Raw genomic sequence first — 105,035 nt, 5'->3', positions numbered from 1 at the left:
GATCATCGCCATCCTGGCCTTTGGAGAGCTGTTCGGCTTCACCGGCATCCTGCTCGCGGTGCCCACGACGGCCATCCTCAAGGTGGTGCTGAGCGTGGTGGTGGAGCGCTACAAGCGGACCGGCCTCTACACGGGCGAGCAGCCCGCCCCCTGAGCCTCGCGTCCCCGGGCCCGAAGCCGTCCAGAAGAGTGGACGGTGGCGCGAGGGTAGGGCGGGGCGCTAGGGAAGGGGATCGTGGCGAAGAGCAATGCGACAGGGATGACGGGCGCGGCGGGGCTCGCGCGCCTTCACGAGGAGATCATCACCTGCCGGGCGTGTCCCCGGTTGGTGGAGTGGCGCGAGCAGGTGGCCCGGGAGAAGCGGCGGGCCTTCCGCGACTGGACGTACTGGGGCCGGCCGGTGCCGGGCTTCGGGGACCCCCAGGCGGAGCTGGTCATCCTCGGACTGGCGCCGGCGGCGCATGGGGCCAACCGGACGGGCCGGGTGTTCACCGGGGACCGTTCGGGGGACTTCCTCTTCGCCGGGCTGCACCGGGCGGGTTTCGCCAACCAGCCCCGGAGCGAGCACCGGGACGACGGCCTCGCGTTGACGGGGGCCTACATCGTCGCGCCGTGCAAGTGCGCGCCGCCGGACAACAAGCCCCTGCCCGAGGAACTGGCCCGGTGCGCCCCCTTCCTGGACCGGGAGATGGCCCTGTTGCCTGGCCGGGTGGTCCTGACGCTGGGGGCGATTGCCTGGAACGCGACGCTCGCCTGGCTGGAGAGGGCGGGGGTCTCCGTCCCCACGCCGCGGCCGTCGTTCGGACACGGGGCGGAGCTGGCCCTGCCGGGGGCCCCGGTGCTGCTGGGCTGCTACCACGTGAGCCAGCAGAACACGCAGACGGGGCGGCTCACCCCCGCCATGTTCGACGCGGTGATGGCCCGGGCCCGGGTGCTGATCGGAAATCGACGGGGAACATGACGCATCCATGTCGGTGTTTCCTTGACAGCTCCGGGCTGCCCATCGTATTCCCCGCCCACCTTCGACGGCGGCAGTCGCGGCGGCGAACGGGTCGTTAGCTCAGCGGTAGAGCACTACCTTGACACGGTAGGGGTCAGTGGTTCGATCCCACTACGACCCACTTCAGTACGGGTTTTCAACTGCGGGCGGCAGGGCTGATGAGCCTGCCGCCCGCGTTCTTTTCCGAGGTCTCGCATGGCGGATCAGATCACGGTGACCCTCCCCGATGGCAGCCAGAAGCAGGCGCCCCGGGGCACGACCATCGCGGACTTCGTGCGCGACAGCATCGGGGCGGGCCTGGCCAAGGCCGCCCTCTTCGCGCGCGTGAACGGCCAGGACATGGATCTGGCCCGTCCGCTCACCGAGGACGTGAAGCTGCAGATCTTCACCTCCAAGAGCCCCGAGGGCCTGGAGCTCATCCGGCACGACGCCGCCCACGTGGTGGCCAGCGCGGTGCAGCGGCTCTTCCCGGGCACGCAGGTGACCATCGGTCCGGCGACGGAGGAGGGCTTCTACTACGACTTCTTCCGCGAGAAGCCCTTCACGCCCGAGGATCTCGAGAAGATCGAGGCCGAGGCCAACAAGGAGATCGCCAGCAACCTGCCCTTCGTCCGGACCGAGATCTCCATGGACGAGGCGATCAAGCTCTTCGAGGACAAGGGCGAGAAGTTCAAGGTCGAGATCGTCAAGGACATCGCGGCCAAGGGCGCCAAGACGCTCACGCTCTACACCCACGGCGAGTGGGTGGACTTCTGCCTGGGGCCCCACGCTCCGAGCACCGGGAAGATCGGCGTCATCAAGCTGCTGTCCACCAGCGGCGCGTACTGGCGCGGAGACCATCGCAACCCGATGCTCCAGCGCATCTACGGCACGGCCTTCTTCGACAAGAAGGCGCTCCAGGAGTACCTCAACCGGATGGAGGAGGCCCGCAAGCGCGATCACCGCAAGCTGGGCAAGGAGCTGGATCTCTTCCACTTCCACCCGTACTCGCCGGGCGCGGCCTTCTGGACCCCCAAGGGCACCACGCTCTACAACACCCTGGCCGCCTTCATGCGCCGCATGACGAGCGAGACCGGCTACGTCGAGATCAAGACCCCGCTGCTCTACAACAAGGGCCTGTGGGAGACGAGCGGCCACTGGGGCAAGTACAAGGAGAACATGTTCCTCGTGCTCGACAACGACACGGGGGAACATGACTTCTCGCTGAAGCCGATGAACTGCCCCAGTCATCACCTGTACTACGGCTTCAAGAAGCACAGCTACCGCGACCTGCCCCTGCGCCTGCACACCCAGGACGTGCTCCACCGCAACGAGGCGGCCGGTTCGCTCGGCGGCCTCACCCGCGTGCGCCAGTTCGCCCAGGACGACGCCCACATCTACTGCATGGAGAGCCAGATCCCCGACGAGGTCCGGCGCTTCGTGCAGCTCCTGGATCGCGTCTACAAGGCGGTGGGCCTGTCCTACTCGGTGAAGCTGTCCACCCGGCCGGAGAAGCGGCTCGGCGATGACTCCCTGTGGGATCGCGCCGAGGCCGGCCTCAAGAGTGCCCTGGAGAGCCTGGGCCTGGAGTACGAGCTCAAGCCCGGCGACGGCGCCTTCTACGGCCCGAAGATCGACTTCGACGTGTCCGACAGCATCGGCCGCAAGTGGCAGCTGGGCACCATCCAGCTCGACTACCTCGCCCCCGAGCGCTTCGATCTCACGTACATCGGCGACGACAACGCCGAGCACCGCCCCGTGGTGCTCCACCGCGCCATCTTCGGCTCCTTCGAGCGCTTCATCGCCATCCTCATCGAGCACTTCGCCGGCGCCTTCCCCGCGTGGCTGGCCCCGGTGCAGGCCGTGCTCGTCACCGTGGCGGACCGCCAGCGCGACTACGCCCTCGAGGTGCGCGACCAGCTCCGGGCCAAGGGTTACCGGGTGGACTACGACGAGCGCGGCCTCACGCTCAACGCGAAGATCCGCGACGCCCAGCTCCAGAAGATCCCCTTCACCCTGGTCATCGGCGACAACGAGGTGGACGGCGGGGGCGTGTCTCCCCGGCGCTACGGCGGCGAGGACCTCAAGACCATGAAGCTGGAGGCCTTCGAGGCCCTCCTGGAGAAGGAAGCCGCCTGGCCGTGAGGCCCCTTGGGGGGGTCTGGGTCATTATCACCCCTTGACTCCCTCTCGCTGGCAAGTATCTTGCCCCCCCTTCAGAGGGGAGTACCTGCTCCCACTGTCTGAGGAGTTCTGCCGACTCCGGTGCCTGCTCCCTCGGCAAGCGCTCCGGCGCAGGCCGAGGGCGCGAAATAGTAGGACCCGGCTGGCGGCTTCCAAGCCGTCAGCCCTGACACACGCTGACGGCGATTCGCTGCGGCGGATGGGTAGTTGAAGGAAGGAACCGCAAGATGCCCAAGTTGAAGACCCGTAGCGGCGCCAAGAAGCGCTTCCAGGTGAAGAAGACCGGCAAGGTGAAGTTCGGCAAGGCCTTCGGTAAGCACCTCTTCACCCACGCCAAGAGCCAGAAGCTCAAGCGCGACCACCGCGGCACCGGCCATCTGAAGGACATGGATGGCAAGAAGGTCGTCAAGGAGATGTTCCCCTACGGGGCGAACTGAGCAGGATGCAGTAAAGAGGGCCCTGTCGGTGCGGTGAACAGCCGGAGCCGGGGGTTTTCAAACACCTCGCAGCAGTCAGGAGTCAGCAATGCGCGTCAAGAAGGGCGTCAAGGCTCGTCGTCGTCGTAATAGGATTTTGAAGCTGGCCAAGGGTTACCGCGGCCGTCGCAAGAACTGCTACAAGCGGGCCAACCAGGCCGTGGAGCGCGCGCTCGATTACGCCAGCCGTGATCGCGCCGTTCGCAAGCGCAACTTCCGCTCGCTGTGGATCGTCCGCATCAACGCGGCCGCCCGCACCGTGGGCCTGTCCTACTCGCGGCTGATCGCCGGTCTGGCCAAGAACAAGATCGCCCTCGACCGCAAGGTCCTGGCCGACATGGCCATCGCGGATCCCGCTGGTTTTGCCGCTGTCGCCAACATCGCGAAGGCGGCCTGAGTGATGACGGCTGGCCCCCTCGGCCAGCCTCGAAAGTGAGCGGCCGCGGTCTTCCTGTGAAGGCCGCTGCCACTCGCGGATTTGAAACGGGCTGCCCCCAGGGCGGCCCTTTTTTTTGGCCCCGGCCCGGCCGGGAAAAGGGAGGCGAAGTCCCCATGCGAGATCGCTTGCAGGCACTCGCGGACGCGGCGCGGCGGGAGATCTCCGTCGCCTCGGAGCCGTCCGCGGTGGAGGCGCTCCGAATCCGCTACCTCGGCAAGAAGGGTGAGCTGTCCGGCGTCCTCGGAGGGATGGGCAAGCTGCCCCCCGACGAGCGCCGCGCCCTCGGCGAGGTGGCCAACCAGGTCAAGGCGGAGATCGAGAAGCTCCTGGCCGAGGCCGTCCAGCGCGCGGAGGACGCGGCCCTCGAGGCCGAGCTTCGCGGCCCCAAGCTGGACGTGACGCTGCCCGGCCGCGCCGCGAAACCCGGCAGCCGCCACCCGGTGTCCCGGACGATGGAGGAGATCGTCCGCACCTTCCAGCGGCTCGGTTTCGAGGTGGCCCACGGGCCGGAGATCGAGCTCGACTACTACAACTTCGAGGCGCTCAACCTCCCGGAGAACCACCCCGCGCGCGACATGCAGGACACCTTCTACGTGGACGAGTCCTCGCTCGGCCACGCGAAGAAGGCGGACAGCTCGCCGCTGCTGCGCACGCACACGTCCCCGGTGCAGGTGCGCTTCATGCTCAACCGCAAGCCCCCGTTCCGCGCCGTCATGCCCGGCCGCGTCTACCGGCGCGACTCGGACATCACCCACACGCCCATGTTCCACCAGGTGGAAGGGCTGCTGGTGGACAAGGACGTCAGCTTCGCCGAGCTCAAGGGCACCCTGGATGCCTTCGTGAAGGCCTTCTTCGGCTCGGACACGCGCACGCGCTTCCGCCCGTCCTTCTTCCCCTTCACGGAGCCCTCGGCCGAGGTGGACATCTCCTGTACCTCGTGCGGCGGTAAGGGCTGCCGCATCTGCAAGCAGACCGGCTGGCTGGAGGTGCTCGGCAGCGGCATGGTGCACCCCAACGTCTTCAAGTACAGCGGCTACGACCCCACCGAGGTCACCGGGTACGCGTTCGGCATGGGCGTGGAGCGCATCGCCATGCTGCGCTACCGCATCGACGACCTGCGGATGATGTTCGAGAACGACGCGCGCTTCCTGGAGCAGTTCTGATGAAGATCTCGGTCAAGTGGCTCGGTGACTACGTGGCGCTGCCGGCGAGCGTCGACGAACTGGCGCGTAGGCTGACCGCCGTGGGTCTGGAGATCGAGGGCCTGGATCGCCCCGGCGAGGGTCTGCGCGGCGTGGTGGTGGCGCAGATCAAGGAGTCCGTCCAGCACCCCAACGCGGACAAGCTGTCCGTGACGAAGATCGACATGGGTGGCTCGGAGCTGCTGCAGGTCGTCTGCGGCGCCAAGAACTTCAAGGTCGGCGACAAGGTGCCGCTGGCCACCATCGGTACGAAGCTGCCCAATGGCGTGGAGATCAAGCAGGCCCCCCTGCGCGGCGTGGACAGCTTCGGCATGCTCTGCTCCGCCAAGGAGCTGGGCATCTCCGAGGAGTCCTCCGGTCTGCTCATCCTCTCGCAGGACCTGAAGCCGGGGACGCCCATCGCCCAGGCGCTCGGGATGGATGACGTGGTGATGGAGGTGAACGTCACCCCCAACCGTCCGGATGCCCTGTCGCACCTGGGCGTGGCCCGCGAGGTGGCCGTGGCCACCGGCGACACCCTGCGTCCTCCCCAGCCGAAGCTCGCCGAGTCCGGCGCCCCCGCCTCCGAGAAGGCCAAGGTGCGTATCGAGGATCCGGTGCGCTGCCCGCGCTACGCGGCCCGCGTCATCGAGAACGTGAAGATCGGCCCCTCGCCCCAGTGGCTCCAGGACCGGCTCAAGGCCTGCGGCGTGCGCCCCATCAGCAACGTGGTGGACGTCACCAACTTCGTCCTCCTCGAGTACGGCCAGCCGCTGCACGCCTTCGACCTGGACAAGGTGGCCGGCCAGGAGATCATCGTCCGCACCGCGAAGCCGGGCGAGAAGATGACCACGCTCGACGGCAAGGAGCGGGCGCTGTCGCCCGAGGACCTGCTCATCTGCGACCGCGACCGCGCCCAGGCCCTCGCCGGCGTCATGGGTGGCCAGGACAGCGAGGTGAGCGCGGGCACCACGCGCGTGCTGCTCGAGTCCGCCTACTTCCAGCCCTCCAGCATCCGCCGCTCCTCCAAGCGCTACGGCCTCCACACCGAGGCCTCGCACCGCTTCGAGCGCGGCGCGGACCTCGACGCCACCATTCCCGCCGTGGACCGGGCCGCGGCCCTCATCGCCGAGCTGGCCGGTGGCACCGTGGCCCCGGGCCGCATCGACGTGTACCCGCAGCCTCAGCCGCAGCGCCGCGTGACGCTGCGCTACGGCCGCGTGGAGAAGGCGCTGGGCGTGGCCATCCCCGAGGCCGAGTGCCGCCGCATCCTCGGCACCCTCGGCTTCAAGCAGGTGGAGGAGGGGAGTGGGCAGACGACCTTCGAGGTGCCTCGCGCCCGCGTGGACGTGGAGCGCGAGGAGGACCTCATGGAGGAGCTCGCCCGCGTCTACGGCTACGACAACATCCCCGCCAGGCTGCCCCGCGGCCTCGCCGAGCTGGGCCCCGAGCCGGCCACCGCCGAGGCCGAGCGCCGCGCCCGCCAGGCCCTCTCCGGCGTGGGGCTCAGTGAAGTGGTGAACTACTCCTTCGTCGCGCCGCGCTCCCTGGAGGTGCTGGGCGGGAAGGACAAGCCCGTCACGCTCCTCAACCCGCTGAGCGTGGAGCAGTCCGTCATGCGCACCAGCCTGCTGCCGGGTCTGCTGGAGAACCTCTCCCGCAGCGTCCGTCACCAGGTGGAGTCCGTGGCCATCTACGAGACGGGCCGCGCCTACTTCCAGGACCCCGAGGGTGGCCAGGGCCAGCGTCCCGCCGCTCGCGAGGTGCACCGCCTGGGAGGGCTCGTGTGGGGCCTGCGCGGCGGCCGGACGTGGACACAGAAGGACGCCCGGGCGGACTTCTATGACGCCAAGGGTGCCCTGGAGGCCGTGCTGCACGCGCTCCACGTGGACGGCGTCCGCTTCGTCCCCGCCGAGGCCCCCGCCTACCACCCCCGCGCCTGCGCCCGGGTGGAGCTGGCCGATGGCACCGTGCTCGGTCACGTGGGCGAGCTGCACCCGCGCGTCACCAAGGCCCTGGATCTCCCCCGCGACGTCTTCGTCTTCGAGGTGGACACGGCGCCCCTGTACGCCGCCTCCCGTCTGGTGCCCGAGTACCAGGGCCTGCCGCGCTTCCCCGCGGTGCTCCGGGACCTGGCCGTCGTGGTGCCCCTGACGCTCCAGAACGACGAGGTCCGCCGCGTCATCCTCGAGGTCGGTGGCCCCCTGGTGGAGGACGCCCTCATCTTCGACGTCTACACCGGCAAGCCCATCCCCGAGGGCCACAAGAACCTGGCCTACGCCATCCGCTACCGCTCCCCCGAGCGCACGCTCACCGACGCGGACGTGACGGCCGCCCATCAGCGCATCATCTCCGAGGTCAACCAGCGCCTGGGTGGTGCCCTGCGGACCTGACGTGGTGGGTTCGCGGGAAAACCTGAGTGAAACCGGTGGGTTGACAGCTATCAGGGAAGGCTGTCACAGTCCGCCGGGTTCACCGCAGAGAGGGGCGCGAAGGTACTCGCATGACCAAGGCGGACATCATCGAAGGGGTCTACGAGAAGGTCGGCTTCTCCAAGAAGGAGTCAGCGGAGATCGTCGAGCTCGTCTTCGACACCTTCAAGGAAACTCTGGAGCGCGGGGACAAGATCAAGATCTCGGGGTTCGGCAACTTCCAGGTGCGCCAGAAGAAGGCGCGCGTGGGCCGCAACCCGCAGACCGGTAGGGAGATCGAGATCTCGGCTCGCCGCGTGCTGACCTTCCGGCCGAGCGCGGTCCTCAAGGCCGCCCTCAACGGCGAGCAGATTCCCGAGAACCACTCGGAACTGGACGCCGCCGAGGACGCCGCCGCCGACGCGGCCGAGGCCGCGGGTCTGGATCCCGAGGATCTGGACGAGGAGCTGGAGGAGGTCGAGGAGTACAAGGCCTCCGCCAGCGGAATGAAGGCCAAGGCCGAGTGAGTTTTTGAAGGGCCGCCCGATCTCGTACTTGACCTGTGAGTCGGGTGACGGCATAAGGCAGCCCATCTCGCCGACGGGAACGCCGACGAGACGCCGCAACGGGGCGTAGCGCAGCCTGGTAGCGCACTTGCTTGGGGTGCAAGTGGTCGCTGGTTCAAATCCAGTCGCCCCGACCAAAGAAGGCCCTGGAGTTTCACCGCAAGGTGGGCTCCAGGGCCTTTGTTTTTTTGGCCTCCCTGACGGAAGCGAGCCGTGCAATGCCGAAGCGCCCCGAGCGAGACGTGGAGAAGACGTACCCGCGCAAGGACTTCGTCGCGAAGCTGCGGCGGTTGGCGGATGCCATCGAGGCCAGTGAGGCCTTCACCATCCAGGTCGCTGGCGAGCGTCTGCGCATCCCCGCGGATGCACTCTTCAACATCGAGCACGAGCGCGAAGAGGGCGTGGACGAACTCGAGTTCCAACTTCGTTGGAAGCGGGACTGAGCTCCCCCGGACGCTCGGCGGCCGGCCAGACCCAAGAGGGACCTGGCGGTTCACCCTGACTCGCCTGCCGTGAGCTTCGGGCCCGGCGGTAGATCCCCTACGATGCGGGCGATGGCTTCGCGCGTGCTCATTGGAGGGCTGGTCCTGCTCCTGCTCTCCCTCCTGGGAGGTGTGGCGTTGCTCCGCCCTCGTTCCCACCAGGAACGGAGTGGCGTGACGCCGTCCTCCGCGAACACAACGGAACGGGGCGCTCGGGAGGACACGGGCGACAAGGGTCTGCTGGGCGTGGTGATCTCGGATGCATCCGTGAACCTCGCCGCGCGGCTGGAAGGGCGCGTGGAGGACGTCCGGGTGCAGGTGGGCAGTGTGGTGCGCCGGGGGGAAATCGTCGCGACGTTGGAGTCCGCGAGCACGAGGCAGGAACTGGCCATCGCCGAGGCTGCCTTGCTGTCCAGCCGCGCGGAGCAGCAGGTGGCGGCGGTGTCCCTGAAGCAGGCCCAGGAGCGGTTGCAGCGGCGGGAAGACACGACACAGATCGCCGTGGGGGCCATCTCGCAGGAAGAGGTGTCCGCGGCGCGTTACGAGCAGCAGCTCTCGGAGGCGAAGCTGGCGCAGGCCCAGGCGCGCGTGCAGGAGCAGGAGGCTCGCGTGGCCCAGTTGCGCCAGCGCGTGGAGGAACTGGTGGTGCGCGCTCCCTTCGATGGACAGGTGGCCGGGCGCTTCACCCACCCCGGGGCGCTGGTGCAGCCGGCACAGGCGCTGGTGCACGTGCTCCGCCGTGGAACGCCGCAGGTGCGCTTCGCCATCCCCGCCCACCAGCTCCAGCGCGTGGAGGTGGGGCAGCCGGTGCGGGTGGAGGTGGCCGAGCAGAAGCTGACGCTCCAGGGCCGCGTGAGCCAGGTAGCGCCGGAGGTGGATGTCGCCTCCCTCATGATCTTCGCGCTCGCGGACGTGGAGGTGCCCCCGGGCGTCTTCGTCCCCGCGGGCACTCCCGTGCGGGTGAAGCCGGCGGCCCAGGAGCAGGCCCGGCAGGCTGACGGTGCGGTGGGGGCACGGCAGTGAGCGAGCAAGGCCAGGGCAAGCCGTCCATCTTCCGCAAGGAGGCGCTGGAGTACTACCAGCACTACCGCAGGCAGGAAGGCGATGTGTTGCAGCTCGCCCCTGGCTGGACGCGTTGGACGTACGCGGTGCTGATGGTCATGTTGGGCGTGGCGCTGCTCGCGTGCGTGATCGGCACGGTCTCCGAGTATGCCTCCGGGAGCGCGGTGGTGCGGATCGAGCGGCGCACGGAGGTGACGACGCCCGCTGGCGGCGTGGTGGCCTCGGTGCGGGTGCAGCCCGGCCAGCGCGTGGAGGCCGGACAGCTCCTGGTGACGCTGCAGTCCGAGGAGGAGCGCAATACGCTCACGCGCGTTCAGCACGAGCTGGAGCTGAACCTGGTGCGCTACATGAGGGACCTGACGGATCAGTCCGCCCGCCTGGCCCTGACGACGCTGAGGGCCGAGCAGGAGCTGGCCCAGGCCCGCGTGGAGGCTCGCTCCCTCCGCGCACCCGTGTCCGGAGTGGTGGGGGATCTGCGCATCCAGCCGGGGCAGTTCCTCACCGCGGGCACTCCCGTCGCGTCACTGGTGGAGGACGATGCGCCGGTGTTCCTGCTGGCCTTCCTGCCCGGCTACTACCGGCCCTTCCTCAAGCCCGGGATGCCCGTGCGCGTGGAACTGGATGGCTTCCACTACGACTACCGTGAAGTGCTCATCGAGTCGGTAGGCGATCAGATCATCGGCCCCACCGAGCTCAAGCGCTACCTGGGTCCGGACCTGGGGGACGCGGTGAAGGTGGACGGCCCCATCGTCCTGGTGCGGGCGAGAATCCCCTCGCGGACCTTCACCCACGATGGGCGGGTGCTGGATTTCTTCGATGGCATGCCGGCGCGGGCGGAGGTCGCGGTCCGCTCCGAGCCCATCCTCCTGACGCTCCTTCCGGGACTCAAGGCCCTCTTCCCCCATGAAGACTGAGCAGACGCCCTCCGAGCACAAGCCCGGGTTGTTGGAGCGCTTTCCCGCGCTCAAGCGGCTGCAGGAGCGGCTGAAGACCCTGCCCGACGTGCGCCAGTTGTCGGTGGCGGACTGCGGTGCCGCGTGCCTGGCCATGGTGCTGGGCTACCACGGCCGGGACATGAGCCTGGACCAGGTGCGCGAGGTGACCGGCATCGGGCGCGATGGCATCTCCGCGCGCACGATCCTGGAGGCGGGGCGCCGCCTGGGACTCCGGGGACGGGCCGTCTCCATCGATCTGGATCGGCTCGAGCACCTGCCAACGGGCAGCATCCTCCACTGGGACTTCAACCACTACGTCGTCTTCGATCGGGTCGTCCGCGGCCGGGTGCAGATCGTCGATCCCGCCCAGGGCCGGCGGCTCGTGTCCATGGAGGGCTTCAGCCGGCACTTCACCGGCGTGGTGCTCCTCTTCGAGCCGGGCGAGGACTTCCAGCGGGTGGCCACCCCTCGCGCCGGGGCCTTCCGCTACCTGGTGCCGCTGCTGCGCCAGTCCGACACGATCAAGCGCATCGTCGTGCTGTCGGCCACCCTCCAGCTCTTCGCGCTCGCCGTCCCCATGCTCATGGGCATGGTCGTGGACCGCGTGGTGCCTCGGGGCGACTACCACCTGCTGGCCGTGCTGGCACTGTCGCTGGCCGGGCTCGTCCTCTTCCACCTCATCGCCTCGCTGCTGCGCGGCCACCTGCTCCTGGAGATGCGCACCCGCATCGACTCGGGCATGACGCTCGGCTTCCTGGACCACCTGGTGGATCTGGCGTTCTCCTTCTTCCAGCTCCGCCCCGCGGGCGATCTGATGATGCGCGTGGGCATGCAGTCCAAGGTGCGGGAGGTCCTCTCCTCCACCGCCATCTCCACCATGCTCGATGGGACGATGGTGCTGCTCTACTTCGTGCTGCTCTTCCTCGTCAGTCCGTTGCTCGGGCTGGTGGTGATGGGGCTGAGCATCCTGCAGGTGCTCGTCTTCCTGGTGACCCGGGAGCGGCGGCGCGGCCTGCTGTCCCAGAGCCTGGAGCTGGATGCGAAGAACCAGAGCTACCAGATCGCCATGCTCACCGGCATGCAGACGCTGAAGTCCTTCGGCGCCGAGCGGCGGGCGGTGGAGTCCTATTCGCACCTCTACGTGGACGTGATGAACGTCACCCTGGAGCGGGGACGGCTGGGCCTCTGGGTGGAGTCGCTCACGAGCATGCTGCGGTTGGCCTCGCCGCTGGTGCTGCTGTTGGTGGGGGCCTATCAGGTACTCGAGGGGCACTTGTCCCTGGGCGAGATGCTGAGCCTCAACGCGCTGGCGGGCGCCATGCTGGTGCCGCTGGCCAACCTGATTGGCGCCGCCGGCGAGTTCCAGGTCCTGGGCAGCTACCTGGAGCGCATCAACGAGGTGCTGGACGCGCCACCCGAGCAGCCTCGCGACAAGGCGGGCACGCTGGTGACGCTCGAGGGCGCCATCGAGCTGGAGAAGGTGTCGTTCCGCTACGGCCCCTCCTCGCCCCTGGTGGTCCAGGACGTGTCGCTGAAGATCGAACCGGGGCAGATGGTCGCCATCGTGGGACGCTCGGGCGCCGGCAAGTCGACGCTGGCCAACCTGCTGCTCGGGCTCTACCTGCCCACCTCGGGCCGCGTCACCTATGACGGTCTGGAGCTGGTGAACCTGGACCTGCGCTCGCTCCGGTCACAAATGGGTATCGTCCTGCAGGATCCGGCCTTCTTCGGCTCGTCGCTGCGGGACAACATCACCCTGGCCAGCCCCGAGCTGCCGCTGGAGCGGGTGATCGAGGCCGCGAAGCTGTCCTGCATCCACGACGACATCATGGCCATGCCCATGCAGTACGACACGCTGCTGGTGGATCGCGGCTCGGCCCTGTCCGGAGGCCAGCGGCAACGGTTGGCCCTGGCGCGAGCCCTGGTGCACCGGCCCGCGGTCCTGCTGCTGGATGAGGCCACGAGCGCGCTGGATGCCATCACCGAGGCCCAGGTCCAGCAGGCCCTGGCGAGCCTGAAGTGCACGCGCCTCGTCATCGCCCACCGTTTGAGCACCATCCGCCGGGCGGACGTCATCGTCGTCATGGACGCGGGACGCGTGTTGGAGACGGGCAGCCACGAGGAACTGGTGGCGCAAGGCGGATATTACGCGAGGCTCGTCAACGCGCAGATGGAGCAGCCCGCGGCGCCCACGGCCCGGGCCGGATAGTCGCCGCCACCTCCCGCTCTCCGCGAATCCGAGAGGCGCTCGCTCCATTGATGGGCCCGGCGCTGAGCAGGCACTCGACCGTCCGTCCTTTCGCCTGAACTGTTCAGCAAGCGGCAATCTATACTGCCGCCGCTTTTGTGCGCCCGCCTCGCCCCCCCTCAGGAGCCCATGAGCCTTCCCGGTCAACCGTCCTCCGCCACCACGCTCCTGGAGTTGCTCGAGACGCGCGCCAGCGCCCAGCGTGAGCAACCCCTCTACACCTTCCTCGAGGAAGGGGAGGAACAGGTGGTGAGCTACGCGGCGTTGGACCTGCGGGCCCGGCGCATCGGCGCGATGCTCCAGTCCCTGGCACGGACCGGAGAGCGCGCCGTCCTGCTCTATCCGCCGGGCCTGGAGTACGTCGCGGGCTTCTTCGGCTGCGTCTACGCGGGGCTCGTCGCCGTGCCCGCATATCCGCCGGAGCCCACGCGGCTCGAGCGCACGCTCCCCCGGCTTCGCGCCATCATCCGCGATGCGCGCGCCAGCGTCGTGCTCACCATCTCCTTCATCCGGGAGATGGGCGAGAGCCTCTTCGAGCAGGCCCCGGAGCTGGCCGCGTTGCGCTGGGTGGCCACCGACGCCATCGACGAGGGCGTGGAGGCCGGCTGGCAACGGCCCGAGGCGACGCGCGACTCGCTGGCCTTCCTCCAGTACACGTCCGGCTCCACGGGCGATCCCAAGGGCGTGCGGCTCAGCCACGGCAACCTGCTGCACAACCTGTCCCTCATCTCGCGCGCCTTCGAGGTCCGCGCCGAGAGCGTGGGCGTCATCTGGCTGCCGCCGTACCACGACATGGGCCTCATCGGCGGCATCCTCCAGCCGCTCTACGCCGGCTTCCACACGGCCCTCATGTCCCCGCTCGCCTTCCTCCGGCGCCCCCGGCTCTGGTTGGAGGCGCTCTCCCGCTTCGGCGGCACCATCAGCGGCGGGCCCTGCTTCGCGTTCGATCTCTGCGTCCGCAAGGTGCCTCCTCCCGAGCGCGAAGGGTTGGACCTGAGCCGCTGGGATCTCGCCTTCTGCGGCGCCGAGCCCATCCGCCCCGAGGTGATGACCCGCTTCGCCGAGGCGTTCGCCCCCGCTGGCTTCCGCTCCGAGGCGTTCTATCCCTGCTACGGCCTCGCCGAGGGCACGCTGATCGCCTCGGGCGGCAAGAAGGGCGAGGGCATCCTCGTCCGCACCTGGGAGGCCGCGGCGCTGGAGCGCAACGAGGCCGTGGTGGCCGTGGATGGGCCGGGCGCTCGTCCGCTGGTGGGCTGCGGCAAGGTCATGCCCGAGCAGTCACTCCTGATCGTGGATCCGGAGACGCGGCGGGCGTGCCCCGAGGGCAGGGTGGGGGAGATCTGGATCTCCGGCCCGAGCGTGGCCCACGGCTACTGGGAGCGGCCCGAGGAGAGCGAAGCCGCCTTCCAGGCCACCGTGATGGAGGGGGGCCCGGAGCGGTTCCTGCGCACGGGGGACCTGGGTGTGCTCCACGGCGGCGAGCTCTTCGTCGTGGGCCGGCGCAAGGATCTGATCATCCTCCGCGGCCGCAATCTGCACCCGCAGGATCTCGAGCTGACGATGGAGCGGAGCCACCCCGCGCTCCGGCCCGGGTGCGGCGCGGCGTTCTCCATCGAGGTGGAGGGCGAGGAGCGGCTCGCGGTGGTGTACGAGGTGGATTCGCGCAAGCCCTGGACGCCCGATGAGGTGGTGGGCGCGGTCCGCCGCAGCCTGTCCGAGGCGCACGAGGTGCAGCTCCATGCGTTGGTGCTGCTCGAGCCCGGTGCCCTGCCGAAGACGTCCAGCGGGAAGATCCAGCGCCGCGCCTGCAAGGCCGAGCTGCTCGCCGGTTGGCCCCGCGCGCTCCTGTTCTGGCGGGATACGGACGGTGTGGCGCGAGGGCAGGGGACTCCGGCGCTGGAGGCCCCCGTCGATCCGGTCTCCGTCGAGGAGCTGGAGACCTGGCTCGTGGCCCGGCTCTCGGCGCGGCTGCGCGTGCGTCCGGAGGAGCTCGCGAAGGATGTTCCCATCACGAGCTTTGGTCTCGACTCACTCGCCGCCGTCGAGCTGGCCCATGAGATCGAGCATCTGGGCGCCGTCCTCCGCATGGACGAGCTGCTCCATGGGCCCACCGTGGCCGCGCTGGCTCGTACGATCTTCAACGCGCGTGACGCGGGGCTGCCGTCCATTCCCCGCCGTGCCGAAGGGGCAGGGGCTCCGCTCTCGTCCGCCCAGCAGCGGTTGTGGATCTTCGAACAGCTCGAGCACGGCAAGCCCGCATACAACCTTCCTTCCGCCCTCCGGCTCGTGGGTGAGCTGGATGTGCCGGCGCTCGAACGGAGCTTCACGGCGATCCTCGAGCGGCATGAGATCCTCCGGGCGACGTTCCTCGAGGTCGATGGCTCGCCCCGGCAGGTCATTTCGTCCGTGCCCCCGTCCGTGTTCCGGCTCGTGGAGCTCCAGGCCGTGCCTGGACGTGAAGAGGAAGCGCTCCGGCTGGCCCGGGAGGAGGCGAGTGCTCCCTTCGACCTCGTGCGCGGCCCGTTGATCCGGGTCACGTTGTTCCGTCTGGACGCTCGCGAGCACCTGCTCGTCGTGGTGATGCACCACATCGTCTCGGACGGTGCCTCCTTCGCCCTCGTGGCCCGGGAGTTGAGCGCGCTCTACGCGTCCTTGGCTCAGGGGGCCTCTGCCTCCCCGCTGCCGCTCCCGGTCCAGTACCCCGATTACGCGCTCTGGCGCCGGGAGCGGGAGACCGATGCGGCCCTAGAGGAGTCGCTCTCCTGGTGGCGGCAACGTCTGGCCGGTGCTCCCGCCGCCCTGGAGCTGCCCACCGACAGGCCTCGTCCTCCCTCTCCGTCGTATCGGGGCGCTCGCGTTCCGCTGCACCTCTCCGCGCCGCTCACCGCCCGCCTGGAGACGCTGGGCCGCGGCCAGGGCGCCACGCTCTTCATGACGCTGCTCGCGGCCTTCCAGGCCGTGCTGCTGCGTCACTCGGGCCAGGAGGACCTCTGCGTCGGAACTCCCGTCAACGGCCGTGACCGCGCCAGCCTGGAGGGGCTGATCGGCTGCTTCCTCGATCTCCTCGTCCTCCGCACGTCCCTGTCTGGCGATCCCTCCTTCCGCGAGCTGCTGGCCCGCACCCGGACCACGTCGCTCGAGGCCTTCGCCCATCGCGACGTCCCCTTCGAGCGCATCACCGAGACCCTTCCGTCCTCGCGTGACCGGAGCCGCTCGCCCCTGTTCCAGGTGCTGTTCGTCCTCCTGCCCGAGCCCGGCGCGGAGCTTTCGCTGCCCGGTCTGGAGGCTCGCCGCGTGGAGCTGGATCCGGGTGCCACGGCCTACGAGCTGACCCTGTCCCTCGCGCACGGTGCGAAGGGGCTGGAGGGCTGGCTCGAATACGCCACGGACCTCTTCGATGCCTCCACCGTGACCCGGATGGTGGAGCGGCTGCTCGTGGTTCTGGAGGCCGTCGTCGCCGACCCGGACCAACGGCTTTCCGCGCTTCCGCTGCTGCCGGAGCACGAGCGGCGCCAGGTGCTGGTGGACTGGAACGCCACGCGCACCGAGTACCCGGAGGCCTGCGTCCATGCGCTCTTCGCGGCACAGGCGGCGCGGACACCGGATGCGCTGGCCGTCGTCTGTGGCGACGAGTCGCTCACGTACCGGGAGCTGGAGCTGCGGGCCAACGCGGTGGCCCGGCGGCTTCGTGCCGCGGGCGTGGGTCCCGAGGTGGTGGTCGGCCTGTGCGCGGAGCGCTCGCTGGAACTGGTGACGGGACTCCTGGGCATCCTCGAGGCCGGGGGCGCCTATCTCCCGCTGGATCCCTCGTACCCCGAGTCCCGGCTCGCCTTCATGCTGGAGGACTCCGGAGCTCCCGTGGTGCTCGCGCACCGGCATCTGGTGGGGGCGCTCCCGTCCGGCACCCGGACCGTGGTTCCGCTGGATCCGCCCGGAGCGCCCGAACTGGCCGAGGAAGCCCCGGCGACCGGCGTGGGTCCGGACAACCTCGCGTACATCCTCTACACCTCCGGCTCCACCGGCCGCCCCAAGGGCGTGCTGATCCCCCACCGCAACCTCGCCAACTTCTTCACCGGCATGGATGCGCGCGTCGGCTCGACGCCGGGCTCGTGGCTCGCCGTCACCAGTGTGTCCTTCGACATCTCCGTGCTGGAGCTGCTCTGGACCCTGGCTCGCGGCTTCAAGATCGCCGTGCAGGGTGAACAGGGCGCGCTGGCCGCCGCTCCCCGCCGCACTCCACGCCGCAAGCCCCTGGGCTTCAGCCTCTTCTATTTCGCCGCGGACGATGGCGCGCGGCAGGACGGCGAGCCCTACCGGCTCCTCCTGGAGGGCGCGCGCTTCGCGGACCGCCACGGCTTCGAGGCCGTCTGGACCCCCGAGCGGCACTTCCACTCCTTTGGTGGGCTCTATCCCAACCCCTCCCTCACGGGCGCGGCGATCGCCGCTGTCACCGAGCGCGTGGGCATCCGCGCCGGCAGCATCGTCCTCCCGCTGCACCACCCCGTGCGCGTCGCCGAGAACTGGGCCGTCGTCGACAACCTCTCCAAGGGGCGCGTGGGTCTGTCGGTGGCGCCGGGTTGGAACGCGGACGACTTCGTCCTCGCGCCCGAGCGTTATGCCGAGCGCCGTGCGCTGGCCGTGCGCGACCTGGACACCGTGCGGCGGCTCTGGCGTGGAGAGGCTGTCTCCCTCCCCAGCGGCACGGGTGAGCCGGTGGAGGTCCGCATCCGCCCGAGCCCCGTGCAGCCCGAACTGCCCATCTGGCTCACCGCCGCTGGCAACCCCGAGACGTTCCGCGAGGCCGGCCGGCTGGGCGCGGGCGTTCTGACGCACCTGCTCGGCCAGCGATGGGACGAGCTGCGGGAGCGTGTGGCCCTCTACCGCGAGGCCTGGCGCGAGGCCGGCCACGCCGGCGAGGGACACGTCACGCTCATGCTCCACACCTTCGTGGGGCAGGAGCTGGACCGGGTGCGCGCGACGGTGGAAGGGCCCTTCCGCCGTTACCTGAGCAGCTCCGCGGACCTGATGCGCGGACTGGGGCGGACCTTCGGGTTGGAGCCCGCGTCCGTTCAGCCCGAGGACCTGGAGGCGCTCTCCCAGCGTGCCTTCGACCGCTACTTCGAGGAGGCGGGGCTCTTCGGAACGCCTCGGACCTGCCGCGAGCAGGTGGCGCGGATCGAGGCGCTCGGTGTGGACGAGGTGGCCTGCCTCATCGACTTCGGAGTGGACTCGGACACCGTGCTGGCCAGCCTGCCCGCGTTGGATTCCCTGCGGCAGCGCTCCGAGCGCGACTTCCGCCTCCAGGGACAGCACGGCCTGACGGTGCCCGCGCAGATCCGGCGCCATGGCATCACCCACCTGCAATGCACGCCCTCGCTGGCCCAGGCGCTGCTGTTGGAGCCCGACGCATCGGATGCGCTCGCGGGCCTGTCACGGTTGATGGTGGGCGGTGAGGCGCTCGCGGCGGACCTCGCGGCCCGGCTGCGCGGTGCGGTCAGTGGAGAGCTGTTGAACATGTACGGCCCCACCGAGACCACCATCTGGTCGTCCACGCACCGTGTGGAGGGGTCCTCGGGTCCGGTGCCCATCGGGACGCCCATCGCGAACACCTCGCTCTATGTGCTGGACGCGCGGTTGCGGCCCGCTCCCATCGGCGTGCCCGGTGAGCTGTTCATCGGCGGCGCGGGTGTCGCTCGTGGCTACCACGCCCGGCCCGAGCTGACCGCCGAGCGCTTCCTGCCGGATCCGTTCAGCGCCCAGGACGGCGCGCGGATGTACCGGACCGGAGACCTCGCGCGTTGGCGGGCGGATGGGACGGTGGAGTTCCTCGGCCGTGTGGATCATCAGGTGAAGATCCGCGGCTTCCGCGTGGAGCCCGGTGAGATCGAGGCCGCCCTGGAGAAGCACCCCGGCGTGCGGCAGGCGGTCGTGGTGGCCCGCGAGGACTCGGCCGGCGGTGCGCGGCTGGTGGCTTATGTCATCCACCGGCCGGAGGGAGCTCCCTCCACGGACGCGCTGCGCACCTTCGCTCGCCGGCTCCTGCCCGAGCACCTGGTGCCTTCCTCCATCGTGACGCTCGAGGCCTTCCCCCTCACGCCCAATGGCAAGGTGGATCGCAAGGCGCTGCCCGCTCCAGATGGACTGCGCGAGGCCGCTCGGGACTACATCGCCCCGCGCACCCGCACCGAGCGGCGTGTGGCGGAGATCTGGTCCGCCGTGCTGGGCGTCGAGCGGGTGGGGGCAGGGGATGACTTCTTCGCGCTCGGTGGGCACTCGCTGCTCGCCGCCCGCGCCATCTCCCGCCTCCGCGATGCCTTCGGCGTGGAGCTGGCCCTGCGTGAGCTGTTCGAGGCCGGTACCGTGGCCTCGCTCGCCGAGCGCATCGACGCGCTACCGAAGACGGCTCCACGGACGCCTCCCCTGGTGGCGGGCTCCCACGAGGGCGCGCTGCCCCTGTCCTTCGCCCAGCAGCGGCTCTGGTTCCTGGAGCAGCTGGATCCCCAGAACGCCGCCTACAACGAGGCCGTGACGGTCCGCGTCGAGGGGGTGCTCGACGTGGCGGTGCTGGAGCGCTGCCTCCTCGAGGTCGTCCGGCGCCACATGGGCCTCCGGACCACCTTCCGCGCCGAGGACGGCAAGCCGGTCCAGGTCATCTCCCCGGAGGTCCGGCTCCCGCTGGCCCGGGTCGACCTGACGGGGCTCTCCGGCTCCGCTCGGGCCGAGGCGGTCTCGCGGATCGCGGGCGAGGAGGCGCTACGGCCCTTCGCGCTCGTTTCGGGTCCGCCGCTGCGGGTCTCGCTGATGCGCCTGGGCGAGCGCGAGCATGTGCTGCTCGTCGTGCTCCACCACCTCGTCTCGGATGGGTGGTCCCTGGGCGTGCTGGTCCGCGAGGTGGCCGCGCTCTATCCGGCCTTCTCCGCGGGCCAGGCCTCGCCCCTGCCGGAGCTCTCGCTCCAGTACGTGGATTACGCCGCCTGGCAGCGTGGATGGTTGCGAGACGAGGCCCTGGAGGCGCAGCTCGCGTACTGGCGGACCCGCCTGGCGGGAGCGCCCCAATCGCTGGAGCTGCCCACGGATCATCCCCGGCCTCCGGTGCGCAGCTCCCGGGGCGCGAGCCGGCACACCCTCCTGAGCCCCGAGCTGTCCCAGGCCGTGAAGGACCTGGCCCACCGCGAGGGCGCGACCCCCTTCATGGTCCTGCTCGCGGGTTTCTCCACCCTGCTGTCCCGCTACAGCGGCCAGGATGACCTGTGCGTGGGCACGCCCGTGGCCGGCCGCGACCGCACCGAGCTGGAAGGGCTCATCGGATGCTTCGTCAACACGCTCGTGCTCCGCGTGTCGACCGCGGGCAACCCGTCCTTCCGCGAGCTGCTCGGCCGCGCCCGCGAGACCGTGCTGAGTGCCTTCGCCCACCAGGACGCTCCCTTCGAGAAGCTCGTGGAGGTGCTCCAGCCCGAGCGCGACCTCGGCCGTAGCCCGCTCTTCCAGGTGATGCTCGTGCTCCAGGAGGATCCGCTGCCGGAGATCTCCCTGCCGGGCCTCGAGCTGCGCGTGCTGGAGCAGGAGAGCCGCACGTCCAAGTTCGATCTGCGCCTCAGCCTCATGGAGACGGCGGCCGGGCTCTCGGCGACCCTCGAGTTCAGCACCGACCTCTTCGAGCCCTCCACCGCCGAGCGCATGCTCGCGCACCTGCGTGTCCTCCTGGAGAGCGCCGTTCGCGAGCCCGCCTGCCGCGTCCAGGAACTGGCGCTGCTGGCACCCGAGGAGCGCCACCGCGTGCTGGTGGCGTGGAACGACACCCGGCTGCCTCGCGAGCCGGACGCGTGCCTGCACCGGCTCATCGAGGCCCAGGTGGAGCGCACGCCGGACGCCGTGGCCGTGTCCTTCGAGGGCGCGCACCTCACGTACCGGGAGCTGGACAGCCGTGCGAATCAGCTCGCTCATTACCTGCGTGCTCGGGGCGTGGGCCCGGACCGGCTGGTGGCGCTGTGTGCCGAGCGGTCGCTCGAGATGGTCGTGGGGCTGCTCGGCATCCTGAAGGCGGGCGGCGCCTACGTGCCGCTGGATCCCGAATACCCGCGCGAGCGGCTCGAGTACATGCTCGCCGATGCGTCCGCGCCCGTGCTCCTCACCCAGGCGCGGCTCGCCCCGGGTCTGCCTCATGGCGATGCGGCCGTGGTGTGTCTGGACTCGGAGTGGGAGGCCGTGGCCCGCGAGTCCACCGCGCGCCCGGAGGTCTCGTTGGCCGGCGGGAATCTGGCCTACGTCATCTACACCTCGGGCTCCACCGGGCGTCCCAAGGGCGCGATGAATACCCACGCCGCCATCTGCAACCGGCTCCTCTGGATGCAGGAGGCGTACGGGCTGGGCGCGGAGGATCGCGTCCTCCAGAAGACACCGTTCAGCTTCGACGTCTCCGTCTGGGAGTTCTTCTGGCCGTTGATGACGGGCGCCCGCCTGGTCATGGCTCGGCCCGGTGGACACCGGGATCCGGCATATCTCACCGGCGTCATCGCCAGCGAGCGGATTACCACGCTGCACTTCGTGCCCTCCATGCTGCGACACTTCCTGGAGGCGCCGGAGCTGGATGCCCGCTTCAGTCCGAAGCGCGTGATCTGCAGCGGCGAGGCCCTGCCTCCGGAGCTGAGGGATCTCTTCCACTCGAGGCTGCGCTCGGAGCTGCACAACCTCTACGGGCCCACCGAGGCCGCCGTGGACGTGACGTTCTGGGCGTGTGTGCCCGAGGACCGGCGGCCACTGGTTCCCATCGGGCGACCCATCGCCAACACGCGGATGTACGTGCTGGACCGGAACCTGCGCCCGGTGCCTCCCGGTGTGCCGGGTGAGCTGTACATCGGCGGCGTGCCGCTGGCCCGTGGCTACTGGCGGCGGCCCGAGCTGACCGCCGAGCGCTTCATCCCGGATCCGTTCGCGGAGACTCCGGGCGGCCGACTGTACCGGACCGGGGATCGCGCCCGGTTCCTGGCGGATGGTGCCATCGAGTACCTCGGCCGGTTGGATGACCAGGTGAAGCTGCGCGGCTTCCGCATCGAGCTCGGAGAGATCGAGTCCGCGCTGCTGCGCCACCCGCACGTGCGCTCGGCCGCGGTGGTGGTGCGCGAGGACGTGCCGGGAGATCGCCGCCTCGTGGCCTACGTCATCCCCGCTGGCGAGGAGCTCGCGCCCAACTCGCTGCGCTCGTTCCTGGGGAGCTCGCTGCCCGAGCACATGGTGCCCTCGGCCTTCGTGCCCCTGGAGGCACTGCCGCTCTCGCCAAGCGGCAAGCTGGATCGCCGGGCACTCCCCGCGCCGGTTCGCACACGGGTTGGCGGTGGCGAGGCCTCCGTCGAGCCCCGCACGAAGATGGAGCGCCGGCTCGCGGAGATCTGGGCCGGGGTGCTCGGAGTGGAGCGTGTGGGCGCCTACGATCGTTTCTTCGAGCTGGGCGGGGATTCCATCCTCGGCCTGCAGGTGATCGCTCGCGCACGGCAGGCGGGGCTGCACCTCACCGTCCGGCAGCTCTTCCAGCACCAGACCCTGGCCGAGCTGGCCCGCGTGGCCGGAGCGGGCAGGGCCCTCGGCGAGCAGGGGCCGGTGTCCGGGCCGGTGCCGCTCACGCCCATCCAGCGGTGGTTCCTCGAGCGGGAGCTGCCGGAAGCGCACCACTTCAATCAGGCGCTGTTGCTGGAGACGCACGAGCCCGTGGACGCCGCCCTGCTGGAGCAGGCACTGCGCGCACTGGTGGAGCACCATGACGCTCTCCGCTCGAGCGTGAAGCGCGTGGGGATGGGTTGGGAGCAGGACTGCGCGGCCCCGGGACGCGAGGTGACGCCGCGCCGGGTGGATCTGTCGGCGCTGCCAGAGTCCGAGCAGGCCGCGGAGCTCGAGCGTGTCTCGGCCGAGGTGCAGGCCAGTCTGTCGCTGGACGAGGGTCTGCTCGTGCGCGCGGTGCTGTTCGACCGCGGCCCGGCTCGGACTGGCCGGCTGCTGCTGGTCATCCACCACCTCGCCGTCGATGGCGTCTCCTGGCGCGTGCTGCTGGAGGACCTGACGACCGCGCTGCACCAGCTCGGCCGGAGCGAGCCGATCACGCTGCCCGCGAAGACGACGTCCTTCCAGGCGTGGGCGCGGCGGTTGGAGGCGTATGCGCGGTCGGAGGCCGTCGCGGCGGAGCTGCCCTTCTGGTTGGAGGAGGTTGGGGGCGATGTGTCCGCGCTGCCCCGGGATCGGCAAGGAAGCAACACGCCCGGTTCCGAGCGCACCGTCACGGTGACACTGGAGCCCGAGGTGACGCGGGCGCTCCTGCACGAGCTGCCGTCCGCCCTGCGCGCGGGTGTGGATGACCTGTTGCTCGCGGGAGTGGCCCGGGCCCTGGCTCGCTGGAGCGGCCAGAATCGGCTGCTCGTCGACGTGGAGGGACACGGGCGCGAGGAGCTCTTCAAGGACGTGGATCTCTCGCGCACGGTGGGCTGGTTCACCGCGCTCCATCCGGTTCGCCTGGTACTCCAGGATGCGAACCCCGAGACGGCGCTCGAGGCGGTCCGCGCCGCGAGGGAGCGGCGAGAGGACAGGGGACTCGGTTACGGCCTGCTGCGCTACCTGCGCCGGGATGAGGCCTCCGAGCAGCTCCGCGCACGGCCCTCCGCCGAGGTCTGCTTCAACTACCTCGGGCAACTGGACGTAGGGGCGCTCGGGGCGTCCCGGTTCGGCCTCGCGCCTGAATCCGTGGGGCCCTCGCATGGGGCCGGCGGACTCCGGAGCCATGTGCTGGAGGTGGTGGCTCGTGCCGCGGGTGGGCGCCTGGAGTTGTCCTGGATCTACAGCGACGCGCTGCACGCCCGCGAGACGATCGAGGCCCTGGCCGCGGATTGCGCGGAGTCGCTCCGGGCGCTCGCGCGGACCGATATTGCCGAGGGGAGCTACCCTCTGTCTCCGCTTCAGCATGGGCTCTTGTTCCAGGTGCTGCTGGAGCCCGGAACGGAGGCGTACTTCGAGCAGCGGAGCTGGACTCTCACCGGGGCGCTCGATGCCGCCGCGCTTCGCGAGTCCTGGGCGTTGGTGGTGGAGCGCCACTCCGCGCTGCGGATGGACTTCCAGTGGGCGGGTCTGGATGAGCCCATGCAGGTGGTGCGAGCCCGCGTGGAGCCGCCGTGGAACGAGCTCGATTGGCGTGGAGTTCCGGCGGAGGAGCAGGTGCGCGGGCTGGAGTCCTTCCTCCGCGAGGATCGGGCTCGTGGCTTCGAGCTGACGCGGGCGCCCCTGATGCGCTTCACGTTGATCCGGCTGGGGGAGCAGGCCCATCGGTTCATCTGGAGCTTCCACCACCTGTTGCTGGACGGATGGAGCCTGGCACGGGTGCTCTCGGAGGTGCTCGAGGCCTACGCGGCGCTCGTCCGTGGTGAGGCGTGGCGGCCCCCGCGTGCGCTGGACTTCCGCACGTACATCGGGTGGCTGAGACGGCGGCGGCCCGATCGGGATGAGGCGTTCTGGCGAGAGCTGCTGGCGGGCGTGGACGCGCCGACCCCGTTGCCGGGAGCGGGTGACTCCGGTGGGGTGAGCGGGGCGGGAGAGCGGGAGGCCGTGCTCGACGCGCGCACCACCGCGGCGTTTCAGGACTTCGCGCGGCGTCACGGGCTCACGCCGAGCACGGTGGTGCACGGCGCGTGGGCGCTGCTGCTGTCGCGGTACGGGGCGGGCGAGGACGTTGTCTTCGGCACCACGCTCTCGGGCCGTCCGCCGGAGCTGCCGGGCATCGAGAAGGCGGTGGGGTTGTTCATCCACTCGCTCCCCGTTCGCGTCCGGCTCCGGAGTGGCGAGGAGCTGGTCCCCTGGTTGCGCGAGCTCCAGGCACGGTTGGTGGAGCTGGCCCAGCGCGACAACGTTTCGCTGGCGCGCCTCCAGGGCTGGAGCGAGGTGCCCCGCGGCACGCCGCTCTTCGAGAGCCTGCTCGTCTTCGAGAACTATCCGATCGATGCCGCCGCGCTCGAGCGGGGCGTGGCCGGCCTGTCGCTCGGGGACTTCCGCCCCTTCGAGCGCACGCACTACCCGTTGACCGCCGTGGCCACGCCGGGCCGCGAGCTGCACCTCAAGCTGCTGTACCGCTCCGAGCGCGTCTCCGCGGATACCGCCGCCCGGCTTCTGGCGCACTGGTGGTCCCTGCTGGAGGAGATGGTTTCCGCTCCCGAGCGGCGGCTCGGAGACGTGCCCCTGCTGTCCACCGCCGAGCGCCGTCGAGTGTTGGTGGAGTGGAACGCCACGAGGACCTCGTTCCCGCGCGAGGCCACGATCCACTCGCTGTTCGAGGCCCAGGTGGCCCGTACGCCCGATTCCGTGGCGGTGTCCTTCGGCGAGGTCTCGCTCACCTATGCCGAGCTGGAGCGGCGGGCGAACCGGCTGGCGCACCGCCTCCTGTCATGGGGGGTCTCGCGAGGCTCGGCCGTGGGCCTGTGCGTGGAGCGCTCGGCGGACCTGATCGTGGGCGTGCTGGGCATCTTGAAGGCCGGTGCCGCCTACGTGCCGCTGGATCCGGCGTACCCGAGCGAGCGTCTGGCCTGGATGATCCAGGATGCCCACGTGCCGGTGCTGCTCACCCAGCAGCGGCTGCGGGACAGTTTGTCACCGGGGGCCGCGCGAGTGCTCGCGTTGGATGGGGCAGGGGAGCTCGAGGGGCTGCCCGACACGGCTCCGGCACCGAGCGCCTCGGCGGATGACCTCGCCTACGTCATCTACACCTCGGGCTCCACGGGCGTGCCCAAGGGCGTCTGCGTCCCGCACCGCGCCGTGGTCCGGCTGGTGGTGGAGACGGACTTCATCCAACTGGTGCCCGAGGACCGCGTGGCGCAGGCGTCCAACGCCTCGTTCGACGCGGCCACCTTCGAGATCTGGGGCGCGCTGCTGCACGGGGCCCGGCTGGTGGGTGTGGATCGCGAGGTGGCGCTCGCGCCGAGGTCGTTCGCCACGTGGCTTCACGAGCAGCGCATCAGCGTCCTCTTCCTCACCACGGCCTGGTTCAACCAGATCGCCACCGAGGTGCCGGACGCCTTCCGAGGGCTGCGGCAACTCCACTTCGGCGGTGAGGCGGTGGATCCCCAGCCGGTCCGCGCGGTCCTGCGCGAAGGCCCGCCGCGGCGGTTGCTCCATGTCTACGGTCCCACCGAGAGCACCACCTTCGCTTCCTGGCACCTCGTCCGCGAAGTGCCCGAGGGAAGCACGACGCTCCCCATCGGCCGGCCGCTGGCCAACACGGAGTTGTACGTGCTCGACGAGGCCCTGGCGCCGGTGCCGCCGGGTGGAGCAGGGGAGCTGTGGATCGGCGGGGACGGCCTGGCCTGGGGCTACCTCGGGCGGCCGGAGCTGACCGCGGATCGTTTCAGGCCGCACCCGTTCAGCGCCGAGCCCGGGGCTCGAATGTACAAGACCGGCGATCGCGTCCGGCTGCTCGCGGACGGCTCGGTCGTGTTCCTCGGGCGTGTGGACGCGCAGGTGAAGGTGCGCGGCTTCCGCGTGGAGCCGGGCGAGATTCAGGCGGTGTTGCTGCGTCACCCCTCCGTGCGCGAGGCCGCCGTGCTGGCGCGCGAGGATGCCGCTGGAGGCTCGCGGCGGCTCGTGGCCTATGTCGTGCCCGCGGCGGGTCAGTCCGTCGAGGGACGCGCACTGCATCGTTTCCTCGCGGAGCGGCTGCCCGAGTACATGGTGCCGTCCGCCTTCGTTCCCCTGGAGCGTCTGCCGCTGACGCCCAATGGCAAGGTGGACCGACGCGCGCTCCCCGCGCCCTCCGAGGTGCCGGGCGAGGTGGACGCTTCCCATGTGGCTCCGCGCGGTCCGGTGGAGGAGTTGCTCGCGGGCCTCTTCGGCGAGCTGCTCGGCGTGCCCCGCGTGGGCGCTCATGACAGCTTCTTCGAGCTGGGCGGGCACTCGTTGCTGGCCACCCGCGTGGTGTCGCGCATCCTCGCCGCCTTCGGGGTGGCGCTGTCGCTGCGAGAGCTGTTCGAGGCGCCCACCGTGGCGCGGCTGGCCGAGCGCATCTCCGCGGCCCGCCAGCTCCCGGACTCCGCGCGCCCGCCGCCGATCGTTCCCGTGCCGCGCGAGGGGCGCCTGCCGCTCTCGTTGATGCAGGAGCGGCTCTGGCTGCTGGAGCAGCTCCAGCCGGGGACGGCCCTCTACAACGTCTCATGGGGAGCCCGGCTGGAAGGGCCTCTGGACACGTCCGCGCTGGAGCGGACCCTGTCCGCGCTCATCCTCCGCCACGAGGCGCTGCGGACCACCTTCCCGCTCGAGGCGGGTGAGCCCGTGCAGGTGCTCCATCCCACGGTGTCGTTCCCCCTGCCGAGTGTGGATCTCCGCGAGCTGCCCGGGCCGGAGGCCGAGGCCCAGGCCCTGCTCGTGGCCTCCGAAGAAGTGCGGCGGCCGTTCGAGCTCTCCCGGGGGCCCCTCATCCGCGCGCTGCTGCTGCGCACGGGAGAGACTTCGCACCTGCTCGTCCTGACGCTGCACCACATCGTCTCGGATGGCTGGTCCCTCGGCGTGGCCACGCGGGAGCTCGCGGCGTTGTACGAGGCGGAGCTCGCCGGGCGGCCCTCGCCGCTCCCCTCGCTGGCCCTTCAGTCCCTGGATCATGCCGTCTGGCAGCGGGGATGGCTCCAGGGCGCCGCGCTCGAGGCCCAGCTCGGCTACTGGCGCGAGCAGCTCGCGGGCGCGCCGCCGGTGCTGTCCCTGCCCACCGACTTCCCACGTCCGGGAGTCCAGCGCTTCCGCGGCGCCACCGTCCGGGTCCACCTCCCGGCCACGTTGTCCGGTGCGTTCCGGGCCCTCTGCCGCCGCGAGGGGGTCACGCCCTTCATGGGCCTGCTGGCCGCCTTCCAGCTCCTGCTGTCCCGCTACTCGGGCCAGGACGACGTCAGCGTGGGCGCTCCCATCTCCGGCCGTCATCACGCCGGGCTGGAGGAGCTGATCGGCTTCTTCGTCAACACGCTGGTGCTGCGCACGCGCCTCTCTCCGGAGCTCTCCTTCCGCGAGCTGCTCGGCCGGGTGCGCGAGACGACGCTCGGTGCGTATGCCCACCAGGAGCTTCCCTTCGAGAAGCTGGTGGAGGCGCTCCAGCCCCCGCGCAGCCTGAGCCACTCGCCGCTCTTCCAGGTCATGTTCGCCCTGCAGGAGTTGCCCGGTACGCCCCTGTCCCTGCCGGGGCTCTCACTGCGCCCGCTCGAGCTCGACACCCGGACGGCCAAGTTCGATCTCACCCTCACGCTCGCCGAGTCCCCCGAGGGCTACACCGGCACGTTCGAGTACGACACCGATCTCTTCGAAGCCACCACGGTGGAGCGCATGGCGGGGCATCTGCGCGTGCTGCTCGAGGCGCTCGTCGAGGACGCGGGTCAGCCGCTCTCCCGCGTCTCCCTGCTCACGGCCCAGGAGCGGCAGCAACTCCTGGTGGACTGGAACGACACCACCGCTCCCTTCCCGGCGGAGCTCTGCCTCCATGAGCTGGTGAGGCAGCAGGCCGCGCGAACCCCGGAGGCCCTCGCGGTGGTGGCCGGGGACGTGCGCCTCACCTACCGCGAGCTGGAGTCGCGTGCCCACCAGCTCGCCCTCCACCTGCGCGCGTTGGGCGTCGGCCCCGAGGTCCGCGTCGGCCTGTGCGTGGAGCGCTCGGCGGACATGGTGGTGGGGGTGCTCGGCATCCTCGAGGCGGGCGGTGCCTACGTCCCGCTGGATCCGGCCTATCCCCGCGAGCGCCTCGGCTTCCTCCTGGAAGACGCCCGGAGCCCGGTGATCGTCACCCAGTCGAGACTGGTGGACCTGCTGCCGCCCCATTCCGCGCACGTGCTGCGGCTGGATGACGGGGTTCCTCTTCCTGTCTCCGAGGCGGCGCTTCCGGTCCGCCTCCACCCGGAGAACCTCGCCTACCTCATCTATACGTCCGGCAGCACGGGCAGGCCCAAGGGTGTCGCCATCACCCACCGCGGCGCCGTGGCCTTCCTGCGCTGGGCCCTGGACACCTTCGAGGCCCCGGTGCTGCACCGCACCCTGGCCGCCACCTCGCTCAACTTCGACCTGTCCGTCTTCGAGCTCTTCGCTCCCCTGTGCAGCGGGGGCGCGGTGGTGGTGGCCGACAACGCCCTGCACCTGGCCGAGCTGCCCGCGGCCTCCGAGGTGACGCTCGTCAACACCGTGCCCTCGGCCATGGCCCAGCTCGTGAGCATGGGGGCACTGCCCGCCTCGGTGCGCGTGGTGAACCTGGCCGGCGAGCCCCTGCCAGAACCGCTGGCCCGGCAGGTGTACGCGGTGCCGGGTGTGCAGCACCTCTACAACCTCTACGGCCCCTCCGAGGACACCACCTATTCCACCTTCGCCCGCGTGAAGCCCGGCGAGGTGCCTCCCATTGGCCGCCCCATCTCCAACACCCGCGCCTACGTGCTGGACGCGCGGCTGCAACCCGTGCCCGTTGGCGTGGTGGGCGAGCTGTACCTCGCGGGCGAGGGCCTCGCCCGTGGCTACCTGGGCCGGCCGCACCTCACCGCCGAGCGCTTCCTGCCCAACCCCTTCGGCCTCGAGGGCAGCCGCATGTACCGCACGGGCGACCGCGTCCGGTACCGGCCCGATGGCGTCCTCGAGTACCTGGGCCGCGTGGACTTCCAGGTGAAGGTGCGGGGCTTCCGCATCGAGCCCGGCGAGGTGGAGGCCGTGCTGCGCGAGCACCCGGACGTGCGCGAGTCGCTCGCCGTGGTGCGGGTGAATGGCGCGGGGGATGGGCGCCTGGTGGCCTACGTGGTGCCCCATGAGGGCGGCTCCCTCGACGTCTCCGCGCTGCGCGACTTCCTCGTGAAGCGCGTGCCGGGCTGGCTGGTGCCTTCCTCCTTCCTGGTGCTGGCGGCCTTCCCGCTCAACGCCAACGGCAAGGTGGATCGCGCCGCGCTCCCGGAGCCCGAGGTGACGCGTACGGCCGAGGCCGTCTTCGTGGAGCCCACCACGCCCCTGGAGCAGCAGCTCGCGGAGCTCGTCGGCCGCGTGCTGGGGATTCCGAGGGTGGGCGTGGAAGACCATTTCTTCACGGCCCTGGGAGGCAGCTCCCTGTCGGCCGTGAAGCTCCGCGTCCTGATTCGTGACGAGCTGAAGCGTGAGGTTCCGGTAACGCGCTTCTTCGAGCAGCCCACCGTGCGCGCGCTGGCCGCGTCCCTGGAGCGGGACACGCCCGGTGCCGAGGGTGAGGTGGACAACCGGGCTCATGAAGATCGCGCCGACCAGCGGCGCCAGGCACTCCGCCGGCAAGGCAACAAGAGGGGACCCCGTGGCAACGGATGACAACGTGCAGTCCGGCGAGGATTTCGGCAACGACATCGCGGTGATCGGCATGGCGGGGCGTTTCCCCGGTGCCCGGGAGCTGCGGACCTTCTGGCGCAACCTCCGCGAGGGCGTGGAGTCCATCTCGTTCCTCTCCGAGCAGGAACTGGAGCGCTCGCCCTTCGTCCCCGACAAGATGGTGCGCCACCCGTCCTTCGTGCGCGCCGGGGGCTTCCTGGAGGGGGCCGACCGCTTCGATCACGACTTCTTCGACATCCCCCTGCGCGAGGCGCAATGGATGGATCCGCAGCAGCGGCTCTTCCTCCAGTGTGCCTGGGCCGCGCTGGAGGACGCCGCGTACGATCCCTCGCGCTTCCCCGGGCGCATTTCCCTGTACGCGGGCGCCGGAGCGTCCGGGCACATGCTGTCGCTGCTGGGCAGCATGCGGGATGATCCCGGCGCGGGCCTGGAGCTGACCACCGCCGCTCCCGAGAGCCTGGCGATGAAGGCGTCCTTCAAGCTCCAGCTCCGGGGCGAGAGCGTCGCCGTGTTCACCGCGTGCTCCACCGGCCTGGTGTCCATCCACATGGCCGCCCAGAGCCTGCTGACGCGGCAGTCGGACATCGCGCTGGCCGGCGCGGTGCGGATCGCCAGCCCCCAGCGCACCGGCTACCTGTTCCAGGAAGGGCTCATCTACTCGCCGGACGGACACTGCCGCGCCTTCGATCACCGCGCGGCCGGCACGGTGGCGGGCAACGGCGTGGGCGTGGTGGTGCTCAAGCTCCTGTCCGATGCGCTGCGCGACGGCGATCACATCTACGCGGTGCTCAAGGGCTCGGCCATCAACAACGACGGCCACCAGAAGGCCGGTTACACCGCGCCGAGCACCGACGGCCAGGCCGAGGTGATCGCGGACGCGCTGGCCTATGCCGGAGTGGGCGCGGAGGACATCGGCTACGTGGAGGCCCACGGCACCGGCACGGCGCTGGGAGACCCCATCGAGATCGCCGCGCTCACCCGGGCCTTCCGCAAGACGTCGAAGCGCCGCAACTACTGCGCCATCGGCTCGGTGAAGACGAACCTGGGGCACCTGGACACGGCGGCGGGCGTCGCCGGGTTCATCAAGGCGGTGCTCGCGCTCCACCACGGGGAGCTGCCGCCCAGCCTGCATTTCGAGCGCCCCAACCCGGAGATCGATTTCGGGAACAGCCCCTTCTTCGTCAACGCGGCCCTCAGGCCGTGGCCGCGCGATGGCTCGCCGCGCCGCGCGGGCGTGAGCTCCTTCGGCATTGGCGGCACCAATGCCCACGTGGTGCTGGAGGAGGCGCCCTCCGTGGCCAGCGCTCCGGCGGCCCGGCCGATGCACCTCGTGACGCTGTCGGCGCGCACACCGACGGCCCTGGATGCGATGGCCCGTGAGCTGGCCGGGCACCTGGAGGCCCACCCGGGCGCGGTGCTGGCGGACGTGGCCTTCACGCGCAACGTGGGCCGCAGGGCCTTCGAGCACCGGCGCGCGGTGGTGGCCGCCGATGCGGCCGGGCTGGTGGAGCAGCTGCGCCAGTCCGTGGCTCCGGTGGAGGCGCTCCGGGCCCGCCGCGTGGCCTTCCTCTTCCCGGGACAGGGCGCACAGGCGGTGGGCATGGGCCGCGAGCTGTACGCGGCCGAGCCGGGCTTCCGGAAGGACGTGGACGCCGCGCTCGCACGGCTGGAGCCCTCGCTCTCGGCCGAGGTGCGCGCGCTGGTGCTCCCGGCACCGGGGACGGAGGAGAGCGCCGCCCGGATGCTCGCGGCTCCGCGCGTGGCGCTGCCCGCGCTCTTCATCGTCGAGCACGCGCTGGCCCGGCTCTGGATGTCCTGGGGCGTCCAGCCGCACGCGCTGCTGGGACACAGCTACGGTGAGTATGTGGCGGCCTGCGTGGCCGGCGTGTTGTCGCCCGAGGACGGGCTGCGGCTCGCGGTGATCCGCGGTGCCCTGATGGCGCGCCTGCCTCCGGGGGCCATGCTCTCGGTGGGGATGGAGGAGGCGGAGCTGCTGCCGCTGCTCGGGGACGGGCTCGCGCTGGCGGCCGTCAACGGTGCCGGGCGTTGCGTCGTCTCCGGCACCGTCGAGGCCGTCGAGCGGCTGGAGCGGGAGCTGTCCGGCCGGGGCGTGGGAACCGTCCGGCTGGCCGCCGCGCACGCGTTCCACTCCAGCGCGGTGGAGCCGGTGATGCCGGACCTGGCGCGCGCGGTGTCCGCGTTGCGTCTCCAGGCGCCGAAGATCCCCTACGTGTCGAGCCTCACCGGGACGTGGATCCGCCCCGAGGAGGCCACGGATCCGTCCTACTGGGCCCGGCAGATGCGCCAGCCGGTCCGCTTCGCTGCGGGGCTGGAGGTGCTGATCGGCGAGGGTTGCGGTGTCCTCCTGGAGGTGGGCCCGGGTCAGGAGCTCACGTCCAATTGCCGCGCGCGCGTGCGCAAGGATCGGCGGTTGCTCGCGGTGCCCTCGCTGCGCCGCCGGCCCTCGGAGAGCGACTACAGCGGACTGCTGCGCTCGTTCGGTGACCTGTGGTGCGCGGGCGTCGAGGTGGACTGGGAGCGCTTCTACTCGGGTGAGTCCCGCCGTCGCGTCCCGCTGCCCACGTACCCCTTCGAGGAGAAGTCCTGCGCCCTCGCGGCACCGGCCTCGCTGCCGGCGCTGGAGCTCCTGGCCGCCCGGCCCGCCGAGGCCACCACCGCACCCGCCGCCGCGCCCGTTGCCGCGTCCGCGACTCCCGCCGCATCCGCTCCCCGGAGCGAGATCGAGCGCCGCGTCCTGGAGATCTGGCGCGAGCGCCTGGGCACCGGGGAGATCGGCCTGCATGACGACTTCCTGGAGCTGGGCGGCAACTCGCTGATGGCGGCGCAGATGCTCACGCGCCTGCGCGAGGCCTTCTCCGTGCAGCTCCCGCTCAGCGCGCTCTTCGATGCTCCTACCGTGGCGGGGATCTCCGCGCGCATCGAGGCCATGCTCCAGACGTCCCGGCCGGACGGCGGGGCGGCGATCGACGTCATCTCCCGGATCGATCGCTCGGGTGAGCTGCCGCTCTCCGTGGTGCAGGAGCGCGTCTTCCGCATGGATCAGCGGGATCCGGGCAACCCGGCCCTGAACATGCCGTTGGCCATCCGGCTCTCGGGGACGATCGACGCTAGACTGCTGGAGCGGAGCGTCAACGAGGTGATCCGCCGGCACGAGGTGCTTCGTTCCACCTACGCCGAGGTGGAGGGGCGGGTGGTGCAGCGCTTCGCCGCCAGGGTTCAGATCGACGTGCCGGTGGTGGATCTCCAGCGCCTGGGCGGGGATCGCGAGGCCGAGGCGCTGCGGCTGGCGCTGGAGGACGCGGAGCGGCCCTTCTCGTTGGAGCATGGGCCCATCGTCCGCGTCAGCCTGCTGCGGCTGGAGGCGGCGGAGCATCTGCTGCTGATCAACATCCATCACATCGCCGCGGACACGCTCTCGCTGGTGGCCTTCCTGCGCGAGACGGCGGTGAACTACCAGGCCTTCCAGGCGGGGAAGCCGGCGCCGCTGCCGGAGCTGGCCGTGCAGTACGTGGATTACGCGGCCTGGGAGCGCCGCGCGCTGGCCGGAGGCGGGCTGGCGGAGCAGGAGACCTACTGGCGAGAGGTGCTCGCCGGGCTGCCCGGCTCCCTGGAGCTGGCCTCGGACAGGCCCCGCCGGGCCGAGCAGCGCCTGCGTGGCGCGCGCATTCCCGTGGGCTTCTCCCGGAAGACGGGCACCCAGCTGCTCGCGTTCAGCCAGCGCGAGGGCGTGACGCCCTTCATGACGCTGCTGGCCGCGCTCTCCGCGCTGCTCTCTCGCTACTCGGGACGCGAGGACATCGTGGTGGGCACGCCGGTGGGCAACCGCGCCAAGGGCGAGCTGGAGCCGCTCATCGGTTTCGTGGCCCACGCCATGGCGCTGCGGACCGACCTCTCGGGCGATCCCACCTTCCGTGAGCTGCTGGGCCGCACTCGCGACGTGACGCTCGAGGCGTCCTCCCACCAGGACGTGCCTTTCGAGCACGTCCTGCCGAAGGTGGCCCCGGGAAGGGATCCGGGACGCTCGCGGCTGTGTGACGCGGTGCTCATCCTGCACTCGCACGTGGCCACGGCCCTGCCGCAGATGCCCGGGCTTGGCATGCGGCTGGTGGATGTGGCGGGCACGCCCGCCCAGTTCGGTGCCACGCTCGGCGAGCTGACGCTGCTGATCAACGAGGGCGAGCATGGCTTCGTCGGCCATCTCGACTACGCCACCGAGCTCTATGACGAGGCGCGCGTCCGGCGGTTGTTCGGCCACCTCGAGGCGTTGCTGGAGGCGGCCATCGCGCAGCCCGAGCAGCGGTTGTCTCGCCTGGCCCTGGCGGCGGCCGATGAAACGCGGCGCCTGCTTCCCGGGGTGGAAACGGGGCCAGGCCTGTTGGAGCGGCTCGGGGCCCGCGTGGAGCGGATGCCGGACGCGGTGGCGATCAGCTCGGGCGCGCGGCGCCTGACGTGGCGGGAGCTGGCCGCGTGTGCCCGGGGACTCGCTGCCCGGCTTCGGAGCGAGGGCGTGGGCCCGGAGGTGCCGGTGGCCCTCTGCCTGGAGCCGTCGATCGAAGCGGTCTGCGCGCTCTGGGGCGTGCTGGAGGCGGGCGGCGCCTGCTTGCCAGTGGCCCGGGGGGAGCTGGCGGCGTTGCCGTCCCTCCTGTTGGAGCACGGGCCCCGGTTGCTGCTGGTGGCCAGGTCTGAAGGGCTCACGCTCCCGGCGGGCGTGCGTGCACTGAAGGTGGAGCTGGATGCGCGGGCGGAGGGCGGACACGCCGCGGGCCCGGTGCCCGGCGAGCGGCTGGCGCTCATCGTGCCCGCGCCCGAGGTGATGGGAGGCCAGGGACGCATCTCCCTGAGCCATCGCAACCTCGCGCACCTGCTGGCCTCGCTGGACGAGCGGCTCGGCGGGGGCGAGGGAGAGGTGTGGCTGGCGGCGGGTGGGCCCGCGGCGGATCCGGCGGGGTTGGATCTGCTGTGGGCGCTCGCGCGGGGGCTGCGTGTCGTGCTGCCCCCCGAGCGGATGGCCGCGCGCTTCGTGGCCGTGTCGCGGCGGGCGGTCCAGCGGCCGCTCGAGTTCAGCCTCTCGTACTTCGCCAACGACGAGGACTCGCTGGGCGAGCGCAAGTACGAGCAGCTCATCGAGGGCGCGAAGTTCGCCGACGCGCACGGCTTCTCCGCCGTCTGGACGCCGGAGCGCCGCTTCCACTCGTTCGGTGGCCTGTACCCGGCGCCCTCGGTGATCGGCGGAGCGCTCGCGATGCTCACGCGTCACGTGCACATCCGCGCCGGCAGTGTGGTGCTCCCGCTGCACGAGCCCCTGGAGGTGGCCGAGCAGTGGTCCGTCGTGGACAACCTGTCCGGCGGGCGCGTGGGCCTGTCGCTCGCGACGGGCTGGCACGCCAATGACTTCGCGCTCTCGCCGGACACGTACTCCCGGCGGCGCGAGGTGTTGCAGGAGCGCGTGGAGGAGCTGCGGCGGCTGTGGCGGGGCGGCACCGTCCGGCGGCGCAATGGTGCCGGAGTGGAGGTGGATCTCTCGCTGCGGCCGAAGCCCGTGCAGCCGGAGCTGCCGGTGTGGCTCACCTCCGCGGGCAACCCGGAGACGTTCCGCCAGGCGGGCGACATCGGCGCGGGCCTGCTCACCAACGTGCTCGGGCTGGGCGCGAACCTGGAGGAGCTGGCGGCGAAGGTGGCGCTGTACCGCGAGGCGTGGCGCAAGCGCGGCCACGGACCCGGCCGGGGTCACGTGACGCTGATGCTCTACACCTTCCTGGGCAGGGATCTCGACGAGGTCCGCGACATCGTCCGCGAGCCGCTCCTGCGCTACTTCCGCAGCTCGGTGGACATCTTCAGCAACCTGATGGCCAGCCAGGGCCTCCAGGTGGATGTGCGGGGGCTCACCGAGCAGGACATGGACACGCTGCTCGGTCAGGCGTTCGAGCAGTACCTGGCGGACGGCGGCATCTTCGGCTCGGTGGAGGATGGCGTGCGCGTCGTGGAGCGGGTGCGGACGCTGGACGTGGATGAGATCGCCTGCCTCGTCGACTTCGGCGTGGATCTGCCGTCGATGATGTCCAGCCTCCGCCATGTGGACAAGCTGCGGCAGCGGTTCCAGTCGCCCGTGGCTTCCGCGGAGCCGGTGCTCGCCGAGGGGGAGGGTGGACTCGGAGAGTTGCTGGAGCTGGTCCGGAGCGAGGGCGTCACCGCGCTGCGCTGCGCGCCGTCCCAGGCCCGTGCGCTGGCGGAGCTGCCAGGAGCAGCCGGGGCGCTGGGCGGCGTGCGCCGGCTGGTGCTGGGAGGCGAGGCGGTGGATTCAGAGGTGGACTCGGTGCTGGGCCGGGTCTACGTCGCGGAGCGTGGGGTGGTGGAGGCGTCCTCGGTGGAGGTGGCCTGGCCGGCCTCTGGCTCCGGGGCATTCCGCGTCCTCGATGCGTCCGGGGCTCAGGTGCCCGTCGGAGTCGTGGGTGAGCTCGCGATCGGCGGGGGAGCCGTCCCACTCGGCTTCTGGAAGGATGCCGAGGCGTCCCAGGTCCGCTTCCTCTCTGGAAAGGGGGCGGACGAGCGCCTCCTGCTGACGGGCCAGCGCGCCCGCTTCCGCACCGATGGAGAGGTCGAGCGGGTGGCGCCTCCCCGCGCCTCGAAACCGCGCCGTCCGGCCCGTGTGGCGGCCGCGCGCAAGGAGCAGGCTCCGCGTGTTCCCTCGGGGATGGACTCGCCCGTGGTGCGGGTCCCGCGCGATCGGCCCCTGCCGCTCTCGTTCGCGCAGCAGCGGCTCTGGTTCCTGCAGCAGCTCGATCCGGCGGATGTCGCCTACAACAACGCGGTGGGACTGCGCCTGTCGGGCGTTCTGGAGTTGGCGCCTCTCGAGGCGGCGCTGAACGAGGTGATGCGCCGGCACGAAGTGCTGCGGACCACGTACGTCCTCGCGGACGACGGCGCGCACCAGGAGATCGCCTCGGAGATGCCGCTGGTCCTGGAGCACCGGGAGGCCGTCGGTGCGTCCGCACGGGAGCGTGAAGAGGACGCCTTCCGGCTGGCGCGAGCCGAGGCCCTCCGGCCGTTCGATCTCTCGCGAGGACCGGTGATCCGGGCCGTGCTGATCCGGGTCGGCGAGCGGGAGCACATCCTGCAACTCACCCTGCATCACGTGGCCTCGGACGCCTGGTCCTCCGGGGTGCTGTATCGCGAGCTGGGGGTGCTCTACGAAGCCTTCCTGGCGGGCAGTCCGTCGCCGCTGCCCGCGATGCCGGTGCAGTACGCGGATTACGCCGTCTGGCAGCGCAACTGGCTGAGTGGCCAGGCCATGGAGTCGCAGCTCGGCTACTGGAAGAAGCAGCTCGCCGGGGTGCCGCCGCTGGAGCTGCCCACGGACAGGCCTCGCCCCGCGAACAGGACCTCCGCGGGCGCCTTGCACCATTTCGTGTTGCCTCGCGAGCTGTCCGAGCCCCTGCTGTCGCTCGGCCGGCGCGAGGGCTCCACGCCCTTCATGGTGATGATGGCCCTCTATCAGGCGCTGCTGCACCGCTACAGCGGCCAGGAGGACTTCGCCGTGGGCTCTCCGCTCGCTGGCCGCAACCGGCCGGAGGTGGAGGGGCTCATCGGCTGCTTCATCAACACCCTGGCCTTCCGGGCGCCGCTCGCGGGTGCTCCGAGCTTCCGCCAGCTCCTCGGACGCGTGCGGCACCAGGCCCTGGAGGCCTATGCCCACCAGGACGCTCCCTTCGAGCGCGTGGTGGACATCCTCGAGCTGCCGCGTGACACGAGCCGCACCGCCGTGTTCCAGGCCAGCCTCAACCTGATCAACACCCCGGAGACGGGCGTCGAGCTTCCCTCGTTGAAGCTGGGCGTGATGGACGTCCCCGTGGGCACGGCCAAGTTCGATCTGACCCTGACGGTGCGCGAGGGGCGCGAGGGGCTGGGCTGCATCTTCGAATACGCCACCACCTTGTTCGATGAGGCCACGGTGGCGGGCATGGCCCGGTGCCTGGCCTCGCTGGCGCGCTCCGTGGTGGGCTCGCCGGACAAGTCCCTGGCCCTGCTGCCGCTGCTGGAAGAGGGGGAGACGCGCCGGCTGCTGGTGGAGTGGAACGACACCCGCGCCGCCATGCCGTCCTCCACCCTCCACGCGCTCTTCGAGGCGCAGGTGGAGAAGACCCCCGAGGCCCTGGCGGTCATCGCCGGGGACGCGCGGTTGACGTACCGGGAGCTGAACCGGCGGGCCAACCAGCTCGCCTGGCACCTGCGGGAGCTGGGTGTGGGCCCGGATGTGCCGGTGGGCCTGTTCCTGGAGCGCTCGGTGGAGGCGCTGGTGGGCCTGTGGGGCATCCTCAAGGCCGGCGGCGCCTACGTGCCCCTGGATCCGGCGTTCCCCGCCGAGCGCCAGCGCGGAATCCTCGAGGACTCGCGGGCGCGTGCGCTCGTCACCGACTCGCGGCTGGCCGCGGGGCTCGGTGGGTTCGGCGGGACGCTCGTGTGCCTGGACACGGACGCGGCGCGGCTGGCCACTCGTAGCGAGGCCAACCCTCCGTCCGCCGTGGCGCCGGAGAACCTCGTCTACATCATCTTCACCTCGGGCTCGACGGGACGGCCCAAGGGCGTGGCCATCGAGCACCGGCAGCTCGTCAACTACGTGGAAGGCGTCTCGCGGCGGCTGGAGCTGCCCGAGGGCGCCAGCTTCGCCTCGGTGTCCACGCTGGCCGCGGATCTGGGCAACACCGCCGTCTTCCCCACGCTGTGCCGGGGTGGCGCGCTGCACTTCATCTCGAAGGAGAGCGCCTCGGATCCCGCCGAGCTGGCGAGGCTCTTCGAGAGCGGGGCGGTGGACTGCGTGAAGATCGTCCCCGCGCACCTGCAGGCGCTGCTGGCCTCGCCGGACGCGGAGCGGGTGTTGCCACGCAAGCGCCTGGTGCTGGGCGGAGACGTGTCCGACTGGTCCCTGATGGACCGGGTGCACGCGCTGTCGCCGGACGTGGTGGTGTTCAACCACTACGGCCCCACGGAGACGACGGTGGGTGTGCTCACCCAGCGCGTGGAGCGAGGGCCCGAGGGGCGCGTGTCCGCGTCGGTGCCGCTCGGCAGGCCGATTCCGAACGCGCGCGTGTACGTGCTGGATACGCACCTGCAACCGGTGCCGCCGGGCGTGCCGGGAGAGCTGTGCATTGGCGGGAGCGTGGTGGGCCGGGGCTACCTGGGAAGGCCGGAGCTGACGGTGGAGCGCTTCGTGCCGGACCCGTACTCGGATGAGCCGGGCGCGAGGATGTACCGCACGGGAGACCGGGCGCGGCTGCTGGCGGACGGCCGGGTGGAGTTCCTGGGCCGTGTGGACCACCAGCTCAAGATTCGCGGCTACCGGGTGGAGCTGGGAGAGGTGGAGGCGGCGCTGGAGCGGCACCCGGCGGTGCGCGAGTCGGTGGTGGTGGCGAAGGAGGTGGCCGCGGGAGACAAGCGGCTGGTGGCCTACGCCGTACCGAAGTCCGGACACGCGGTGGATGCCACCGCGCTGCGCGAGTTCCTGAGCGGGGCGCTGCCGGACTACATGGTGCCGTCGGCCATCGTGACGCTGGAGGCGCTGCCGCTGACGGCGAACGGCAAGGTGGACAGGGCGGCGCTGCCGGCGCCGGTGCTCGACAGGGTGGCGGAGAAGTTCGTGGCGCCGCGCACGCCCGTGGAGGAGGTGCTGGCGGGCCTGTGGGGCGAGCTGTTGCGCGTCCCGCGGGTGGGAGTGAACGAGAGCTTCTTCGAGCTCGGCGGCCACTCGCTGCTGGCGATGCAGTTGGTGGCGCGGCTGCGGAGCGCGCTGCGGGTGGAGCTGCCGCTGCGCGAGGTATTCGAGGCGCCGACGGTGGCGGGGCTGGCCGAGCGGGTGGGCCGGGCGCTGGCCGCCGCGGAGGGAGCCACGCGGGTGCCGCCGTTGAAGCGGGTGCCTCGCGGGGGCGCGCTGCCGCTGTCGTTCGCCCAGGAGCGGTTGTGGTTGCTGGATCGGCTCGACGGAGGCGGCGTCTTCTACCACATCCCCATGTCGGTGGAGCTGACGGGGCCCGTGGACGTGGCGGCCCTGGAGCGGAGCCTGCTCGAGCTGGTGCGCCGTCACGAGGCGTTGCGGACCCGGTTCGTCGAGAGCGCCGGGACACCGGTTCAGCTCATCGAGGAGTCGGCGGAGCTGCCGCTGGTGGTGGAGAGTCTGGAGTCGGAGCCGGAGTCCGCGCGCGAGGCGGCGGTGCGCCGGCGCATCCAGGAGGAGATGCGCAAGCCGTTCGAGCTGGCGAAGGGCCGGCTGGCGCGGGCGTTCCTGCTGAGGCTGGAGCCGGAGCGGCACGTGCTGCTGCTGGTGGTGCATCACATCCTGTCGGATGGCTGGTCCATGGGGGTGCTGGCGCGCGAGGTGGTGGCGCTGTACGAGGCCTTCACGCAGGCGCGTCCGTCCCCGTTGGCGGAGCTGCCGGTGCAGTACGCGGATTACGCGGTGTGGCAGCGGGAATGGCTGAGAGGCGAGGTGCTGGAGGAGCAGCTCGCCTGGTGGCGCGAGCAGTTGAAGGGTGCGCCGCACGTGCTGGAACTGCCGGCGGATCGGCCGAGGCGGGCGGGAGCGGGGCGGGCGGAGCAGCGGATGGCGCACCTGCCGTTGCCGCTGGTGGAGCGCTTGGAGGCGGTGGCGCGCGGCGAGGGCGCCACGCTCTTCATGGCGGTGCTGGCCGGATGGCAGATGCTGTTGTCTCGCTACAGCGGGCAGAAGGATCTGCTGATGGGCGTGCCGTTCGCCAACCGCGGCCGGGTGGAGACGGAGGGGCTGCTCGGCCTGTTCTTCGAGCCGCTGGTGCTTCGTGGCGACCTGTCGGGACGGCCGGACTTCCGCGAGCTGCTCAGGCGGGTGAAGAAGTCGGTGCTGGGGGCCTTCACGCATCCGCACGTGCCTTTCGAGCCGTTGCTGAAGGCGCTCGGGGTGCAGCGCGATGTGGCGCGCGCGCCGCTGTTCCAGGTGCTCTTCGCGCAGGTGGATGAGGTGCCTCGGCCCGAGTCGCTGCCGGGTGGGCTCCAGGTGCGCCAGGTCCAGTCGGAGCCGGCGGCCACGGAGCTGGATCTGACGATGCTGCTGACGCGGGTGGCCGACGGCGCCATGTTCGGGGCGCTGTACAACGCGGATCTGTTCGATGAGGAGCGCATCCAGCGGATGCTGGAGCGGCTGCGGTCGCTGCTCGAGGAGGCGGTGGCGGCGCCGGACAGGGCGGTGGAGGAGTTGCCGCTGCTGACGCGGGACGAGCGCCACCGGCTGCTGGTGGAGTGGAACGGGGCGCGCGAGGAGGTACCGCGCGAGACGTGTCTCCACACGCTGTTCGAGGCGCAGGTGGAGAGGACGCCGGACGCGCTGGCGGTGATGGAAGGGAGCCGCACGGTGACGTACCGGGCGCTGGACGCGCGGGCGGCGCAGCTGGCGCGCCAGTTGAGGGCGAGTGGGGTGGGGCTGGAGACGCGGGTAGGCGTGTACGTGGAGCGCTCGGTGGAGATGGTGGTGGCGCTGCTGGGCGTGTTGAAGGCGGGAGGCGCCTACGTCCCGTTGGACACGGAGTACCCGGTGGAGCGGCTGCGCTTCATGCTGGAAGACAGCGGAGCGCGGGTGGTGGTGGCGCGAGGGGCTCTCAGGGAGAAGCTGGGAGAGGCGGCGGGCCGCGTGTGGCTGGACGTGGACGAAGCGTCGCGGACCGTGGCGGGTGAGCTGGTGCTGAAGGTGGACGTGCCGCCCGAGGCCGCGGCGTACGTGCTGTACACGTCGGGGTCGACGGGCAAGCCGAAGGGAGTGGTGGTGCAGCACCGCTCGCTGGTGAATTTCACGCGGGCGGCGTGGCAGTCCTTCCCCGTGGAGCCGGGAGACAGGGTGCTGCAGTTCGCTTCGGTGAGCTGGGACACGAGCGCGGAGGAGTTCTACCCGTGTTTGACGCGGGGCGGGACGCTGGTGTTGAGGACGCCGGAGATGCTGGACGTGCCGGAGGCATTCCTGGCCCGGTGCGAGGCGGCGGGAGTGACGCAGCTGAACCTGCCGACGGCGTTCTGGCACGAGGTGGTGGCGAGCCTGGAAGCGGGACAGGGGAAGCTGCCAGCGGGGCTGAAGTGGGTGGTGATTGGTGGCGAGCGAGCGGTGCCCGAGCGCGTGGCGCAGTGGAGGCGGCGCGTGGGCAATACGGTGCCGCTGCTCAACACGTACGGTCTGACGGAAGTAACGGCGGTCGCCACATCGGTGGAGCTGACGACGTCCGCGCCCGAGGAGGCCGGACGCGAGGTGGCCATCGGCGGGCCGCTGAAGAACGTACAGGTGTACGTGCTGGATGGGGTGCTGGAGCCGGTGCCGGAGGGTGTGGTGGGAGAGCTGTACGTGGGAGGAGAGGGGCTGGCGCGAGGCTACCTGGGCCGAGCGGAGCTGACGGCGGAGCGCTTCGTACCGAGCCCATTCGGAGAGGGAGAGAGGCTGTACCGGACGGGAGACAGGGCGAGGTGGAGGAAGGACGGGAGGCTGGAGTACCTGGGCCGGGGTGACGAGCAGGTGAAGGTGCGGGGCCACCGCATCGAGTTGGGCGAAGTGGAGGCGGGGCTGCTGGGGCACCCGGGAGTGAGGGAAGCCCTGGTGGTGGTGCGAGAGGACGTGCCCGGAGACAAGCGGCTGGTGGCGTACGTGGTGGCGCGTCCCGGACAGGCGCTGGAGAGCGTCGAGGTGCGTACGTCCCTGGCGCAGCGGCTCCCGCACTTCCTGGTACCGCAGGCTGTAGTGGTTCTGGAGCAACTCCCCTTGCTGCCCAGCGGGAAGGTGGACCGCAAGTCACTGCCGGCGCCGGAGCATGCCGGGAGCGCACAGCGGGAACAGTACGTGGCTCCGCGCACGCCCCTGGAGGAGAAGCTGGCGGGCTTCTGGGCGGAGGTGTTGCGCCTGGAGAAGGTGGGTCTGCACGACAACTTCTTCGACGCGGGCGGGCACTCGCTGCTGGCGATGCAGCTCGTCGCCCGTGTGCGTGAGGCCGTGGGCGTGGAGCTGCCGCTCCGCGCCGTGTTCGAGTCACCCACCCTCGGGGGAATGGCGGATGCGGTCGCGCGCCTGACGGAGTCGACGAAGCGCGTCGCCGAAGCGCCCATCCCGAGGGTTTCGAAGAACCTGGATACGGAAGCGCTCGAACAGCTCTCGGACGAAGAGCTGGACGCGCTGCTGAACGCCACCGAGTCGGAGAACTGAGCCCATGGCGAACGAGACGGAGAAGAAGCCCACGCTCTCTCGTGAGGAGAAGCTCGCGCTGCTGGCCAAGAGGCTGGAGAAGACGAGCCGGCCCGCGCTGCCCCTGTCGTTCTCCCAGCAACGGCTGTGGTTCCTGGAGCAGCTCTCTCCAGGGCTCAAGGCCTACAACATCCCGCTCTCGGTGCGCATCTCGGGCGAGCTGGACGTGGGCGCGCTGGAGCGAGGCTTCAGCGAGCTGGTGCGCCGGCACGAGGTGCTGCGCACGACGTTCCGCACCGGTCCGACGGGGCCCTCGCAGGTGGTGGGGCCCGTGGCGCCCTTCCCGCTGCCGGTGGTGGACCTGTTGGACGTGCCCGGGCCGGCCCGCGAGGAGCAGGCCCGGCGGCGCGCCAGTGAGGAAGTGCAGCGGCCCTTCGAGCTCACGCGCGGCCCGCTGATGCGCGGGCTGCTGCTGCGGCTCGGCGAGCGCGAGCACGTCCTGGTGGTGGTGATGCACCACGTCGTCTCGGACGGGTGGTCGCTGGGCGTGCTGGTGCGCGAGCTGGTGACGCTCTACGGGGCCTTCACCGAGGGCCGGCCCTCGCCGCTGCCCGAGCTGCCGTTGCAGTACGCGGACTTCGCCGCCTGGCAGCGGCGCCAGCTCGAGGGCGCGGTGCTGGAGGAGCAGCTCGCGTACTGGCGCAAGCAGCTCGCGGGTGCTCCGCGGGCGCTGGAACTGCCCACGGACAAGCCTCGCCCGGCGGTGCAGCGCTACGAGGGTGCTGTCTCCCGGCTCCGGTTGCCGAGGGCCCTGGCGGAGAAGGTGAAGACGTTCGCCCGGGCCGAGGGCGCCACGCCCTTCATGGTGCTGCTCGCGGCCTTCCAGGCGGTGCTGCACCGCTACTCGGGGCAGGAGGACGTGTCCGTGGGCACGCCCGTGGCCGGGCGCAACCGCGCGGACCTGGAGGGGCTGATCGGCTTCTTCGTCAACACGCTGGTGATGCGGGCGAAGCTCTCGGGCACGGTGTCCTTCCGCGAGCTGGTGGCGCGGGTGAAGGAAGCGGCCCTCGGGGCGTACGCGCACCAGGACGTGCCCTTCGAGCGTGTGGTGGAGGCGCTGCAACCGGAGCGGGATCAGAGCCGCGGCCCGCTCTTCCAGGTGATGTTCGTGCTGCAGAACGCGCCGTTCCCCGAGCTCCGGGTCGGTGGCGCGCAGTTCCGGGCCTTCGAGGTGGAGGCGGGGAGCGCGCAGTTCGATCTCAAGCTGTCGCTGGTGGAGACGCCCGAGGGCTTCGAGGGAAGCCTGGAGTACGCCACCGCCCTCTTCGAGGCGGAGACGGCGGCCGGGCTGGTGGAGCACCTGGGCCGGTTGCTGGAAGGTGCGCTGGAGGCACCCGAGCGCGGAATCGGAGCGTTGGAGCTGCTGGGCTCGGAAGAGCGGCGGCGGCTGGTGGAGGAGTGGAGCGGGCCGAGGATGGAGGGCGTGCCCGCGCTGCCGTACGCGCGGCTCTTCGAGGAGCAGGTGCGGCGGACGCCGGACGCGGTGGCGCTGAGCTTCGAGGACACGCGGCTCACCTACGCGGAGCTGAACCGGCGGGCCAACCGGCTCGCGCACCACCTGCGTGGGCTTGGGGTGGGGCCCGAGGTGCGGGTGGGCGTGTGCGCGGAGCGCTCGGTGGAGATGGTGGTGGCGCTGCTGGGCGTGCTGAAGGCCGGAGGCGCCTACGTGCCGCTGGATCCGGAGTACCCGGAGGAGCGGCTGCGCTTCATGGTGGAGGACGCGCGTTGCCCGGTGGTGCTGGTGCACCGGCCGGTGGAGGCACGGTTGCCGGAGCCGGGCGGCACGACGGTGGTGCTGGACGGACGGTGGGAGGCGCTCGGGGAGCGCGAGGATGATCCCGGGGTGGACGTGGCGGGGGACGGGCTGGCGTACGTCATCTTCACGTCGGGCTCCACGGGCAGGCCCAAGGGGGCGATGAACACCCAGCGCGGCATGGTGAACCGGCTGGAGTGGATGCAGCGCGCGTACGGGCTCGGGCCCGGGGACGTGGTGCTTCAGAAGACACCCTTCAGCTTCGACGTGTCGGTGTGGGAGTTCTTCTGGCCGCTGATGGTGGGCGCGCGGCTGGTGGTGGCCCGTCCGGGCGGACACCGGGACGGCACGTACCTGGCGAAGCTCATCCAGGACGAGGGCGTGACGGCGCTGCACTTCGTGCCGTCGATGATGGAGGTGTTCCTCGAGGAGACGCTGGACGGCTGCGGCTGCATGAGGAAGGTGTTCAGCAGCGGCGAGGCCCTCCCGGGTGCGCTGGTGAAGCGCTTCCAGCAGAAGCTGCCGTGGGCGGAGCTGCACAACCTCTACGGGCCCACGGAAGCCGCGGTGGACGTGACGTACTTCGCGTGCACCCCGGGCTGGGAGGCGGCCTCGGTGCCCATCGGCAAGCCGATCGGCAACCTGAAGCTGTACGTGCTGGACGGGCGCCTGGAGCCGGTGCCCGTGGGCGTGCAGGGCGAGCTGTACATCGGCGGCGTGGGTCTGGGCCGTGGCTACCTGGGCCGGTCGGAGCTGACGGCGGAGCGCTTCGTGCCGAGCCCCTTCGGCGACGGGGAGCGGCTGTACCGGACGGGCGACGTGGCGCTGTGGCGGCGGGACGGGGAGATCGAATACCTGGGCCGTGCCGACTTCCAGGTGAAGCTGCGCGGCTTCCGCATCGAACTGGGCGAGCTGGAGGCCGTGGCGCGCCGGCACGAGACGGTGCGCGAGGCCGTGGCGGTGGTGCGCGAGGTGGGGACGGGAGAGAAGCGCCTGGTGGCGTACCTGACGCCGGGCACGGGCCATCAGGTGGACGTGGCGGGCGTGCGGGCGCTGCTGGCTCGCGAGTTGCCCGAGTACATGGTGCCCTCGGCCTTCGTGGCCATGGAGGCGCTGCCGCTGCTGCCGAGCGGCAAGGTGGACCGGAAGGCGCTGCCGGCGCCGGTGATCGAGCGGGCCTCGGAGCGGTGGGTGGCTCCGCGCACGCCGATGGAGGAGCTGCTCGCGGGTCTGTGGAGCGAGCTGCTCCAGGTCCAGCGGGTGGGCGTGGACGAGAGCTTCTTCGCGCTCGGTGGCCACTCGCTGCTGGCGATGCAGTTGGTGGCGCGGCTGCGGAGCGCGCTGCAGGTGGAGCTGCCGCTGCGCGAGGTGTTCGAGGCACCGACGGTGGCGGGGCTGGCCGAGCGGGTGGGCCGGGCCCTGGCCTCCGCGGCGGGGGCCGCGCAGGTGCCGCCGTTGAAGCGGGTGTCTCGCGAGCGCGCGCTGCCGTTGTCGTTCGCCCAGGAGCGGTTGTGGCTGTTGGATCAGCTCGAGGGAAACAGCGCCGCCTACCACATGGCGCTGGCGGTGGAGCTGACGGGGCGCGTGGACATGGCGGCCCTGGAGCGGAGCCTGCGTGAGGTGACGCGCCGTCACGACGCACTGCGGACGCGCTTCGTGGAGAACGGCGGAACGCCCATCCAGCTCATCGAGGAGTCGGCCGAGCTGCCGCTGGTGGTGGAGAGCCTGGAGGCGGAGCCGGAGTTCGGGCGCGAGGCGGTGGTGCGCCAGCGCATCCAGGAGGAGATGCGCAAGCCGTTCGAGCTGGCGGTGGGGGCGTTGGTGCGAGCGGTGCTGCTGAAGTTGGACCCCGAGCGGCACGTGCTGCTGCTCGTGGTGCACCACATCCTGTCGGACGGTTGGTCCATGGGGGTGCTGGCGCGCGAGGTGATGGCGCTGTACGCGGCCTTCACGCACGGGAGACCGTCGCCGTTGCCGGAGCTGCCCCTGGGCTACGGGGACTACGCGGTGTGGCAGCGGGAGTGGCTGCGAGGCGAGGTGCTGGAGTCGCAGCTCGCCTGGTGGCGCGAGCAGCTGAAGGGCGCGCCGCACGTGCTGGAGCTGCCGGCGGATCGGCCGAGGCGCATGGCGGGCTCGGGGCGGGCGGAGCAGCGGATGGTGGTGCTGCCCGCGCGGCTGGTGGAGCGGTTGGAGACGCTGGCGCGCGCCGAGGGCGCCACGCTCTTCATGGCGCTGATGGCTGGCGTGCAGGTGCTGCTGTCGCGCTACAGCGGACAGAAGGATCTGCTGCTCGGCATGCCGTTCGCCAACCGCAACCGGGTGGAGACGGAGGGCGTGTTCGGCCTCTTCTTCGAGCCGCTGGTGCTGCGGGCGGAGCTGTCTGGACGGCCGGGCTTCCGCGAGCTGCTGAAGCGGGCGAAGAAGGGGATGCTGGATGCTTTCGCGCATCCACACGTGCCCTTCGAGCCGTTGCTGAAGGCGCTCGGCGTGCAGCGGGATCTGACGCGGGCACCGTTGTTCCAGGTGCTCGTCGGGCAGGTGGAGGCGCTGCCAGAGGTCGCGCAGGTGCCGGGGCTCGGGGTGAAGATGCTCGAGGCGGAGCAGGCGAGCACCGAGCTGGACCTGACGGTGATGATGGCGAAGCTCTCGCACGGCGTCACGCTGGGGGCGATCTACAACGCGGAGCTGTTCGACGCGGAGCGCATCGAGCGGATGCTGGAGCAGTTGCAGGTGCTGCTCGAGGCGGCGGTGGAGGCGCCGGACAGGGCGGTGGAGGCGCTGCCGCTGCTGAAGGAGGCCGAGCGCACCAAGCTGTTGGTGGAGTGGAACGGAGCGAGCGAGGCGCTCTCACGGGAGACGTGTGTCCACGCGCTGTTCGAGGCGCAGGTGGAGAGGACGCCGGACGCGCTGGCGGTGATGGAGGGAAGCCGCACGGTGACGTACCGGGAGTTGGACGCGCGGGCGGCGCAGCTGGCGCGCCAGTTGAGGGCGAGTGGGGTGGAGTTGGAGACGAGGGTGGGCGTGTGCGTGGAGCGCTCGGTGGAAATGGTGGTGGCGCTGCTGGGCGTGCTGAAGGCGGGAGGCGCCTACGTGCCGCTGGATGCGGAGTACCCGGTGGAGCGGCTGCACTTCATGCTGGAGGACAGCGGAGCGCGGGTGGTGGTGTCTCGCGCGGCGCTGAGGGAGAAGCTGGGAGAAGCAGCGGGACGGGTGTGGCTGGACGTGGACGAGGCATCGCTGCCGGTGGCGGGAGCGGCTGAGCTGAAGGTGGAGGTGCCGGCGGAAGCAGCGGCGTACGTGCTGTACACGTCGGGGTCGACAGGCAAGCCGAAGGGAGTGGTGGTGCAGCACCGCTCGCTGGTGAATTTCACGCGAGCGGCGTGGAGCGCGTTCCCGGTGGAGCCGGGAGACAAGGTGCTGCAGTTCGCCTCGGTGAGCTGGGACACGAGCGCGGAGGAACTCTACCCGTGTTTGACGCGGGGCGGGACGCTGGTGTTGAGGACGCCGGAGATGCTGGACGTGCCGGAGGCCTTCCTGGCCCGGTGCGAGGCGGCGGGAGTGACGCAGCTGAACCTGCCGACGGCGTTCTGGCACGAGGTGGTGGCGAGCCTGGAAGCGGGACAGGGGAAGCTGCCAGCGGGGCTGAAGTGGGTGGTGATTGGTGGCGAGCGAGTGGTGCCCGAGCGCGTGGCGCAGTGGAGGAAGCGAGTGGGCAGCGCGGTGCCGTTGCTCAACACGTACGGCCTGACGGAGGTGACAGCGGTGGCGACGTCGGTGGAACTGACGACGTCCGCGCCCGAGGAGGCGGGAAGGGAAGTGGCCATCGGCGGGCCACTGAAGAACGTGCGGGTGTACGTGCTGGATGGGGAGCTGGAGCCGGTGCCGGAGGGTGTGGTGGGAGAGCTGTACGTGGGAGGAGAGGGCCTGGCGCGAGGCTACCTGGGCCGAGCGGAGCTGACGGCGGAGCGCTTCGTACCGAGCCCGTTCGGCAACGGAGAGAGGCTGTACCGGACGGGAGACAGGGCGAGGTGGAGGAAGGACGGGAGGCTGGAGTACCTGGGCCGAGGGGACGAGCAGGTGAAGGTGCGGGGCCACCGCATCGAGCTGGGCGAAGTGGAGGCGGGGCTGTTGGGGCACCCGGGAGTGAGGGAAGCCCTGGTGGTGGTGCGAGAGGACGTGCCCGGAGACAAGCGGCTGGTGGCGTACGTGGTGGCGCGTCCGGGTCAGGCGCTGGAGAGCGCCGAAGTGCGCGCATCGCTGGCGCGGAAGATGCCGGCATACCTGGTGCCGCAGGCGGTGGTGGTGTTGGCGCAGGTGCCGCTGCTGCCCAATGGGAAGGTGGACCGCAAGGCACTGCCCGCGCCGGAGCAGGCTGGAAGTACACGGCCCGAGGAGTACGTGGCGCCGCGCACGGAGACGGAGCGGAAGCTGGCGGGCCTCTGGGCGGAAGTGCTGCGCCGGGAGCGGGTGGGCCTGCACGACAACTTCTTCGAGGCGGGTGGGCACTCGCTGCTGGCCATGCAGCTCGTCGCACGGGTACGTGACGCGTTCCGTGTGGAACTGCCTCTGCGGAACGTCTTCGAGGCGCCCACGGTGCAGGTGCTGGCCGAGCGTCTGTCGCGGATGGCCGCCACCTCGGGCAACGCCGAAGCGCCGCTGCTGAAGCGCGGCTTGAGGGAGAGGGCGCTGCCGCTGTCCTTCTCGCAGCAGCGATTGTGGTTCCTGGAGCAGCTCGCGCCGGGGAACACGTCCTACAACCTCTGGGTGCCCGTGCGGGTGACGGGGATGCTGGACGTGCGGGCGCTGGAGCGGAGCTTCGAGGAGTTGGTGCGCCGGCACGAGTCGCTGCGCACGACGTTCCGCCAGAAGGGTGCAACTGCGGTGCAGGTCATCTCGCCCGAGGTGCGCTCGACGCTGGAGTGGGTGGATCTCCAGGAGGTGTCAGAGGCGGATCGTCAGGCCGCGGCGAGGCGCGAGGCGGAGGAGGAGGCCCTCCGTCCGTTCGACCTGGGTCGTGGCCCACTGCTGCGAACGACGCTGCTGAAGCTGGGAGAGCAGGAGCACGTGCTGGTGCTGGTGATGCACCACATCGTGTCGGACGGCTGGTCGCTGGACGTGCTCGTGCGGGAGGTGGCGGCCTTGTACGAGGCGTTCTCGCAGGGCAAGCCTTCACCGTTGGCGGAGCTGCCGGTGCAGTACGCGGACTACGCGGTGTGGCAGCAGGAGTGGCTGCGCGGCGAGGTGCTGAAGTCCCAGCTCGGTTACTGGCGCAAGCAACTGGAGGGAGCGCCGCCCGCGTTGGAGTTGCCGACGGACAAGCCTCGCCCGGCGGTGCAGACGTCGCGGGGTGAGAGCCGGCACGTGAAGTGGCCGAAGGAGCTGTGGCGGGAGGTGGAGGGATTCGGCCGGCGTGAGGGGGCAACGCCCTTCATGGTGTTGCTGGCGGCGTTCCAGACGGTGCTGTCGAGGTACTCGGGCCAGGACGATGTGAGCGTGGGCTCGCCGATCGCGGGCAGAACGCACGCGCAGACGGAGGGGCTGATCGGCTTCTTCGTGAACACGCTGGTGCTGAGGACGAAGCTGTCGAGGGAGCAGAGCTTCCGGGAGCTGCTGAACCAGGTGCGGGAGGTAACGCTGGGGGCGTACGCGCACCAGGACGTGCCGTTCGAGAAGCTGGTGGAGGAGCTCAGGCCCGAGCGCGACATGAGCCGCGCTCCGCTCTTCCAGGTGACGCTGACACTGCAGAACACGCCGATGACGGAGGTGCGGCTGCGGGGAATCACGCTCAAGGGCGTGGAGGCGGACGAGAAGACGTCGAAGTTCGACCTGTCACTGCTTGTGACGGATCTGCCGGACGGAGTGGCGGTGACGGTGAACTACAACAGCGACCTCTTCGAGCCCGCGACGATGGAGCGGCTGCTGAGGCACCTGCGGGTGCTGCTCGAGGGAGCTGTGCGGGCGCCGGAGAGCAAGCTGAAGGAGTTGCCGCTGATGGGGGAGGAGGAGAAGCGGCAGGTGGTGGAGGAGTGGAGCGGGAAGGTGAAGGAGTACCCGCGGGAGAAGGCGCTGCACGAGCTATTCGAAGCGCAGGTGGAGAGGACGCCACACGCCATCGCGGTGGAGTGCGAGGGCAGGAGCCTGACGTACGAGGAGTTGGACCGGAAGGCGAACCAGCTGGCGCACCACTTGAGGGGAATGGGAGTGGGCCCCGAGGTGAGGGTGGGGCTGAGCGTGGAGCGCTCGGTGGAGATGGTGGTGGGGATGCTGGGAATCCTGAAGGCGGGAGGAGTGTACGTACCGCTGGAGGCGAGCTACCCGGCGGAGCGGTTGGAGTGGATGAAGAGGGAGGCAGGGGTAGCGGTGGTGGTGGCGCAGGAGAAGGTGGCGGAGGAACTACCGGTGGGAGTGGAGCCGGTGGTGAGCGTGGACGGGGAGTGGGAAGCCATCAGCGAGCAGCCGGAGAGCAGGGTGGAGTCAGGAGTGGGAGGGGGGAACCTGGCGTACGTGATGTACACGTCGGGCTCGACAGGCCGACCCAAGGGAGTGGGAGTGCCGCACAGGGCAGTGGCGAGGCTGGTGCTGGGCGCGGACTACGTGAAGCTGGGAGCCGGAGAGGTGGTGCTGCAACTGGCGCCGATGGCGTTCGACGCGTCGACGCTGGAGGTGTGGGGAGCACTGCTGAGCGGAGCGAAGCTGGTGGTGTACCCCGCGGGGACGCCGACGCTGGAGGAGCTGGGAAGGGCGTTGGGCGAGTACGGCGTGACGGTGCTGTGGCTGACGGCGGCGCTGTTCGAGCAGATGCAGGCGCGGCAGGCAGAGGCGTTGGGGAAGGTGAAGCAGGTGCTGGCGGGAGGAGATGTCCTGCCGGTGGAGAGGGTGAAGGAGAGGCTGGCGGCGGGAGGCGTACTCATCAACGGGTACGGGCCGACGGAGAACACGACGTTCTCGAGCTGCAACCGGATGGAGGGAGGGGAGGAAGTAGGGGCGAGGGTGTCCATCGGAAAACCCATCACGAACACGAAGGCATACGTGCTGGATGGGGAGATGGAGCCGGTGCCGGTGGGAGTGGTGGGAGAGCTGTACGTAGGGGGAGACGGACTGGCGGTGGGGTACGTGAGCCGGCCGGAGCTGACGGCGGAGAGATTCGTACCGAGTCCGTTCGGCAGCGGAGAGAGGCTGTACCGGACGGGAGACATGGTGAGGTGGCAGGGGGACGGGAAGCTGGAGTTCCTGGGCCGCCGAGACGGACAGGTGAAGGTGCGGGGCTACCGCATCGAGCTGGGAGAAGTGGAAGGGGCGCTGAGCAGGCACCCGGCGGTGGGGGAAGTGGTGGTGGTGGTGAGGGAGGACGCACCGGGAGACAAGCGGCTGGTGGCGTACGCGGTGGCGAAGCCCGGACAGAGGCTGGAGGCCGGAGAGCTGCGCGGCTTCGTGAAGGGAACGCTGCCGGAGTACATGGTGCCGTCGGCGGTGGTGGAGCTTGAGGCGTTGCCGCTGACGCCCAACGGCAAGGTGGACCGGAAGGCGCTGCCGGCGCCGGACTTCGGTGAGGTGCGGGGAGAGGACTTCACCGCACCGCGAACGGAGGCGGAGCGGAAGCTGGCGAGCATCTTCGAGGAGGTGCTGGGGCTGGAGCGGGTAGGCGCCCGGGGAGACTTCTTCGAGCTGGGAGGGCACTCGCTGCTGGCGACGCAGTTGGTGTCGAGGGTGAGAGAGTCCTTCGGGGTGGAGCTGCCGCTGAGGGACGTCTTCGAAGCGCCCACGGTGGAGGCCCTCGCTGGAAGGGTGGAGGCATCCGTGGCTTCGGGAGCCACGCTCTCGGTCCCACCCTTGATGCCGCGAGTGGGTCGGCAGGAGGCGGCGCCGCTGTCGTTCGCGCAGCAGCGGCTGTGGTTCCTGGATCAGCTCGAGCCGGGGAGTTCCCTCTACAACGTGCCCACGGTGGTGAAGCTGACGGGCGTGCTGGACGTAGGCGCACTGGAGCGAGGCTTCGAGGAACTGGTGCGCCGGCACGAGTCATTGCGCACGACGTTCCGCGCCGAGGGAGGCAAGCCCGTTCAGGTGATTGCCCGGGCGCCGGTCCTCGCGTTCACGGTGGAGGACCTGAGCGCGCTCCCCGAGACCGAGCGAGAGGTCGAGGCGAAGCGGAGGGCGGAGCGGGAAGCACAGCGTCCGTTCGATCTGGAGCGAGGCCCGCTGCTGAGAACGACGCTGCTGAGATTGATCGAGCGGGAACACGTGCTGGTGCTGGTGATGCACCACATCGTGTCGGACGGCTGGTCGATGGGGATTCTCGTGCGGGAGCTGGTGGGCCTGTACGAAGCCTTCTCACAGGGGAAGCCGTCCCCGTTGGCGGAGCTGCCGGTGCAGTACGCGGACTACGCGGTGTGGCAGCGGCAGTGGCTGGAAGGAGCGGTGTTGGAGGCGCAGCTCGGCTATTGGCGCGAGCAGCTCGAAGGAGCCCCGCCGGCGCTGGAGCTGCCGACGGACAAGCCTCGCCCGGCGGTGCGGACCTTCCGCGGCGAGCACCGGGGCTTCCAGTGGCCGAGGGAACTTCAAGACGCGGTGAGGGCCCTGGCGCAGAAGGAGGGCGCCACGCCATTCATGGTGTTGCTGGCGGCGTTCCAGGTGGTGCTGGGGAGGTACGCGGGGCAGCAGGATGTGAGCGTGGGCTCGCCCATCGCCAACCGCACCCGAGCGGAGACGGAGGGGCTGATCGGCTTCTTCGTGAACACGCTGGTGTTGAGGGCGAAGCTGGATGCCAACGCCACGTTCCGCGAGTTGCTGGCTCAGGTGCGGGAGGTGACGCTGGGCGCCTACGCGCATCAGGACGTGCCCTTCGAGAAGCTGGTGGAGGAGCTCAAGCCCGAGCGGGATCTGAGCCGCAGTCCGTTCTTCCAGGTGATGTTCATCCTGCAGAACGCTCCCGAGCCGGCCGTGTCGTTGCCGGAGCTGCGCCTGGAGGCGGCCGGAGCTGGGGGGCATACCTCGAAGTTCGACCTGACGCTGGAGATGGTCGAAACGGTCCAGGGTCTCGCGGGCGGGGTGAGCTTCAACAGCGACCTGTTCGAGGCCGCGACGGTGGAGCGGTTGCTGGGACACCTGCGGGTGCTGGTGGAATCGGCTGTGTCCCGGCCGGAGACGCGGCTGGGTGAGCTGCGGTGGATGGACGAAGCGGAGGCTCGCCGGCTGCTGGTGGAGTGGAACGACACCCGCGCCGCCATGCCCGTCACCACCCTCCACGCGCTCTTCGAGGCACAGGTGGAGCGGACGCCCGACGCCCTGGCGGTGGTCGCCGGTGCGTCGCGGTTGACGTATCGCGAGCTGAACCGGCGGGCCAACCAGCTCGCCTGGCACCTGCGCGAGCTGGGTGTGGGGCCGGACGTGCCGGTGGGTCTGTTCCTGGAGCGCTCGGTGGAAGCGCTGGTGGGGCTGTGGGGCATCCTCAAGGCCGGAGGCGCCTACGTGCCTCTGGATCCCACGTTCCCCGCCGAGCGTCTGTACGCCATCCTCGAGGACTCCGGGGCGCGCACGCTCGTCACGGACTCACGCCTGGCCGAAGGCCTGAGCGGATTCGGCGGGGCGGTGGTGTGCCTGGACTCGGACGCGGCCCGGCTGGCCACACGTGGCGAGGCCAACCCGGCGCCCACGGCGGTGCCGGAGAACCTCGTCTACGTCATCTTCACCTCGGGCTCCACGGGGAGGCCCAAGGGCGTGGCCATCGAGCACCGGCAGCTCGTCAACTACGTGGAAGGTGTCTCGCGCCGGCTGGAGCTTCCGGAGGGTATCCGCTTCGCCTCGGTGTCCACGCTGGCCGCCGACCTGGGCAATACCGCCGTCTTCCCGGCGCTCTGTCACGGTGGCGCGCTCTACCTCGTCTCGAAGGAGAGCGCCTCGGATCCCGCCGTGCTCGCCGGGATTCTCCAGGGCGGCGCGGTGGACGGACTGAAGATCGTGCCCGCGCACCTGCAGGCGCTGTTGGACTCACCGCACCCGGAGCGGGTGCTGCCGCGCAAGCGCCTGGTGCTGGGCGGAGATGTCTCCGACTGGTCACTGGTGGAGCGCGTGCACGCGCTGTCGCCGGAGCTGGTGGTGTTCAACCACTACGGCCCCACCGAGACGACGGTGGGCGTGCTCACCCAGCGGGTGGCTCGTGGGCCCGAGGGGCGTGTGTCCGCGGCGGTGCCGCTGGGCCGGCCGATTCCGAACGCGCGCGTCTATGTCCTCGATGCGTCCCTGCGGCCCGTGCCCGTGGGAGTGCCAGGAGAGCTGTGCATCGGCGGCAGCACGGTGGGCCGGGGCTACCTGGGCCGGCCGGAGCTGACGGTGGAGCGCTTCGTGCCGGATCCGTACTCGGATGAGCCGGGCGCGAGGATGTACCGCACGGGCGACAAGGCGAGGCTGCTGGCGGACGGGCGTGTGGAGTTCCTGGGCCGTGTGGATCACCAGCTGAAGATCCGCGGTTACCGGGTGGAGCTGGGAGAGGTGGAGGCGGCGCTGGAGCGGCACCCGGCGGTGCGCGAGTCGGTGGTGGTGGCGAGGGAAGTGGCGGCGGGAGACAAGCGGCTGGCGGCGTACGCGGTGGTGAAGCCCGGGCGGAGCGTGGAGCCCGCGGAGCTGCGCGAGTACCTGAGCGGAGCGCTGCCCGACTACATGGTGCCACCGGCCATCGTGGTGCTGGAGGCGCTGCCGCTGACGGCGAACGGCAAGGTGGACCGGAAGGCGCTGCCGGTGCCGGACTTCCGTGGAACGGAGCGCGAGGACTTCACCGGACCTCGTACGGAGCTCGAGGAGCGGCTCGCGGCCATCTTCGCGGATGTGCTGGGCCTGGAGCGCGTGGGAATCCACGGGGACTTCTTCGCGCGGGGCGGGCACTCGCTGCTGGCCACGCAGGCCATCTCCCGGGTCCGGAGCGCGTTCGGCATCGAACTGCCCCTGCGCGAGCTCTTCGAGGCGCCCACCGTGGCGGCCCTCGCCGAACGGGTACGGCGGGCCCTGGGGGCGGGGAGTGCGCTCGCGGCGCCACCGCTCGAACCGCGAGCGGACCGCCGGGCAGCCGCGCCGGTGTCGTTCGCACAGCAGCGGTTGTGGTTCCTGGACCAGCTCGAACCAGGCAATGCCTTCTACAACGTCCTGGCCGTGGTGCGGATGCAGGGCACGTTGGATGTGGGGGCGCTGCAGCGGAGCTTCGAGGAGCTGGTGCGCCGGCACGAGTCCCTGCGTACGACGTTCCGCGCCGAGGGCGGGATGCCCGTGCAGATCATCTCGCCGGAGGCCCGGGTGGTGCTGGAGGTAGAGGACCTGCGCGCGTTGCCGGAGGCCGCGAGAGAGGCCGAAGCGAGGCGCCGCTCGGAGCAGGAGGCGCAGCGCTCGTTCGATCTGTCCCGAGGCCCGTTGCTGCGGACGACCCTGCTGAAGCTGGGAGAGCAGGAGCACGTGCTGGTGCTGGTGATGCACCACATCGTATCGGACGGCTGGTCGATGGGGATTCTCGTGCGGGAGGTGGTGGGCCTGTACGAGGCGTTCTCGAAGGGGCGGCCCTCTCCGTTGCCGGAGCTGCCGGTGCAGTACGCGGACTACGCGGCGTGGCAGCGGCAGTGGCTGCGCGGCGAGGTGATGGAGTCCCAGCTTGGCTACTGGCGCAATCAGCTGGAGGGTGCTCCTCCGGTGCTGGAGCTGCCAACGGACAAGCCGAGGCCCGTGGCACAGACGTTCCGGGGTGAGAGCCGGCAGGTGGTGTGGCCGAAGGAGCTGTGGCGGAAGGTGGAGGGACTCGGCCGGAGTGAGGGGGCAACGCCCTTCATGGTGTTGCTGGCGGCATTCCAGACGGTGCTGTCGAGGTACTCGGGCCAGGAGGACGTGAGCGTGGGCTCGCCCATCGCGGGCCGTACGCACACGCAGACGGAGGGGCTGATTGGCTTCTTCGTGAACACGCTGGTGCTGAGGACGAGGCTGTCGAGGGAGCAGAGCTTCCGGGAACTGCTGAACCAGGTGAGGGAGGTAACGCTGGGGGCGTACGCGCACCAGGACGTGCCGTTCGAGAAGCTGGTGGAGGAGCTCAGGCCGGAGCGGAGTCTGAACCACTCGCCGCTCTTCCAGGTGACGTTGACGTTGCAGAACACGCCGGTGACCGCGGAGGTGAAGCTGGACGAACTGCGGCTACAGGGGGTGGAGGCGGACGGCAAGACGTCGAAGTTCGACCTGTCGCTGCTGGTGGAGGAGCTGCCAGCGGGCGTGGTGGCGATGGTGAACTACAACAGTGACCTCTTCGAGGCCGCGACGATGGAGCGGCTGCTGGGGCACTTGCGCGTACTGCTGCAAGCGGCGGTGGAGCAGCCGGAGAAGAGGCTGAAGGAGCTGCCGCTGATGGGGGAGGAGGAGCGGCGGCAGGTGGTGGAGGAGTGGAGCGGGAGGGTGGAGGAGTACCCGCGGGAGAAGGCGCTGCACGAGCTGTTCGAAGCGCAGGTGGAGAGGACGCCACGGGCCATCGCGGTGGAGTGCGAGGGCAGGAGCCTGACGTACGAGGAGTTGGACCGGAAGGCGAACCAGCTGGCGCACTACTTGAGGGGGATGGGAGTGGGCGCGGAGGTGAGGGTGGGGCTGAGCGTGGAGCGCTCGGTGGAGATGGTGGTGGGGGTGCTGGGAATCCTGAAGGCGGGAGGAGTGTACGTGCCGCTGGAGGCGAGCTACCCGGCGGAGCGGTTGGAGTGGATGAAGAGGGAGGCAGGGGTAGCGGTGGTGGTGGCGCAGGAGAAGGTGGCGGAGGAACTACCGGTGGGAGTGGAGCCGGTGGTGAGCGTGGACGGGGAGTGGGAAGCCATCAGTGCCCAGCCGGAGAGCGCGCCGGAGGCGGGAGTGGGAGGGGGGAACCTGGCGTACGTGATGTACACGTCGGGCTCGACAGGCCGACCCAAGGGAGTGGGAGTGCCGCACCGGGCAGTGGCGAGGCTGGTGCTGGGCGCGGACTACATGAAGCTGGGAGCCGGGGAAGTGGTGCTGCAACTGGCGCCGATGGCGTTCGACGCGTCGACGCTGGAGGTGTGGGGAGCACTGCTGAGCGGAGCGAAGCTGGTGGTGTACCCCGCGGGGACGCCGACGCTGGAGGAGCTGGGGAGGGCGCTGGAGGAGTACGGGGTGACGGTGCTGTGGCTGACGGCGGCGCTGTTCGAGCAGATGCAGGCGCGGCAGGCAGAGGCACTGGGCAAGGTGAAGCAGGTGCTGGCGGGAGGAGATGTCCTGCCGGTGGAGAGGGTGAGGGAGCGGTTGGCAGGGGGAGGAGTACTCATCAACGGGTATGGCCCAACGGAGAACACGACGTTCTCGAGCTGCAACCGGATGGAGGGAGGAGAGGAGGTAGGGGCGAGGGTGTCGATAGGCAAACCCATCACGAACACGAAGGCATACGTGTTGGGCGGGGAGATGGAGCCGGTGCCAGTGGGGGTGGTGGGAGAGTTGTACGTAGGGGGAGAGGGATTGGCGGTGGGGTACGTGAGCCGGCCGGAGCTGACGGCGGAGAGATTCGTACCGAGCCCATTCGGCAGCGGAGAAAGGCTGTACCGGACGGGGGACATGGTGAGGTGGCAGGGGGACGGGAAGTTGGAGTTCCTGGGGAGGCGGGACGGGCAGGTGAAGGTGAGGGGCTACCGCATCGAGCTGGGGGAAGTGGAAGCAGCGTTGAGCAGGCACCCGGCGGTGGGGGAAGTGGTGGTGGTGGTGAGGGAGGACGTGCCGGGAGACAAGCGGCTGGTGGCGTACGCGGTAGCGAAGCCCGGGCAGACGCTGGAGGCCGGAGAGCTGCGCGGCTTCATGAAGGAAACGCTGCCGGAGTACATGGTGCCGTCGGCGGTGGTGGAGCTTGAGGCGCTGCCGCTGACGCCCAACGGCAAGGTGGACAGGAAGGCGCTGCCGGCGCCGGACTTCGGTGAGGTGCGGGGAGAGGACTTCACCGCACCGCGAACGGAGGCGGAGCGGAAGCTGGCGAGCATCTTCGAGGAAGTGCTGGGGCTGGAGCGGGTGGGGGCACAGGGAGACTTCTTCGAGCTGGGAGGGCACTCGCTGCTGGCGACGCAGTTGGTGTCGAGGGTGAGAGAGTCCTTCGGGGTGGAGCTGCCGCTGAGGGACGTCTTCGAAGCGCCCACGGTGGAGGCGCTGGCGAAGAGAGTAGACAGCGAGTCGGACAGAGAGGCGTGGGCCAAGGCACCGCCGTTGAAGCGTGTAGCGAGAGACGGAGCGCTGCCGCTGTCATTCGCGCAGCAGCGGTTGTGGTTCCTGGATCAGTTGGAGCCAGGGAGCGCGTTCTACAACGTGCCGGTGGTGGTGAAGCTGACGGGCGTGTTGGACGTGGGCGCGTTGGAGCGGAGCTTCGAGGCGCTGGTGTATCGGCATGAGGTGCTGCGCACGACGTTCCGAGTGGAGAACGGGGCACCGGTACAGGTCATCTCCGAGGAGCCAGCACTGGCCTTCCCGATGGAGGATCTGAGCACGCTGGCGGAAGCCGATCGGGAGGTCGAGGCGAAGCGTCGGGTGGGTGAGGAAGCACAGCGGCCGTTCGATCTGGCTCAGGGCCCGCTGCTGAGGACGAGGCTGCTGCGGCTGGGCGAGAGGGAGCACGTGCTGGTGCTGGTGATGCACCACATCGTGTCGGACGGCTGGTCGATGGGGCTCCTGGTGCGGGAGCTGGCGGGCCTGTACGAGGCGTTCTCTCGAGGCAAGCCGTCCCCGTTGGCGGAGCTGCCGGTGCAGTACGCGGACTACGCGGCATGGCAGAGGCAGTGGCTGAGCGGAGAGGTGCTGGAGGAGCACCTGGGCTACTGGCGCAAGCAGTTGGAGGGAGCACCGCCAGCGCTGGAACTGCCGACGGACAAACCGCGCCCGGCGGTGCAGACCTTCCGGGGTGAGTACCGTGGATTCAAGTGGCCGAGGGAGCTGCAAGACGCGGTGAAGCGCCTGGCGCAGCGTGAGAGCGCTACACCGTTCATGGTGCTGCTGGCGGCGTTCCAGACGGTGCTGTCGAGGTACTCAGGGCAGCAGGACGTGAGCGTGGGCTCTGCCATCGCAAACCGGACGAGAGCGGAGACGGAGGGGCTGATTGGCTTCTTCGTGAACACGCTGGTGCTGAGGGCGAAGCTGGACGGCAACGCCACGTTCCGAGAACTGCTGGGACAGGTGCGGGAAGTGACGTTGGGGGCGTACGCGCACCAGGAAGTGCCATTCGAGAAGCTGGTGGAGGAGCTCAAGCCCGAGCGAGACCTGAGCCGCGGCCCGCTGTTCCAGGTGATGTTCGTCCTGCAGAACGCGCCAGTGAAGGAAGTGAAGCTGGAGGGGCTGACGCTGGCGGGAGTGGAAGCGGAAGGTGGGACGTCGAAGTTCGACCTGACGCTGGCGATGGAGGAGACGGAGCAGGGGCTGGCGGGAGGGATGGAGTTCAACAGCGACCTGTACGAAGCCGCGACGGTGGAGCGGCTCCTGGGTCACCTGAGGGTGCTGGTGCAGGCGGCGGTGGATCAGCCGGAGAAGAGGCTGAAGGAGCTGCCGCTGATGGGGGAGGAAGAGAAGCGGCAGGTAGTGGAGGAGTGGAACGCGACTGGGAGCGCGGGCCCCGAGGACGCGTGCCTGCACGAGCTGTTCGAGAAGCAGGTGGAGAGGACGCCGGAAGCGGTGGCGGTGGTGAGCGGGCGAAAGGAGCTGAAGTACGGAGAGCTCAACCAGAGAGCCAACCAGCTGGCGCACCGGTTGAGGAAGTTGGGAGTGGGTCCTGAGGTGAGGGTGGGGCTGTGCGTGGAGCGCACGGAGGAGATGGTGGTGGGGGTGTTGGGGGTGCTCAAGGCGGGAGGGGCCTACGTGCCGTTGGACCCGAACTACCCGAGTCAGAGGCTGGGCTTCATGTTGGAGGAGGCCAGGCCGAGGGTGGTGGTAGGCCAGTCGCACTTGCTGGAGAAGCTGCCGGAAGTGGGAGCGCAGCGGGTGGCGCTGGAGGGAGAGGAGCTGGCTGGAGAGAGGACGGACAACCCGGGAGGGAGCGCGGAGCCGGGGAACGTGGCGTACATCCTGTACACGTCGGGCTCGACGGGTCGGCCGAAGGGAGTGGCGCTGGAGCACCGCAACGCGGTGGCGTTCGTGAGGTGGGCGGCCGGGGAATTCAGCGCAGAGGAGCTGGCGGGGGTGCTGGCGGCGACGTCGCTGAACTTCGATTTGTCGGTGTTCGAGCTGTTCGCGCCGCTGACGAGGGGAGGGGTGGTGGTGGTGGCGAGGAACGCGCTGGAGCTGCCAGAACTGGAGGGGGTGGGGAGAGTAAGGCTCGTCAACACAGTGCCGTCGGCGATGGCGGAGCTGGTGCGGACGAGGGGAGTACCGGAGTCGGTGCGGGTGGTGAACCTGGCGGGAGAGCCGTTGGCGGGAGCGCTGGTGAGGGGGGTACACGAGGAGCTGCCCGGGGTGGAGAGGGTGCTCAACCTGTACGGACCGACGGAGGACACGACGTACTCGACGTACAAGCGAGTGCCCGGGGATACGCGGGGAGAGCCGACGATTGGGCGGCCCCTGAAGGGGAAACGGGCATACGTGCTGGACGGGGAGATGGAGCCGGTGCCGGTGGGAGTGGCGGGAGAGCTGTACCTGGGAGGAGAAGGCCAGGCGCGAGGGTACTTCGGCAGGCCGGAACTGACGGCGGAGCGCTTCGTACCGAGCCCGTACGGCCATGGAGAGAGGCTGTACCGGACGGGAGACCGGGTGAGGTGGCTGGCGGGAGGAGAGCTGGAGTACCTGGGGAGAATCGACCACCAGGTGAAGGTGAGGGGCTTCCGCATCGAGTTGGGCGAAGTGGAAGCGGCACTGCGCAGGCTCCCCGCGGTGGCGGAAGTGGTGGTGGTGGTGAGGGAGGACGTACCCGGGGACAAGCGCCTGGTGGCGTACGCGGTGGCGAAGCCGGGGCAGACGTTGGAGGCCGCGGCGGTGCGCGGCTTCCTGGGCGGAGTGTTGCCCGAGTACATGGTGCCCACGGCCATCGTGGTACTGGAGGCCCTGCCGCTGACGCCCAATGGCAAGGTGGACAGGAAGGCACTCCCGGCGCCGGCTCAGGAGCGGGGGCGCGAAGGCCATGAGGCACCGCGTACGGAGACGGAGCGGAAGCTGGCGAATCTCTGGGCGGAGGTGCTGCGCCAGGAGAAGGTGGGCCTGGGAGAGGACTTCTTCGCGCTGGGAGGGCACTCGCTGCTGGCGACGCAGCTGGTATCGAGGGTGAGAGAAGCCTTCGGAGTGGAGCTGCCGCTGAGGACGGTCTTCGAGGCGCCGACGGTGGAGCGGCTGGCGGCTCGGGTGCAGGAGGCGAAGCGAGGAATCAAGGCGCCGTTGACGCGGGTGCCGAGAGATGGAGCGTTGCCGCTGTCGTTCGCGCAGCAGCGGTTGTGGTTCCTGGATCAGCTCGAGCAGGGAAGCGTCTTCTACAACGTACCCGCGGTGGTGAGACTGAGGGGCGAGCTGAAGACAGAGGCACTGGAGCGGAGCTTCGAGGAGTTGGTGCGCCGGCACGAGGCGCTGCGCACGACGTTCCGAGTGGAGAACGGGGCGCCGGTGCAGGTCATCTCCGAGGAGCCGAGGCTCGCCTTCAGCGTGGAGGATCTGAGCGAGCTGCCGGAGCCGGCGCGCGAGGCCGAAGCGAGGCGGAGGGCGGAGCAGGAAGCACAGCGTCCGTTCGACTTCGAGAAGGGTCCGCTGCTGAGGACGAAGCTGCTGAAGCTTGGCGAGAGGGAGCACGTGTTGGTGCTGGTGATGCACCACATCGTGTCGGACGGCTGGTCGATGGGGATTCTCGTGCGGGAGCTGGCGGGCCTGTACGAGGCGTACTCGCGGGGCAAGCGCTCTCCGTTGGCGGAGCTGCCGGTGCAGTACGCGGACTATGCGGCGTGGCAGCGGCAGTGGCTGAGCGGGGAGGTCCTCGAGGAGCAGCTGGGGTACTGGCGCGAGCAGCTGGCGGGGGCGCCGCCAGTGTTGGAGCTGCCGACGGACAAGCCGAGGCCCGCGGTACGGACGTACCGGGGCGAGAGCCGGCACGTGATGTGGCCCAAGGCGCTCTGGAAGGCGGTGGAGGCGCTTGGCCGGAGAGAGGGCGCGACACCGTTCATGGTGCTGCTGGCGGCATTCCAGACGGTGTTGTCGAGGTACTCGGGCCAGGAGGACGTGAGCGTGGGCTCGCCCATCGCGGGCCGTACGCACGCGAGGACGGAGGGGCTGATCGGCTTCTTCGTGAACACGCTGGTGCTGAGGACGAGGCTGTCGAGGGAGCAGAGCTTCCGGGAGCTGCTGAAGCAGGTGCGGGAGGTGACGCTGGGGGCGTACGCGCACCAGGACGTGCCGTTCGAGAAGCTGGTGGAAGAGCTCAGGCCGGAGCGGAGCCTGAATCACTCGCCGCTCTTCCAGGTGACGCTGACACTGCAGAACACGCCGGTGACGGCGGACGTGAAGCTGGAGGCGCTGACACTGGAGGGCGTGGAGGCGGAGGAGAAGACCTCGAGGTTCGATCTGTCGCTGCTGGTGGATGAGGTGCCGGACGGGGTGGCGGCGACGGTGAACTACAGCAGCGATCTCTTCGAGGCCGCGACGATGGAGCGGCTGTTGGGGCACTTGCTCGTACTGCTGCAAGCGGCGGTGGAGCAGCCGGAGAGGAAGCTGAAGGAGTTGCCGCTGATGGGGGAGGAGGAGCGGCGGCAGGTGGTGGAGGAGTGGAGCGGGAAGGTGAAGGAGTACCCGCGGGAGAAGGCGCTGCACGAGCTGTTCGAAGCGCAGGTGGAGAGGACGCCACGGGCCATCGCAGTGGAGTGCGAGGGCAGGAGCCTGACGTACGAGGAGCTGGACCGGAAGGCGAACCAGCTGGCGCACTACCTGAGGGGAATGGGAGTGGGCCCCGAGGTGAGGGTGGGGCTGAGCGTGGAGCGCTCGGTGGAGATGGTGGTGGGGATGCTGGGCATCTTGAAGGCGGGAGGAGTGTACGTACCGCTGGAGGCGAGCTACCCGGCGGAGCGGTTGGAGTGGATGAAGAGGGAGGCAGGGGTAGCGGTGGTGGTGGCGCAGGAGAAGGTGGCGGAAGAGCTACCGGTGGGAGTGGAGCCGGTGGTGAGCGTGGACGGGGAGTGGGAAGCCATCAGCGCGCAGCCGGAGAGCAGGGTGGAGGCGGGAGTGGGAGGGGGGAACCTGGCGTACGTGATGTACACGTCGGGCTCGACCGGCCGACCCAAGGGAGTAGGAGTGCCGCACCGGGCAGTGGCGAGGCTGGTGCTGGGCGCGGACTACGTGAAGCTGGGAGCCGGAGAGGTGGTGCTGCAACTGGCGCCGATGGCATTCGACGCGTCGACGCTGGAGGTGTGGGGAGCGCTGCTGAGTGGGGCGAAGCTGGTGGTGTACCCGGCGGGGACGCCGACGCTGGAGGAGCTGGGGAGGGCGCTGGAGGAGTACGGGGTGACGGTGCTGTGGCTGACGGCGGCGCTGTTCGAGCAGATGCAGGCGCGGCAGGCAGAGGCGTTGGGGAAGGTGAAGCAGGTGCTGGCGGGAGGAGACGTCCTGCCAGTGGAGAGGGTGAGGGAGCGGCTCGCTACGGGAGGCGTACTCATCAACGGGTATGGCCCAACGGAGAACACGACATTCTCGAGCTGCAACCGGATGGAGGGAGGAGAGGAAGTAGGGGCGAGGGTGTCGATAGGCAAACCCATCACGAACACGAAGGCATACGTGTTGGACGGGGAGATGCAGGTAGTGCCGGTGGGGGTGGTGGGAGAGCTGTACGTGGGGGGGGACGGACTGGCGGTGGGGTACGTGAGCCGGCCGGAGCTGACGGCGGAGAGATTCGTACCGAGTCCATTCGGCACAGGAGAGAGGCTGTACCGGACGGGAGACATGGTGAGGTGGCAGGGGAACGGCAAGTTGGAGTTCCTGGGCCGCCGGGACGGACAGGTGAAGGTGCGGGGCTACCGCATCGAGCTGGGGGAAGTGGAAGCAGCGTTGAGCAGGCACCCGGCGGTGGGGGAAGCGGTGGTGGTGGTGAGGGAGGACTCGCCAGGAGACAAGCGGCTGGTGGCGTATGCGGTGGCGCGAGAGGGGCACGCGCTGGAAGCCACGGCATTGCGCGGTTTCCTGGGAGGAATGCTGCCGGAGTACATGGTGCCGTCGGCCATTGTGGAGTTGAAGGCGTTGCCGCTGACGCCCAATGGCAAGGTGGACCGGAAGGCGCTGCCGGCGCCGCACCTCGGTGGAGAGCAGGATGCGGATTTCACCGCGCCGCGCACGGAGGCGGAGCGGAAGCTGGCGAGCATCTTCGAGGAGGTGCTGGGGCTGGAGCGGGTAGGAGTCCGGGGAGACTTCTTCGAGTTGGGAGGGCACTCGCTGCTGGCGACGCAGTTGGTGTCGCGGGTGAGAGAAGCCTTCGGAGTGGAACTGCCGCTGAGGGATATCTTCGAGGCGCCGACAGTGGAGGCGTTGGCGGAGAGGGTAGGCAGCGAGTCGAGCAGAGGAGCGGGAGTCAAGGCACCGCCGTTGAAGCGTGTGGCGAGAGGCGGCGCGTTGCCGCTGTCATTCGCGCAGCAGCGGCTGTGGTTCCTGGATCAGTTGGAGCCAGGGAGCGCGTTCTACAACGTGCCATCGGTGGTGAAGCTGACCGGCGAGCTGGACGTAGAAGCGCTGGAGAGGAGCTTCGAGGAGTTGGTGCGCAGGCACGAGGCGTTGCGCACGACGTTCCGAGTCGAGAACGGCGAGCCGGTGCAGGTCATCTCCGAGAAGCCGGCACTGGCGTTCACCGCGGAGGACCTGAGCGATCAGCCCGAGGCTCGGAGAGAGGCCGAGGCACAGCGTCGAGTGGAGGAGGCGGCCCGGCGGCCGTTCGAGCTCGAGAAGGGTCCGTTGTTGAGGATCACGCTGCTGAAGCTGGGAGAGAGGGAGCACGTGCTGGTGCTGGTGATGCACCACATCGTGTCGGACGGCTGGTCGATGGGGATCCTGGTGCGGGAGGTAGCGGAGCTGTACGAGGCGTTCTCTCGAGGCAAGCCGTCCCCGTTGGCGGAGCTGCCGGTGCAGTACGCGGACTACGCGGCATGGCAGAGGCAGTGGCTGGATGGAGAGGTGCTGGAGGAGCAGCTGGGCTACTGGCGCAAGCAGCTGCGGGGAGCACCGCCCGCGCTGGAGCTGCCGACGGACAAGCCTCGGCCAGCGGTGCAGACCTTCCGGGGTGACTCCCGAGGCATCCAGTGGCCGAGGGGGCTGCAAGACGCGGTGAAGAGCCTGGCGCAGCGTGAAGGCGCCACGTCGTTCATGGTGTTGTTGGCGGCGTTCCAGGTGGTGTTGGGGAGGTACGCGGGGCAGGACGATGTGAGCGTGGGCTCTGCCATCGCAAACCGGACGAGAGCGGAGACGGAGGGGCTGATTGGCTTCTTCGTGAACACGCTGGTGTTGAGGGCGAAGCTGGACGGCAACGCCACGTTCCGAGAGCTGCTGAGGCAGGTGCGGGAGGTGACGCTGGGCGCCTATGCGCACCAGGAAGTGCCCTTCGAGAAGCTGGTGGAAGAGCTCAAGCCCGAGCGAGGCCTGAGCCGCGGTCCGCTGTTCCAGGTGATGTTCGTCCTGCAGAACGCGCCAGTGAAGGAAGTGAAGCTGGAGGGACTGACGCTGGCGGGAGTGGAGGCGGAGGGGAAGACGTCGAAGTTCGACCTGACGTTGGGGCTGGTGGAGACGGAGCAGGGGCTGGTGGGAGGGATGGAGTTCAACAGCGACCTGTACGAAGCCGCGACGGTGGAGCGGCTCCTGGGGCACTTGCGGGTCTTGTTGCAAGCGGCAGTGGAGCAGCCGGAGAAGAGGCTGAAGGAGCTGCCGCTGATGGGGGAGGAAGAGAAGCAGCGGCTGTTGGTGGAGTGGAGCGGGAGGGTGGAGGAGTACCCGCGAGAGAAGGCGCTGCACGAGCTGTTCGAAGCGCAGGTGGAGAGGACGCCCCGGGCCATCGCGGTGGAGTGCGAGGGCAAGAGCCTGACGTACGAGGAGCTGGACCGGAGGGCGAACCAGCTGGCGCACCACTTGAGGGGAATGGGAGTGGGCCCCGAGGTGAGGGTGGGGCTGAGCGTGGAGCGCTCGGTGGAGATGGTGATGGGGATGCTGGGAATCCTGAAGGCGGGGGGAGTGTACGTACCGCTGGAGGCGAGCTACCCGGCGGAGCGGTTGGAGTGGATGAAGCGGGAGGCGGGAGTGGCGGTGGTGGTGGCGAAGGGCAAGCCACCAGAGGGTACGGAGCCGGTGGTGAGCGTGGACGGGGAGTGGGAAGCCATCAGTGCCCAGCCGGAGAGCGCGCCGGAGGCGGGAGTGGGAGGGGAGAACCTGGCGTACGTGATGTACACGTCGGGGTCGACGGGAAGGCCGAAGGGAGTGGGAGTGCCGCACCGTGCGGTGGCGAGGCTGGTGATGGGTGCGGACTACGTGAAGCTGGGAGCCGGAGAGGTGGTGCTGCAGCTGGCGCCGATGGCATTCGACGCCTCGACGCTGGAGGTGTGGGGAGCGCTGCTGAGCGGAGCGAAGCTGGTGGTGTACCCGGCGGGGACGCCGACGCTGGAGGAGCTGGGGAGGGCGCTGGGGGAGTACGGGGTGACGGTGCTGTGGCTGACGGCGGCGCTGTTCGAGCAGATGCAGGCGCGGCAGGCAGAGGCGTTGGGGAAGGTGAAGCAGGTGCTGGCGGGAGGAGATGTCCTGCCGGTGGAGAGGGTGAGGGAGCGGCTCGCTACGGGAGGAGTGCTCATCAACGGGTACGGGCCGACGGAGAACACGACGTTCTCGAGCTGCAACCGGATGGAGGGAGGAGAGGAGGTAGGGGCGAGGGTGTCCATCGGCAAACCCATCACGAACACGAAGGCATACGTGTTGGGCGGGGAGATGGAGCCGGTGCCAGTGGGGGTGGTGGGAGAGTTGTACGTAGGGGGAGAGGGATTGGCGGTGGGGTACGTGAGCCGGCCGGAGCTGACGGCGGAGAGATTCGTACCGAGCCCATTCGGCAGCGGAGAGAGGCTGTACCGGACGGGAGACATGGTGAGGTGGCAGGGGGACGGGAAGTTGGAGTTCCTGGGGAGGCGGGACGGGCAGGTGAAGGTGAGGGGCTACCGCATCGAGCTGGGGGAAGTGGAAGCAGCGCTGAGCAGGCACCCGGCGGTGGGGGAAGTGGTGGTGGTGGTGAGGGAGGACGCACCGGGAGACAAGCGGCTGGTGGCGTACGCGGTGGCGAAGCCCGGACAGAGGCTGGAGGCCGGAGAGCTGCGCGGCTTCATGAAGGAAACGCTGCCGGAGTACATGGTGCCGTCGGCCATTGTGGAGCTAGCGGCGCTACCGCTGACGCCCAACGGCAAGGTGGACAGGAAGGCGTTGCCGGCGCCGCACCTCGGGGATGCGCAGGAGGAGAACTTCACCGCACCGCGAACGGAGACGGAGCGGAAGCTGGCGGGCATCTTCGCGCAGGTGCTGGGGCTGGAACGGGTAGGAGTCCGAGGAGACTTCTTCGAGCTGGGAGGGCACTCGCTGCTGGCGACGCAGTTGGTGTCGAGAGTGAGAGAAGCCTTCGGAGTGGAGTTGCCGCTGAGGGACGTCTTCGAGGCGCCTACGGTGGAGGCTCTCGCCGGACGGGTGGAGAAGCCCGTGGGCTCTGGGGTGGTACTCCGGGTTCCGCCGCTGAAGCCGCGAGTGGATCGGCGAGCCGCGCCGCCGCTGTCGTTCGCGCAGCAGCGGTTGTGGTTCCTGGACCAGTTTGAGCGAGGGAGTGCCTTCTACAACGTGCCCGCCGTGGTGAGGCTGACGGGAGCGCTGCGGGAGGATGTGCTGGAGAAGAGCTTCGAGGAGCTGGTGCGTCGGCACGAGGCGTTGCGCACGACGTTCCGCACCGAGAATGGGAAGCCGGTGCAGGTGATCTCCGCTCAGGTCCGGGTGCCGTTGGAGCGAGTGGATCTCCGTGGGCAGCCGGAAGTGGAGCGAGAGGCCCAGGCGAGGCAGAGGGCGGAGCAAGAAGCGCAGAGTCCGTTTGATCTGGTCAGCGGACCATTGCTCAGAATCACGCTGCTGAAGCTGGGAGAGAGGGAGCACGTGTTGGTGCTGGTGATGCACCACATCGTGTCGGACGGCTGGTCGATGGGGATCCTGGTGCGGGAGGTCGCGGAGCTGTACGAGGCGTTCTCGAAGGGGAAGCAGTCCCCGTTGGAGGAGCTGCCGGTGCAGTACGCGGACTACGCGGCGTGGCAGCGGCAGTGGCTGGATGGAGAGGTGCTGGAGGGGCAGCTCGAGTATTGGCGCAAGCAGCTGCGGGGAGCGCCGCCGGCGCTGGAGTTGCCAACGGACAAGCCACGGCCAGCGGTGCAGACGTACCGGGGAGGGCACCGAGGCATCCAGTGGCCGAGGGAGCTGCAAGACGCGGTGAAGAGCCTGGCGCAGCGTGAAGGCGCCACGCCGTTCATGGTGTTGTTGGCGGCGTTCCAGGTGGTGTTGGGGAGGTACGCGGGGCAGGACGATGTGAGCGTGGGCTCTGCCATCGCAAACCGGACGAGAGCGGAGACGGAGGGGCTGATTGGCTTCTTCGTGAACACGCTGGTGCTGAGGGCGAAGCTGGACGGCAACGCCACGTTCCGAGAGCTGCTGAGGCAGGTGCGGGAAGTGACGCTGGGCGCCTACGCGCACCAGGAAGTGCCATTCGAGAAGCTGGTGGAGGAGCTGAGGCCGGAGAGGGACCTGAGCCGCGGCCCGCTATTCCAGGTGATGTTCGTCCTGCAGAACGCGCCAGCGAAGGAAGTGAAGCTGGAGGGACTGACGCTGGCGGGAGTGGAAGCGGAGGGGAAGACGTCGAAGTTCGACCTGACGCTGGCGATGGAGGAGACGGAGCAGGGGCTGGCGGGAGGGATGGAGTTCAACAGCGACCTGTACGAGGCCGCGACGGTGGAGCGGATGCTGGGTCACCTGAGGGTGCTGGTGCAGGCGGCGGTGGAACAGCCGGAGAAGAGGCTGAAGGAGCTGCCGCTGATGGGGGAGGAGGAGCGGCGGCAGGTGGTGGAGGAGTGGAGCGGGAGGGTGGAGGAGTACCCGCGAGAGAAGGCGCTGCACGAGCTGTTCGAAGCACAGGTGGAGAGAACGCCACGGGCCATCGCGGTGGAGTGCGAGGGCAGGAGCCTGACGTACGAGGAGTTGGACCGGAGGGCCAACCAGCTGGCGCACCACTTGAGGGGAATGGGAGTAGGCCCCGAGGTGAGGGTGGGACTGAGCGTGGAGCGCTCGGTGGAGATGGTGGTGGGGATGCTGGGCATCCTGAAGGCGGGAGGAGTGTACGTGCCGCTGGAGGCGAGCTACCCGGCGGAGCGCTTGGAGTGGATGAAGCGGGAGGCGGGAGTGGCGGTGGTGGTGGCGAAGGGCAAGTCGCCAGAGGGCACGGAGCCGGTGGTGAGCGTGGACGGGGAGTGGGAGGCCATTAGCGCGCAGCCGGAGAGAGCGCTGGAGTCGGGAGTGGGAGGAGGGAACCTGGCGTACGTGATGTACACGTCGGGCTCGACAGGCCGACCCAAGGGAGTGGGAGTGCCGCACCGGGCAGTGGCGAGGCTGGTGATGGGTGCGGACTACGTGAAGCTGGGAGCCGGAGAGGTGGTGCTGCAGCTGGCGCCGATGGCATTCGACGCGTCGACGCTGGAGGTGTGGGGAGCACTGCTGAGTGGGGCGAAGCTGGTGGTGTACCCGGCGGGGACGCCGACGCTGGAGGAGCTGGGAAGGGCGTTGGGCGAGTACGGGGTGACGGTGCTGTGGCTGACGGCGGCGCTGTTCGAGCAGATGCAGGCGCGGCAGGCAGAGGCGTTGGGGAAGGTGAAGCAGGTGCTGGCGGGAGGAGACGTGCTGCCAGTGGAGAGGGTGAGGGAGCGGTTGGCAGGGGGAGGAGTACTCATCAACGGGTACGGGCCGACGGAGAACACGACGTTCTCGAGCTGCAACCGGATGGAGGGAGGGGAGGAAGTAGGGGCGAGGGTGTCCATCGGAAAGCCCATCACGAACACGAAGGCATACGTGTTGGACGGGGAGATGGAGCCGGTGCCAGTGGGGGTGGTGGGAGAGTTGTACGTAGGGGGAGAGGGATTGGCGGTGGGGTACGTGAGCCGGCCGGAGCTGACGGCGGAGAGATTCGTACCGAGTCCGTTCGGCAGCGGAGAAAGGCTGTACCGGACGGGAGACATGGTGAGGTGGCAGGGGGACGGGAAGCTGGAGTTCCTGGGGAGGCGGGACGGACAGGTGAAGGTGCGGGGCTACCGCATCGAGCTGGGGGAAGTGGAAGGGGCGCTGAGCAGGCACCCGGCGGTGGGGGAAGCGGTGGTGGTGGTGAGGGAGGACGCACCGGGAGACAAGCGGCTGGTGGCGTACGCGGTGGCGAAGCCGGGACAGAGGCTGGAGGCCGGAGAGCTGCGCGGCTTCGTGAAGGAAACGCTGCCGGAGTACATGGTGCCATCGGCGGTGGTGGAGCTTGAGGCGTTGCCGCTGACGCCCAACGGCAAGGTGGACCGGAAGGCGCTACCGGCTCCGGAGCAGGAGAGAGTGCGGGAGGGACACGAGGCACCGCGCACGGAGACGGAGCGGGAGCTGGCGAGCCTATGGGAGGAGGTGCTGCACCAGGAGAAGGTGGGCCTGGGAGAGGACTTCTTCGAGCTGGGAGGGCACTCGCTGCTGGCGACGCAGCTGGTGTCGAGGGTGCGAGAGGCGTTCGGAGTGGAGCTGCCGCTGAGGGCGGTCTTCGAGGCGCCGACAGTGGAGAAGTTGGCGGCGCGGGTTCTGGCCACGAAGGTGGGACTCGAGGCGCCGCCGCTGATGCGTGTGCCGAGAGACGGCGCGCTGCCGCTGTCATTCGCACAGCAGCGGCTGTGGTTCCTGGATCAGCTCGAGCAGGAAAGCGCGTTCTACAACGTGCCCGCGGTGGTGAATCTGAAGGGGGCATTGGACGTGGGCGCGCTGGGGCGAGGCTTCGAGGAACTGGTGCGCCGGCACGAGGCGCTGCGCACGACATTCCGGACCGAGGGCGGGGAGCCGGTGCAGAGCATCTCCGAGGAGCCGCGGCTCGCTTTCACCGTGGAGGATCTGAGCGCGCTGCCCGAGGCCCGGAAAGAGGCCGAGGCGAAGCGTCGAGTGGAGGAGGAGACCCAGCGTCCATTCAACCTGGCCCAGGGTCCACTGCTGAGGACCACCCTGCTGAAGTTGGGAGAGCGGGAGCACGTGCTGGTGCTGGTGATGCACCACATCGTGTCGGATGGCTGGTCGATGGGGCTCCTGGTGCGGGAGCTGGCGGCCCTGTACGAGGCGTACGCGCAGGGCAGGCCCTCCCCGTTGGAGGAGCTGCCGGTGCAGTACGCGGACTACGCGGCATGGCAGCGGCAGTGGCTGAGTGGAGAGGTGCTGAAGGAGCAGCTGGGCTACTGGCGCAAGCAGCTGGAGGGAGCCCCGCCTGCGCTGGAGTTGCCAACGGACAAGCCGCGGCCGGCGGTGCAGGCGTACCGGGGCGAGCATCGGAGCTTCCACTGGCCGAGGGAGTTGCGGGAAGCGGTGAAGGTCCTGGCACAGCGCGAGAGCGCCACACCGTTCATGGTGTTGCTGGCGGCGTTCCAGACGGTGCTGTCGAGGTACTCAGGGCAGCGGGACGTGAGCGTGGGCTCGCCCATCGCCAACCGGACGAGAGCGGAGACGGAGGGGCTGATCGGCTTCTTCGTGAACACGCTGGTGCTGCGGACGAAGCTGGAAGGCAACGTCACGTTCCGAGAACTGCTGGGACAGGTGCGGGAAGTGACGTTGGGGGCGTACGCGCACCAGGAAGTGCCATTCGAGAAGCTGGTGGAGGAGCTCAAGCCCGAGCGAGACCTGAGCCGCGGCCCGCTGTTCCAGGTGATGTTCACGCTGCAGAACACTCCGGTGAAGGGTGTTGAGCTGGAGGGACTGACGCTGGAGGCGGTGGAGGCGGAGGGGAAGACGGCGAAGTTCGATCTGACGCTGGCGATGGTGGAGACGGAGCAGGGGCTGGCGGGAGGGATGGAGTTCAACAGCGACCTGTACGAGGCCGCGACGGTGGAGCGGATGCTGGGGCACCTGAGGGTGCTGCTGGAGGCAGCCGTGCGTGCGCCGGAGAAGAGGTTGATGGAGCTGCCGCTGATGGGGGAGGAGGAGAGGCGGCAGGTGGTGGAGGAGTGGAGCACCACCGGAAGGACGGGACCCGAGGACGCGTGCCTGCACGAGCTGTTCGAGAAGCAGGTGGAGAGGACGCCGGCGGCGGTGGCGGTGGTGAGTGGGCGAAAGGAGCTGAAGTACGGAGAGCTCAACCAGAGGGCCAACCAGCTGGCGCACCGGTTGAGGAAGTTGGGAGTGGGCCCCGAGGAGAGGGTGGGGCTGTGCGTGGAGCGAACGGAGGAGATGGTGGTGGGGGTGTTGGGGGTGCTCAAGGCGGGAGGGGCGTACGTGCCGTTGGACCCGAACTACCCGGGGCAGAGGCTGGGCTTCATGTTGGAGGAGGCCAGGCCGAGGGTGGTGGTGGGCCAGTCGCACTTGCTGGAGAAGCTGCCGGAAGTGGGAGCGCAGCGGGTGGCGCTGGAGGGAGAGGAGCTGGCTGGAGAGAGGACGGACAACCCGGGCAGGAGCGCGGAGCCGGGGAACGTGGCGTACGTCCTGTACACGTCGGGCTCGACGGGCCGGCCGAAGGGAGTGGCGCTGGAGCACCGCAACGCGGTGGCGTTCGTGAGGTGGGCGGCCGGGGAATTCAGCGCAGAGGAGCTGGCGGGGGTGCTGGCGGCGACGTCGCTGAACTTCGATTTGTCGGTGTTCGAGCTGTTCGCGCCGCTGACGAGGGGAGGGGTGGTGGTGGTGGCGAGGAACGCGCTGGAGCTGCCAGAACTGGAGGAGGCGGGGAGAGTAAGGCTCGTCAACACAGTGCCGTCGGCGATGGCGGAGCTGGTGCGGACGAGAGGAGTACCGGAGTCGGTGAGGGTGGTGAACCTGGCGGGAGAGCCGCTGACAGGAGCACTGGTGAGGGGGGTGCACGAGGCGCTGCCCGGGGTGGAGCGGGTGCTCAACCTGTACGGACCGACGGAGGACACGACGTACTCGACGTATACGCGAGTGTCCGGGGATACGCGGGGAGAGCCGACGATTGGGCGGCCCCTGAAGGGGAAACGGGCATACGTGCTGGACGGGGAGATGGAGCCGGTGCCGGTGGGAGTGGCGGGAGAGCTGTACCTGGGAGGAGAAGGCCAGGCACGGGGCTACTTCGGCAGGCCGGAGCTGACGGCGGAGCGCTTCGTACCGAGCCCGTACGGCCATGGAGAAAGGCTGTACCGGACGGGAGACCGGGTGAGGTGGCTGGCGGGAGGGGAGCTGGAGTACCTGGGGAGAATCGACCACCAGGTGAAGGTGAGGGGCTTCCGCATCGAGCTGGGCGAAGTGGAAGCGGTGCTGCGGCAGCAGGATGGCGTGCGCGAGGCAGTGGTGGTGGTGAGGGAGGACGGAGGCGAGGGCAAGAGGCTGGTGGCGTACGTGGTGCCGGAAGGAAGGGCGCTCGAGGCGGCGGTGTTGCGGCAGTACGCGAGGGAGAGGTTGCCCGAGTACATGGTGCCCACGGCCATCGTGGTCCTGGAGGCCCTGCCGCTGACGCCCAACGGCAAGGTGGACAGGAAGGCACTCCCGGCTCCCGAGGGGCTCTCGCTGGAGTCCTCCGTCGTGGCGCCTCGGGACGCGTGGGAGCTCCAGCTCGTCCGCATCTGGGAGGAGCTGCTGGGCGTCCAGCCGGTGGGGCCCGGGAGCAACTTCTTCGAGTTGGGAGGTCACTCCCTGCTGGGCATGCGGCTCATGTCGATGATCCGCGAGCGTCTGGGCCGGAGCCTGCCCGTGGCTGCGCTGTTCCAGACGGCCACCCTTGAGGAGCTGGCGGTGCGGCTGCGCCAGGCGCCGGGACACGTGTCTCCGCTGGTGCCCCTGTCGATGGGGGGCTCGGGCCGTCCCTTCTTCTGCGTCCACCCCGTGAGCGGCACGGTCCTGCCCTACCTGGAGCTGGCGCGGCGGCTCGGCCCGGAGGTGCCGTTCTACGCGTTGCAGTCCCCGGGGCTCGAAGGGGAGTGCGTGCCGCTCCAGACGGTCGAGTCCATGGCGGCCCGCTATGTGGAGGCCCTCCGCACCGTCCAACCCATGGGCCCGTACCGGTTGGGTGGCTGGTCCCTGGGAGGGGTGGTGGCCTTCGAGATGGCGCGGCAGCTCGAGCAACAGGGCGAGCGTGTGGAGCAGCTCGTGCTCGTCGACGCCTACGCCTTCGAGCAGCGCCTGCCCGAAGGGGCCGGTGCCGCGTGGATCGCCTCCCGGTTCGTGGAGTTCACGGCCCGGCTCCTCGGCCTGCCCGTTCCCGCGCTGCACCTGGAGGACTCACTCCCGGAGCCCGAGGAGGTGTTGCTGCGCCGGCTGCTCGACCTGGGCCGCGAAGCGGGGGTCCTGAAGCAGGGCGTGGGATTCGAGGAGCTCCGTCTCCTGTACCGCGTCTTCGAGAGCAACCTGCGTGCCCTGGCGCGGTACGTGCCGGGGCCCTACGGCGGCCGGCTCACGCTCTTCCGGGCGAGCGGGACGGCCGTGCCCGTGTCGGCGGGGAGTCCGGGAGGCTGGGGACGCTGGGTGGCCGGGGGGGTGGAGGAGCACCAGCTCCAGGGCGATCACCACTCCATCCTCCAGGCTCCGGAGGTCCAGACGCTCGCCGAGCGGCTGGGCATGCTCCTGACCGCCCGGTCCGGAAAACCTGAGTCTTGACACGGAGTTCCGATCAGTTAATAACGCCTGCACACAGCGACGCCGCTCGGGGTGCGACCCGCTCCGAGCCGTCTCATGGGGAGTTAGTTCAGTTGGTTAGAACGCCGGCCTGTCACGCCGGAGGCCACGGGTTCAAGTCCCGTACTCCTCGCCAATAGAAGGGCCCGGAATCGTAAGGTTCCGGGCCCTTCGCCTTTTCTACAATGCTGGGCGCCGGCCACCTTCAACAGCAGGTTGAACACCGTGAGGACGGTGTGGGGGCAGCTCGGGCAGGTGCAGGTGGCCAAGAATGCGCCGGATGACGCAGCCACGTGGTGCCCACGTGCACCACCAGCACCAGGCCCGAGTGGGGTTCCCGCCGGACTATCTGGCCGCGCGAAGCGCCGCCACCACCCAGTTGACGTGGCGCTCGGGGGCGGTGTCGCGCATGTGCTGCTTCATGAGCGGCATCTCGAGGATGCGCACGTGGTCCCCGAGGTTGGTCAGGAAGGGCTTGCCGTCCAGCGCGACGCCGTCCGGGCGCACCTGCCGGCCCTCGATGCGCATCTGCGCGAGGACCTCGATGCAGACCAGGCGGAGCAGCTCGTAGGCGTTCTCCTCCGCGGCCACCGAGATGATGAGCTTGCCGAACGTCGGGTCCTTGTTGACCAGGGTGTCCCCGGGCTCGAAGCCACAGTCGAACCGGATCTTCAGGTCCTGGAGCCCCGTCGTCCCCGCCTCCTTCAGCTTCGCGAGGATGACGTCCGTGGCGGGAATCTCGATGCGGTCGAACTTGCCCGCGTTGGGGACGAACAGGCCCACCCCACCGTCGCGGCTGTCCTTCAGGTTCGGCATCCAGCTCTCGGCGTTGATGCGGAACTCGCGCCCCACGTGGGTGCACACGAGCTGGCCCTGCTCGAAGTCGATGGGCTCGCCGTTGGCAATCCGCATCTGCCACTGCACCAGGTTGAGCGGCTCGAGCTCCTCGCCGCGGCGGATGGCGTGCACTTCCTCGGTGACGGGGTGCTCCACCTGGATGCGCGTGTTCATCTCCAGGAAGTAGTACCGCCCCGCCTTGTACATGAGCTCGATGGTGCCGGCGCCCACGTAGCCCACCTCGTCCGCGAAGCGCACCGCGAGCTGCTGCACACGCTCCCGCAACTCCGGCGAGGCCCGCAGCAGGGCCGGAGGGGCCTCCTCCTGAATCTTCTGGCTCGCCCGCTGCTCGCTGCAGTCCCGCATCCCGAAGTGGCGGGTGTTCCCGTAGCGGTCCCGGAGCACCTGCACTTCCAGGTGGATGGTCTCCGGGATGTTCTGTTCGAACATCACGCCCGCATCCCAGCCGTTCGCCTGGATTTCCCCCAGCACCTTGGTGATGGCCGCCGGCAGGGCCTCGAGGCTCTGGCAGACGGCCTGGCCGCGGCCACCGCCGCCGTTGGCGGCCTTGAGCCGGCCCGGGAAGCTGAAGACGCCGTTGCGGAACGCTTCCTCGATGCGCTCTTGGATGACCTTCGCGTCGCTCGCCTCCAGGGTGATGCCCGGCGTCACCGCGCGGGGGTCGAGCTGCTGCACCATGGAGCGGAAGGTCCGCTTGTCACCCGCCCGCTCCACCACGTCCTGCATGGGACCGATGAAGATGAGGCCGTTCTGGCGGAAGTGGCGGATGGCGGAGGCGTTCTCGGCGAGCGGCCCGTAGCCCGGGTAGACGGCGGCCCGGGCCAGCTCCCGCTCCCATGTTTTTCCGAAGCGCTCCTGGAAGGCGCAGGTGACCTTGTCCGTAATCTGGACGTAGTTGGCGTACGTCTCGCGGAACGTCCCCTGCAGGCCCACGGTGAAGCCACCGTGCGCGCGTGCGAGCCGGACCTGCAGCGCGTCCGCATCGTCCTGCAGGCTGTGGCAGACCACGGGCGTCATCCCGAGCGCGATGCACTCGCGGACCGCCCGGACCCCCATCTCCCCCTTGTCCACGACGATGATGTACTTCAGCGCCCCGGCGCTCACGGTGGTCGCGGGGAAGGCGTACAGGTCCGTGGTGGCCAGATAGAGCAGATCCAGGGCCGCGGGCGCGGTGTTCAGCAGCTCCTCCGCCCGCGCGCGCACCCGTCCGAAGAGGTGCTTCCGCAGCTCCTCGTCCACGTGCATCAGCACCAGGAAGCGCAGCGTCTCCGCCTCCGCCAGGTACTCGCCCAGGCGCCGCCCCGCCTCGGGAGACACGAAGTCGCGGGCCCATGCGTGGTGCGCCCGCGGGTCCACCGACAGCTCGGCCTTCAGCCGGGCGATGTCCGCGAGCAGGGCCTCCACGGCGGCGGCGGCGGCCGTCTCCCCGCCCGAGAGGGCCTGGAGTGCCGGCTTCCACACGAAGCGGGTCTGCCAGATGGCCCCGTTGGCGATGATGTAGCGCAGGGCCAGCAGCCGCTGGCCGCGCTCTCCCTGGACCACCGTCCCCAGGTCCGTCAGCCGGGCCCCGGGGTACGCCAGCCACACCAGGAAGGCCTGCTTGGCGCTGACGTGGCCACTGCCGGGATAGACGAGCTCCAGCGGGTGTTTCGACACGCGTCCGGTGGGGACAGCGGAGTGCGGGGCGCCATGGGCGGCCTCGGCCTGCGGAAGGAACTCCGCGTTCGGAGCGTGGGCGATGGGGGAAGGGGTCGTCATGGTGTTCAAAGTCCTGAAGCCGCGGACAGCTCTCGTGTCTCGCGCGAAGGACGCATTTCGCGCCTACCCGTGTGCATGTTGTCAATGCAGTCGCAGGTACAGCACGCACGGAGCACCGCGCAGGATGTTACGCACTCGCCGGGTGCGCGACGCACTGCGCAGAACCCCACCGCACCGCGGCATCCGCTCGGCAGCCCCCCTGGGAGCGGAGCCCGGTAGACGGTCTGGGGCTCGGGAGGACGAGCAGGTACAGGGGGCCCGGAGTCACCCCGGGCTGGGCTGCGGCTGCTGCGACTCCGGGGCCCCCGCCGCCCCTGCTTGCTCCCCCTCGAAGCGGTCGAAGAGTTTCGCCAGGACGAACTCGTAGAGCCGCAGTTGCCCGGTGACGATCTCGCCTCGCACCTTGTAGCCCGGACGGACCTCGAACGGGTGTGGCGGGGGCAGGTCCACGATGGCGAAGAACTCATTGGCATCGTTCGGTGGGGACACGTAGCGGACGCGCCCCTCGAGCACCCCGTACCGATGGAAATGAAACGCGTCCACCTTGAGGTGCGCCGGCTGGCCCGCCAGCACTCGCTTCACCTCGTTCTGCGTCAGCTTGAACCTCGCATACAGCGCGTGCTCCTCCTCCAGCACGGGCGCCACCTCGACCAGGATTTCTCCCGCGATGAGCCGGTCGCTGCTCGCTTTCGTATTGTAGACGTAGCGGATGGTGCCGCGGATGTCCGCCCGCACCTCCCGCCTGGCCGCGAGCCGGCCGCGCAGCTCCTTCTCCTCGCGCTGCTTCTCCAGCTCCCTCCGCAGCTTGTTGGAGCGCTCGAGCAGTGAGAGCCGCGCCGCCTCCGCGCCGAGGAGCTCCAGCTCGACACGTGTGAGCTCGTCGCGGTAGGTGCCCCCCAGCTTCTTCCCGGCCGCCTCCTGCTCCCGCCGAAGCCTCAGCAGCTCGGTGGCGGCGCTCCTCGCCTCCAGGACGCCGCGGTAGTCCGTCTCGTGCTCCTCCTTCGAGAGCAGCCCTCGCTCGTGCAGCCCGCGGCTGCGCTCCGCCTTCACCTCCGCCAGTGCCTGCTTCTCCCGGGCGAGCTCCAGCTGGCGGGAGAACGCGCCCAGGCTCTCGCGGGCCTGCGCCTCCTCCACCTCGTGTTTCCGCCGCAGGATGGCGAGCAGACGGCGGTGGCGCACGGCCCGCTCGCCCGCATTGTCCATCTGCTCCACCACTGTCCGCAGCTCCTCCTCCAGGGCCTGGTAGTCCGCCTCCGCCTTCCGCGCGGCGGCGTCGACCTCCTCGTTGTCCAGGCGCATCAGGAGCTGGCCCTCCTGTACCGCGTCTCCCTCCCTGACGTACTGGGCCACCACCCGCACCTCGTACGGCGCCTTGTGGACGGAGCGGGGCCGGGAGGAGAGCACCTCTCCCTCGCGGACGTGCACGACGGCATTCACCTCCACCGTCGCGAAGAGCACCACCCCGATGCCGAAGCACCCCAAGAGCAGGGCAAACATCCTCCTTATATGGCCGAGGCCACCCATGCCACCTCCCGGGCCGACTTGCCGTCCGTTGCCTCGTCCCCGCCCACCTGCTGGATGCGCCCGCCGTGCAGCAGGACCTTGCGGCTCAGGTGCAGCCCCTCCACGGGCTCGTGCGAGATGAAGAGCATCGCTCGATCGCCAATCTCCCCCAGCAGCCTGGCGATGGCGGCCTTCGACTCCTGGTCAATCCCCCGGAAGATCTCGTCGAAAATCAGGACGTCCGCATCCGAGAGCAGGGCGCGCAGCACCAGCACCTTGCGCCGCTGGCCGGTGGACAGGTTGCGCCCCCCTTCCTCGATGAGCCGCTCCAGGTGATCCGCGTGCTGGACGATGCAGTCGTAGAAGCCGATTCGCTTCGCCAGCTCCACGATGCGCCGCGTGCTGTGGCGCCGGCCGAAGGTGATGTTGAAGCGCAGCGTCTCGTTGAAGAGGGTGTCCTCCGCCGAGACCAGCACCACCCGGCGCCGCAGCGCTCGCTGGCCGAGGAGCTCACGCGCGACGTCGTTGACCAGCACCGTCCCACTGGAGGGCTGCTGGAGCCCGGCCAGCACTCGCACCAGGGTGGACTTCCCGCTCCCGTTGGCCCCCATCAGGAGCACCTTCTCCCCCCTGCGCAGCGTCAGGTCCACCCCTTCCAGGACGCCCAGGCCCGAGGGGTAGCGGTAGGTGAGCCCTCGCGCCTCCAGTACCTCCACCCGAACGTCCTCCTCCGGCGCGTGCGGGGCGCGGCTGGCTCCGCCCTCGCCGAAGTCGAAGTAGCGCCTCAGAATCACGAGGTTCTCCTGCAGGGAGAGGTTCTCCTCGAGCAGCGTGGTGAAGGAGGAGAAGATCTTCGACGACAGGGCGATGAAGGTGAGGAGCTGTCCGAGCGTGATCGTCTGCTGGGCAATCAGCCCACGGGCGCACAGCAGGATGAGCAGCATCGAGGCGGTCGTGGTGACGAGGGAGACGGCCGTGGTGCTGGCGAGATCGAGCAGCTTCCCCTTGCGCTGCGTCTCCAGGTAGCGCCCCGCCTGGGCCCCCAGCTGCGCGTTGAAGTGCGCCTCCAGGTTGAAGGCCCGGATGGGCTGTACCCCCTCCATTCCTTCCATCATGCAGGAGAGCAGGTCGGCCTTGTTCCGGAAGCGCTCGCTCTCCAGCCGCCGCAGCACCGGCGTCACCCCCACGAGGAGGGTGCCCAGCAGCAGCAGGGTCAGCAGCACGAGCGCGGCGGCCCGCCAGTTGAGCACGAACAGCACGACGAGCGCGTTGAGCGAGACGCAGGCGTTGACGACGATTCGTGAGAAGTAGCTGGTGAAGAAGCTCTTGAGCTTGAGGCTGTCGCTGACGCGCTCGAGCAAGTCCCCCCGAGTGAAGGAGCGCAGGTACTGGATGCTCCCCGTCAGGATTCGATCTCCGAAGCGCAGCAGGAAGTAGCGGTCCAGCGCCAATCCCAGATGCACCGACACGTACCGGGTGTACACCCACAGGAGAAGGTCGAACAGCTTGAAGAGTCCCAGGCCCAGGGTGAAGGTGGCCAGCACTCCGAAGTCGAACTGAGGGATGATCTCGTCAACGAGCAACTGATTGACGAAGACGGCGGTGTGCGTCGTCACGGACGAGAGCACGGCGGCCAGGAGGAAGAGGTACCAGATACCGCGCAGCGCGCCGAGTTCCTTCAACAGCCGCCGGATCGGATGGGCCGGCGTCTCGTCAGTCACCTGCCGATCCGCCCTCGAGGCGGGTGGCCGCACCGCGAGCACCACGGGCGCCGCCAGCACCCGCCTCTCCTCACTGCCCTCCACCGCGCGGAAGCGCTGGGGAACGGACGAGAGCTGCTGGTGGTGGACCAGGTCGGCGAGGAAGGCGCGCTCGGCCGCCTCGTCCTTCAACCCGAAGTTCTGCTTCACGTAGCTGAAGTAGAGCAGCTTGTTGTACAGCGCCGCGACCTCGGCCTCGCTGGGAGGAGCGTCCAGCTGGAGTCCGTACCTCTCCAGTTCCTGCATCACCTGGCCCCGGATGCGGCTGTTCCACAGCTCCTCCGTCAGGGGCACCTGGACGGTGTGCGCGCGCCGGACGAAGTCGGCCACTGTCCAGCGCTCCACCTGCCCGTGTGTGGGGTTGAGGATGCGCAGCCGTCCCTGCTCCACGCCGTCGACCACCACGTAGTGCAGCAGTCCAGTGGCCTGTATGCGCACCGTGGCCAGACACGGGGCGAGCTCGCTCAGCTTCCTCTCCAGCCCCGCGGCATCATTGACGTCCAGCGGTTGCGTGCGTACCCCGAAGCCGTGCTCCCGGAGAAACGCCTTGAGGCTGTCGAGGCGCAGCCCCTCGACGTCCAGGGGGAGGGTGGCGGCAATGGCCTCGCGACTCATGGGGACCCCGAGCCGCTCGCAGAGCGTCTTCACCGCGCTGATTCCGCAGTCGTTGCTCCTCAGCTGCGAGTCCACCGTCGGGCGGGCCCGGCGCAGCCATCCCCCGAGGCTCATGGGCTGACACGCTCCCCGGCCCGGGCGGGCCGCGCGCCGCGCCGCCAGGCCGCACGCCAGGCCTCCAGCATCTCCACGGCGCGAGGGAAGCGCTCCTCCGGGGCCTTGGCGAGGGCGCGCCCGATGACGTCGGCGAGGGGCTCCGGGATGCGCTCACCCTCGGGAGTCCGCACCGCGCGAGGGGCGGGCTGGCCGCGGATGGCCCGCGCCAGGGTCCTCCACAGCACTCCCTTGGAGAAGGGCTCGTGGCCCGTGAGGATTTCGTGGAGCAACACTCCCAGTTGGAACACCTCCGAGCGCATGTCTCCCGGGCGGCTGCTGATGCGGAGCGAGCCGGGCTCGATGCGCTCGGGGGGCATGAAGGTGGGAAGGCCGCCGTGGGGGACGGAGGCCTCCTCCGCGGCGTCGCCGCTGCGCCGCGAGAGGCCGAAGTCGATGAGCTTCACCCGGTGCTCGTCCGTCAGCATGAAGTTGCGCGAGTGGACATCGCCGTGCAGCAGGCCGTGGTGGTGCAAGTGGGCGAGCGCGGCGAGCGCCTCGGCGCCGATGCGCACCCGCTCCGGCAGGGGCAGAAAGGCCTCCGCCATGGAGTGACGAATCGGAGTGCTGCCGGCGTACTCCAGCGCGGCGTAGCAGGGCTCCCCGGGGTGGAAGGCCAGCAGGTGACAGACGTTCTCATGCGGGGCCAGCCCGGCCATGAGGGAGAACTCCCGCTCGAAGAGCTTGCGCTCATCGCTCGCCCTGGGCCCCCGCAGGATGAAGACCTTGAGCACCACGAGCGTCCCGGTGTCCACCTTCCGCGCGAGATGGAGCGCCACGTCTGGCTTCTCCACGATCAGCTCTCCGACGCGGTACTCACCGAGCACTTGCCCGGGGGTGAGCGCCAAGATGGATTCCTCCTGGAGGTCCGCCCCCGCGGAGCGCAGCAGGCCGGCGCGCCGCATGCGCTGGAAGAAGGTCCGCACCGTGGCGGCGATGGCCTCCGGCGGACACTCCGCCTGGCGCGCCAGTTCCTCCAGCGCCTCCGCCTCTGTCCGCGGCTCCCTGAACAGCTCCAGGTAGCTCTTGATGACCGGGTTGATCAGATAGCAGTGTTGGTCATCGCGCGTGTCCACCACCATGAAGCGCTCGCCGCTCCTCGCACGGGCGCTCGCTTCCGAGTCACCGAGGAGACTCGAGCCCTCGCCCTCACTCCAGGGGAGGAGCTCGAAGTACTCCGGAAACACATAGAGACGTTGCCGAGTCATGACCGAGACAGGGGCGTGGTGCGCCAGGGCTGAATCCTGTTCTTCAGCCCGCTCTACCTGGACCTACAGGTATGGCTCTTGCTCTTACTCTTGCTCTTACTCTTACTCTTGCTTTTACTCTTGCTCTTGCTGTGCGACTTCTTCCAGCCGGCCTTGAACTCGAGGACGCGATCCATCTGCTCTTCGCTCAACTCATCGAGAATGTTCGAAAGGTTCAGCATTGAAGTCTCTCCAAGAAAGAACTGATGTGGATTTTGCAAATGCCGTAGCGCACCCCGCCCCCGATGCGAATCATTCCGAATCGCATCGCAACGAGATGTTAGGCGTGGCCCTCTCGTGGCAGCACTGTCCTCGAGGCTGGCCATGGGGGCGCATAGGATACAGATGCTGCTCCTTCACTTCGTAGAGCAGCACGGCAAAGCCATACACATCCCCTGGTGCTAGGACGGGAGGGCCCACCGTCCTGCCGAGCCCGGCACGCGATGTCAGCGCGCCCGCTTCGGGGCAGCCGGCTTCTTCCCTGCGCTCTTCTTCCTGGCTGGAGTGGCCTTCGGCTTCGCGGCCTTCGATTTCGCGGCCGCCTCCATCGTCTTTCGTGCCTCGGTCTTCTCGCCTCGACGCAGCGCGAGCGACGCCGCGATCCACTCCGGCGCGTAGCTCGACGTGCAGCCCTTCGGGATCGGCCGCGGGTCCCACCGGCCGAGGCGCTCGCCGATCGCGATGGCCTCCGCCGTGTACTCGGGCAGGTGGAGGCCGATCCAGACGAGACAGAAGTTGATGCCCTCCTTCACCCGGTACGGTGCGGGCGGCAACTCACGCTCGATGCGCGCGAGCGTCGCGGGGACGTCGAGGTCCTTCGCGAGCCCACGCGCGATGCGCCCGGCGAGGATCTTCCACCCGGCGCGGCGGGGAAGCTCCTTGCCGCCGTCCATCCATCGCACCTGCAGCGCCTCGGCGACGGGGGCATGCACGAGCACCCGTCCGACGAGCTCGTCGACCAGGGTCGGGTTCGAGAGCGGCTCGAGGAGCGCGCGCGCCTCCTTCTCGGTGAGCGCCGCGGGATCGAGCAGCATGCACGCCAGGATGCGCGCCTCGTGGTTGCCCGTCTCCCACAGCTCCAGGCCGAGCCCGTGGTTCGTCCCGAGCGCCTCCGCGAGGCCGCGGATCTTTCCGAGCAGCACGCCGAAAACGTTGTCGCCCGCGCCATCGCGCACGTAGCGCTGGCGCACCTTTTCGTCGCCCTGCTCCTCGAGCTGCTTCATTACCTGGGACAGCGTCATCGTTTTCGGCATCCGAGCCTCCTCGAGTGCGGTTTCTTACCCGATCGGACGGCGGGCGGCGCGCATGGGGTGGAGCACCTGATACCCGAGCCCCCGGTACAGCCGCACCGCGGGCTCATTCTCCGCTCGGGCGACGAGGTGCGTCACCTTCACCTCGTCCCAGGAGAACATCCACCGCAGCGCCGCCGCCACCAGCTTCCTCCCCAGGCCCCGGCCGCGCGCCCGCTCCGCGACGGCGACGTGCTCGATGAAGCCCTCGCCAAACTCCGGCTGCACCTTCGCGAAGACGTACCCGAGCAGCTCCGGCCCTTCCGTGAGCACCAGCAGCCGATGGTTCTCGTCCTGCTTCTCCAGCAACTGCTCGCCCGTCAGCCAGGAGACGGGCCACAGCTCATGATGGAGCTCCTTCAGCGCCTCATGGTGGGCCGGCGTGAGTGACTCCGCCGTCTCATGCGGCACCTCCGTCATGCCGCCCCGCTCGAAACGCAGGACATAGGAATCCCCCGCCGAGGTGAAGCCCCAGCGCACCGCCGCCTCGTGACAGCGTGTGTTGCGAACGTCGTAGTACAGCTCCAGCTCCCGCACGTGCTCGGGGAGCAGCGGGCACACCGCGGCGAAGAGCGCATCCGCCACCGCGTGCCATGCCTCGTGCTCCACCTGCGGTCCGAAAAGCCACGCCCTGCCGAGCCTCGCGTCCGTGTCGAAGCCGAACGCCCCCACCAGCCGCTCGCCCTCGAACGCCAGCCGGAACGTGTCCACCGGCGCCGGGCTCAGCCGCGCCAGCGTGTCCCCCATCATCTCCGGCGTGTCGTCGCAGTAGCCGATGTGCCGCTCGGGCTCGCGGTTGAGCCGCGCGAGAAAGGGCGCGAGCACCGTCGCCACTTGCTCCCGTGAGACCGGGCGCAGCGTGAACTCCTCGGGCAGGGGGGACATGGTGGGCCTCGGGGGGCGCGGCCCGAGCCGGGCCGCCGCCAGCGCGACGAGAGCAGGGACACCGGCGCCAGGCAAGCCCATCCTCCTCGACGACGGCCCGCACCTCGAGGATGTCAGCCCCCCACCCGAAAATCCCCATGCCGTTCCCCCCACCGCCACCGCCTGGCGGCCCATCCGCGCTCACCTGTCCGAGCGCGCGTGAGAGACACCATGGCCATCGACATCCCCGAGCTCCTTTCTCCCTCGGCCGCCGAGAAGGTCCAGTCCGTCCTCGGTGAGTGCATCGCGAAGCACGGAGAGGCGAAGCTCCACCGCATCCTCGAGGGCCTGCGGATCGCCTTCGGCGAGAAGGAGCCGCGGTACCCGCATCCGCTCCAGCGGCCCGAGCTCCTCTACATCCCGGGCCTGCCCACCCGCCCGTGGTACTCGCCGGACGAGTACCCCTCCCTGAAGCAGGCGACACGCACGCTCGAGGCCATCTCGTCCGTCATGCGCGAGGAGTACCTGCGCGCCAGCACCGAGCGGAGCCACCTCGCCACCTACATGCCGGGCAGGCACGAGAAGTTCTACACGCTCCAGGACGACAGCCAGTGGATGGCCCTGTTCCTCCGGAAGGAGGGCAAGCTCAACGCGCGCAACCTCCGGGCGTGCCCGGAGACGGCCCGCGCCCTGGACTCGCTGGCCCCCCTGCTCATGTCCGATGGCGAGGCGTTCTTCTCCGTCCTCAAGCCCGGCACCGTGTTGCCGCCACACCATGACGCGACCAACTGCAAGCTGACCATCCACATGGCCGTCATCATCCCGCCGGACTGTGGCATCCGCGTCGGCGGCGAGGAGCGCCAGTGGACCGAGGGCCGCTGCGTCGTCTTCGATGACACCTTCCTCCACGAGGCCTGGAACAGGAGCACCCAGACCCGCATCTGCTTCATCATGGACGTGTGGCACCCGGCCCTCGGCGAGGAGGAGATCGACACGCTCCGGGCCCTCATCGCCACCGTCCCGCGCAACGGAGCCCAGGTCCCCGCCACCTGAGCCCAGGCCCCCGAGCCGGGCAGCGGCCGGAGGGTCGCCTCCTTACTCCCGAAGTGCCCGGATTCACTCGCGATTCCTCGGAAGGCGGGTGCCACCGCGGGTGGGGTTCCCCTGGTCCACGGGCTGGGGCCCCGTCCTTCTCTTTTTCCCAACCGGCGCGCCGAAATCCCGCGATTGGCATAGACTCGGGGCGCGTTGCCGCGGGGGCCTCCGCTTCCCTGGCCGAGGAGACGAGACGATGTTTTCGAGATGGACAGTGGGGAGGCAGTTCCTCGCGGGTTTGCTCCTGATGTCGGCGATGATCGGGAGCTTCATCGTCCTGACGCGCAAGGGCAACCAGACGGTGATGGACGCCAATGCGCTCGTGCTGCAGAGCTACGAGTCGCTCGCCCACATCGAGCGCGTCTTCTCCCTCGTCAAGGACGCGGACGCGGGCCACCGCGACTACATCCTCTCGGGTAACGAGACCACCCTCGATTCCTTTCGTCAGGCCCAGGGGAGCTTGAGCAAGGAGCTCGAGCGGCTGCGCCAGTTGCTGGCCGGCGACGCCGAGCGGTTGCGGCTCCTGGAGTCCTTCACGTCCGCCCTCGAGCAGAAGCTCAACAGCGTGCGTGGCAACATCGAGGTGCGCCGCGCCCAGGGGCTCGACGTCGCCGTGGCCCGCCTCAACGCAGGCGAGAGCGCGCGGCTGATGGGCAACCTCCGCACGGCCTTCTCGGATCTGCGCCAGCACGAGGAGCAGCTGCTCGCGGCGCGGGACGCGAAGCAGATCGAGGAGCTGGTGGGCCTCGACAAGTTCTATTGGATCGACGGCATCGGGCTCCTGGTCATCTGCATGGGGATCGCCGCGCTCATCGGCAGGAGCCTGGAGCGCCGGCTGTCCACCGCCATCACGCAGGTGCAGGGTTCCTCGGCCGATCTCCATTCGGCGGCCTCGCAGCAGGTCAGCGGTGCGCGCGAGCAGGCCTCGGCCACCACGGAGATCTCCACCACCGTCAAGGAGCTGCTGTCCACCTCGAGGCAGATCGCCGGTAGCGCCCAGCAGGTGGCCCGCGTGGCGGATGACACGGCCGGCGCCGCCCGCACCGGCAACGACACGGTGCTGCGCGCCCAGGAGGCCATCGACGTGGTGAGCCGCCAGGTGGACTCCATCGTCAATCACATGCTGGAGCTCGGCAAGCGCTCGCAGGAGATCGGCGGCATCCTGGACATCATCAACGAGCTGGCCGAGCAGACGAACATCCTCGCCATCAACGCCACCATCGAGAGCGCCGGGGCAGGGGAGCACGGCAAGCGGTTCGCCGTGGTGGCCGATGAAATCCGCAAGCTGGCGGATCGCGTGGGTGGGGCCACCAAGGACATCCGCGTGCTCATCGATGAGATCCGCGCCGCCTCCAACACCACCATCATGGCCACCGAGGATGGCTCCAAGGCGGTGCAGAGCAGCGCGAAGCAGTTCGGCGAGGTGGCCGGCAACTTCCGCCGCATCGTGGAGCTGGTGCGCGCCAACCTGGACGTGGCGCGGGAGATCGAGCTGAGCACCCAGCAGCAGACGACGGCGGTGGAGCAGGTGAACACCGCCATCCTCGAGGTGGCGCAGACGGCGCGTCAGGCCGAGTCCACCTCCGCGCAGACGCTTCAGACGGCCAACCAGCTCTCCCAGTTGTCCAAGCAGCTCAGCGCCATCCTCGACGCGAGCGCCGCGGCCTCGGCCTCGGCCTCCTGAGTCCGGGACGAATCCCGTACCCACGGGGGAGGGCTTGTGTTCACCTCCCCCGTCATGATCGCGTCGCGACCCGCCGGGCGCTCCCGGCTGCTGTGGTTGTGGGTGCCGTGCCTCCTGGGTCTCTCCTGTGTGTCGGCCCGCTCCGAGCCGCCTCCCGCTCCGGTGAACGCGGGGACGGGCACGGTGGACGCGGGCCTGGAGCCGGTGGTGGACGCGGGCACTCGCTGTGTGCCCCTCACCTGTCTGAAGGCCCGCGCCCGCTGTGGGGTCATCTCCGATGGGTGTGGAGGCTCGGTGGATTGCGGCCCGTGCTCCCCGCCCTGCGCGCCGGATGAGATGAACTGCTGCGGCACCTGCATTCCCCGCTCCGAGGGCCGCTGTCCCGACAACATCCACTGCCGGCTCAACACCACCCCGCCTCCCGTGGAAGTGGAGCGGTAGGCGTGGAAGACTGCGCCGTGGAGGTGATCCCGGTGAGTCAGGATGTTCGAGAGATCTACGACGATCTCGGCCAGAAATACGATGTGTGGACCTCGTTGCCGGACCGTCTCTTCCTGAACCGGTGGCGGGGTGAGCTGCTCGCCAAGGCCCGGGGAGAGGTGCTCGAGGTGGCCGTGGGCACGGGGAAGAACCTCGCCTTCTACCCCGAGGCGTGCCGGGTGACGGGCCTGGACTTCTCGCGCGCGATGCTCGACGAGGCCTCGCGCCGCGCCCAGGCGCTGCGCCGTCCATTCGAGGCCCGGGAAGGCGATGTCACGGCGCTGCCCTTCGCCGATGCGAGCTTCGACACGGTGTCGTCCACGTTCGCGATCTGCACCTTCACGGAGCCGCTCGCCGCGTTGCGTGAGATGCGCCGGGTGTGCCGTCCCGGTGGCGCGGTGCTGTTGTTGGAGCACGTGCTCCCGCGGGACCGGCCCCTGGCCTGGCTCGCCCGGTCCATGGCCCCCCACACGCGCAAGGCGGTGGGCTGCAACCCGGACCGGGACACGCTGGCGCTGGTGCGCGAGGCGGGGCTGCACGTCGACTCCATGCTCGGACGGGCCCGCGACATCATCCTCGCCGTGGTCGCCCGGCCCTGAGGTGCCTCGATTGTTGCTGTGCAAAGTAATTCATTTGCATGGCAATCATTTCGTGTGAACAAATATTTCGAAGAATAGTCTCACATAGACGACATTCCTGGTTCTGTTATAAGAACTGGTTAACCGGGTTAGCCATGAGCTATCGGTTTTGACAGGCAAAGGAGTCACTGCGTGAGCAAGAGCGTTCGCGGTTTCAAGTGGCTGGTGGGAAGTCTCGTCGGAGTGTCCATGCTGGGCGCGTGCGGCGCGCCGGAGGAGCTCGAGACGGCCTCGGAGCAGGTCGCGCAGGCCACCGGCGAGGTGGCGGTGAGCCTGTCGGTGAGCAAGGCCACGCTGAGCGCCCGCGAGGACGTGTCGGTGATGGTCACCCTCACCAACGTCTCGTCCCACCCCGTGCAGCTGCTCAAGTTCTACATCCCGGACGGCCGCCTGAAGGAGGGGCTGTTCGAGGTGACGCGCAATGGCGAGCCCGTGGAGTACATCGGTCCGCACATCAAGCGCGCGGCCCCCACCGCCCAGGACTACGTCACCCTGGCCCCCGGCGAGAGCATCTCGGGCCTGGCCCCCGTGTCCGGCATGTATGATCTGTCCGAGTCCGGCGCCTACACCGTCAGCTACGCCGCGCCCTCGCTGGATCAGCACCACGCGGTGATCACCAAGGCGGCGCAGCTCGACTCCAACCTGGTGAACCTGTGGATCGAGGGCCGCGGCCAGCCCGAGCTCGAGGCGCAGGGCACGGTCTCCGCCCAGGGCCTGTCGTACTCCGGCGCCTGCACCAGCTCCGAGCAGTCGTCGATCTCCTCGGCGCTGACCTCCGCCCGGACGTACGCGAACAACGCGTCCACCTACCTCAACGGCATCTCCGCCAGCACCACGCGCTACAAGACCTGGTTCGGCACCTACTCGAGCACCAACGTGGGCACGGCGCGCAGCCACTTCACCAACATCAAGAACGCCCTGGCCAACGCGGCCATCGTGGTCGACTGCAGCTGCAACGACAGCTACTACGCCTACGTGTACCCGGCCTCGCCGTACAAGATCTACGTGTGCAACGCCTTCTGGAGCGCCCCCACCACGGGCACGGACTCCAAGGCCGGCACGCTGGTCCACGAGATGAGCCACTTCAACGTGGTGGCCGCCACGGATGACCACGCCTACGGTCAGAGCGCGGCCAAGAGCCTCGCGATCTCCAGCCCCACCCGCGCCCTGGACAACGCGGACAACCACGAGTACTTCGCCGAGAACACCCCCTCGCTGCCGTAATCGATCAGCCCAGGGTGTAGTCCCGAAGTGTGGTAGCGAGAGACGGGAGCGGCGACGCTCCCGTTTTTCTTTTTTCCGGAGGAGAGCATCCGTCCCATGACTCGTGGATATGGCCGTTGGGTCGCGCTGTGCTGTCTGGCATTGAGTGCGGGCGCGTGTGCGCCGCGCAAGGAGACCGTGGATCCGAAGCCGGCCCCCGCGCCGGAGCAACCGGCCCCGGCGGCTCCCGAGCCTCGGAAGGAGAATCCGGCGATGGCGGCGACCCTGGACTGTGTGGTGAGCGTGCCCGCCAGCGTGCGCGCGGGTGAGCCGGTGCCGCTGCGCTTCCAGCTCACCAACCGGACGGCGCAACCGCTGTACGTGCTCAAGTGGCGCACGCCGCTCGAGGGCCTGATGGGCAAGGACTTCGAGGTGACCCGCGACGGCACCGAGGTCAACTATCTGGGGCGCATGGTGAAGCGGGGCAACCCGTCGGCGGACGCCTACGTGACGATCGCGCCCGGCGCCTCCGTGGACGCCCAGGTCGATCTCTCGCAGGCCTACGAGATGAAGCAGCCGGGGCGCTACCGCATCGCGTTCAACGGCGGGCTCATGGACGTCGTGGAGAAGCAGGCGGAGGTGCCGCGTTCGCTGGAGCAGCTCCAGTCCCGCCCGGTGTCCTGCCCCGCGGTGGAGACGACGATCTCCGCGCCCTGAGCCGCGCGCTTCGAGCCGTGCTCCTGGAAACACCCTCGCGCGAGCCGTGCCGCGAGGGTGCTACCGGGAGAGGGTGCTGACGAGCGACGGGGACGGTGTGGAGAGCGCCCGGCTGATGGCCCCGGCGGCCTCGGGAAACGGCCCACGTACGAGCTCCCGCCCCCGGGGCCCCAGCGCCTGGACGAGCACCTGGCGGAAGCCCTTCTCCAGCCCCAGCGCGCTGTGCGGCGCCCCGGTGGTGTCGGCCACCATGTAGAGCGACTGCTCCAGGTCCGCGGGCGGCTGCTGGCCCTGCGAGAGGAACAGCTCGCGCACCCGGGTGAGCGAGTCGTTGTGGATCTTGCGGATCTCCCGGCTCGCGGCGCCCTTGAAGAAGCCGGGGATGCCCCGCAGGTCCACGCGCACCACCACGATGGGGTGCTGGCGGCGCAGGTCATACGCGAAGCGCAGGGCGTGCTCGCGCAGCACGTCCCGCGTGTCCCGGTTGGCGTACAGCACCACCGCCGGCCGCCCCTGTCCGAGCGGCACTTCCCGGCCGAACACGTCCTCGAGCCCCGAGGCGTGGGCGGGAAGGGCGCCGAACAGCCCCATCAAGCAGGCGATGACCACCAGGATTCGCATGGGTAAGGGTCTCCTCCGGGGTATGGGGACGGGCTGCTCACCGTCCCTCGCCGCCGGGGCGCATGGACGACAGTGTACGGGCCCACCCTGACGGTCCCCGCCCAACAGCGGCCCCCTTCCGCTTCTGCCTGACCCGGCCCTCCGGGGGTTCCTGGCCGCCTGTCCAGCCGGGAACCGGGCCCCCTCCCGTGGGCCTCGCGCGCGGTGCCCTGGGCGGCCCCATGCTTCTCGCACTGGCCAAGCCCCGCTGTTTCCTCCATGGTACGGAGCCGTACCAGCCCGGGCGCCGAGTGCCCCGGGGCCATGTGGAGAAGAAGGAGAAGGGATGAGTCGCGTTCTGGAGGAACTGTTGGCGCTGCTCAAGCTGGAGCCCATCGAGGAGAACCTGTTCCGGGGGGCGAGCCAGGATCTGGGCTACCGGCAGCTCTTCGGCGGGCAGGTGATCGGCCAGGCGTTGTCGGCGGCCAGCCAGACGGTGGAGTCCGAGCGCCACGTGCACTCGGTGCACGGCTACTTCCTGCGCCCCGGGGACGCCAGCCTGCCCGTGGTGTACACGGTGGACCGCGTCCGCGACGGCGGCAGCTTCACCACCCGCCGCGTGGTGGCCATCCAGAAGGGCGAGTCCATCTTCACCATGATGGCCTCCTTCCAGGGGGACGAGCCCGGCTACGAGCACCAGGTGAAGATGCCCGAGGTGCCCGGACCGGAGGGGCTGGCCTCGGACATCGAGCTGCTGCGCCGCCGGGCCCACCTCATCCCCGAGCGCGTCCGGGAGAAGTTCCTGTGCGAGAAGCCGATCGAGATCCGTCCGGTGACGCTCTTCGATCCATTCGAGCCGAAGGTGAGCGAGCCGGTGAAGTACGTGTGGTTCCGCGCGGACGGCGAGCTGCCGGAGGATCCGCAGGTGCACAAGTACGTGCTCGCCTACGCCTCGGACTTCAACCTCATCACCACCGTGCTGCAGCCGCACGGCGCCAGCTTCATGCAGCGCAACATGCAGATGGCGAGCCTGGATCACGCCCTGTGGTTCCACGGGAACCTGCGCGTGAACGACTGGCTCCTGTACGCCATGGACAGTCCGTGGACGGGCAATTCGCGCGGCCTGGCGCGCGGGCACATCTTCACCCGCGAGGGCCGGCTGGTGGCCTCCGTGGCCCAGGAAGGCCTCGTCCGCATCCGCCAGGACAAGCGCTGAACGGCGGCCCGGGGTGAGGGAGCCGCCGCCCGGCGCTCAGCCGCGGGGGGCGGTCTGGCGGCTGCCGGACCCGGGAGGGGTGGGGCGGTCGGCCAGTGCGACGAGCACCTCGTGGACCCCGGCCAGCAGCACCGCGACGCCGAGGATCAACGGGGTGATGGCCGCGAGCCCGAGCCGTTCGCCGATGAGGCCGGCGGCGCTCGGGACGACCGCGACGCCCATCGTCGCCGCGCTCACCTGGAAGCCGACGGCGTGCGCGGCGGCATCCGCGCCCACGCGCCGGGGCGTCTCGGACATGAGGGCCGGGAAGATGGGCGCCAGGGAGAAGCCGAGCAACGCCAGCCCCAGGACGGCCGGGACCGCCGGGAGGGCGAGGAGGAGCGCGCCCACGACGGTCCCCGCGGTGCCGAGCCGCAGGAGCCGGACGGGGCCCATCCGCTCGACGACGAAGCCGAGCACGATGCGCCCGGCCAGCAGGCCCGCCCAATACAAGCTGACCCACGTTCCGGCCAACGCGGTGCCGAGCCCGCGCGCCTCGGTGAGGACGGTGTAGCTCCACTGTCCCGCGGTGACCTCGACGCCGGAGTAGAGGAAGAAGATGGCGATCTGCAGCCAGACGCGGGGACGGCGCAGCGTGGCCCCCGCGGTGACCGTGGGGGAGGTGGCGTCCACGGGGGCCGGGGCCTCGGCCGTGGGAGGGCTCGAGCCCGGCCCGGCGTCCCACTGCCGGCGCATCCCGGTGAAGGCCACCGCGAGCAGCGCGAGCGCTCCGCCGATGACGGCATAGCCGGCCCGCCACCCCGCGCCGTGCGTGAGGAGCGCCGTCATGAGCACCGGCCCGAGCGCGGCCCCGACGCTGTAGGCGGCGTGCAGCCAGGTCATGTGGCGCGCTCCGAAGTGGTGGGCGGCGTACGTATTGAGCCCGGTGTCGATCGCGCCCGAGCCGAGCCCGACGAAGCAGGCCGCGGTGATGAAGAGGGCGAACGCGGGGGCGACTCCGTAGCCGGTGACACCGGTGGCGGCGAGCGCGGTGCTGACGGCCAGGAGGGTGCCGATTCCAGCGGTGCGCATGAACCGCCCCGCGAACAGGCCCGAGGTGAAGTACGCCGAGGCCGCCATGGCGAGCGCGGCGCCGAGCGCCGCTTGCGGCAGCGAGAAGGTCTCGCGGACGGACGGCCAGGCGACGCCGATCACCGCGTCCGGCAGTCCCAGGCTGACGAAGGCCAGGTACGACAGGGCCAGGAGCCCCGGGCGCGGCGCTGCCGGGGTGGATGAGGGCTCGGGCGGACGGCTCATGGGCGTGCCCCTCTCGCTGTTCGCGGATATCCGATGTGGATCATGCCATGCCTACATTTCGGCATGTTTCCTTTCCCCGGCTGTGCCATGGGACGGATATCGTGCCTACATTTCGCCACATGTGCGTCTTTTTGTTGACCCATCATGCCTACATTTCCATGCATGTAGGCGCCCGTCCGCAGAAAAGAAATACATCAATTACTGACGTTCGACACGTCTGTGATTGATGTCAATTGCTTGCATTTATTTGCCTGATATTTAATTGTTGGTCCGGTTTTTGCATTTGGAGTGTTTTGATTTGATTTTTTGTTTTTTGTTGTTTGGATTGTTGTATGTGTTTGTGTTTTACTTGTCTTTGTGTCTGTGGTTTTGTGTTTGTGATTGGGGTCCGCCAATGGCTCACGGAGAAGTCTTGCCGGGGGCCTGTGTGAACTCGGGCAGGAGGAACTCGTCCACGACCGGCGCCTTCTCGATGAGGCCCAGCTCCACGAGCTGCCGTCCCAGCGTCTCCCAGCGCTCGCGGCTCATCGACCCCAGGCCCCGGGTGCGCGTCTCCTCGGTCTCGATGAGGGGCTTCTGCGCCTGCGCCGCCGCCGCGAACGTCTCCGCGTCCAGGGTGGTGTTCAGCTTCGCCATCACCGTGTTGGCCGGCGCCGGATTGTCCAGGTAGGCGCGCCAGCCCTCGCGCACCGCCGCCACGAAGCGCTTCACGCGCTCCGGCTGCGTCTTCCACAGCTCCCGGCGGGTGGCGACCACGGCCGTATAGGGATTGAAACCCTCATCGGCCACCAGGAACACCACCGGCTCCGCGCCCTGCTTGCGCGCCGCGATGGGCTCCGAGGTGATGAAGCACTGCTGCGCGAAGTCCTTGTTCGTCACGAACTGCGCCACGCCGCCGTCGTAGGGCACCACCTTCACCTTGTCGAAGCCGTACTTCTTCTTCAGGAACGCGGCATACGGCAGGCCAGGCTCCAGGGCGATGGTGCCCGAGGAGAGCACGTCCTGGATGTTCTTCGCCCCGCGGGAGGCGTGCGCCATGATGGCCTGCGGCGACGTCTGGTACACGGCGAACAGCGGAATCAGATCCACGCCGCGCGCCCGGGCGGTGAGCAGCTCGTCCCCGCCCACGATGCCGAACTCCACCTGCCCCGTGGCCACCATCTGCAACACGGGCACGCCGGCCCCGCCGCCGAGGATCTCCACCTCCAACCCGTGCTGCTTGAACGCGCCCTGATCCCTCGCGGCGTAGAAGCCACCGAACTCGGGCTCGGGCACCCAGTTGAGCGCCAGCTTCACCCGGGCCGCGGCCTGCGCGCCGCCCGCGTCCGAGCCTCCCGCCTGCTGCGCGCCTTCCTTCGAGCGCGAGCACGCTCCCGCCACCACGAGCAGCACCAGACTTCCCAGCAATCCGACGAGACGTCCTCTCACGTGTGGTTTCCTCCGACGAAGCAGAAGGGGATGGGGGCCCTCACGAGCCCGAGGCGGATGGGTGCCAGCGCCGCAGCATGCGCTCGCCGGTGAGGCTCACCGCGCCGAACAGCAGCAGTCCCAACGCCGAGGCCGCCAGGACGGCGGCGAAGACCAGGGCCGTGTTTCCCTGCCGGTTGGCCACCAGCACCAGGATGCCCAGCCCGGAGTCGCCCTCGACGACGCCGGCGACCCACTCGCCCACGATGGCGCCGACGACGGACAGGCCCGAGGCCACGCGCAGGCCGGTGAACAGGTGGGGCAACGAGGCGGGCAGCTCCAGCTTCCACAGCGTGGCCACCCGGCGCGCGCCGTAGAGGCGGAACATGTCTCGCAGGGCCGGGTCCACCGAGCGCATCCCGGTGTGCGTGTTGGCGATGACGGGGAAGACGGAGACGATGAAGGAGGAGACGGCCACCGCGCGCGCGCCATGGCCGAACCACACCACCAGCACCGGGGCGATGGCGATGATGGGCACCATCTGCAGGAAGAGGGCGTAGGGGTAGAGCGCTCGCTCCAGCACCCGCGACGAGGACAGGATGATGGCGGCCAGCACGCCCACCCCGGTGCTCAATCCGAAACCCACCAGCGCCGAGCGGCCGGTGGACAGCGCCCCGCTCAGCAACGAGCCCGCGGAGCGGCTCGCCTCGAGGCCGATGGTGGACGGGGGGGGCAGCACCATGGGGTTGAAGGAGAAGACGCGCGCCACCGTCTCCCAGAGGGCCAGGAGGATGACGAGCGCGGCCAGCGGAGCCAGGGCGTCGCGCAGGGCCTTCATGCGGCTTCTCCTTGCTCCAGCGCTTGGAGCAGCAGGCCCATCTCCCGGGCGAAGCCGGGATCGGCGCGCAGGGCGGGGAGGCGCTCCGGGGGGAGGGCCAGCCGCCGATCCAGCATCACCCGCGCGGGCCTGCGTGACAGCACCACGACGCGCTCGGCCAGGTAGGCGGCCTCGGACAGCGAGTGGGTGACGAAGAGGACGGTCATTCCCAGCTCCTTCCACAGCGCGAGGAGCTGATCATCCAGCCGGTTGCGGGTGAGCTCGTCGAGGGCGGCGAAGGGCTCGTCCAGCAGCAGCAGCCGGGGACGGGTGACGAGCGCCCGGGCCAGGGAGACGCGCATGCGCATGCCGCCGGAGAGCTGGGCCGGGTAGCGCGAGGTGGCGTCGCCGAGCCCCACCTCCTGGAGCAGCGCGTGGGCCGAGGCATGGCGCTCCGGGGCCGGCACCCCGGCCAGCTCCAGGGGCAGGGCCACGTTGTCGAGCACCGAGCGCCAGGGCAGCAGGTGCGCGTCCTGGAAGACGAAGGCGATGGGGGGGCGCGCACCCGGAGTGTGCTCCAGGGGAGGGGAGAAGGTGAGGGTGCCGGCGTCGGGCCTGTCCAGCCCGGCCACCATGCGCAGCAGGGTGGACTTGCCGCAGCCGGACGGGCCCACCAGGGCCACGAAGGAGCCCGCGGCGACGTCCAGGTCCAGCCCGTCGAGTACGGAGACTCCCCCGGAGAAGGTGCGCCGGATGCCGGAGATCCGCACGCGGACGCCCCCCCTGCCAGGGTCGAGCGTGGATGGAGAGGCGGAGACGGGAGGGGGGGAAACCATGGGGCGAACCGGGTTCTAGCCGCCCTGTGCGCTCCCGGCCAGACTCTCATTGGAGGGCGCGAAGAAGCCGCCCTGCACAGCTGTGAATCGCTCTGCACATCGGCCGCGAAATCCTTGCGCCGGATCCCGGTTCCTGGCGCCGTCGTCCAAAGGGGAATCCTCTTGTTCACGAGTTGGCACGAAGTCCGCAGAGCCACGCACGCCCCTCGCCTGGGGCATCCGGCCTCGCCTCGCGGGGCCTCCGAGAGGTGATGATGAAGCTCCCCCTCCTCCTGTTGCTGTTGTTGTCCGCTCCCGCCCTCGCGGCCCCACGCGCGGCGTACGTGCTGCGCATCGAGGGCGCGGATGCCTTCGTCGATCTCGGGCGCGCGGATACGGCGCAGCCCGGGGAACGGCTGCGCGTCTACCGCGTCATCGAGGCGCGCCACCCGGCCACGGGCAAGGTGCTGCGCGACCGGTTCCTGCTCGGCGAGGTCACCGTGCTGGAGGCCGGCGAGACGCTCTCGCGCATCTCCGCCCCGGACGAGCTCCTGGCCCGCATGGAGGTGGGTGACGAGGTGGAGCAGGTGAATCCCCTGGCACCGCGTGAGCGGCCCACCTCGCCAGGTGCGGCCACTCCGGCGCAGCCTTCCGCGACCGCCTCCGCCGGCCCGTCCGACGCCGAGCGCACCGCGCTGCGCACCGCGTGGAACACTGCCTTGAAGCTCCCGCCCGCCGAGCGCGCGAAGGTGTGGGAGGGCTTCCTCGCCAACTGGCCCCAGTCGGACCTGGCCGGCCCCATCCGCACGGAGATCTCCCTGCTGCGCGAGGCGCCCGTGGCCTCCTCGACGACGAAGGTGCCCGCCTCGCCGGTGGCGCCCGTCCTCAAGGTGAGTGCCCCCACCAGCGCGCTCACCGACGAGCTCATCACCGTGTCCCTCTCCAGCCTGGCGGGTGCCACGCCGCGCGCGGTGATGGTGCACTGGCGTGAGCGCGGCTCGCCCACCTACCGCACCGTGCACATGCGCGCCGAGCCCCATGGTCACTTCCGCGCCACGCTGCCCAAGGAGGCGGCGGTGGAGGCGGGTATCGAGTACTACGTCGAGGCGGTGGAGCCCGCGGGCGCCACGCTCGCCGCGGCGGGCCTCCCTTCCCGGCCCCAGCACATCACCATCCGCCGGCCGCCCCGGGACGAGCGCATCGAGCACCGCAACCGCAGCCGCGTGCGCGTCAGCGACGAGTACGTCGACTTCAACCGCTTCAAGGGCAACGACGTCTACAACCTCTTCGAGGCGGACTTCCTCTACCGCGTCTACACGACGGTGCACGCGGTGCGTGTGGGCTTCGGCAACTACCGGGGCACCGGCAAGCCGCGCGATCAGCTCGATGACCCGACCATCCCCGGCCAGGAGGTGGGCTACACCTACGGCTTCAGTGAGCTGGAGCTGCGTCTGCACCCGTCCCTCGCGCTGCTGCTGAAGGGCACCGCGGGTGTCACCTCGGACGGGCTCAGGGGCGGTTTCGATCTCGGCCTGCGCATCGGCAGCGAGACGGGCACCTCCCTGCTGATCCGCGGCGCCAGCATCGCGGACATCGGCCAGCGCGGCAGCCTCGCGCTGTCGTGGGACGCCGTGAAGAACTGGCCCATGAGCGCCGAGGTCGTCGTCACCAACGAGCCCATCGGTGAGGACCTGGGCGTGCGCCTCATCTACACGGTGGGCCGCTCCATCACCCCCTGGCTCGATGTCTCCGGCCGCGTGAGCTACCAGCTGCGTGACATCAACCACTCCGGCCTCGGCTTCGGGCTGGGGACCACCTTCCACTGGTAGCGGACTCCGGGAGAACACCTCCGATGATGACCCTTTCCACCGTTACCTGCCTCCTGTTGTTGCTCGCTCCTCCCCAGACGCCGCCGGCCAACGCCGCTCCGGCCGCACCCGCCGAGCCCCTCGAGGTACGGCACGTCCCGGCCGCCCAGGTCCTGGTCGGCAACAACCTCGTGCTCCGCGCCGAGGTGGCTCCGGCCTGGCGCCTGGGGGCGCTCGTCGCCCACCACCGCTCCGTGGGCGAGCCGGCCTTCCGCGAGACGGCCTTCGAGCTCAGCGCCGACGGCACCTACGCGGCCGTCATTGCCCTGTCCCCCGAGCAGCGCGTGCCCGTGGAGTACTACGTCACCGCCCGGGATACCGATGGCGTGGAGACCGTGCGCTTCGCCAGCGCCGCCGCTCCGTACCCGGTGCTCATCGAGGTGCCCCAGCACACGCTGGAGCGCGAGGCGTTGCTCGAGGTGTACGGCCAGCGCCGCTCGCGCGTGAGCGCCTTCGCCGAGTACGTGGACTATGGCTCCCAGACGATCAACGGTACACGCTACGCGGACCGCTACTACCGGCTGGAGGCGGACTACCTCTACCGTCTGTTCACCCAGGTGGGCGGCCTGCGCATCGACTCCATCCGCATCGGCGTGGGCCACCTGCGCGCGAATACGCCGCCCTTCGGCCTGATCGCCCAGGAGGGGGAGAGCCTGCCGGGGCTGCGTCCGGGCCTCGACTATGGTTTCTCCGAGGTGGACGTGGGCTTCAGCCCGTTCTTCGGCCTCGGTGTGCGCCTGACGCTCGGTGGCAACGCGATCGGCTTCTCGGCGGGCATTGGCGGCAAGGTGCGCATCGGCCGGCCCAATGGGGCTCGCGCGGAGATCGAGGGTGAGTACACCGGAGGCCTTGGCGGCGCCGCGACGATCCGGCTCGCCTGGGACACGGTGTATCGTTTCCCCATGAGCGCCGCCGTGCAGGTGACGAACGTTCCCTCGGGTCCCACCGGTGTGCGGCTGCTCTACCGCGTGGACTACAAGTTCTCCGACGCCTTCTCGCTCGGCGCCGAGGCCGGTTATCAGGCCCGTGCCTCGCGGGGTGGCGGGCCGACGCTGGGACTCGCCGCGAGCTACGGCTGGTAGGGGAGGGTGCGCCCATGATGCTCACCGCGCTCACGTTGCTCCTGCTGTCGGCGGACCCGGCTCCACCGGCTTCGTCCGCTCCGGCCTCGTCCCTGATGGTGGTATCCACCGCGGACCCCGGCCTGGAGAAGACCGCCCTCGAGGCGGGGCGGACGCTTGGCTCTCGTCTCGAGGCCCCCTATGTGGACCTGGGCGGCTACCTCAAGTCCCGGGGCGAGGGGTGTCAGAATGATCCGCGCTGCCTCCTGGCGGCTCCCGGGCTCTCGGGCGCCACGCGCCTGCTCCTCCTGAGCCTGCGCCCGGTGTCCGCCGGGCGGCTCGCCGTGGATCTGCGCCTCATCGAGCTCGAGTCCCGGAAGGTCATCGGCCGGAGTGCCTCGGTGGTGGAGACAGGGGGGCTCTCCGCGTGGGTGGAGGCGTCCGCCACCCGGCTCATCTCCCGGGCCGACCCGTATGCGAAGGATCGGCCCCAGAGCCCCTTCGCGGTGAAGCCCGCTCCGGAGTCGCCCGCCGTGCCGCCACCGCCGGCCGGTGACGCCCGGCCGCGCCCCGCGCCCGAGACGAAGTAGGCCCGCTCCGGGCCGTGCGGAACCCTGGGCGCGGCGGTATGGTCGCCGCGCCCATGAGCCTCACCCTCCGGTTCGCCACGCCCGCCGATGCCGCCCTGCTCGCCGAGCTGGGCGCTCGCACGTTCCGGGACGCCTTCGCCGCCGACAACCGGCCCGAGGATCTGGCGGCCCACCTGGCCTCGCATTATTCACCCGCCCTCCAGGAGCGGGAGCTGCGGGATCCCCAGCGCTCCTTCCTGCTGGCGGAGGCCGCCGGTGTTCCCGCGGGCTTCGCGCTGCTCCATGACATGCCACCCGAGCCGGGTGTGCCGGGGCGCCGGCCGCTGCGCATCGAGCGGCTGTACGTGGACAAGCCCTTCCATGGCACCGGAGTGGGTGCGGCGCTCATGGGGCGCTGCCTGGACGAGGCCCGGGCCCGGGGTCATGACGTGATCTGGCTGGGGGTCTGGGAGCGGAACTTCCGCGCCCGGGACTTCTACGCGCGCTGGGGCTTCACCGAGGTGGGCGAGACGACGTTCGTCATCGGCGACGATGCCCAACGCGATCTCGTGCTGGCTCGCCCCCTCTAATCACGTGGCCATTTCCCCTCGCCCTCCGGGAGAGGGACGGGGTGAGGGTGCCACGCATCCCGGGTTGAACCCCTGTCCACATTGGGGTCCATGGGTTGGAGAACAGGGACAGATACCCTCACCCCGACCCTCTCCCGAGGGGAGAGGGAATGTTCAGTCACTTCCCTGAAAGGATTGCCACCCGAGACACTTCGGGACCTTCGAGCAGTTGGCGAAGGAATCCGAGGTCCGCGCCGCCCCGAGGGTGATGTCCACCTACGAACGGCCGCGCCACCGCCCCCGAGGACTTCCTCCAGAAAAAGAACAAAGTCTTCCCAATCCAGGCTTTCCCTGTGTTAACGGAGTTCCATGCTCACGCGCCCGGCCAGCATCTGTCCTGCGCCGCGGGCGCACGGGAGGAACACATGGCCTGGAAACTGGGAAGTGCGGCGACGAGCGGTTGGATGATGGCGCTCGCCGTTGGAAGCCTGCTGGCGGGTATGGACGCGGACGCCGCGCCGGTCGGGCAGACCATCTGGCTGAAGGCGTGCGCGACGCAGCAGTACGTGTCGGCGGACCAGAACCTGGGAGCCACCGCGCCCCTGGTGGCGAACCGCACGACGGTGCAGGGCTGGGAGCAGTACCAGGTCATCGACGCGGGCGGCGGCCTCATCGCCCTGCGCGCCAGTGAATCCGGCCTGTTCGTGTCCGCGGACACCAACCTGGGCGGGCAGCTCGTCGCCAACCGGACCACGTTCCAGGACTGGGAGAAGTTCGAGTGGGTGGAGCTCGGCAACGGCTCCATCGCCTTGAAGGCCCGGAGCAACGGCCTGTTCGTGACCACGGACCTGAACCAGGGAGCGGCCGCGCCGCTGTACGCCACCCGCGCGTCCGTGGGCGGGTGCTGGGAGTCGTTCACCTGGGGTGCCCTCGGCGGTGGTGGGGGCGGCTGGGTGCAGATCTGGAGTGACGAGTTCGACGGCACCAGCGTCAACCCGTCCAACTGGTTCGCCAACACCGGCGTGCACGTGAACAGCGAGCAGCAGCAGTACACGAACTCGCCCAACAACATCCAGGTGAGCAACGGCACGCTGAAGCTCATCGCGCGGCGGGAGTGGAACAACGGCTACCCGTTCACCTCGGGGCGGCTGGAGAGCGCGGGCCTGCGGGAGTTCGGCCATGGCCGCGTCGAGGCGCGCATCAAGATGCCCGTGGGCCCGGGGCTGTGGCCCGCGTTCTGGATGCTCGGCAACAACATCAACCAGGCCGGTTGGCCCGCCTGCGGCGAGCTCGACATCCTGGAGAACGTCGGCTACTCGAACTGGACGTCCGGCGCGCTGCACGGCCCGGGCTACTCGGGCAACACGCCCATCTTCCAGCAGTTCTACCCGAGCTCCCCCGTCAGCGAGTGGCACGTGTACCGCACCGAGTTCTCCAGCTCGGACATCAAGTGGTACATCGACGGCGCCTTGATGAAGACGGTGACGCGCGCGGAGGTCGAGCGGTACGGGCCCTGGGTGTACGACAGGCCCTTCTTCATCATCCTGAACCTGGCCGTCGGCGGCGTGATGCCGCATGGCTACAACGGCGCGACGACGCCCCACTACGGCGTGCCGCAGTCCACGGCCGATCTCATCGGCAGGACGCCGCAGCAGATGGAAGTGGACTGGGTGCGCGTCTACCAGTGGCGGTGACGGCGTCCGGGGGAACCGCTCGATTCCTGGAGCGGCTCCCCCCCTCTCAGCCCGCCTTCGCGTGCCCCGCGTCGCCAGGTGCCGGGAACAGGGCCCGGCGGAGCGCGGCCGTGTAGACCCCCCGGAACTCGCGCGCCACCCCGGCGTCGCGGGTGACGACGTCGAAGCCGTGGAAGGCGCCGGGCACCACGGTGACGTCGCACGGCACGCCAGCGGCCTCCAGGCGCCTGGCGTACGCGATGTCTTCGTCGTGGAAGAGATCACAGGTGCCCACGCCCATCCACGCCGGAGGCAGGCCCGAGAGGTCCTCGCGCCGCGCGGGCACGGCATGCGCCGGAACCTCCGCGCCCCCCGGCTCGCGTCCCAGGTAGGACCTCCAGCCGAACACGTTGCTGCCCTGGCTCCAGAGGCGGAGGCTCGTGCCGTCGATGTCCGTGCGCGTCGTCGTGCGGTCATCCAGCATCGGGTAGACGAGCAGCTGGAAAGCGGGCCGGACCTCCTTGCGATCGTGCGCCAGCTGGGCCAACGCCGCCGTGAGCCCACCACCAGCGCTCGCCCCGCCGATGGCGATGCGCTCGGGGAGGACGCCGAGCGTCCCCGCCTGGGCGAAGAGCCACCGCAGCGCCGCGTAGCAGTCCTCCAGCGGTGCCGGGAAGGGATTCTCCGGTGCCAGCCGGTAGTCCACGGAGACGACGACGATCCCCAGCTCGCGCGCGAAGTCGAGGCAAAGCGCATCGTCCTGCTCCGGCTGGCCGATGATGTATCCGCCACCGTGAATCCACAGGAGCGCCGGTGTCGGTCCCTGGGCCTTCCGAGGCCGATAGGTCCGCACGCGCACCGGCGGCGCCCCCGCGGGCCCGGGCACCCTCACGTCTTCCACGGCCACGGCCTCGTCCTGGGGGACGCGGGGCGCCGGGCGGAAGCGGCCGAGGAACCGCACCATGGCGAGCAGCGGCCGGTTGGCCGTGACGTTCGGGAGGAAGCGCGCGGCGCGTTGCAGGTCGGGGTGGAACGGATTCGCGGTTGGCTTCATGTCTCTGCTCCTTGTGGCGGGCGCTTGCCGCCAGATAGCAACCTGGAAGCCAGTCTGCCGCTCCATCGCGGGATTCGTACAGCGCCCCCCCGAGTCGCGGCCCGTGCCACACGTCCAACGCACCAT

Annotated in this window: 38 protein-coding genes, 3 tRNA genes and 1 pseudogene; 30 read left to right on the top strand and 12 right to left on the bottom strand. The window is 69.8% G+C overall.

Annotated features, from left to right (window positions below; all coding sequences use genetic code 11):
• The 18 genes and pseudogenes from Q664_RS58380 to Q664_RS38020 form a co-directional block, all read left to right on the top strand.
• Positions 1-154 (top strand): annotated as a pseudogene (locus Q664_RS58380) (AI-2E family transporter); the annotation flags it as partial.
• A gap of 105 nt (positions 155-259) precedes the next feature.
• Positions 260-961 (top strand): uracil-DNA glycosylase, encoded by a 702-nt coding sequence (locus Q664_RS38100; RefSeq protein ID WP_043407590.1) that lies wholly within the window; start codon positions 260-262, stop codon positions 959-961.
• An 88-nt stretch (positions 962-1,049) separates the two neighbouring features.
• Positions 1,050-1,121 (top strand) — tRNA-Val (locus Q664_RS38095).
• A 74-nt stretch (positions 1,122-1,195) separates the two neighbouring features.
• Positions 1,196-3,124 carry a threonine--tRNA ligase gene (thrS, locus tag Q664_RS38090; RefSeq protein WP_043407587.1) on the top strand — a complete coding sequence of 643 codons (1,929 nt, stop codon included), beginning with the start codon at positions 1,196-1,198 and terminating at the stop codon, positions 3,122-3,124.
• A gap of 266 nt (positions 3,125-3,390) precedes the next feature.
• On the top strand, positions 3,391-3,600 hold the full coding sequence (gene rpmI / locus Q664_RS38085; RefSeq protein ID WP_043407585.1) for a 50S ribosomal protein L35: 210 nt from the start codon (positions 3,391-3,393) through the stop codon (positions 3,598-3,600).
• A gap of 88 nt (positions 3,601-3,688) precedes the next feature.
• Positions 3,689-4,036: a 50S ribosomal protein L20 gene (gene rplT / locus Q664_RS38080; RefSeq protein ID WP_043407583.1), complete on the top strand. Its 348-nt coding sequence runs from the start codon at positions 3,689-3,691 to the stop codon at positions 4,034-4,036.
• A 155-nt stretch (positions 4,037-4,191) separates the two neighbouring features.
• Positions 4,192-5,241: a phenylalanine--tRNA ligase subunit alpha gene (gene pheS / locus Q664_RS38075; RefSeq protein ID WP_043407580.1), complete on the top strand. Its 1,050-nt coding sequence runs from the start codon at positions 4,192-4,194 to the stop codon at positions 5,239-5,241.
• Entirely contained in the window at positions 5,241-7,652 is a 2,412-nt protein-coding gene (pheT, locus tag Q664_RS38070) for a phenylalanine--tRNA ligase subunit beta (RefSeq protein WP_043407577.1), read from the top strand. The genes pheS and pheT overlap by 1 nt, the downstream gene beginning before the upstream one ends.
• Before the next feature lie 110 nt (positions 7,653-7,762).
• The gene (locus Q664_RS63050; protein ID WP_043407574.1) at positions 7,763-8,197 is read left to right on the top strand and encodes an integration host factor subunit alpha; all 435 of its coding nucleotides are present in this window, start codon (positions 7,763-7,765) and stop codon (positions 8,195-8,197) included.
• Positions 8,198-8,296: 99 nt separating this feature from the next.
• A tRNA-Pro gene (locus Q664_RS38060) sits at positions 8,297-8,373 on the top strand.
• Between the two features lie 81 nt (positions 8,374-8,454).
• The gene (locus Q664_RS38055) at positions 8,455-8,679 is read left to right on the top strand and encodes an amphi-Trp domain-containing protein (protein ID WP_043407572.1); all 225 of its coding nucleotides are present in this window, start codon (positions 8,455-8,457) and stop codon (positions 8,677-8,679) included.
• Positions 8,680-8,892: 213 nt separating this feature from the next.
• Positions 8,893-9,741 carry an efflux RND transporter periplasmic adaptor subunit gene (locus Q664_RS38050; protein WP_160174588.1) on the top strand — a complete coding sequence of 283 codons (849 nt, stop codon included), beginning with the start codon at positions 8,893-8,895 and terminating at the stop codon, positions 9,739-9,741.
• Entirely contained in the window at positions 9,738-10,694 is a 957-nt protein-coding gene (locus tag Q664_RS38045) for an efflux RND transporter periplasmic adaptor subunit (protein WP_043407567.1), read from the top strand. The genes Q664_RS38050 and Q664_RS38045 overlap by 4 nt, the downstream gene beginning before the upstream one ends.
• Positions 10,684-12,924 (top strand): peptidase domain-containing ABC transporter, encoded by a 2,241-nt coding sequence (locus tag Q664_RS38040; protein ID WP_043407566.1) that lies wholly within the window; start codon positions 10,684-10,686, stop codon positions 12,922-12,924. Before Q664_RS38045 ends, Q664_RS38040 begins: the two co-directional genes overlap by 11 nt.
• A gap of 168 nt (positions 12,925-13,092) precedes the next feature.
• Positions 13,093-30,264 carry a non-ribosomal peptide synthetase gene (locus Q664_RS38035; RefSeq protein WP_084610650.1) on the top strand — a complete coding sequence of 5,724 codons (17,172 nt, stop codon included), beginning with the start codon at positions 13,093-13,095 and terminating at the stop codon, positions 30,262-30,264.
• On the top strand, positions 30,188-43,501 hold the full coding sequence (locus Q664_RS38030) for a hybrid non-ribosomal peptide synthetase/type I polyketide synthase (protein WP_084610648.1): 13,314 nt from the start codon (positions 30,188-30,190) through the stop codon (positions 43,499-43,501). Before Q664_RS38035 ends, Q664_RS38030 begins: the two co-directional genes overlap by 77 nt.
• Before the next feature lie 4 nt (positions 43,502-43,505).
• On the top strand, positions 43,506-76,082 hold the full coding sequence (locus Q664_RS38025; RefSeq protein ID WP_043407562.1) for a non-ribosomal peptide synthetase: 32,577 nt from the start codon (positions 43,506-43,508) through the stop codon (positions 76,080-76,082).
• Positions 76,083-76,159: 77 nt separating this feature from the next.
• Positions 76,160-76,236, top strand: a tRNA-Asp gene (locus tag Q664_RS38020).
• A 209-nt stretch (positions 76,237-76,445) separates the two neighbouring features.
• Here Q664_RS38020 and Q664_RS38015 read toward each other — a convergent pair.
• From Q664_RS38015 to Q664_RS37990, 6 genes are all read right to left on the bottom strand, one after another.
• Positions 76,446-78,716: an ATP-binding protein gene (locus Q664_RS38015; protein WP_084610646.1), complete on the bottom strand. Its 2,271-nt coding sequence runs from the start codon at positions 78,714-78,716 to the stop codon at positions 76,446-76,448.
• 264 nt (positions 78,717-78,980) lie between these two features.
• Entirely contained in the window at positions 78,981-80,213 is a 1,233-nt protein-coding gene (locus tag Q664_RS38010; protein WP_043407561.1) for an HlyD family secretion protein, read from the bottom strand.
• A 5-nt stretch (positions 80,214-80,218) separates the two neighbouring features.
• Positions 80,219-82,708, bottom strand: coding sequence for an ATP-binding cassette domain-containing protein (locus tag Q664_RS38005; RefSeq protein ID WP_043407559.1), 2,490 nt, complete (start codon positions 82,706-82,708; stop codon positions 80,219-80,221).
• The gene (locus Q664_RS38000; protein WP_043407556.1) at positions 82,705-83,955 is read right to left on the bottom strand and encodes a serine/threonine protein kinase; all 1,251 of its coding nucleotides are present in this window, start codon (positions 83,953-83,955) and stop codon (positions 82,705-82,707) included. The genes Q664_RS38005 and Q664_RS38000 overlap by 4 nt, the downstream gene beginning before the upstream one ends.
• Before the next feature lie 485 nt (positions 83,956-84,440).
• A complete protein-coding gene (locus tag Q664_RS37995; protein WP_052519171.1) occupies positions 84,441-85,247 on the bottom strand; it encodes a DNA alkylation repair protein in 807 nt (268 codons plus the stop codon).
• Positions 85,248-85,271: 24 nt separating this feature from the next.
• Complete coding sequence (locus Q664_RS37990; protein ID WP_160174587.1) at positions 85,272-86,243, bottom strand: GNAT family N-acetyltransferase; 972 nt, start codon at positions 86,241-86,243, stop codon at positions 85,272-85,274.
• 135 nt (positions 86,244-86,378) lie between these two features.
• Between Q664_RS37990 and Q664_RS37985 the strand changes: the two genes are divergently transcribed.
• The 6 genes from Q664_RS37985 to Q664_RS37960 all read left to right on the top strand — a co-directional run bounded on the left by Q664_RS37985 (position 86,379) and on the right by Q664_RS37960 (position 91,964).
• Positions 86,379-87,200, top strand: a complete 822-nt coding sequence (locus Q664_RS37985) for an aspartyl/asparaginyl beta-hydroxylase domain-containing protein (RefSeq protein ID WP_052519170.1) — start codon at positions 86,379-86,381, stop codon at positions 87,198-87,200.
• A gap of 289 nt (positions 87,201-87,489) precedes the next feature.
• The gene (locus Q664_RS37980) at positions 87,490-88,926 is read left to right on the top strand and encodes a methyl-accepting chemotaxis protein (protein ID WP_235217037.1); all 1,437 of its coding nucleotides are present in this window, start codon (positions 87,490-87,492) and stop codon (positions 88,924-88,926) included.
• Between the two features lie 54 nt (positions 88,927-88,980).
• Positions 88,981-89,367 carry a hypothetical protein gene (locus Q664_RS37975; protein ID WP_152622578.1) on the top strand — a complete coding sequence of 129 codons (387 nt, stop codon included), beginning with the start codon at positions 88,981-88,983 and terminating at the stop codon, positions 89,365-89,367.
• 32 nt (positions 89,368-89,399) lie between these two features.
• The gene (locus Q664_RS37970; RefSeq protein WP_160174586.1) at positions 89,400-90,005 is read left to right on the top strand and encodes a class I SAM-dependent methyltransferase; all 606 of its coding nucleotides are present in this window, start codon (positions 89,400-89,402) and stop codon (positions 90,003-90,005) included.
• A 171-nt stretch (positions 90,006-90,176) separates the two neighbouring features.
• Positions 90,177-91,268 (top strand): M35 family metalloendopeptidase, encoded by a 1,092-nt coding sequence (locus tag Q664_RS37965; protein ID WP_043407542.1) that lies wholly within the window; start codon positions 90,177-90,179, stop codon positions 91,266-91,268.
• A 96-nt stretch (positions 91,269-91,364) separates the two neighbouring features.
• The gene (locus tag Q664_RS37960; protein ID WP_043407540.1) at positions 91,365-91,964 is read left to right on the top strand and encodes a hypothetical protein; all 600 of its coding nucleotides are present in this window, start codon (positions 91,365-91,367) and stop codon (positions 91,962-91,964) included.
• 60 nt (positions 91,965-92,024) lie between these two features.
• On the opposite strand, the gene Q664_RS37955 is transcribed toward Q664_RS37960, so the two are convergent.
• Complete coding sequence (locus Q664_RS37955; protein ID WP_043407537.1) at positions 92,025-92,585, bottom strand: hypothetical protein; 561 nt, start codon at positions 92,583-92,585, stop codon at positions 92,025-92,027.
• Between the two features lie 325 nt (positions 92,586-92,910).
• Between Q664_RS37955 and tesB the strand changes: the two genes are divergently transcribed.
• Positions 92,911-93,780 (top strand): acyl-CoA thioesterase II, encoded by an 870-nt coding sequence (tesB, locus tag Q664_RS37950; RefSeq protein WP_043407535.1) that lies wholly within the window; start codon positions 92,911-92,913, stop codon positions 93,778-93,780.
• 36 nt (positions 93,781-93,816) lie between these two features.
• Here the strand turns inward: tesB and Q664_RS37945 are convergent, their stop codons facing one another.
• The 4 genes from Q664_RS37945 to Q664_RS37930 form a co-directional block, all read right to left on the bottom strand.
• Positions 93,817-95,076 (bottom strand): MFS transporter, encoded by a 1,260-nt coding sequence (locus tag Q664_RS37945; RefSeq protein WP_043407532.1) that lies wholly within the window; start codon positions 95,074-95,076, stop codon positions 93,817-93,819.
• A gap of 399 nt (positions 95,077-95,475) precedes the next feature.
• Positions 95,476-96,504, bottom strand: coding sequence for an ABC transporter substrate-binding protein (locus Q664_RS37940; RefSeq protein ID WP_043407529.1), 1,029 nt, complete (start codon positions 96,502-96,504; stop codon positions 95,476-95,478).
• 40 nt (positions 96,505-96,544) lie between these two features.
• Positions 96,545-97,321, bottom strand: coding sequence for an ABC transporter permease (locus Q664_RS37935; protein WP_043407526.1), 777 nt, complete (start codon positions 97,319-97,321; stop codon positions 96,545-96,547).
• On the bottom strand, positions 97,318-98,070 hold the full coding sequence (locus Q664_RS37930) for an ABC transporter ATP-binding protein (protein ID WP_043407525.1): 753 nt from the start codon (positions 98,068-98,070) through the stop codon (positions 97,318-97,320). Before Q664_RS37930 ends, Q664_RS37935 begins: the two co-directional genes overlap by 4 nt.
• Positions 98,071-98,387: 317 nt before the next feature.
• Between Q664_RS37930 and Q664_RS37925 the strand changes: the two genes are divergently transcribed.
• The 5 genes from Q664_RS37925 (at position 98,388) to Q664_RS55580 (ending at position 103,876) form a co-directional block, all read left to right on the top strand.
• The gene (locus Q664_RS37925) at positions 98,388-99,944 is read left to right on the top strand and encodes a hypothetical protein (protein ID WP_043407521.1); all 1,557 of its coding nucleotides are present in this window, start codon (positions 98,388-98,390) and stop codon (positions 99,942-99,944) included.
• A 23-nt stretch (positions 99,945-99,967) separates the two neighbouring features.
• Positions 99,968-101,065, top strand: a complete 1,098-nt coding sequence (locus Q664_RS37920) for a hypothetical protein (protein WP_043407518.1) — start codon at positions 99,968-99,970, stop codon at positions 101,063-101,065.
• A 14-nt stretch (positions 101,066-101,079) separates the two neighbouring features.
• A complete protein-coding gene (locus Q664_RS37915) occupies positions 101,080-101,634 on the top strand; it encodes a hypothetical protein (protein WP_043407514.1) in 555 nt (184 codons plus the stop codon).
• A 53-nt stretch (positions 101,635-101,687) separates the two neighbouring features.
• On the top strand, positions 101,688-102,203 hold the full coding sequence (locus Q664_RS37910; protein WP_043407596.1) for a GNAT family N-acetyltransferase: 516 nt from the start codon (positions 101,688-101,690) through the stop codon (positions 102,201-102,203).
• A gap of 404 nt (positions 102,204-102,607) precedes the next feature.
• Positions 102,608-103,876: a family 16 glycosylhydrolase gene (locus Q664_RS55580; protein ID WP_075207634.1), complete on the top strand. Its 1,269-nt coding sequence runs from the start codon at positions 102,608-102,610 to the stop codon at positions 103,874-103,876.
• 46 nt (positions 103,877-103,922) lie between these two features.
• Here Q664_RS55580 and Q664_RS37900 read toward each other — a convergent pair whose 3' ends face one another.
• Positions 103,923-104,909 (bottom strand): alpha/beta hydrolase, encoded by a 987-nt coding sequence (locus tag Q664_RS37900; RefSeq protein ID WP_043407512.1) that lies wholly within the window; start codon positions 104,907-104,909, stop codon positions 103,923-103,925.
• Positions 104,910-105,035: the final 126 nt, after the last annotated feature.

The sequence above is a fragment of the Archangium violaceum Cb vi76 genome, from assembly GCF_000733295.1.
In the GTDB taxonomy this organism is placed as follows: domain Bacteria; phylum Myxococcota; class Myxococcia; order Myxococcales; family Myxococcaceae; genus Archangium; species Archangium violaceum.
Note: the sequence above shows the minus strand (reverse complement) of the source record. Positions and strands in the feature narration are given on the sequence as shown.

Bases quoted from the DNA above. Each gene is read 5' to 3' on its own strand.
- Q664_RS38100 (WP_043407590.1), top strand. From the start codon at position 260: ATGACGGGCGCGGCGGGGCTCGCGCGCCTTCACGAGGAGATCATCACC.
- thrS (WP_043407587.1), top strand. From the start codon at position 1,196: ATGGCGGATCAGATCACGGTGACCCTCCCCGATGGCAGCCAGAAGCAG.
- rpmI (WP_043407585.1), top strand. From the start codon at position 3,391: ATGCCCAAGTTGAAGACCCGTAGCGGCGCCAAGAAGCGCTTCCAGGTG.
- rplT (WP_043407583.1), top strand. From the start codon at position 3,689: ATGCGCGTCAAGAAGGGCGTCAAGGCTCGTCGTCGTCGTAATAGGATT.
- pheS (WP_043407580.1), top strand. From the start codon at position 4,192: ATGCGAGATCGCTTGCAGGCACTCGCGGACGCGGCGCGGCGGGAGATC.
- pheT (WP_043407577.1), top strand. From the start codon at position 5,241: ATGAAGATCTCGGTCAAGTGGCTCGGTGACTACGTGGCGCTGCCGGCG.
- Q664_RS63050 (WP_043407574.1), top strand. From the start codon at position 7,763: ATGACCAAGGCGGACATCATCGAAGGGGTCTACGAGAAGGTCGGCTTC.
- Q664_RS38055 (WP_043407572.1), top strand. From the start codon at position 8,455: ATGCCGAAGCGCCCCGAGCGAGACGTGGAGAAGACGTACCCGCGCAAG.
- Q664_RS38040 (WP_043407566.1), top strand. From the start codon at position 10,684: ATGAAGACTGAGCAGACGCCCTCCGAGCACAAGCCCGGGTTGTTGGAG.
- Q664_RS38035 (WP_084610650.1), top strand. From the start codon at position 13,093: ATGAGCCTTCCCGGTCAACCGTCCTCCGCCACCACGCTCCTGGAGTTG.
- Q664_RS38030 (WP_084610648.1), top strand. From the start codon at position 30,188: ATGAAGATCGCGCCGACCAGCGGCGCCAGGCACTCCGCCGGCAAGGCA.
- Q664_RS38025 (WP_043407562.1), top strand. From the start codon at position 43,506: ATGGCGAACGAGACGGAGAAGAAGCCCACGCTCTCTCGTGAGGAGAAG.
- Q664_RS38015 (WP_084610646.1), bottom strand. From the start codon at position 78,716: ATGACGACCCCTTCCCCCATCGCCCACGCTCCGAACGCGGAGTTCCTT.
- Q664_RS38010 (WP_043407561.1), bottom strand. From the start codon at position 80,213: ATGTTTGCCCTGCTCTTGGGGTGCTTCGGCATCGGGGTGGTGCTCTTC.
- Q664_RS38005 (WP_043407559.1), bottom strand. From the start codon at position 82,708: ATGAGCCTCGGGGGATGGCTGCGCCGGGCCCGCCCGACGGTGGACTCG.
- Q664_RS38000 (WP_043407556.1), bottom strand. From the start codon at position 83,955: ATGACTCGGCAACGTCTCTATGTGTTTCCGGAGTACTTCGAGCTCCTC.
- Q664_RS37995 (WP_052519171.1), bottom strand. From the start codon at position 85,247: ATGCCGAAAACGATGACGCTGTCCCAGGTAATGAAGCAGCTCGAGGAG.
- Q664_RS37985 (WP_052519170.1), top strand. From the start codon at position 86,379: ATGGCCATCGACATCCCCGAGCTCCTTTCTCCCTCGGCCGCCGAGAAG.
- Q664_RS37980 (WP_235217037.1), top strand. From the start codon at position 87,490: ATGTCGGCGATGATCGGGAGCTTCATCGTCCTGACGCGCAAGGGCAAC.
- Q664_RS37975 (WP_152622578.1), top strand. From the start codon at position 88,981: ATGATCGCGTCGCGACCCGCCGGGCGCTCCCGGCTGCTGTGGTTGTGG.
- Q664_RS37960 (WP_043407540.1), top strand. From the start codon at position 91,365: ATGACTCGTGGATATGGCCGTTGGGTCGCGCTGTGCTGTCTGGCATTG.
- Q664_RS37955 (WP_043407537.1), bottom strand. From the start codon at position 92,585: ATGCGAATCCTGGTGGTCATCGCCTGCTTGATGGGGCTGTTCGGCGCC.
- tesB (WP_043407535.1), top strand. From the start codon at position 92,911: ATGAGTCGCGTTCTGGAGGAACTGTTGGCGCTGCTCAAGCTGGAGCCC.
- Q664_RS37945 (WP_043407532.1), bottom strand. From the start codon at position 95,076: ATGAGCCGTCCGCCCGAGCCCTCATCCACCCCGGCAGCGCCGCGCCCG.
- Q664_RS37935 (WP_043407526.1), bottom strand. From the start codon at position 97,321: ATGAAGGCCCTGCGCGACGCCCTGGCTCCGCTGGCCGCGCTCGTCATC.
- Q664_RS37925 (WP_043407521.1), top strand. From the start codon at position 98,388: ATGATGAAGCTCCCCCTCCTCCTGTTGCTGTTGTTGTCCGCTCCCGCC.
- Q664_RS37920 (WP_043407518.1), top strand. From the start codon at position 99,968: ATGATGACCCTTTCCACCGTTACCTGCCTCCTGTTGTTGCTCGCTCCT.
- Q664_RS37915 (WP_043407514.1), top strand. From the start codon at position 101,080: ATGATGCTCACCGCGCTCACGTTGCTCCTGCTGTCGGCGGACCCGGCT.
- Q664_RS37910 (WP_043407596.1), top strand. From the start codon at position 101,688: ATGAGCCTCACCCTCCGGTTCGCCACGCCCGCCGATGCCGCCCTGCTC.
- Q664_RS55580 (WP_075207634.1), top strand. From the start codon at position 102,608: ATGGCCTGGAAACTGGGAAGTGCGGCGACGAGCGGTTGGATGATGGCG.
- Q664_RS37900 (WP_043407512.1), bottom strand. From the start codon at position 104,909: ATGAAGCCAACCGCGAATCCGTTCCACCCCGACCTGCAACGCGCCGCG.